This is a genomic window from Mesorhizobium sp. SARCC-RB16n, from assembly GCF_008520305.1.
Taxonomy (GTDB): Bacteria; Pseudomonadota; Alphaproteobacteria; order Rhizobiales; family Rhizobiaceae; genus Mesorhizobium.
On record NZ_ML703258.1, the window covers coordinates 113,286 to 228,628 of the forward strand.

At 60.5% G+C, this 115,343-nt stretch carries 86 protein-coding genes, 1 tRNA gene and 8 pseudogenes (2 of these 95 cut by a window edge); 42 read left to right on the forward strand and 53 right to left on the reverse strand.

From position 1 onward, the window contains the following. From poxB to C7I87_RS06025, 7 genes are all read left to right on the forward strand, one after another. Positions 1-1,044, forward strand: the 3' portion of a protein-coding gene (poxB, locus tag C7I87_RS05995; RefSeq protein ID WP_149903345.1) for a ubiquinone-dependent pyruvate dehydrogenase. The gene continues 690 nt to the left of window position 1, outside the view; only the last 1,044 of its 1,734 coding nucleotides appear in the window; its start codon lies off the left edge, out of view; it ends in the stop codon at positions 1,042-1,044. Positions 1,045-1,052: 8 nt separating this feature from the next. Beyond that, the gene (gene cyoA / locus C7I87_RS06000) at positions 1,053-1,985 is read left to right on the forward strand and encodes a ubiquinol oxidase subunit II (protein WP_149903346.1); all 933 of its coding nucleotides are present in this window, start codon (positions 1,053-1,055) and stop codon (positions 1,983-1,985) included. Continuing rightward, positions 1,982-3,970: a cytochrome o ubiquinol oxidase subunit I gene (gene cyoB / locus C7I87_RS06005; protein WP_149903347.1), complete on the forward strand. Its 1,989-nt coding sequence runs from the start codon at positions 1,982-1,984 to the stop codon at positions 3,968-3,970. Before cyoA ends, cyoB begins: the two co-directional genes overlap by 4 nt. Then, positions 3,967-4,599, forward strand: a complete 633-nt coding sequence (cyoC, locus tag C7I87_RS06010) for a cytochrome o ubiquinol oxidase subunit III (protein ID WP_149903348.1) — start codon at positions 3,967-3,969, stop codon at positions 4,597-4,599. Before cyoB ends, cyoC begins: the two co-directional genes overlap by 4 nt. After that, positions 4,596-4,991, forward strand: a complete 396-nt coding sequence (cyoD, locus tag C7I87_RS06015) for a cytochrome o ubiquinol oxidase subunit IV (RefSeq protein ID WP_149903349.1) — start codon at positions 4,596-4,598, stop codon at positions 4,989-4,991. The genes cyoC and cyoD overlap by 4 nt, the downstream gene beginning before the upstream one ends. A 182-nt stretch (positions 4,992-5,173) precedes the next feature. Further along, on the forward strand, positions 5,174-6,841 hold the full coding sequence (locus C7I87_RS06020; protein WP_149903465.1) for an NAD-dependent malic enzyme: 1,668 nt from the start codon (positions 5,174-5,176) through the stop codon (positions 6,839-6,841). Between the two features lie 138 nt (positions 6,842-6,979). Continuing rightward, positions 6,980-7,714: a YoaK family protein gene (locus C7I87_RS06025; protein ID WP_188393746.1), complete on the forward strand. Its 735-nt coding sequence runs from the start codon at positions 6,980-6,982 to the stop codon at positions 7,712-7,714. A gap of 764 nt (positions 7,715-8,478) precedes the next feature. Here the strand turns inward: C7I87_RS06025 and C7I87_RS06030 are convergent. Further along, positions 8,479-8,868, reverse strand: coding sequence for a hypothetical protein (locus C7I87_RS06030; RefSeq protein ID WP_149903351.1), 390 nt, complete (start codon positions 8,866-8,868; stop codon positions 8,479-8,481). A 42-nt stretch (positions 8,869-8,910) separates the two neighbouring features. On the opposite strand from C7I87_RS06030, the gene C7I87_RS06035 reads away from it, so the two are divergent. From C7I87_RS06035 to C7I87_RS06045, 3 genes and pseudogenes are all read left to right on the forward strand, one after another. Continuing rightward, complete coding sequence (locus tag C7I87_RS06035) at positions 8,911-10,083, forward strand: efflux RND transporter periplasmic adaptor subunit (protein WP_149903352.1); 1,173 nt, start codon at positions 8,911-8,913, stop codon at positions 10,081-10,083. Then, positions 10,080-13,169, forward strand: coding sequence for an efflux RND transporter permease subunit (locus C7I87_RS06040; RefSeq protein WP_149903353.1), 3,090 nt, complete (start codon positions 10,080-10,082; stop codon positions 13,167-13,169). Before C7I87_RS06035 ends, C7I87_RS06040 begins: the two co-directional genes overlap by 4 nt. Before the next feature lie 103 nt (positions 13,170-13,272). Beyond that, positions 13,273-13,617 (forward strand): annotated as a pseudogene (locus tag C7I87_RS06045) (carboxymuconolactone decarboxylase family protein); the annotation flags it as partial. Positions 13,618-13,926: 309 nt separating this feature from the next. On the opposite strand, the gene C7I87_RS35840 reads toward C7I87_RS06045, so the two are convergent. The 10 genes from C7I87_RS35840 to C7I87_RS06090 form a co-directional block, all read right to left on the reverse strand. Beyond that, a complete protein-coding gene (locus C7I87_RS35840; RefSeq protein WP_246696201.1) occupies positions 13,927-14,508 on the reverse strand; it encodes an SDR family NAD(P)-dependent oxidoreductase in 582 nt (193 codons plus the stop codon). 203 nt (positions 14,509-14,711) lie between these two features. Then, the gene (locus tag C7I87_RS35845; RefSeq protein WP_246696202.1) at positions 14,712-15,092 is read right to left on the reverse strand and encodes an SDR family NAD(P)-dependent oxidoreductase; all 381 of its coding nucleotides are present in this window, start codon (positions 15,090-15,092) and stop codon (positions 14,712-14,714) included. A gap of 79 nt (positions 15,093-15,171) precedes the next feature. Further along, positions 15,172-15,966, reverse strand: a complete 795-nt coding sequence (locus tag C7I87_RS06055; RefSeq protein ID WP_188393747.1) for an AraC family transcriptional regulator — start codon at positions 15,964-15,966, stop codon at positions 15,172-15,174. A gap of 576 nt (positions 15,967-16,542) precedes the next feature. Continuing rightward, positions 16,543-18,111: a CHASE3 domain-containing protein gene (locus tag C7I87_RS06060; protein ID WP_149903356.1), complete on the reverse strand. Its 1,569-nt coding sequence runs from the start codon at positions 18,109-18,111 to the stop codon at positions 16,543-16,545. Positions 18,112-18,293: 182 nt separating this feature from the next. After that, complete coding sequence (locus C7I87_RS06065) at positions 18,294-20,486, reverse strand: xanthine dehydrogenase family protein molybdopterin-binding subunit (protein WP_149903357.1); 2,193 nt, start codon at positions 20,484-20,486, stop codon at positions 18,294-18,296. A gap of 10 nt (positions 20,487-20,496) precedes the next feature. Next, complete coding sequence (locus C7I87_RS06070) at positions 20,497-20,958, reverse strand: (2Fe-2S)-binding protein (RefSeq protein ID WP_281409042.1); 462 nt, start codon at positions 20,956-20,958, stop codon at positions 20,497-20,499. Between the two features lie 556 nt (positions 20,959-21,514). Further along, positions 21,515-22,399, reverse strand: coding sequence for an NAD(P)-dependent oxidoreductase (locus C7I87_RS06075; protein ID WP_149903359.1), 885 nt, complete (start codon positions 22,397-22,399; stop codon positions 21,515-21,517). Positions 22,400-22,974: 575 nt separating this feature from the next. Then, on the reverse strand, positions 22,975-23,631 hold the full coding sequence (locus tag C7I87_RS06080) for a response regulator transcription factor (RefSeq protein WP_149903360.1): 657 nt from the start codon (positions 23,629-23,631) through the stop codon (positions 22,975-22,977). 16 nt (positions 23,632-23,647) lie between these two features. Further along, positions 23,648-24,172, reverse strand: coding sequence for an ATP-binding protein (locus tag C7I87_RS35850; protein WP_149903361.1), 525 nt, complete (start codon positions 24,170-24,172; stop codon positions 23,648-23,650). Between the two features lie 46 nt (positions 24,173-24,218). Continuing rightward, the gene (locus C7I87_RS06090) at positions 24,219-24,608 is read right to left on the reverse strand and encodes a response regulator transcription factor (protein ID WP_210250614.1); all 390 of its coding nucleotides are present in this window, start codon (positions 24,606-24,608) and stop codon (positions 24,219-24,221) included. A 386-nt stretch (positions 24,609-24,994) separates the two neighbouring features. Between C7I87_RS06090 and C7I87_RS06095 the strand changes: the two genes are divergently transcribed. The 3 genes from C7I87_RS06095 to C7I87_RS06105 all read left to right on the forward strand — a co-directional run bounded on the left by C7I87_RS06095 (position 24,995) and on the right by C7I87_RS06105 (position 27,822). After that, entirely contained in the window at positions 24,995-25,852 is an 858-nt protein-coding gene (locus C7I87_RS06095) for an AraC family transcriptional regulator (RefSeq protein WP_149903363.1), read from the forward strand. Between the two features lie 47 nt (positions 25,853-25,899). Further along, positions 25,900-26,214 carry a hypothetical protein gene (locus C7I87_RS06100; protein WP_246696203.1) on the forward strand — a complete coding sequence of 105 codons (315 nt, stop codon included), beginning with the start codon at positions 25,900-25,902 and terminating at the stop codon, positions 26,212-26,214. Between the two features lie 135 nt (positions 26,215-26,349). Next, positions 26,350-27,822, forward strand: a complete 1,473-nt coding sequence (locus tag C7I87_RS06105; RefSeq protein WP_149903364.1) for a trypsin-like peptidase domain-containing protein — start codon at positions 26,350-26,352, stop codon at positions 27,820-27,822. Between the two features lie 210 nt (positions 27,823-28,032). Here C7I87_RS06105 and C7I87_RS35855 read toward each other — a convergent pair whose 3' ends face one another. The 6 genes and pseudogenes from C7I87_RS35855 to C7I87_RS06130 form a co-directional block, all read right to left on the reverse strand. Beyond that, positions 28,033-29,181 carry an ATP-binding protein gene (locus C7I87_RS35855; protein ID WP_281409044.1) on the reverse strand — a complete coding sequence of 383 codons (1,149 nt, stop codon included), beginning with the start codon at positions 29,179-29,181 and terminating at the stop codon, positions 28,033-28,035. Then, positions 29,155-30,702 (reverse strand): annotated as a pseudogene (locus tag C7I87_RS35860) (PAS domain S-box protein); the annotation flags it as partial. The pseudogene C7I87_RS35860 and the gene C7I87_RS35855, both read right to left, overlap by 27 nt. A gap of 964 nt (positions 30,703-31,666) precedes the next feature. Beyond that, on the reverse strand, positions 31,667-32,080 hold the full coding sequence (locus tag C7I87_RS35130; protein ID WP_188393749.1) for a hypothetical protein: 414 nt from the start codon (positions 32,078-32,080) through the stop codon (positions 31,667-31,669). A gap of 1,465 nt (positions 32,081-33,545) precedes the next feature. Next, the gene (locus C7I87_RS06115) at positions 33,546-33,899 is read right to left on the reverse strand and encodes a c-type cytochrome (protein WP_188393750.1); all 354 of its coding nucleotides are present in this window, start codon (positions 33,897-33,899) and stop codon (positions 33,546-33,548) included. A gap of 693 nt (positions 33,900-34,592) precedes the next feature. Continuing rightward, entirely contained in the window at positions 34,593-35,339 is a 747-nt protein-coding gene (locus tag C7I87_RS06125) for an MIP/aquaporin family protein (protein WP_149903367.1), read from the reverse strand. Between the two features lie 120 nt (positions 35,340-35,459). After that, the gene (locus C7I87_RS06130; RefSeq protein ID WP_373424644.1) at positions 35,460-36,935 is read right to left on the reverse strand and encodes a catalase; all 1,476 of its coding nucleotides are present in this window, start codon (positions 36,933-36,935) and stop codon (positions 35,460-35,462) included. 360 nt (positions 36,936-37,295) lie between these two features. Here C7I87_RS06130 and C7I87_RS06135 point away from each other — a divergent pair, with 360 nt between their 5' ends. Together C7I87_RS06135 and C7I87_RS06140 are read left to right on the forward strand one after the other, a co-directional pair. After that, positions 37,296-37,700, forward strand: coding sequence for a cupin domain-containing protein (locus C7I87_RS06135; protein ID WP_188393751.1), 405 nt, complete (start codon positions 37,296-37,298; stop codon positions 37,698-37,700). A gap of 136 nt (positions 37,701-37,836) precedes the next feature. Next, positions 37,837-38,354: pseudogene (locus tag C7I87_RS06140) on the forward strand (transposase). 153 nt (positions 38,355-38,507) lie between these two features. Here the strand turns inward: C7I87_RS06140 and C7I87_RS06145 are convergent. From C7I87_RS06145 to C7I87_RS06155, 3 genes are read right to left on the reverse strand one after another with little or no spacing between them, the layout of a single operon-like run. Next, entirely contained in the window at positions 38,508-40,763 is a 2,256-nt protein-coding gene (locus C7I87_RS06145) for a xanthine dehydrogenase family protein molybdopterin-binding subunit (protein ID WP_149903370.1), read from the reverse strand. Between the two features lie 4 nt (positions 40,764-40,767). Beyond that, complete coding sequence (locus tag C7I87_RS06150) at positions 40,768-41,250, reverse strand: (2Fe-2S)-binding protein (RefSeq protein WP_149903371.1); 483 nt, start codon at positions 41,248-41,250, stop codon at positions 40,768-40,770. 48 nt (positions 41,251-41,298) lie between these two features. Next, a complete protein-coding gene (locus C7I87_RS06155; RefSeq protein WP_149903372.1) occupies positions 41,299-41,706 on the reverse strand; it encodes a c-type cytochrome in 408 nt (135 codons plus the stop codon). Between the two features lie 406 nt (positions 41,707-42,112). Here C7I87_RS06155 and C7I87_RS06160 point away from each other — a divergent pair, with 406 nt between their 5' ends. The 4 genes from C7I87_RS06160 (at position 42,113) to C7I87_RS06175 (ending at position 44,317) form a co-directional block, all read left to right on the forward strand. Further along, complete coding sequence (locus tag C7I87_RS06160; protein WP_149903373.1) at positions 42,113-42,616, forward strand: MotA/TolQ/ExbB proton channel family protein; 504 nt, start codon at positions 42,113-42,115, stop codon at positions 42,614-42,616. Beyond that, positions 42,616-42,876, forward strand: coding sequence for a hypothetical protein (locus tag C7I87_RS06165; RefSeq protein ID WP_149903374.1), 261 nt, complete (start codon positions 42,616-42,618; stop codon positions 42,874-42,876). The genes C7I87_RS06160 and C7I87_RS06165 overlap by 1 nt, the downstream gene beginning before the upstream one ends. A 52-nt stretch (positions 42,877-42,928) precedes the next feature. Further along, on the forward strand, positions 42,929-43,753 hold the full coding sequence (locus C7I87_RS06170) for a hypothetical protein (RefSeq protein ID WP_149903375.1): 825 nt from the start codon (positions 42,929-42,931) through the stop codon (positions 43,751-43,753). 192 nt (positions 43,754-43,945) lie between these two features. Further along, entirely contained in the window at positions 43,946-44,317 is a 372-nt protein-coding gene (locus C7I87_RS06175; protein WP_149903376.1) for a hypothetical protein, read from the forward strand. A gap of 156 nt (positions 44,318-44,473) precedes the next feature. Here the strand turns inward: C7I87_RS06175 and C7I87_RS06180 are convergent, their stop codons facing one another. Further along, positions 44,474-44,908, reverse strand: a complete 435-nt coding sequence (locus C7I87_RS06180) for a hypothetical protein (RefSeq protein ID WP_149903377.1) — start codon at positions 44,906-44,908, stop codon at positions 44,474-44,476. An 850-nt stretch (positions 44,909-45,758) separates the two neighbouring features. Continuing rightward, positions 45,759-49,823, reverse strand: a complete 4,065-nt coding sequence (locus C7I87_RS06185; RefSeq protein WP_149903378.1) for a helix-turn-helix domain-containing protein — start codon at positions 49,821-49,823, stop codon at positions 45,759-45,761. Positions 49,824-49,910: 87 nt separating this feature from the next. Here C7I87_RS06185 and C7I87_RS06190 point away from each other — a divergent pair, with 87 nt between their 5' ends. Both C7I87_RS06190 and C7I87_RS06195 read left to right on the forward strand, forming a co-directional pair. After that, positions 49,911-50,525, forward strand: a complete 615-nt coding sequence (locus C7I87_RS06190) for a type IV toxin-antitoxin system AbiEi family antitoxin domain-containing protein (RefSeq protein ID WP_246696204.1) — start codon at positions 49,911-49,913, stop codon at positions 50,523-50,525. Then, positions 50,522-51,445, forward strand: a complete 924-nt coding sequence (locus tag C7I87_RS06195; RefSeq protein WP_149903379.1) for a nucleotidyl transferase AbiEii/AbiGii toxin family protein — start codon at positions 50,522-50,524, stop codon at positions 51,443-51,445. Before C7I87_RS06190 ends, C7I87_RS06195 begins: the two co-directional genes overlap by 4 nt. 28 nt (positions 51,446-51,473) lie before the next feature. On the opposite strand, the gene C7I87_RS06200 is transcribed toward C7I87_RS06195, so the two are convergent. After that, positions 51,474-51,707, reverse strand: a complete 234-nt coding sequence (locus tag C7I87_RS06200) for a hypothetical protein (RefSeq protein ID WP_149903380.1) — start codon at positions 51,705-51,707, stop codon at positions 51,474-51,476. 353 nt (positions 51,708-52,060) lie between these two features. Continuing rightward, a complete protein-coding gene (locus C7I87_RS06205) occupies positions 52,061-52,378 on the reverse strand; it encodes a YMGG-like glycine zipper-containing protein (RefSeq protein ID WP_149903381.1) in 318 nt (105 codons plus the stop codon). A 445-nt stretch (positions 52,379-52,823) separates the two neighbouring features. Between C7I87_RS06205 and C7I87_RS06210 the strand changes: the two genes are divergently transcribed. The 5 genes from C7I87_RS06210 (at position 52,824) to C7I87_RS06230 (ending at position 57,167) form a co-directional block, all read left to right on the forward strand. Further along, on the forward strand, positions 52,824-53,141 hold the full coding sequence (locus tag C7I87_RS06210; protein WP_149903382.1) for a chorismate mutase: 318 nt from the start codon (positions 52,824-52,826) through the stop codon (positions 53,139-53,141). Positions 53,142-54,070: 929 nt separating this feature from the next. Next, positions 54,071-54,146, forward strand: a tRNA-Pro gene (locus C7I87_RS06215). Between the two features lie 180 nt (positions 54,147-54,326). Continuing rightward, entirely contained in the window at positions 54,327-55,604 is a 1,278-nt protein-coding gene (locus tag C7I87_RS06220; protein WP_246696205.1) for an RtcB family protein, read from the forward strand. A gap of 84 nt (positions 55,605-55,688) precedes the next feature. Further along, complete coding sequence (locus tag C7I87_RS06225) at positions 55,689-56,645, forward strand: IS481 family transposase (RefSeq protein ID WP_149903383.1); 957 nt, start codon at positions 55,689-55,691, stop codon at positions 56,643-56,645. 393 nt (positions 56,646-57,038) lie between these two features. Next, a complete protein-coding gene (locus C7I87_RS06230) occupies positions 57,039-57,167 on the forward strand; it encodes a DeoR family transcriptional regulator (RefSeq protein WP_246696206.1) in 129 nt (42 codons plus the stop codon). Between the two features lie 253 nt (positions 57,168-57,420). On the opposite strand, the gene C7I87_RS06235 is transcribed toward C7I87_RS06230, so the two are convergent. From C7I87_RS06235 to C7I87_RS06245, 3 genes are all read right to left on the reverse strand, one after another. Next, positions 57,421-57,738, reverse strand: coding sequence for a YMGG-like glycine zipper-containing protein (locus C7I87_RS06235; protein WP_149903384.1), 318 nt, complete (start codon positions 57,736-57,738; stop codon positions 57,421-57,423). Between the two features lie 315 nt (positions 57,739-58,053). Further along, positions 58,054-58,275: a DsbA family protein gene (locus C7I87_RS06240; RefSeq protein ID WP_149903385.1), complete on the reverse strand. Its 222-nt coding sequence runs from the start codon at positions 58,273-58,275 to the stop codon at positions 58,054-58,056. Positions 58,276-58,322: 47 nt separating this feature from the next. Further along, complete coding sequence (locus C7I87_RS06245) at positions 58,323-58,688, reverse strand: YybH family protein (RefSeq protein WP_149903386.1); 366 nt, start codon at positions 58,686-58,688, stop codon at positions 58,323-58,325. A 790-nt stretch (positions 58,689-59,478) separates the two neighbouring features. Between C7I87_RS06245 and C7I87_RS35135 the strand changes: the two genes are divergently transcribed. Continuing rightward, a complete protein-coding gene (locus C7I87_RS35135) occupies positions 59,479-59,853 on the forward strand; it encodes a hypothetical protein (RefSeq protein WP_188393753.1) in 375 nt (124 codons plus the stop codon). Positions 59,854-59,996: 143 nt separating this feature from the next. Here the strand turns inward: C7I87_RS35135 and C7I87_RS06260 are convergent, their stop codons facing one another. The 7 genes and pseudogenes from C7I87_RS06260 to C7I87_RS06295 all read right to left on the reverse strand — a co-directional run. Further along, positions 59,997-63,467, reverse strand: a complete 3,471-nt coding sequence (locus C7I87_RS06260; protein ID WP_149903388.1) for an AAA family ATPase — start codon at positions 63,465-63,467, stop codon at positions 59,997-59,999. Next, entirely contained in the window at positions 63,464-64,726 is a 1,263-nt protein-coding gene (locus C7I87_RS06265) for a metallophosphoesterase family protein (RefSeq protein WP_149903389.1), read from the reverse strand. The genes C7I87_RS06260 and C7I87_RS06265 overlap by 4 nt, the downstream gene beginning before the upstream one ends. An 82-nt stretch (positions 64,727-64,808) precedes the next feature. After that, on the reverse strand, positions 64,809-70,376 hold the full coding sequence (locus C7I87_RS06270) for a DUF3320 domain-containing protein (protein WP_149903390.1): 5,568 nt from the start codon (positions 70,374-70,376) through the stop codon (positions 64,809-64,811). 471 nt (positions 70,377-70,847) lie between these two features. Beyond that, positions 70,848-71,483, reverse strand: a complete 636-nt coding sequence (locus tag C7I87_RS06275) for a hypothetical protein (RefSeq protein WP_149903391.1) — start codon at positions 71,481-71,483, stop codon at positions 70,848-70,850. A 585-nt stretch (positions 71,484-72,068) separates the two neighbouring features. Continuing rightward, on the reverse strand, positions 72,069-73,223 hold the full coding sequence (locus tag C7I87_RS06280) for an IS91 family transposase (protein ID WP_149903392.1): 1,155 nt from the start codon (positions 73,221-73,223) through the stop codon (positions 72,069-72,071). A gap of 3 nt (positions 73,224-73,226) precedes the next feature. Then, the gene (locus C7I87_RS06285; protein WP_149903393.1) at positions 73,227-74,132 is read right to left on the reverse strand and encodes a tyrosine-type recombinase/integrase; all 906 of its coding nucleotides are present in this window, start codon (positions 74,130-74,132) and stop codon (positions 73,227-73,229) included. Positions 74,133-74,555: 423 nt separating this feature from the next. After that, positions 74,556-75,557: pseudogene (locus C7I87_RS06295) on the reverse strand (IS91 family transposase); the annotation flags it as partial. 72 nt (positions 75,558-75,629) lie between these two features. Between C7I87_RS06295 and C7I87_RS06300 the strand changes: the two are divergent. Further along, positions 75,630-76,793, forward strand: a complete 1,164-nt coding sequence (locus C7I87_RS06300; RefSeq protein ID WP_149903395.1) for an IS110 family RNA-guided transposase — start codon at positions 75,630-75,632, stop codon at positions 76,791-76,793. Between the two features lie 391 nt (positions 76,794-77,184). Here the strand turns inward: C7I87_RS06300 and C7I87_RS06305 are convergent. The 5 genes and pseudogenes from C7I87_RS06305 to C7I87_RS06320 form a co-directional block, all read right to left on the reverse strand. Further along, a pseudogene (locus C7I87_RS06305) lies at positions 77,185-77,376 on the reverse strand (transposase zinc-binding domain-containing protein); the annotation flags it as partial. 3 nt (positions 77,377-77,379) lie between these two features. After that, complete coding sequence (locus tag C7I87_RS06310; protein ID WP_140765935.1) at positions 77,380-78,285, reverse strand: tyrosine-type recombinase/integrase; 906 nt, start codon at positions 78,283-78,285, stop codon at positions 77,380-77,382. A gap of 567 nt (positions 78,286-78,852) precedes the next feature. Then, positions 78,853-81,939 carry an ATP-binding protein gene (locus C7I87_RS06315; RefSeq protein ID WP_188393754.1) on the reverse strand — a complete coding sequence of 1,029 codons (3,087 nt, stop codon included), beginning with the start codon at positions 81,937-81,939 and terminating at the stop codon, positions 78,853-78,855. Beyond that, complete coding sequence (locus C7I87_RS35140; protein ID WP_188393755.1) at positions 81,936-82,637, reverse strand: ABC-three component system middle component 1; 702 nt, start codon at positions 82,635-82,637, stop codon at positions 81,936-81,938. Before C7I87_RS35140 ends, C7I87_RS06315 begins: the two co-directional genes overlap by 4 nt. Continuing rightward, a complete protein-coding gene (locus tag C7I87_RS06320; RefSeq protein ID WP_188393756.1) occupies positions 82,637-85,138 on the reverse strand; it encodes an ABC-three component system protein in 2,502 nt (833 codons plus the stop codon). The genes C7I87_RS35140 and C7I87_RS06320 overlap by 1 nt, the downstream gene beginning before the upstream one ends. A gap of 1,623 nt (positions 85,139-86,761) precedes the next feature. On the opposite strand from C7I87_RS06320, the gene C7I87_RS06330 reads away from it, so the two are divergent. The 14 genes and pseudogenes from C7I87_RS06330 (at position 86,762) to C7I87_RS06400 (ending at position 99,497) form a co-directional block, all read left to right on the forward strand. After that, the gene (locus C7I87_RS06330; RefSeq protein WP_149903399.1) at positions 86,762-87,469 is read left to right on the forward strand and encodes a hypothetical protein; all 708 of its coding nucleotides are present in this window, start codon (positions 86,762-86,764) and stop codon (positions 87,467-87,469) included. Positions 87,470-87,776: 307 nt separating this feature from the next. Then, positions 87,777-88,553, forward strand: a complete 777-nt coding sequence (locus tag C7I87_RS06340; protein WP_149903400.1) for a DeoR/GlpR family DNA-binding transcription regulator — start codon at positions 87,777-87,779, stop codon at positions 88,551-88,553. A gap of 291 nt (positions 88,554-88,844) precedes the next feature. Next, positions 88,845-90,332, forward strand: coding sequence for an ABC transporter substrate-binding protein (locus C7I87_RS06345; protein WP_246696219.1), 1,488 nt, complete (start codon positions 88,845-88,847; stop codon positions 90,330-90,332). 5 nt (positions 90,333-90,337) lie between these two features. Beyond that, entirely contained in the window at positions 90,338-91,363 is a 1,026-nt protein-coding gene (locus tag C7I87_RS06350) for an ABC transporter ATP-binding protein (RefSeq protein ID WP_149903402.1), read from the forward strand. Further along, positions 91,360-92,322 (forward strand): ABC transporter ATP-binding protein, encoded by a 963-nt coding sequence (locus C7I87_RS06355; RefSeq protein WP_149903403.1) that lies wholly within the window; start codon positions 91,360-91,362, stop codon positions 92,320-92,322. The genes C7I87_RS06350 and C7I87_RS06355 overlap by 4 nt, the downstream gene beginning before the upstream one ends. Beyond that, on the forward strand, positions 92,319-93,263 hold the full coding sequence (locus C7I87_RS06360) for an ABC transporter permease (RefSeq protein WP_149903469.1): 945 nt from the start codon (positions 92,319-92,321) through the stop codon (positions 93,261-93,263). Before C7I87_RS06355 ends, C7I87_RS06360 begins: the two co-directional genes overlap by 4 nt. 10 nt (positions 93,264-93,273) lie before the next feature. Next, positions 93,274-94,119: an ABC transporter permease gene (locus tag C7I87_RS06365; protein WP_246696207.1), complete on the forward strand. Its 846-nt coding sequence runs from the start codon at positions 93,274-93,276 to the stop codon at positions 94,117-94,119. Between the two features lie 9 nt (positions 94,120-94,128). Then, positions 94,129-95,376, forward strand: coding sequence for an alkaline phosphatase family protein (locus tag C7I87_RS06370; RefSeq protein ID WP_149903405.1), 1,248 nt, complete (start codon positions 94,129-94,131; stop codon positions 95,374-95,376). 255 nt (positions 95,377-95,631) lie between these two features. Continuing rightward, positions 95,632-95,799, forward strand: a pseudogene (locus C7I87_RS06375) (transposase); the annotation flags it as partial. Positions 95,800-96,099: 300 nt separating this feature from the next. Next, positions 96,100-96,558 (forward strand): gas vesicle accessory protein GvpU, encoded by a 459-nt coding sequence (gene gvpU / locus C7I87_RS06380; RefSeq protein WP_149903406.1) that lies wholly within the window; start codon positions 96,100-96,102, stop codon positions 96,556-96,558. A 59-nt stretch (positions 96,559-96,617) separates the two neighbouring features. After that, positions 96,618-96,980 (forward strand): hypothetical protein, encoded by a 363-nt coding sequence (locus tag C7I87_RS06385; protein WP_149903407.1) that lies wholly within the window; start codon positions 96,618-96,620, stop codon positions 96,978-96,980. Between the two features lies 1 nt (position 96,981). Then, positions 96,982-97,566 (forward strand): DUF6680 family protein, encoded by a 585-nt coding sequence (locus C7I87_RS06390; protein ID WP_149903408.1) that lies wholly within the window; start codon positions 96,982-96,984, stop codon positions 97,564-97,566. Further along, positions 97,563-98,087 (forward strand): hypothetical protein, encoded by a 525-nt coding sequence (locus C7I87_RS06395; RefSeq protein ID WP_149903409.1) that lies wholly within the window; start codon positions 97,563-97,565, stop codon positions 98,085-98,087. The genes C7I87_RS06390 and C7I87_RS06395 overlap by 4 nt, the downstream gene beginning before the upstream one ends. Positions 98,088-98,477: 390 nt before the next feature. Then, entirely contained in the window at positions 98,478-99,497 is a 1,020-nt protein-coding gene (locus tag C7I87_RS06400; RefSeq protein WP_210250615.1) for a hypothetical protein, read from the forward strand. Between the two features lie 512 nt (positions 99,498-100,009). Here C7I87_RS06400 and asnB read toward each other — a convergent pair. From asnB to C7I87_RS06470, 14 genes and pseudogenes are all read right to left on the reverse strand, one after another. Further along, complete coding sequence (gene asnB / locus C7I87_RS06405) at positions 100,010-101,914, reverse strand: asparagine synthase (glutamine-hydrolyzing) (RefSeq protein ID WP_306440456.1); 1,905 nt, start codon at positions 101,912-101,914, stop codon at positions 100,010-100,012. Positions 101,915-101,930: 16 nt separating this feature from the next. Next, positions 101,931-102,845 (reverse strand): class I SAM-dependent methyltransferase, encoded by a 915-nt coding sequence (locus tag C7I87_RS06410; protein ID WP_149903411.1) that lies wholly within the window; start codon positions 102,843-102,845, stop codon positions 101,931-101,933. Between the two features lie 16 nt (positions 102,846-102,861). Beyond that, positions 102,862-103,473 carry a CDP-alcohol phosphatidyltransferase family protein gene (locus C7I87_RS06415; protein WP_149903412.1) on the reverse strand — a complete coding sequence of 204 codons (612 nt, stop codon included), beginning with the start codon at positions 103,471-103,473 and terminating at the stop codon, positions 102,862-102,864. A gap of 4 nt (positions 103,474-103,477) precedes the next feature. Beyond that, the gene (locus tag C7I87_RS06420; RefSeq protein ID WP_149903470.1) at positions 103,478-104,284 is read right to left on the reverse strand and encodes a phosphocholine cytidylyltransferase family protein; all 807 of its coding nucleotides are present in this window, start codon (positions 104,282-104,284) and stop codon (positions 103,478-103,480) included. A 48-nt stretch (positions 104,285-104,332) separates the two neighbouring features. Beyond that, positions 104,333-105,514 (reverse strand): annotated as a pseudogene (locus C7I87_RS06425) (aminotransferase class I/II-fold pyridoxal phosphate-dependent enzyme); the annotation flags it as partial. A 41-nt stretch (positions 105,515-105,555) separates the two neighbouring features. After that, positions 105,556-106,464, reverse strand: coding sequence for a phosphoenolpyruvate mutase (gene aepX / locus C7I87_RS06430; protein WP_149903471.1), 909 nt, complete (start codon positions 106,462-106,464; stop codon positions 105,556-105,558). 647 nt (positions 106,465-107,111) lie between these two features. Continuing rightward, on the reverse strand, positions 107,112-108,161 hold the full coding sequence (fni, locus tag C7I87_RS06435; RefSeq protein WP_149903472.1) for a type 2 isopentenyl-diphosphate Delta-isomerase: 1,050 nt from the start codon (positions 108,159-108,161) through the stop codon (positions 107,112-107,114). A gap of 117 nt (positions 108,162-108,278) precedes the next feature. Continuing rightward, positions 108,279-109,148 (reverse strand): annotated as a pseudogene (locus tag C7I87_RS06440) (hypothetical protein); the annotation flags it as partial. Next, complete coding sequence (locus tag C7I87_RS06445) at positions 109,145-110,695, reverse strand: hypothetical protein (RefSeq protein WP_149903413.1); 1,551 nt, start codon at positions 110,693-110,695, stop codon at positions 109,145-109,147. The pseudogene C7I87_RS06440 and the gene C7I87_RS06445, both read right to left, overlap by 4 nt. Before the next feature lie 213 nt (positions 110,696-110,908). Continuing rightward, positions 110,909-111,916, reverse strand: a complete 1,008-nt coding sequence (locus C7I87_RS06450) for a polyprenyl synthetase family protein (RefSeq protein WP_188393757.1) — start codon at positions 111,914-111,916, stop codon at positions 110,909-110,911. Positions 111,917-112,061: 145 nt separating this feature from the next. Beyond that, complete coding sequence (locus C7I87_RS06455; RefSeq protein ID WP_149903414.1) at positions 112,062-113,405, reverse strand: cytochrome P450; 1,344 nt, start codon at positions 113,403-113,405, stop codon at positions 112,062-112,064. Then, a complete protein-coding gene (locus tag C7I87_RS06460; RefSeq protein ID WP_149903415.1) occupies positions 113,405-114,241 on the reverse strand; it encodes an SDR family oxidoreductase in 837 nt (278 codons plus the stop codon). The genes C7I87_RS06455 and C7I87_RS06460 overlap by 1 nt, the downstream gene beginning before the upstream one ends. Beyond that, positions 114,228-114,536, reverse strand: coding sequence for a ferredoxin (locus C7I87_RS06465; RefSeq protein ID WP_149903416.1), 309 nt, complete (start codon positions 114,534-114,536; stop codon positions 114,228-114,230). Before C7I87_RS06465 ends, C7I87_RS06460 begins: the two co-directional genes overlap by 14 nt. Before the next feature lies 1 nt (position 114,537). Then, positions 114,538-115,343: the 3' portion of a cytochrome P450 gene (locus C7I87_RS06470; protein ID WP_149903417.1), read on the reverse strand. 484 nt of this gene lie beyond the right edge of the window; only the last 806 of its 1,290 coding nucleotides appear in the window; its start codon lies beyond the right edge, outside the window; the stop codon is at positions 114,538-114,540.

Genomic DNA, 115,343 nt, shown 5'->3' on the forward strand with positions numbered 1-115,343 from the left:
ATGGTTCATGCGCTCCGCGGCAAGGAGCATGTCGAGTGGGACAATCCTTACGACGTCGGCATGACCGGGTTGATCGGCTTCTCCTCCGGCTATCATGCAATGCGCGCCTGTGATGTCCTGCTCATGCTGGGGACCGATTTTCCCTACCGCCAATTCTACCCGGATGGTGGTGGCGCCCGCATTGCTCAGGTCGATCTGCGGGCAGAGAACATCGGCCGTCGCGCTGCAGTCGACCTCGGCGTTGTGGGAGACGTCCGTACCACCGTCACCGCCTTGCTGCCGCTGCTGACGGAGAAGCGCGACGATACGCACCTTACCCAGGCACGGCAGCACTACGTCAGGACGCGTAAGGCACTCGACGGTCTCGCGATCGGCACGCCCGGAAAGCGGCTCATTCATCCGCAGCAGATCGCACAGGCAATCAGCGACCAGGCCAGTAGGGACGCTGTCTTTACCTGTGACGTCGGTCTCCCGACGGTGTGGGCCGCGCGTTACCTCAGCATGAACGGCAAGCGGCGGCTGCTCGGGTCTTTCTGGCATGGCTCGATGGCGAATGCGATGGCGCAGGGGATCGGTGCCCAGGCCGCATTCCCCGATCGGCAAGTGATCTCGCTGTCCGGCGACGGTGGCTTCGCTATGTTGATGGGCGACTTTCTGACGCTGGCGCAGCATCGTCTTCCCGTGAAGGTGGTGGTGTTCAACAACAGCGCATTGGGCTTTATCGAACTCGAGCAAAAATCCACCGGCTTCCTCGATTTCGGGACAGAGCTGAAGAATCCGAACTTCGCCGCAATGGCCGAAGCTGTCGGTATCCGCGGGATCAGGCTCGAGGATCCGGCTGAGGTGGACGACGGAATCGCGGATGCCCTCGCCCACGACGGGCCGGTTCTGATCGATGCTGTGGTCAACCGGACCGAGCTCGCAATACCGCCTTCCATCACCATGGAGATGGCGAAAGGCTTCACCCTCTACATGGTGAAGGCTGTGATTAGCGGCCGAGGCGACGAGGTCATCGACCTCGCGAAGACCAATGTGTTGCGCTGAGATCGGCGATGGAGATTGTGACCACCCTCTGCTCCCGGCTTCGGCTGACCTCATGGGTCTGTCAGCGAGACCGCGTATCGGTTATTGTTTTGATCGGTGCCTCGACACTCAGCGGCTGTGCCGAGGGCGTGCTCGATCCAAAGGGACCGATCGCCGCCGGTGAGCGGCAAATTCTGTTCAACTCGCTCGGTATCATGCTTGCCATCGTGATCCCGACGATCCTGGCCACGCTCGGCGTTGCATTCTGGTTTCGCCACTCGAATACGCGAGCCCGCTACCTGCCGGGTTTCACATATTCCGGTCGTCTCGAGATGCTGGTTTGGTCGATTCCAGCCATGACGGTGCTGCTGGTTGGCGGAGTGGCCTGGATCGGCTCACACGATCTCGATCCGGGCAAGCCAATTGCCGACACGATAAAACCCGTCACTATTCAGGTCGTCTCGCTCGACTGGAAATGGCTGTTCATCTACCCTGACCAAGGCATTGCGAGCGTCAATCAGCTGACAATTCCGGCCGGCACGCCAGTCAGCTTTGAGCTGACCTCGTCAGGTGTCATGAACAGCTTCTTCGTACCGCAACTGGGCGGCCAGATCTACACGATGGCAGGGATGACGACCCGTCTTCACCTCCTGGCCGACCATCCTGGAACCTACCGAGGACTGTCGGCCCAGTTTAGCGGCGATGGCTTTGCGGATATGCGCTTCAATGTTGACGCGGTGCCTGCCGCAAATTTTGAGCAATGGCTAACCGCAACCCGCAATACTGGTCAGGTGCTCGACACACAGGCTTATGCCGAACTCGCCAAGCCCAGCATAGCGGTTGCGCCTTTCAGCTATCGCAACGTCGCTCCCAACCTGTTCAAAAGCATCTTGAGCACCAGACTACAGCCGGATGATCAATCGCGTCTCTCCCAGGCGGTTGAACAAAGGACGCAAAAATGAATGTTCTTGGCAAGCTTAGCTGGGACGCGATCCCGTTCGACCAGCCGATCGTCATGGGCGCCTCGGCGGTCATGGGCTTAGCCGTGCTGGTCGTCCTCTCCTGGGTCACGTTGAAGGGGCATTGGCCTTACCTGTGGCGTGAGTGGATCACATCCGTTGACCACAAGCGTATCGGAGTCATGTACTTCCTGTTGGCGCTGGTCATGCTGCTCCGCGGATTCTCCGATGCAATCATGATGCGGGGGCAGCAAGCCGTCGCGGCTGGCGGCGCGCAAGGATATTTGCCGCCGGAGCATTTCGACCAGATCTTCTCAGCGCACGGCACTATAATGATCTTCTTCGTGGCCATGCCGCTCGTAATCGGCCTCATGAACTTTGTCTTGCCACTGCAGCTCGGTGTCCGCGATGTGGCCTTCCCGACGTTGAATTCTGTTAGCTTCTGGCTGACGGCTTCAGGCGTTCTGTTGATCAACATCTCCCTGGTGGTCGGCGAGTTTGCCAAGACAGGGTGGGTCGCTTATCCGCCGCTCAGCGAGCTGCAGTTCTCGCCCGGCGTCGGTGTCGACTACTATCTTTGGGCGTTGCAGATCTCCGGCATCGGCACGTTGCTGACGGGAATAAATTTCGTCACCACAATTCTCAAGATGCGCGCTCCGGGAATGGGTTACATGCGCATGCCGGTTTTCTGCTGGACCTCGCTTGCGGCGAACCTGCTCATTGTCGCGGCATTTCCGGTTCTGACCGCGACCTTTGCGATGCTCCTACTCGACCGCTATCTCGGCTTTCATTTCTTCACGGTCGGTGGGCAGGGCAACCCGATGATGTATGTCAATCTGTTCTGGGTGTGGGGTCACCCGGAGGTCTACATCCTCATCCTGCCGGTGTTCGGCGTCTTTTCGGAAGTTATCGCGACTTTTTCAGGCAAGCCGCTGTTCGGCTACCGTTCGATGGTGGCGGCCACCATGGCGATCTGCGTCCTCTCCTTCCTGGTATGGCTGCATCACTTCTTCACAATGGGCGCCAGCGCGGACGTCAACGGCTTCTTCGGGGTCATGACCATGATTATCGCGGTGCCGACGGGCGTCAAAATCTTTAACTGGCTGTTCACGATGTGGGGCGGGCGCATCCGATTCACGGTGCCTGTGCTGTGGACTATCGGTTTCATGGTGACGTTCGTCATCGGCGGGATGACCGGCGTATTGATGGCCGTGCCCCCCGCCGATTTTCAGCTGCACAACAGCCTCTTCCTCGTCGCGCATTTCCACAACGTGATCATTGGTGGCACCGTATTCGGGGCGATGGCAGGCTACAACTATTGGTTCCCGAAGGCGTTCGGCTTCAAGCTCGACGAACGCTGGGGCAAGGCCTCGTTCTGGTGCTGGCTGGTGGGGTTTTATATCGCATTCATGCCGCTTTATGCGTTGGGGCTCATGGGCATGACCCGGCGCATGCAACATTACGACGATCTGAACTGGCAACCCTGGCTGTTGGTGGCGGCAGCCGGCGCCGTTGTCATTCTGGCCGGCATTGTCTGCCAGATTATCCAGCTCATCGTCTCGATCCGCAACCGCGAGCAGCTGCGCGACGCATCGGGCGACCCGTGGAATGGCCGCACGCTCGAATGGTCCACTGCCTCGCCGCCACCGGCCTGGAACTTTGCAATCCTGCCGCATGTCGACGGGGCCGACGCATATTGGGCCCTCAAGGAAGGGAAGCCCGCAAATCAGGATCAACCGGCGCGGCCGCGCAAGTACGAGCCGATCGAGATGCCGAATAACAGCGCGACAGGCTTCGTCACCGCATTCTTTGCTGTCGTTACCGGCTTCGCGTTGATCTGGCACATCTGGTGGATGGTCGGCCTGGGGCTGTTCGGCGCGTTCGTGACGGTGCTCCTTTTCGCCTTTCGCAATGACGAGGAAACGGAAGTACAGGCCGAGCAGATTGCGCGGTTTGATCGGACTCACCAGCTGGAGCTTGTGGTATGAACCTCACCGTCGCTGTTGGCGAAGTGGATCGCCCGTCACTGCCGAGCACAAGCCAAGCCGGACCGGCTCCCAAGCGGATCGTCGTTGCCTACGGTTTTTGGATCTTCCTCCTTAGCGACGTCGTGATGTTCGCAGCGCTCTTTGCCGCTTACGCTGTGCTCGCGACCGCCACTTCGGGCGGCCCGACGGGCGCCGAGCTATTCGATCAGGTCAGCGTCGGGATCGAAACCGCTTGTCTTCTTGCCTCGAGCTACACATGTGGATTGATGTCCTTGGCAGTCGGCTCGCGACGCCGCGGGGCCACTTATCTGACTGCAGCGCTCACATTCGCCCTGGGCGCCGCTTTTCTAGTTTTCGAGCTGAGCGAGTTCACCGGTATGATCGCGCGTGGAGCGACCCCACAACGCAGCGCGTTTCTTTCAGCATTCTTCACCCTTGTCGGCTGTCACGGGCTGCACGTCAGCGCGGGGCTGATCTGGCTGTCGGTGATGATGGTGCAGGTAGCGGTCAAGGGCTTTCGCCCCACTGTGGAGCGTCGGCTGCAGTGCTTGTCCCTGTTCTGGCATGCGCTCGACATTATCTGGGTTGGGCTGTTCACGGTTGTCTATCTGATGGGAGTCCGACCATGACGGAAATACGTTTCGATCGCGCGCCCGGAGACAGGTCAGTCTTACCTGAAACGGAAGAGAAGACATCGGCCGGCGTGCTCGTCTACACCATCGGATTGGTTATCGCAGCGACCCTCACGTCCATCTCCTTCTGGGTCGCCAACACTTCGCTGCTCTGGGCACCCGGGATCCCCCTCGGTCTCGCCGTCCTTGGCATCGCTCAAATGGGAGTACACCTGGTGTTCTTCCTGCACATTACGACGGGGCCGGACAACACGAACAACGTGCTGGCGCTTGCGTTCGGCGTACTCATAGTAATCCTCGTCGTCGCCGGCTCGCTGTGGATCATGGCCAACTTGAACAACAACATGATGCCTCCGCTCGAACTGATGGACTTGCACATGCAGCGCTGAACTATCGCATGCTGCGCCGACCAGCCGCGAGCTGCAGGCGGCCTATCTGAAAGGCCTCGACCCGGCACACGTTGTCGCCAACACTGACCGAAGCGGAGCGTCTCGCATCAGCGATGTCCGGCGGCAGTGACCGCTCACGTCCCCTATTTCGAGAGTGGTACACATCACATCGGAGCAATCAAATGACCGCGCGCGCATCGATCCAGATTGAGGTGCCTACCACGGAACATCCCACCGGCCGCAGCTTGCTGCGCAATCCCCGCCTCAACAAAGGGACCGCATTCTCCGAGGCAGAGCGGGGAGCGTTGGGGCTGGAGGGTCTGCTGCCGCCCGCGGTGAGCACGATCGCTCTGCAGGTCGCTCGCCTGCATGAAGAGATCGCCGCTCTCGACGACGATTTGCAGAAGTATTTGGTGTTGTCGGATCTGCAGACGCGCAACGAGACGCTCTATTACGCGCTCCTGATGTCGGACCCGGCCACCTACATGCCGCTTGTCTATACGCCGACAGTCGGCGAGGCTTGCCAGAAGTTCGGCCACATATTCCGTGCGCCGCGCGGTATATATCTGCCAATCAGTGCGCGCGGTCGGCTGAAAGAGCTGCTTGCCAATTGGCCGGAACGGGATGTGCGCTTCATAGTTGTCACCGATGGCGAGCGCATCCTCGGACTTGGCGATCTTGGCGCTGGCGGTATGGGCATTCCGATCGGCAAACTGACGCTCTACACCGCGTGCGCAGGAGTGCCGCCGCAACACTGTCTGCCAGTCGTCCTCGATGTCGGCACCAACAATCACGAACTCCTGGAGGACCCGCTGTATCTCGGCTTGCGTCGTGAGCGAATCCGGGGCGCGGAGTATGCGGCCTTCATCGACGAATTCGTCGATGCTGTGCAGGCGTGTTATCCCAGATGCTGTATCCAATGGGAAGACTTCGCAAACTTCAACGCTGTTCCCATTCTCGAGCGGTACCGCGACCGGATCTGCACTTTCAACGACGACATCCAGGGTACCGCAGGTGTCGCGCTGGCCGGCATCTACGCAGCGCTGCGCATCTCAGGGCAGCGGCTCTCCGAGCAAAGATTCCTGTTCCTCGGCGCAGGCTCGGCGGCTACCGGCATCGCCGAACTGATCAGCCTCGCGATGGCGAGCGAGGGCACGGAGCTCACGGCGGCGCGGGGCCGCAACGCCCTGTTCGATGTCAATGGCCTGCTGGTGAAATCGCGCACTGATCTGACCCACTTTCAGCAGCCGTTCGCCCTGGATCATGCGCCGGTAGCGACTTTCGTCGAGGCGGTAAAGGCGCTCAGGCCAACGGGCATCATCGGCGTCAGCACCACGCCGAACCTGTTTGATCAGCAGGTCATCGAGGCCATGGCCGAGATCAACGAACGGCCGATCGTCTTTCCCTACTCCAACCCGACTTCGCGCTCCGAGTGCACCGCCGCGGAGGCCTATGGCTGGTCGCAAGGTCGGGCAGTCTTCGCGAGCGGCAGCCCGTTCCCGCCAGTCGAGATCGACGGGCGGCGCTTTGTGCCGGGGCAAGGCAACAATGTCTACATCTTCCCGGCCTTGGGCTTAGCGGTCTTTGCCACCGACGCCACCCGGGTGACCGAGGACATGTTCATCGTCGCCGCCAAGGCTGTGGCGGAGCAGGTTAGTGAGGAGCACCTCGCGACCGGACTGATCTATCCGCCGCAGGGCCGCATTCTCGAGGCATCGGTCCATGTCGCCGAGCGGATCGCCGCCTACATTTTCGACCAGGGCTTGGCAAGGGTGCCGCGCCCGAACGATATCGGTGCGCTGATCAGTGCTTGCGCTTACCGACCCATCTATTCGGATGAAGCCGGCTAAGATCGCTTTTCCCAAACCCATGCATGCGGATCAGGCATGAGTGAGCGCGCAACTGTACATTCTGGGAAGGGGTCGTCCGCAGTCTGTGCTGAACCGGGCGTAGCCGTGTCGCATTCAGGCAGTGTTGAAACGGGTGTGATGGAAGGGTCCGAGATCGCGGACTGGGTCGACGAGTCGGCCGGTAGTAAACCGTTGCTGTTTGCGCTCAGTCTTATCGCAGGCAGCGTGGACGTCATCGGCTTCCTCGGGCTTGGCGGCCTGTTCATAGCCCATATTACCGGAAATCTCGTTGTTCTTGCCGCCAGGCTCGTCGGGGACGGTAAAGCGCCGGTGGCTCATTTGATCGCGGTCCCGGTGTTCGTACTCGTAGTTGCCTTGGTGAAACTTCTCGTGATTGGATTGCAGCGTATGCGGATCCCCTCCCTGCAGCCTCTGCTTCTGCTGCAGTTCGCCCTCCTTTCTGCTTTCCTTGTCACCTGTATCGATAACGGACCGCATGCGGATCCCGAGTCAGCGAACATGATTGTTGCGGGCATGCTGGGCGTTGCGGCCATGGCCGTCCAAAACGCTCTTGTGCAGCTGTTGAAGGGCGCGCCTTCCACTGCGGTCATGACAACCAACATAACGCGTTTCGTGGCCGATCTCAGCGATGCGCTGCTTGAGAGCAGTATCGGCGATCGGATCAACGCAAGGAAGCGTGCGCGCCGCGCGGGACTGGTGATTGCCGGCTTCTTCACCGGATGCGCACTCGGTGCAGCCTGCGAACAAGCAGCCGGCCTGTGGTCGCTCCTGCTGCCGGCTGGCGGCGCGCTCATCGCTGTCGCGCTGCGGACTCAGGCCAATCGTGATTTGTCGCTAAAAAGAACGCTTTAACAACGACTCAATTAAGAAAACATAAGGTCAAAATTTTCGAGAATCACGTTCGACTGAACGAAGAAAGAGTGATAGGTGGCATGGCGCCGCTGTCCCTTTTAGACTGCATAGATTTGTGGAAACGGCCGATGCCAAGCTTACATCGGCCGCATCGCCCGTGAAGCCGCTGTCCGGCCCCATAAGGTGGAACCGGATTGCGCCAGGTTATACTTAAGAGCAGTCTCGTAGAAACGGCTGAATCAAACCCTTCAACTACGACGCTGCTTCGAACACTAATTGCGTTAGGCCCGCAGCGGCAGACGAACAATTCCGACTAGTCTGCCGGCTATGGGGCAATCTCTTTGCGCAAGGGCAAGCTAGTGGCAGCAGTAGCAATCAAGCCAGTTTCCGCTTGAAGCCTTAGATACTGAACGGGTGCTCTTCCGGCCCCTGTGTGGAGTATCCGTTCCACTCAGGGGCACGGACCAGCGACAGTCGATCACGAAGAAGTTCCCTCGCCTTAGCGCGCGGCACCGGGCGGAGCCCCTCGTGGAACCAACAGGAGATTCCATGCCACGGACGTCCATCATCGTTGCCCTCTTGTTCAGCTGCAGCGCAAGTTATTCGCAAACGATGAGCACACAGCCATCAACAGCAACCTCCCCGCTCGGCATCCCAGGGTCCAGTGGCTCGGGCACGTCCACCACCGGCATTCCTCTGGGTGCGACCGAGATTGATCCAGGGGGAGTGAGCACAGCAATCGGCACGACCTGTTCGTCGTCAGTCTACTCGTCGGGCGTCTCGGGAGTGAGCAGTTCGAGAATGGCGAGTGCCGGTATGGGCAGTTCCGGAACGTCGGCAGGCACCTTCGATGGAGGTGGACTGACGACGCCCTGCACGTCCTTGCCCAACTTATCTTCGAGTGGCACCGCCTCGCCTCTCTCAACTCCGGGTTCGAGCACAAGTTCTGCACTGAATGGCGGCTCAATTCCGCTGAGCTCGACTGAATTGAGCAATGCCGGCGTGAGCCCAATGATTACGACCCAGGCGCCGAGCAGCACGAGCAACGGCATCGGCAGTACTGCGATAAGCATCCCCTCGTCCGGCAGTGGTGCGTCGTGCAGTGGTCTGAGCAGCGGGAGCAGTTCCAACTCGGGCTTCGGATCGACGAGCACAGTCGCATCCCTTCCCGGGTGCTACTAAATCGGAGTTTTTTTATGCGCAAAAGATTCATGGTGCTCATCACGGCGGTAGCTGTCATTGGCGGCGCCGGGATGGCAGTGTTGTACGTCGGCGATACGACCCCACCGGCCCGGGCCGCCCTCCCACCTCCGGCCGTTCCAGTGGTCGCCGGAACAGTTGAGAGCGGCAACGTGCCCGTCTATCTGCGCGGGATGGGCACAGTCGTCGCTTACAACAATGTGATTGTCCAAAGCCAAATCACCGGACAGATCATCAAGATCGCCTTTATCCAGGGACAGACAGTGAAGAAAGGCGATCTTCTCGCCGAGATCGACCCACGGCCTTATCAGGCACAGCTCGACCAGGCGATCGCGACCCGCGATCGCGATCAGGCGCAGCTCCTCAACGCCCGGGCCGATCTAAACCGCTATACAGCACTGCAGCAGAAGGGGTTCGCCACCACCCAGCTGGTGGCAACCCAGAACGCTCAATTAAGCCAACTGCAGGCGCAAGTGAAATACGACGAAGGCGTTATCGCTCAGGCGCGAACGAACTTGAGCTATACGAGGCTGACGGCTCCGATCGACGGGGTGACAGGCGTTCGTCAGGTCGACGAAGGGAATATCATCACTCCGTCCAGCGCGAACGGTCTTGTCGATATCGCACAGATCCAGCCGGCCTCGCTGTTCTTCTTCCTGCCGCAGACCGACTTCGTTGAGATCCAGCAGCAAATGGCCACGGGACCGCTGACGGCCCTCGCATACAGTCAAGACGACAAGGTCAAGCTTGATACAGGCAAGCTCGATCTTATTGACAATCAAATCGTCCAGACCACCGGAACGATTCGACTGCGTGCCAGCTTCCCCAATGCCAAGCGCACACTGTGGCCCGGCGAACTCCTCAATGTACGACTGCTTCTCGACACCCGCCAGGGCGGCCTGACGATCGCCGGTTCGGCCGTGCAGCAAGGGCCGCAAGGATCGTTTGTGTGGGTCATCGGCTCTGACGGAACAGTCCAGACGCGTCCGGTCGAGGTCGCGCAGATTGACGACGGCATAGCCCTGATAAATTCCGGTCTTCAGGCTGGAGAGAAGGTCGTCGTGGACGGCCAGTATAGACTGCAGCCGGGTGCCTCTATCCAGGAACTGACTGGACAGGCCGCTCGCGGCGCTCAGTTGCAGAGCTCCATCGAGCAGGAAATCCCATGAATTTTTCGGCATTTTTCATCCGCCGCCCGATCGCGACGGCGCTGCTGATGCTGGCAGTGCTGCTGCTGGGGCTCGCGGCCTACCCGCTTCTGCCCGTGGCAGCCCTGCCGAACGTGAACTTCCCGACCATTCAGATCCAGGCGCAGCTTGCAGGCGCCGATCCGCAGACGATGGCATCCTCGGTCGCGACCCCACTCGAACAGCAGCTCTCGCTTATTCCTGGGGTCACGCAGCTGAGTTCTGCGAGTGGGCTCGGTACCACACAGCTCACGGTTCAGTTCGATCTGAGCCGTGACGTCGATAGTGCTGCCGCCGACGTGCTCGCAGCGATCAACGCCGCAAGCCCGTATTTGCCCCAAGGCATGCCCTACCCTCCCACGATCCGCAAGGTGAATCCGGCCGATACGCCTATCCTGGTCCTCGCCCTCACCTCCAAATCGGTCCCGCTCACTACAGTAGACGCGTATGTCGAAGGTATCCTGGTCCCCAAGCTCTCGCAAATCGCCGGCGTCGGACAGGTCGGGATCGGCGGCCAGCAAAAACCTACCGTCCGCGTTCAGGTCGACCCGCAAGCGCTCGCCAATCGCGGCATAAGCATGGAAGATGTACGCACCATACTCGGCCAGGCGAATGTCGATCAGCCGAAGGGCACCCTAAACGGTCCGAAACAGAGTTATACGCTCAATACCAACGATCAAATCGTAAAACCAGACCAATACCAAAACCTTATCATAGCTTACCGAAACGGCTCACCGGTTCGCATTCGCGACATCGGCAATGTGACAGCGGGGCCGGAAAACGTCTTCAACGCGGGCTGGAACAATGACCAGCGCGCGGTTTTCCTCACGATCCAGCGCCAGCCCGGCGCCAACGTGATCGACACGGTTGATCGCGTCAAGGCGTTGTTGCCGCAGCTCCAAGCCTCAATCCCCCCGGCGATCAAGCTCGATGTGCTTTCGGATCGAACTCAAACCATCCGCGCTTCCGTTAAGGACGTTCAGTTCACATTGATTCTCACGATTGCGCTCGTGGTCATGGTCATCTTCATCTTCCTGCGTAATGTCTGGGCGACTGTCATTCCGGCCGTGACAGTGCCGCTCTCGCTCATAGGAACATTCGCCGCCCTGTACGCAATGGGTTACGATCTCGACAATCTGTCGCTCATGGCGCTCTCGATCGCTGTCGGCTTCGTGGTTGATGACGCCGTTGTCGTGATCGAGAACATCACACGTCACCTCGAGGAGGGCCTTTCTCCGATGGAGGCCGCCCTCAAAGGCTCCGCCGAAATTGGCTTCACCATCGTATCAATAACGCTTTCGCTAATTGCGGTCTTCATTCCACTGTTCCTCATGGGTGGCTATATCGGCAAGCTGTTTCAGGAGTTTGCCATCACGGTCAGCGTCTCGCTCGTGCTGTCGCTTCTAGTCTCGCTGACGCTAACCCCCATGATGTGTGCCCGCCTCCTGAAGCGTCCAACCGAGACGCACGGGCGCCTTTATATGTTCTTCGAGCGCGGCTTCGATGGCTTACTTGGCGCGTATGAGCGGGCTCTTCGTCTAGCCCTGAAGCACCGGTTCATCACACTGCTCGTAATGCTCGCCACGATCGGGCTCACCGGCTACCTTTACTCTGTCGTTCCCAAGGGCTTCTTCCCGCAACAGGATACCGGAATGATAACCGGGATCGCGGAAGCAGCGCCGGATGTCTCATCTCAGGCGATGAGCGCGCGCATACAGGCAGCCATCCGCGTGGTGATCGCGGATCCGGCAGTCGCTTCGGTTGGGTCCAGCATCGGGCCTTCCGGTGCGACCTCCACCCTTAATCAAGGCCGCCTCTTCATCGCCCTGAAACCGCGCGAGCAGCGCGATGCTTCCGCCGACCAGGTCATCAATCGCCTGCAAGCTTCATTGGCTAAAATCGAGGGCATCAGGCTCTACATGCAAGCAGCGCAAGATATCACCGTCGGGGCACGTGTCGCCAAAACGCAATATCAGTACTCGTTGACGGATGCAGATTCCAACGAGTTGGATCACTGGTCGGCCTTCTTCCTCGAAAAGCTGCAAGCGCTGCCCTTGATCTCGGACGTGGCAACGGACCAGGAAAGTGGCGGACCGCGGCTCAACGTGACCGTCAACCGCGAAGTCGCATCGAGCTTCGGCATCCTGCCTGGGACGATCGACAACATTCTGGACGATGCCTTCGGGCAGCGAATTGTCTCGACCATCTACACGCCGCTGAACCAATACCACGTCGTGCTCGAGGTCGACCCGCGCTTCCAAACCGGACCCGAGGCACTCAGCGACATCTATACACCCTCATCTGCCGGGCAGCAGGTACCGCTCGACACCCTGGTCAAGAAGGCGGTCACAACAGCGCCGAGCGTGGTCAACCATCAGGGCCTGTTCCCCTCGACTACGATCTCGTTCAACCTGAAAGCGGGCGTGGCACTCGGCGACGCGGTCAACGCCATTCACCAAATCGAACAGGAAAGCGGGAAGCCGGCGTCGCTCACGACCACTTTCCAAGGTAATGCGAACGCCTTCACGTCAGCCCTGTCGGGAGAAGTGATGCTGGTCTTGGTCGCGCTTGTGGTCATTTATATTATCCTCGGCGTCCTCTACGAGAGTCTGATTCATCCCATCACCATTTTATCGACGTTGCCGTCGGCCGGCATCGGTGCGCTACTGTTGCTGATGGTCGCGCAGAGACCGCTCGACGTAATAGGCATGATCGGCATCATCCTGCTCATCGGCATTGTCAAGAAGAACGGCATCATGCTCGTCGACTTCGCACTCGAGCGCGAACGCATCGAGGGACTGACCCCAGAGGAATCAATCTATCAAGCGTGCCGGCTACGGTTCCGTCCGATCCTCATGACTACTGTTGCGGCGCTCCTCGGCGGGCTTCCGCTGATGCTCGGCACCGGCGTTGGATCTGAACTCCGCCAGCCACTCGGCTACACTATCGTCGGGGGCCTGCTGCTTTCTCAGCTGTTGACGCTCTTTACCACGCCGATCGTCTACCTCTACCTCGACCAACTCAGCGGGTTAGTGCGGCGCCGGCGCCAGCCGGAGAAAGAGGCGTAGAATTCGCTTGAGCGTCTCCTGCTCAACATCGGATCCAGTCAGGAGGCTCCGACCGACCAAAGACGTCGATTAACAAGCGGGCGAACCATCTATCTCTGCCAGCGAGGTCGCGATCTTTGTGACGGGCGCACATTTCCACACAGCCTACGAACTCTATGCCCATGTTCTTGTCGCTGAGGCGAGTGGGCTGGCTGAGGAAACAATCGCAACCATCGCAGCCGGGCAATGTCCGGTGGACCTGACGCACCAGCAAGCGGCAGCATACGATGTCGCTTCCGCGCTGGTATCGGGGAGGCTTCTTCCCGATCTGGTCTATCACCAGGCGGTGAAAACCTTCGGCGCGGATGGCGCCGCCGAACTCATTTACCTGACCGGCCTTTACAGCCTCGTATCGGTGATATTGAACGGCTTCGACGTGCCGGTACCGGAGAGCAGGAATGACCTCTGAACACGCCAGTGTTGCGCTGAAGTAGCTGTGCTGGCGATCGCGTTGCTGGCGTGCTGACGATCCCATTGCCCGCGCCGTTCAGGTTTATCGGCCCAATATAAGACTGGACCGCCCTGAACTCGAATAGCGTCTATGACGTTGCAACAGCAACCGCGAGGAAGCGACGTTCATCAAATCTAAATCGGGACGTTTGAGCTGCCTCGCGCAGTCCTGAATAGGGTCTCCGGCGGCACGACGCCGCACCTTTGTCAGGCTGCTTAGACCCGAGCGCGCCAGTCCCCCTAACTGGCAGAATGACGCGGTCGGATGTCACGACTGGTATGCCGGCATGATCAGGGGAAGAATTATTTTCCCCCGGGATAGATGAGCCGTCGGGCTGCGGATTGCCTCAACTTGCCTTTTCAGCATCCCCGTTACCGCAAACTCAGCGCCGGTCACCAACGCAGCAGCATCGGACGCCAGGAAGACTGCGATTGGTGAAATATCCTCCGGCTGCAGCCAGCCTACCTGGAGCGGCACGGTCGGTGCACGCGCTTCCCAAGCCTCCTGCGCGGGATTAGCGGTGGGCGTTCTATTCGATTGCTCGATCGCAGCCCGAAAGCGCTGCTCATTGTAAGTTAGTGGGGTGCCGACCAAGCCGGGCAATATCGCGTTGACCGTGATGTTGTGCTGACCAAGCTCGAGCGCCGCGGATTTCATCAGGCCGAGAATGCCCCATTTCGAGGCGGAATAACTCGCGCCATCTTTGGTCCCCATCCTCCCCTGCATAGATGAAAGCAGGATGAGGCGACCATAGTTGCGAGCAACCATTCTGGGACCGAAAGCGCGTATGGTATTGGCCGTGCCGTTGAGATTGTTTTCAATCTGATCCCGCCAATCCATGTCATCCATTTGCATCAACCTTGGATCGCTGCATTGGCGACCACAATGTCGATCTTCCCGTAGTCACGTTCGACCTGGTCCGCGACCCGGCGTAGCACCGCGATGTCGCGGATATCAGCCTTCACAGCCGCTCCGCGGACCATATTGCTGGATCTGCGCAACAGTCTCCGAAAGCTCCTTGTCCGTCGCGGGAAGCGCATCTGCCGTGGGGCTCACCGGACCCTGTCGAGCGCGATAACGTCCGCACCGTTTGCAGCAAATTCGACCGCGATGGCGCGACCGATGCCGCGAGCGATTCCGGTAACGACCGCGACCTTGCCCGACAGGGTCGAACCCCGGCCGGGTAGGATCGGGCCAGCAGACCTGCCCTTGGGTGGTGTCGGATAAGGACCAGGTACGGGCTCGGCAGCGGGCGCATGCGCCATTGGTGCTGACGAAGCCGCGCTGGCCTGGCTGCTGGATGCCAACGTGGCAATCGCAACCCCGCTGCCTAAAAGCAAGGTGCGGCGGGTGGTGGCCCCGGTTCTCGCCTTGTTGCGTTCCATCTCGTTTCCTTTCAAAGCCTCATAAGCCGCAAGTTTCTTCGCGACCATCGGAGCTCCGAACCGATCACGAAAGAGCCGGGTGTCGGTTTGATCGGATCCGTCCTGCCGTGGCGGCCGGAAGCGCCAGTCAGCAAGGGGCAGCCGCCTGGCTGCGCGAGTAGGCAGTGGGCGTGAAGCCGGTCAGCTTGCGGAAGGTGGCCGTGAACGCGCTGGTCTCGCTGAAGCCCACGGTGAGACCTATTTCTGTCACCGACATCGCAGATTCAACGAGCAGCACCATTGCCCGTTCGATGCGACGCGTGACATGGTACCGATGAGGCGGCACGCCGAATGAACGCTTGAAGGCTCTGGCGAAATGATATGTGCTTAGGCGCGCGAGTTGGGCGAGATCCGAAAGTGATATCGGTTCTGCGAGATGCTCTTCAATGTGGGCAGCAACCACTCGTTGCTGCCATGCGGCAAGACCGCCGCGGACAGGAGTGTCGGCTTGCGAAGCCGCTTGATCGAGGCGGCATAGCTCACGGGCAAGCACGACGGCCAGCGCCTCAAGATACGATGCATCGCCTGCAGCGGCCCTTTCGACGACTTTTCCGAGATTGAGCGCCAGCGCCAGGAGCACCGCATCCTCGAAGAAGAGCCGCGGCATCGGCACATCGGGGTTCGGTACCTGGGCCGGATCGAAATACACGAAAATGATCCGCGTAACGCCCTGCGCCTCATGCCAGTCGTGATAAGCATGATTCGCAGGCACGAAGCTTGTTCTCCCCGTCCGGTCCTTCAAGCCAGATCGTGGCAGACCGTCCACAAAAGTCTCGCCTGCGCGCCGAACGCCTTGCTCCCAAACGGCGAGCAGATGCACGGGGGCGTTGAAATGGTACTCGGCTCTGATGTCATCCCTGGTCTCGACGATCTCGGCGATCATGCCGCCGCAGGTCACGACTCGCCGTGTGGCCGCATAGGCCGGGGATATCTCGACAAGCGGACCAACAAGCCCGTTACATGTGACTGTATCGAGTTGGCCAGCGACGTGCGCCGTCTCGCGTCTGCTGGAAAGGCTTCTCGGCATCGGCCGCGACGGCAGTGCTGGAGGCAAAACATCGCGACCAGCGGTGGCAAATGGCTCACGCTTCGAGAGTGACGAGTCTAACAGCATTAGCGCACCTTGCGGGTTGGACACCTTTATTCCGTGCCGTGCGCTTTAGTTACGTGAGACCTGCGAACCTCTCCATCGTACACCGGTAAACGCTGGTAAAATCTCGGTTTGGCGAGCCTATACTTGTGTATGATTGTTCCCAAGTCACTGGGTGTGATCGACTGTTTTGGCCGCAGATCTGGCAGCGAGCCATCGCACCGGAAGCGTTTTGCTCACCGGGTTAAAGCCGAACCGGCATGTGTCCGAAACCAAAGAACCTTGTTGAGTGAAGCGCGCGAATTCGGCACTCTCGCCTGACTACCGAACGCATGCCATCTCAAGCTTGGCGGCAAGCCGGCTGTTGCCTCAGAGTTGGGCGGTCCCATACCGGGCATCGCCCGAGGAGATGGACACCGCCTGGGAGCCGGCGCCTTCTTGGGCGGGCACGGAGAACCGAAAAATGGCCCCTCGAGGTTCGTTCGCCGCAGCCGACAGCTCGCCGCCATGCCGTTCGACAATGGTGCGCGAGATAGACAGCCCCATGCCGAGCCCTCCAGACTTGGTGGTGTAGAATGCGTCGAACAGCCGCTTCAGACTTTGCGGGTCCATCTGGGGACCAGTGTCGCACACCTCAACGAGAATCGCCGACGGCTCCGCTCGGCAGGTTCTGATCAGCAATTCTCGTGAGCCCTCGCGAACGCCAGCCATAGCCTCGATAGCGTTGATAATCAGGTTGAGCATGACCTGTTGTAACTGGACCCGATCCCCACGGATGGGCGGCAATCCCTCCGTAAGCTCCAGCCGAAGCTGAGCGCCATTTGCCAGGACTTGCCGTCGAGTGAGGGCCACGACTTCGAGCATCAAGCCGTTGACATGGAGGAGCTCAGAGCGCCGAGGTGATTTCATGAACAGGGCACGAATGCGCTGAACGACTTCCGAAACCCGGGTCCCTTCATTGACGATGCTGCGGAGAGCATGTCGCGCTTCCTCGAGGTTCGGCTGCAGACCACCCAGCCAACGCAAGGCGGCTTGTGCATTCGTGACCACAGCGGCAACCGGCTGATTCACCTCGTGCGCAATTGAAGCAGTGAGTTGGCCCATGGTTACCACTCGGTTTGCATGCGCGAGTTCGGACTGGAGCCGCTCACGCTCGATCATGCTGTCCTTCAGAACCTGGACCGCGGCAGCCATCTTGCCGACCTCGTCGCTGCTGTCGATCCTTGGCACCTCGACGGCGGTGAACCCCTTGGCGAGCGTGGTTATTGCTTCCGTGAGCCGCCTTATGGGCGCGGCAATGGACCGGGTGATAAGCAGGGCCATCACCGCCGCTATGACCAACGAGGCTGCGCAGCCAAGCACCGTTGTCGCATATGCTGCCTTAAAGGCCTTTCGCTGAGTGACGTCTCGCCCTGCAAGGAGCTCCACCTCAGCTTTCTCGATCTCCTCGGCTTCCGCGTGAATAAGATCGATCAAGGTTCTGCCAGCCATTGACCTTTCAATGGCACGCGCACCCTCCTGCCCCTCGGGCGTTGCCATGAGAGCAATTTCCCGCTCCCCAACGCTTGATCGCCATTTCTTCTCCAGATCATCAAGCGTGTTGAGCCGACTCTGCTGGGAAGGGCTGTCTTTAGTTAAATCCTTCAGCTTGCTTATTAATACCTCGTATCTAGCATTGCTCTGGCGGGAAGACTCCAGAAACCTGTCGTCACCGGTAAGTACGTAGCCGCGGAGGTTCGACTCCTGATTCAGCACGGCGTGCCTTGCTGCGCTGAGGCTGAGCATTACGTCGGTGGTATGGATGCGCCAATTTTTGGCTTCCTCGACTACTAGAAGCCGGTCGTAAACGACTGCGCTGCTCACAAAAATGGTCGCAAGCACCACGATAAACGCCGCTAGCAGCTTGCTTAAAATCGGCAGGTTTGCCAAAGCGGACACACAAACTCCTCCAGGCCGCGGCGAACCCTTCGGGGGCCTCACTTCAGATTCTACAGTCCGGCCGGGGCATATGCACGTCGATTCTCCCGTCAAGCCCTTCAGAACACGGCAGCGAGCCCCAAGGAGGTCATGGCCTGTGGCCCTTGCTCATGTCCGTTCCAAGATGACGATGCAGGATAGCATCATAACCAGTTGAGCGCGGGCTTCACCTTCGCTGGGGTAAACGGCATCGAACGGAGCCGCGCGCCGGTCGCCTCGAAGATGGCATTGCCGATTGCGGCGGGCACAACCGCGCAGGCCGGTTCGCCGCCGCCCCATGGTGGTTCGTTCGGTCGATCAATCAGATCGATCACCACGTCGGGAACTTCGGGAAAGGTCAGGATCGGATAGGTGGCCCAGTCTAGGCTGGTCACCATGGCGTGGTCGAAGGTCACTTCCTCCTTCAGTACTCGGCTCACCGTCTGCACGATGCAGCCTTCGATCTGATTGCGCAGTCCGTCCGGATTGACGATCTGGCCGCAATCATGCGCGATATAGAAGCGCTGGACCGCAATCTCCCCTGTCTTTCGGTTGATACGCACCTCTGCGACGGCGCCAACATAGGTACGGACCAGCTCGTATTTGACGTAGGCGAGGCCGCGCCCGGTAACGACGTGCGCGCTCCGATCGGGCTGTGGCCGCGCACGCCAGTTGCTAAGCGTGGCGAGTCGCTCCAGAAGCTCATTGCCGCGCCGGTCGTCGAGATGTTCGAGGCGGTATTCCAGTGGATCGGCGTGCAGTTCCGCGGCGATCTCATCCATGAAAGACTCGTTCGCAAACGTGTTTTGCAGTCGTCCAGGAGAACGGATCCAGGACGGCTTGAGCGGCGTCGATTCGAGCCGATGCGCGGTCGTCTTCACGTTCGGAAAGGTGTACGGGATGGCGAGATCGTTGAGGACGCCGCCCGGACTAAGCTGGCTCAGATCTTTCAGCCCGGCAAGACCGGCGCCGACAAGCTCCACTAACGTGGGGCCGCCTTGAGGAATAAACAGCTCGGATTCCCATGCGACGAGCTCATGACCCTGATTGATGCCGGCACGCATGTCGAGGAGAGTGGGCGGCCCTTTCGGATCCCAGCCATGCTCGTCGGCGCGCATCCATTGGACTCGGACCGGACTGCCTACGGCCCGCGCCAATAGGGCCGCGTCCGCCGCCGCGTCCTCGTGGCCGTTGCGTCCATAGCAACCGGCGCCTTCGACGTAGACACAGCGCACCTTTGCGTCCGAAAGCTCGAGCATCGCCGCCAGCTGCTTGCGAAGATTGTGTGTGGCCTGGGAGGCGGTCCAGCAGGTGACAGCGCCTTCGCTAAAGGACGCGACCGCACAGGAAGGTCCGATGGAGCCATGCGTCTGTATAGCAAAATCATAAGTCGCCGAGAGTTTGCGTGGCGTCACCGCCATCGCCGATGCCGACGAGCCCACATTGCTCAGGACATCGTCATGGACAATCCTCGTGTTGCGGACGTGTTCCCAGAGCTGCGTCTGGTCAGGCAGCCCTTCCCATCTCGACCAAGTCACGGTTAGTTGCTGGGCCGCCTTGACCGCGCTCCATTCGGTCTCGGCGACGACGCCGAGAAAGTTACCGAGGCGGACTACTCGGACGATGCCAGGGATGTCGCTTATTGACGACTCCTCATATGAGATGAGCTTCGAGCCTATCCCTGACGGCCGGATGACGCGGCCGTGCAGCATGCCCGGGAGTTTGAAATCCTGCATGTAGGTGAATCGTCCATTTACCTTTTGCGGAATATCGAGGCGCGCGACCGGCTTTCCAACGATCGTATATTCGGAGACTCGTTTTTCGGGAGCGTTCGGATCGACGTCGATGGCGAGCGAGTCGCCGCTGACGAGCTGACCGATCGGGATCTCTTGGCCGTTGGAGGCTCTCACGACCCCGTCCTGGACCAAGACCGACGAAAGCTCAACCTCAAGGTCCGCAGCTGCCTTTCGGAGAAGCGCCTGACGCGCGGTAGCCGCCGCTCGACGCAATTGCATTCCACCTCTCTCGATGGAATAGCTGCCGCTCGTGGTTCCCTGGTCCGGCGTTAGCGCCGTGTCGCCCTCAATGATCGCAACTTGGCTCATCGGGACATCGAGCTCTTCTGCCACGATCTGCGTCAGGGCTGTGCGCACCCCTGTCCCAAGGTCGACCTTGCCCGAGTAGACTGTGACCTTGCCGTCATGGTCGATGGCAAGGAAGCCTTCGACGCGGTCGGGCGATACGCTCTTCTGCGGCGCGGCCGTTTGAGCCCTTGCCCGCTCGGGGACAACACCAAAGGTGACAATGAGAGCCCCGGCCGCAAGCAGCACAGAGCGCCGGTCCATGATAACGGTCATGACATCCTCCTCATAGGCCAGCCGCCCGCCTCACTGCGCGGACGATGCGCAAATGCGTGCCGCAACGGCAAAGATTATTCGCCAATTCCTGCTTGATTTCCTGGTCGCTAGGCTTTGCTTTGCGCCGCAGCAGTGCCGCGGACTGCATGATCATCCCGTTGATGCAATATCCACATTGGACGGCCTGCTCATCTATGAAGGCCTGTTGCAGGGGATGGGGGTCTGCATCGGAGCCGAGCCCCTCGAGAGTGACGACGTTGCTGGCTCCAACCGAAGAGAGTGGAGTTACGCACGACCGCGCTGCTTCGCCGTCGATCAGCACGGTGCAAGCCCCACACTGACCGAGGCCGCAGCCGAAGCGCGGTCCACGCAGCCCAAGCTCGTTTCTGAGCACATAGAGCAGTGGAGTATCGGGATCGGCGATGGTGACCGATTCCATCCTGCCGTTCACGTTTAGGACTGTCGCAGCCACGTAGTAAGTTCCTCTACCAGTCTTGGGCAACACGGATGGTCGGACTGAGTGTAGATATCGTTCGGCGGATATCTTTGTCCGTATTGTCGCGATTGGTTCGATCTTGCCCTGAACGCTCTGGCGGCAGCACTCGGCCTGCGCTCGCGCTAGCCTCGAGTTTGCAATGTCGGCTCAGGATCGTGACGGGGCACCATGAATTCTGGTCCAATCGGATGCTTGATGTCGCGCAACGGATGCGACAATTTCTGCCATGTTGCTCGCCTCCAACTGCTGGTCACCCGCCGGGTCGACAGGCTGCAACTGGTCTGGATGTCGAGCAGCCCACAGCACGGGTGAATGCGGTGGTGATGAAGGCGGAACGACGGCGGCCGCTCTCCGGCGTGCGCCAGCACGTGGCACCCGGCAGCGTCGCGGCGAACGGCATCTTGGAGACCGTGCCTGGATGCTTCCGCGGGCGTCGGAGACGAATGCGTAACGCCGCGCAGGCCGCGGAGGGCCTACCGCACCGAACACTCGACATGCGTGTGCATCGCCAACGTATCAACTCGAACCAGCTTCACTGCTTGGCAGTGCCTGCGTCCTTGGCTGCCAGACCGCCGATCGCCGACCAGTCGAGCTTGTCGCCGCCATGCGCGAACAAGGTAAGAAAGCGGTCACGCAAGAGGCTTGCGAGCGGCAGTGGCACGCGCAAGTCCTCGGCGACGGCCAGCACGAGCCGAATGTCCTTGTACCCGAGCGGCGCGGCAAAGCCGGCCGGCTCAAACGCCTCGTCGGCGACGAGTGCGCCATAGGTTTTGTAGACGGGCGCGCCGAAGAGTGTTGATGTTAGGATGTCGAGATATTGATGCTTATCGATCCCGCCTTTGCCGACAAGCGCCAAGGCCTCGCCGAGCGACTCGAACACGGAGGCAATCAAAAAATTACCGCTCAGCTTGACGAGATTGGCCGCTTTCGGCGTTTCGGAGACGACGAACGTTTTCTGGCCGATCGCGTCGAAGAGAGGTAAAGCCATTTCGATGACGTCCGGTAGGCCCGCGGCGATCACAAACAGTTGGCCGGCGGCTGCGACATTTGGCCGTCCGAACACAGGCGCTGCGATGAATTGCTGACCGGCTTCAGCGTGATCGGCCGTCAGCCGCTCGGAAAGGGCGACGCTGATCGTGCTCGCCGAAATATGGACGGCAGCCTTCGGAAGGTTCGCCAGTATGCCACCATCCCCATAGACCGCGCTCTCGACCGCGTGATCGTCCGCTAGCATCGTAAATACGACTTTAGCCTGGCACGTATCCGAGACCTGGCTTGCGGCACGGGCGCCCTTACGGCAGAGGTCCTCGTCCTTACCTGGGGTCCGATTGTATACAGTCACATCGTGGCCCGCCTGGAGGAGGTTCCCGGCCATGGCAGCGCCCATGTGCCCCAACCCGATGAATCCAACTTTCATTTGCGTATCCTTTCATGGCCAAATGATTGAACCCAGCGCATCCGCTTCACCAACTCCGCTTCTGTTTGTCATGGCCTTTTCTTGCCCTCGTGAATTCGGTGCCAATAGGGCCACTCGGATTCGGGGCGGCGCGGCGGAGCTCGAAGTAGAAGCGCCCAGAACACTGACCGGTTGTCTCCGCCGGAGTGCCGAAAGGGCTCCGCATGGGGAGGGCGCATGCGATGCCTCAGCGGTTTGCGGGACACTGCCATGGAGTGCGGCCATTGTCCTGGGCACCGCGATCTTCGCCGACTGGAACGTCGTGGTATTCTCAGAACGCCGCTGTTATTTCGATTTCGCCCGAATACTCGGGGCGCCAGCTACATCATTGGAACGGATCACCCTCCCTCGTTTCAACTGCCCGACGAAGCGGCGCCGGGTTTGAGAAGGTTCTCGAGTGAACGGGACTTAATCGGCAATGGCGAGGCCGGAAGCTGGCCCATCTACGCGGCCATCAGTTGTGGCCACCTGGTAAGACTAGCGGGAACACCATCGCATCGATGGAGCGCGCGCTGCGCAAGTCTTCTCGACAGTCCTCAGGAAACTGGATTGGAGCTCGAGAGTCCCAGCCGCTCCGAGATGCGCACGAGGTCCGCTAGAGTACGAACCTCCATTTTTCGCATGACATGCCCGCGATGAATCTTGACTGTGATTTCGCTGAGACCCAGCTCGCCTGCGATCTGCTTGTTCATAAGGCCCTTGGTGACGAACGACATGACCTCCCTCTCCCGCGATGTCAGCGTTTGGTAGAGGGCCTTAGTGGCTGCGGTCGATTGCTCCTCGTCACATCTCTTGCGGTCACGTTCCAGAGCCGCGAAGACCGCGTCGAGCATGTCTTGATCCCGGAACGGCTTGGTCAGAAAGTCGACCGCCCCTGCCTTCATGGCCCGCACCGACATGGGTATGTCGCCGTGCCCTGTCATGAAAACGATAGGGATAGGGATGCCTGATCTCGCCAACTGGCCCTGGAAATCTAGGCCGCTCACGCCGGGAAGGCGAATATCAAGAACAATGCAGCTCGGCGCCTCAAGAGGTTTGCTCTGCAGGAACTCGGAGGCAGAAGCGAAGCTTTCGACCTGCAGTCCGACCGACCTGAACAGGTTGCTTATGGCTCCCCGCAAGCCGGCATCATCGTCTACGATATAGACAATGCTCGGAGTGGAGATCGAATTCCCGTTGGTTCCGGCGGTCATGAATTGCCTCCTGAAATCAATCGCGGACCGGATGCCGTTTCCCTGACGACGTGAAAATGGCAAATGGAGCGTCAGAGACGATACCGATATTACCCCGGTTGATTTCACCTCGACAAGAAGGGCCGGCTAATCCCTTTCGCAAGCGATCTTTGCTGCCGGTCGGGTCAGCAACTTGGCTCGGGAGGTATGTCGAAAAAGTCACTCCTCGGCGGACAGCACTCTGCACATCGATGTGCCCGCCCCACTGATCGACGGAAGCTTTGACCATTGGCAATCCGAGCCCAGCGCCTTTGGCTGCGGGCTTTGCGGAAAAGAACGGCTCAACCACTTGTGCCTCGACCTCCTCGGTGATGCCGCAACCACTGTCGCCGCCGCTCGTACCTCGATCGCCGGGCTGAACTGCCGGCCGACGGCCCGAGCTATCTCTGATAGCGATTTCGCATATCGACCTTGGTCGAAGTCTTTCGGCCGTAGCAGATCCGGCCTGCTGCCAACTCCAATTTTTTCGGTCGCCTCGCAAATCTCGCTCCATTCCAGTCATTCGTCCCGCCTTTCAGTTGCGGTACCGGCCACAAGGGCCCTTTGCGCTACGGATGACGTGTTTCATTTGGCCTGCTCTCGCTCTGCGCATTTACCGCCTTACTTACACATTCCAGCATTTCAGTGCCATCGAAGGGTTTGCTGAAGAAGGCCAGAGCTCCCGCGGCAAAGGCTTGGCAGCGGTCCCGCTCTTCTGGGTAAGCGGTGATGAAAATGATCGGCCTTGTATAGCGTCGTGCCAGAAGCGCATCCTGGAGCTTGAGACCTGACATCCCAGGCATCTGCACGTCTGTGATAACGCAATTCACCTGGTTCAGGCGAGCCGAATCCAGAAGCTCCTCGCCTGACGCGAAGGAGATAGCCTCATACCCGGCCGAACGCATCAGATTGGCGGTTGATGTCCGGACCGCACCATCGTCATCGACGATGGCAATCAAAGGGATTTGAGGCACTTCATTGTCTTTCTGATCCGTCCGAAGGGATCCCTCTGTCTGTCCCCCTCTATATCCCGACAATACAAAAATCTGCACTGCTTAGGAACCATACAAAGGTTTGCATCAGCTGGAGATGGCCATGATAGCAACGACATGGGCGCCATATCGGCAACACGAACTCCGTGGACAGTAATACCAAAGTGTGCGGCCACCCATATCAAGAGATGATCCCTGTTAAACTCATACAGAATGGAGAAAATCTCAGAGAGTTGTAGTTTCGGTCCATGTCAGTTGAGGTCAACTGAAGCCAGTTCGGTAGCCCATTCGGATTTGTTCGGGAACCACGGCATCGTGATTGATGATGGGCAGGAATTTCAGGAGCTACTCCAATGCAGCAAGCGCGTGCGTCTGAGTCTCATGTTGGTCGATCAGGGCAAGAGTACCTGGCTCCTCAGCGTCGTCCGGCGCCAATTGTCCGCGTCAGGGGAGCACATGCATCCGACTCATCAAGTTCATCCCCGGACAGTCCAGACCTGGCAACCTCGTCGGAGTTCTCGATTATTCTCGGGCATCTCGACCTTCTCCTTTCCGTAGCTGGATTGCCGACAGCTCGTCCGACCGGCGACGGCCGGTTCGCCGGCGATGCCACGGCGGCCGGCCTGCTAAGACCGGCCAGCAGAATCCAGCAACCTGTCGATCCGATCGTCGAACAGCTGTCGCAGGCGCTCGAGGCTGCCGAGTGCAGCCAGGACGATTTCGCCTGCCTCTATGCAGATTCGCTCCGCCTCGCCCTTGTCGCTCGGTTGCTTGTCTTGCAGTCCGATCCCGCATACCGGGGGAACCAGCGTTCGGCCCAGCCACAGAACACACTCCCCATGTGGCGCCTCAAGCGCACCGCCGAGTATATCGAGGCAAATCTCGGAGAAACGATTACCTTGAGCGACATGGCTGCGGTGACCGGACTCAGCCGGATGCACTTTGCTGCCCAATTCCGGGCTGCAACAGGGATACGTCCGCACGAATTTCTTCTACGGCGACGTATCGAACGTGCCAAGGAAATGCTCGCCAAAACCCAAACGCCGCTGGTCGAGATTGCCCTCAGCATAGGCTTCCAGACGCAATCCCATTTTAGCGTCGTCTTCAAACGTTTCGTCGGCGAGACGCCGAACCGTTGGCGTTCAATCAATTCGGGAGTGACCCGTGAGCGAACTTCCGGTCACGGGATGCTCGCCACTTCCCACACCTGATCGCAACCGGCCTCTCCTGTGGATCGATCGCAGGAGAATGGCGAAGAATGGCCAAGGAGACCGAAATGAAGAGCAAGCTCAAATTTTGGCAGGTTTTATCGATCGTCACGGCAATCATCACCCCGGCCTGTGCGGCAGGGTCCTCGCTGACTGCATCGGCTCAAGGCGGCGAAACCGCGGCGGCGGTCGTTGCCGACCAGATCCGCAGTCAGGGTTTCCCCTGCAAGGGCCCGATCTCGGCGGAGCGTCTCGATGCCGAATCTGTACCCAATGAAACCGCTTATCTGCTGCGGTGCGACGCCAGGGCTTATCGGGTGCTTCTCATACCTGATCAGGCTGCCATCGTGACGAGCGTGGGTTGAGGCACCTGAACTCACGCAGTTGCCCGACTAATCAATTGGATTCTCCGGACCTCGGGCCGCAACCAGCCGCGGCACCAGAGCTCCAGCCATCCTCAGTCTCGGCTGGTTGTCCGTCCATCAGAAGGAAGATAAGCCATGGTTAAGTACATCAACTCCCGTCAATCTGGACCACAAGCTTACCGGTTGGGGGTCAAGGCGGCCGTCCTCGGGTCGGTTGCACTGCTTGGTGGGACACTGGCGTTCCATGAACTCGGCTTTTCAAGACAGGCCGATACGGCGCAAGCCGCCGAACCTGCAGCCCCACCCGACGGCTTTGCCAACATCGTGGCTAAGGTCAGACCGGCTGTCCTGTCGGTGCGCGTGATAATCGACGAGACCCGAGAAACTGCAAGCACAGATGAAGGCAAAAGCCCGGCCGTGTCGCCTGGTTCAGCCTCGTCAGGTGAACACGAAGTGATCCTCGGCGAGGGATCGGGTTTCTTCATCTCGGCAGATGGCTACGCGGTAACCAACAACCACGTGGTTAATCATGCCGAGGCCGTCGTAGTGGCCACCGGCGACGGCAAGAGCTACAAGGCCAAAGTCGTCGGCACGGACTCCAAGACTGATCTCGCCCTGATCAAGGTTGACGGGCACGATTTTCCGTACGTCAGATTTGCCGACCGACAACCGCGCGTTGGTGATTGGGTGATCGCGATCGGCAATCCGTACGGTCTCGGCGGCACTGTCACTTCTGGCATCGTTTCCGCAGAAGGACGAGACATCAATGCCAACCCGTATGACAACTTCATTCAGATCGATGCTCCGATAAACCGTGGCAATTCCGGTGGCCCGGCCTTCGATACCGACGGCAATGTGATCGGTGTCAATACGGCCATCTTCACGCCCTCAGAAGGCTCGGTCGGAATTGGCTTCGACATTCCGGCGGCTACCGTGAAAGCGGTTGTCGCTCAACTCAAGGACAAGGGATATGTGACGCGCGGCTGGCTCGGCATTCATGATGAACCGATCGTCGCGGATATCGCCGCTGCGCTTGACTTGAGCAAGGCGAGAGGCGTTCTTGTCGATGATGTGGAGCCTACTGGCCCTGCAATCAAAGCAGGGGTGAAGCCGGGGGATGCCATCACGGCCGTCAATGGTGCGCCGATTGATGACCCCCTAGACCTGGCACAGAAGATCGGCGAAATGGCGCCGGGGACTACGGTGTCATTAAGTATCCATCGCGATGGCGAGGCCAAGGACCTGAACATCAAGCTGGGAACCATGCCGGTCGACCGCCAGCCACAGGTCACCGCACCAACCGAGAGCAGGGTTGGCACCCCCAACAAGCAAGATCTTGGGTTCGTGCTAGCGCCTGCAAACCAGACTGCGGGCACCAGAAAGCCGGGAGTGATGGTCGTTGCCGTCGATCCCAACGGTCAGGCAGCGGAGCGTGGGTTGCAGGCTGGCGACATCATTCTCGAGGTCGGCGGCAAGACGGTCTCGAACCCTGACGATGTCCACACGACTCTTGCATCGCTCCGCAACAGCGGCAAGGCAGCCGCGCTGGTACGGATCAAATCGGGCGATGCCATCCGGTTCGTGGCGCTGCCTCTCACAAACATTTAGCGAGTCATCCAAATCAGACATATCTGCAATTTATCGCATCGCCTATCGACGTCGTGAACGACACTGCCTCGCTTATAAGCGCGGCCTTCCCATAGTAGACACGCCATCGACCACCATGTCCTGTCCGGACTAGCCCAGCGTCTTCTGATAGCAGCCACGCGATGGTTCCTGCAACATCTTCATGCATTTCAGAGACGGGTGGTCGGGCGCCTACCTGGCGCGTGGGGCGGAGGCGGTCTCATCACTTTCCGGGGGCAGCGTGAACTGAAAGACGGCACCCCGCGGTTGGTTCGCACTGGCCCACAGCCGTCCGCCATGGGCTTCTACGAGCGACCGGCAGATTGCCAGACCCATGCCCATGCCGTCCGGTTTGGTCGTGTAGAAGGCATCGAAAACGCGGTCCAGGCTCTGAGGGTCCAATCCGGGACCGCTATCGCACACTGCCACGCGTATCCCCCCATCCGTCTCTATCTCGGTGCTGATCCGCAGGTTCAGTTCCCCTTTGGTAGTGCTGCTCATCGCCTCGACGGCATTCATGATCAGGTTAAGGAGCACCTGTTGCAGCAGGATACGGTCGCCACTAACCGGCGCCAGATCCCTCGCGAGCTCAGCCTGTAACGAGACGCGCTGCCGCAGCACTTCACTGCGTGTCAAGGCAATCACGTCCCGAACGGCTTCGTTGAGGTCGAACCGATCTTTCCGTGGCGGTGCTTTTTTGACGAGAGCTCGGATACGACCGATGACATCGCCGGCCCGGTTGCTGCTTTTCACGATTTCATCGAGTGCGAGCCGCACTTCCTCCACGTTAGGCGGTTGGCCCGCCAGCCACCGCAACGCCGCCTGAGCGTTGGCGAGCGTTGCGGTGATGGGCTGGCTGACCTCATGTGCGATCGAGGCCGTGAGTTGCCCCATGGTGGTGACGCGGTTGACTCGTGCGAGTTCCGCCTGAGCAGTTCGCAAGGCTTCAGAGATCATAATGAGGTCCGTAAGATCGCGTACGACCACAAGTGCGGCTTCGACGCGGCTGGAATCCATCCGCAACGGCGTATACGACATGGCAAGGTAGCGTCGCCCGAGCGAGGTCGTGAACCACTCCGTGTAACGTACTTCTTCGCCCTCGAAACACCGATCCAAATGCGGTTTGATGGTCTGTTCAAAGGCCGCGGCCCCCAAAAGGTCAGCCACATGCTTCCCAATGCACATGTGGACCGGCACTCCCCAAAGTCGCTCATAAACCGGATTTACGCGTCGATATCGGTGGTCTTTCCCCACCATGGAAATGGCGTCGGGTGAGCTTTCAAATACCTGGGCGGCCAGATATTCTGCGCGTTTGCGTTCTGCGATGTCTTCGCAGACAATCAAGATGACGGGCACACCCTTCATCAGCATGGCTCTGGCAGTTTCGCGAACCCAGAGCACCTCGCCGCTCTTACGGAGCTTGCGCAGCTCCCAACTGGCGACTTTGCCGAGTTCGTCGAGGCACCGCGTCATGTTACGCTGCGCTTCAGCTCGATCAGCTTCATGGAATATCTTCAGTGCGGATTCACCCACCAACTCGTCGACCCGGTAGCCAAGTTGCTCGGCTCCGTAGGGATTCACGGACAGGACGGTCCGGGTGGCACCGATCATGAAATACATAGTCGGATTATGCTCGAATACTCCTCTCCACTTTTCTTCGTTTTCCCGAAGTGCTTCCTCAGCATGCTTGCGCTTGGTAATGTCCGTAAGTGTCAGTAACACACGGTCGAGCTTGGAAGATCCGGGTGGGAGTGTGACCGCCAAAAGGACCGTCCGTCGGTCCCCTTTCAGTGTTTGAAGCGTCGTTTCGGCTGAAAAAAGGGAGAGCCCTTCTGCGATTGCGATCAGTCCCCCGGCAAACGCGTCCATCGTTTCCGGTGTTTCCGGGGTAAATACGGCATCGAGCGAATCGAGGAGCTGGTTCTTGCTCTCGGCGTTGAACAGGTCGATCGTGGTGTCGTTCACGTCGATCACCTTCACCAGCGAAATGCATTGTCGTACAAACTCCGGATGTGAAGCGAAATAGGCACGGAAGTCTTCGACGCCCTTGGCCTTGAGCTCGTCTATTGCGGCTTTGATCAGAGAGAAGTCCTCTTCCAATATCGATACGCCTGCCGTCCGGAAGATGCTCTTGTACCGTCTCTCGCTCTCGCGCAGCGCCTCCTCTGCGCGCTGGCGCCCGGTGATGTCGTTGTTAGTCTCCAAAACGGCAACAGGATGGCCTCCTCCGTCCCGCTGTAATGCCCATCGGCTGGCTACTGCGACCTGCGTTCCGTCGCGCTTCGTATGAATGAGTTCGCCTTCCCAACCGTTGCTGCGTAGCAGCTCGGCGTTGATCTCTTCAAGCGGCGCCGGAAAGATCGTTTGCATAAGCTGGTGGCACACGTTTCCTACGGCTTCGTAGCTCGTCCATCCGTACAGGCTCTCGGCAGCGCGATTCCAATAGGTGATCCGATGACGCATATCGCGCACCAAAATGGCATCGTGCGAGAGCCCAAGGAGGCTGGCCTGCTCGCGGACTGTTTCTGCCGCTGATTGGCCATGCACGACGAGCAGGGCGGTCACCCCGATAACGCCGATACTGACTAAGAGGTTGACGACACCAGGAGTGTCCGGCGCTTCGGGTGCCGATAGAAAATAGCTCAATAAGGTGAGCCCAATACAGCCCGCGGTAATCATTGTGAGGCCCCACACGCGGCAGAACCTGGTAGCCATCAAGACAACAGCAACATAGAAAACCCCCACCGGGATGTCAGCCTGCGTGGCCGTATCCGCAACGAAGATTGCTGTCGCAAGCGCGCCGCTTATAGCAAAAGGTAGCGTCTTGCTTGCCCGCCGAAGCGGGTGCGACTGGTTAATCATCTTGGCTGTCGCTTGGCGCTCTGCGATCACCGGAAATTCCACAGAGCGCTAGATGCCGAGAGTTTGCAATGGACAAAATGAGTGCTGGCGCCTTCAAGGCTGGCGGCTTCAGGCTGCGGACCATGGTGAAGAGGTGCTCAAGTTCTGCTCGGCGGGCCGCATAGGCATAATCTGGCAGGATAGCTCTCAGTGTGATGGAGTGGCGGAGCGGGACAGAACCGACTAGTCAGTTCAACACGTTGGCTGACCCGTCCGGCTGGCCAATATGGCTAGCGCTTGGTCGGAGCTTAGCTCGCTGTCGTTCACAGCGCTATGCGAATTTTGCCGTGTTTGTTCCTGGCTTGCCAGTTTTGGCGTCGCTTGAGGTTCTCGGCACTTCCCCTTCTTGTCCGCGTTGCATTGAACCATGCCGATGGTATCCCAGGGGGACCAGCGAGGATCACATCAAGGAAGCGCGGCATCCGCAGTGTTTCCACTCGGCTCACGTGACCGCGGCACAATAGGCGACGCGAACCGAGGGAGGCCCTCCGATAGAATGCTCCACGGAGTATTTTCCCTGGCGTGTTCCCAGCACGTATTCGAACAGAAATAGTATTGTGAGGGTCGCCGATTGAACCTAGATTCGCAATTGATACAGAGCATTCATCTACCTCATCTCGTCACCACACCGGTAACTTACTTGTGCAGTCGAATTGATGCTCGCGCCGACGGCACATTTCCCATTCAGCGATCGACGGTCGCCGGGGCGGAACGCTCCATTTGTAGAGCAAGAGCTTCAATTCAACGTCAGCCAGAATTTACAACGTCTGGGATATCGCTCCAGTGTATGACGGTTTGCGCGACCTATCTGCTCAGGTCGCAGGCCATATACCTTCGTATTCCTGCACTCACCCGGATTTTCTTGTTTGCACGGCCGTCGCAAACCCGCTTGCGACAGCCGTGCAAAACGATCACTCAAGCCATCTCATAGGCAATGCGCGTAGTACAAGAAGGGAAAATCGTAGCGGCGGGGGTATTGGCAGGAGGCGTACGGGCCCCAATACTGATTGTCCCGGCGATCCCGTTCGAAATGCCGCTCCGCAACGCGGTCATGGCCCGTTGCGACTGCATGGTTGACGCCAAGATTGCCGACCACGGCACGGCTGCCAGCAATGCTACCAAAGGCATGAGCGCCATCTCCAAGGCCGTGGCCACCGCCAAAGCCATGGCCGCCGCTGAAGCCGCCACCCATGCTGTGACCACCGCCATGGCCACCGCCATGGCCGCCCCCACCGCCATGGCCGCCGCCACCGCCGCGGGCCATCGAGACTGTTGCCGTACCGGTTGCAAGGGCCGCCCCCAAGGCCAACGTCGCCAATATTGCTGTTACTTTTCTCATGATAAACTCCTGATCTAGACGCTCTCGGAGAATTCCGAAAGCTGCCCTGGATATAGATGCAGGAGGCCTTTATTAAATAATACGTTGTGGTTACCTTGCCTATACAAGCGACCATTACTTCAACGAATCCCGAGATTATTACAGGAGTTTAATCCGGGGAAAATTTGGACGCGTCTCCGGCCTGCGATTGGGAAGACGAGCGAGCGCATTATTCACATATCGGAATCGAGACCGAAGGCCCCGTCCGGGTGGCTGAAATTTTGATCGGCCGATCGCCGACGAAATATATTCGCGCCATCGGCGCGGGTCGACGAGGTGATGACAACCGAGGTTGCACCTTCGCCTCCCGGTGCCTCGGTGTGGCGGATATTGTTGGACTGACGACCCGTCATGACGTCGAGGCTGTGAGCCCGTCGGCATCATCACGCGCACGGACCGCTACCCGCCCTGGTTCGCATCCAGACGCAATCAGGCGCCATAGCTGCGGACGACGGGCTCATCGTGGCCGAGCTGCAGAGCCAGGCTGGCGCAACGGGCACTTTGATAGAGTTACAGGTCGACGAGGGCGTCGTCGAATTGAGCGGTACAATGTTTGACGAGCGCCCTGAACCGGCACGATGCGAGCCAACAACCAAACATTGTTCCGCAGGATGCGGCAGCCCGGGAGGCACCGCAGATCTGCTAGGCCTCACGTGGTTCCTCGCCCAGTTTCCGATGTGCACGAAGGCGCGCGGATCTGACGGCGCGCGGCTAGCTGTGGGACACCACGTGCTGGAGCATAGGCGGCGGCTTCAGGGCATCGATCTGAGCTTGCCTTTTCATGCGGTTTCGCTCGGCGCCTAGAAGCTCTTCCTCGCCTGTAAGGCCGTTCAGGAAAAGCTTCAGGACGTGGGATGCGAGTGTCTGTGCCTGCGGGCTATTAAGCGGGATATCCCGCTCTTGGACCACACCATGACTCCACCTGCATATTGAGTCATTAAGAAATGACAGAGCAGGCCGACTTGGTCCGAAATGGTACTGCGTTCGCAAAACGTTCACGGCCCGCGGAGGTTCGAAGGTGGCAATCTTTCCTCCCGAGACTTGCCGTTAACAGCCCGCTCCGTCGGCTATCAGCGTGAGCGGGCTATTCGCCCAGCTGACAAGGTCTTGATCGCGCGACGGAAGACCCGCCGGGCACATGCCGCACGGCTTTCACCACAATCATCCTGCCGCCGCAGAGTACCGTCGGAGGGATTGTTTCCTCATCGAGCCACATTTTGTAGTTCGCTCTTGCGGCTTTCGTCTTGGAGATCCCTGACATCCCCGATCCGTTGACCGTAGAACTCATCCCGCTTGGCAAGGAAGCAGCAGCATGGCGAAGTCAGCTGCCGGCCAGAGAGACCGTTATGCGACCTTCCTCTGGCAGGCCAAAGCCGGTCAGTCGAACGACGATCGCGGCTACATCAGGAACTCATTCCATTTGTGGTCAGCGGCTCTTTGGGCTGCCATCGGTCTCCGCCGAGCTGAGCGCGTCGAAGTCGCCCTTCGAGATGCCCCGGGAGTGGTGAAGGAACGCCGCGAGCGCCCAGATGCTTTGATCCGGAAGCTGGTCGCCCCAAGCAGGCATGGCGGTTCCAGGAATGCCATTCTTGATCTTCCCGAACACTTGCGCGGGATCGTTCCGCCGACCGGCGCGCAGCAGGTTCGGGGGCTCGGGCTTCAGTCCCTGTACGCTTGCGGGCACGCCCGGAGAACCATGACACGAGACGCAATTCTGCCGGAATAGGCGGGCTCCAGCCTGTTCTGCCTGAAGAGTCTCGAGATTGGCAGGAATTTCCACCTGGCCGGCCGGGACAGGGGAAGCCCGAGAGCCATTCATGTACAACAGAGCTTGGCCCGCCCCAGCAATCACGACGACAGCGATGCCAAGGGTTCGGCCCAAACGATTTACATCTCGAAAAAATCCTTACTCATGCGGGGATCGGTGTTCGCTCGAGGGGGCTACAGCGCCACATGTCTGCCGGGTAGGCGGCCCAGAAACTTGCCCGGTCGATCAAGATACAGGCAGACCACCGGTAAAGCGTCAGGAGTTGCGACAGCGCCAGGCCACCCACGATGGCGTAGCCGAGTGGCTGGCGTATTTCCGATCCCGCGCGCGCCGGTGCCAAGCATCATAGGCACGCCGCCGAGAATGGCTGCCGTTGCGGGCATCAAGATCGGCCTGAAATGATGTAGGCCCGGTAGATTGACTCCTGCGGATTCAGTCCTTCGTTGCGCTCGACCTCGGGCGTCAGCCTCGGAACATGACTGCGTATGTAGAACGGCGCCGTCGGAGTGAGACAGGAGTCGATCCGATCGAAAGGAGTCTCCAGATTTGTTGGCTCCCGCTGTCGGATGATCAGCCTTGCCGAAGAATATCGCGTATTGTTCATAACCCTTTCCGATTGTTCCATCATCGTCTCCTAGGGTCGGCGGGCGTCATCCGACTGCTGTGCACGTTGAGCCGGCGCTTGGGAGTTTGACCGAGCGACACTCATTCAGCTGGCGCGGCTGGCGCAGCTGGGGCCTGCGCGCCTATTCGATCCTCGCGGGCTAGCCGCCTCAGTCCCAAATGCACGAAAGCGGCGACCACAGCACCGATGACTGGTGCTATCGTATACAGCCACGCATCGGTGAAGTTTCCGGTCGCTACCATAGGGCCAAGAGCCCGCGCCGGATTGAACGGAGCGCCCGTCAAGGCTGCGGCCATGAGGATATTGAGCGTGACAGTCATTCCGATCGCTAGCGGCGCGAGGTTGCCGGCACGACCGGCCACAGCGGTGCTGAGCACGACAGTTACCAGGAAGAAAGCGAGCGCAGCGTCGATCACGAAGCCGGCTGCGGGCGTGATCGTGACCGTCGTCGCGCCTAGCACGAGACCGTGCGCCAGTTGCGGCATGCCGAGCCCTGTAGCCGTGCCGCCGAGCACGGCCAGCAATGCCAGCGCGCCGGCGATGCCGCCGACGAGCTGACTCACGATGTAGCCGAGCGCGTCGCCGACGCGCATGGCGCCGGCTGCGAGCACGCCGACGGTGACCGCCGGGTTCATGTGACCTCCCGAAATGCTGCCGTAAGCAAAGGCAAAGACCATGATGGTCAGGCCATGGGCGAAGGCAATCGCGGCGATACCGTTCAGGCCGGTTCCGTCGCCGACCACCGCAGCCGCGCCGGCGCCGATGAACACGAAGGCGAAGGTGCCGATGAACTCCGCAAGGAGCTTGGGGGCAATTGGTGTGGACATCGCTGATCTCCTGAGATGGGTTGGGCGCTAACTCGAGCGATAAGGTTCGGCCGAGCGCAAAATGCTGGGGGCTCGCCGACCGACAAACGCAGAACGTCCGACGATCGGCGAAGCAGGTCTCTATTCGGCTGCGACCCGTGAGGACATCTGCAACGCCCGCGCCACGCCCGCGCCGTATGCCGGATCGGCCCGCGCGCAGTTCTCCACATGGCGCTGCTTGACGTGCGACCGTGCATCACCCATCGCGCGGGCGGTGTTATCAAACAGCACTTGCCGCTGCTGCGTAGTCATCTTGCGGAACAGGTTGCCAGGCTGCTCCCAATGATCGTCATCCACGCGATGGTCGTAATGCGCCGCGTCCCCGTCGAGCGGCAGCGCCGGCTCGGCGAAATCGGGCTGGTCGTCCCAAAGGCCGGCGCTGTTTGGATTGAAACTGATCGTTCCGCCGAGATTGCCGTCGGTTCGCATCTTGCCGTCGCGATGGTAGCTTTGGAACGGGCACTTCGGAGCGTTGACCGGTATATGATTGAAATTGACCCCAAGGCGGTAGCGCTGCGCGTCGCCATAGGAGAATAGCCGAGCCTGGAGCATTTTGTCGGGCGAGAAGCCGATACCGGGAACGATGTTGGCAGGGGAGAAACCAGCCTGTTCCACTTCGGCGAAATAATTCTCAGGATAGCGGTTGAGCTCAATCACGCCGACCTCGATCAGCGGGTAGTCGGCCTTCGGCCACACCTTGGTCAGGTCGAAGGGATTATGTTTGTGGGTCTCAGCCTGAGCCTCGGTCATGACCTGGATGAAGAGTGTCCAGCGCGGAAAGTCGCTCCGCTCGATGGCATCAAGGAGGTCGCGTCCGTTGCTCTCCCGGTCGCTCGCCACGAGTGCAGCCGCTTCGGCGTCGGTAAGGTTGGCAATGCCCTGATGCGTGCGGAAGTGGAACTTGACCCAAACACGTTCGTTGGCGGCATTGATCATGGAAAAGGTATGACTGCCGAACAAGTGCATGTTGCGGAAGCTCTTCGGGATGCCGCGATCGGACATGACGACAGTAACCTGGTGAAGCGCCTCGGGGAGCAGTGTCCAAAAATCCCAATTGTTGTCCGCGCTGCGCAGGCCAGTACGCGGATCGCGCTTGATGGCATGGTTCAGGTCCGGGAACCGCAACGGATCACGGAAGAAGAACACGGGGGTATTGTTGCCCACGATGTCCCAGTTGCCCTCTTCGGTGTAGAACTTGAGCGCGGTGCCGCGGATGTCACGTTCCGCATCGGCCGCGCCGCGCTCGCCGGCGACGGTCGAGAAGCGCGCGAACATTGGCGTCACCTTGCCGATCTCCGAGAAGATCTTGGCCTTGGTGTAGCAGGTGACGTCGTGCGTTACGGTAAAGGTTCCGTATGCGCCCCAGCCCTTGGCATGCATGCGCCGCTCCGGGATCACCTCCCGGTCGAAATTTGCCAACTTTTCGATTAGCCAAATGTCCTGCAGCAGCGCAGGGCCGCGCGGACCGGCGGTCATGATGTTTGTGTTGTCGGAGACCGGCGCGCCGGTGGCATTGGTGAATTTGGGGGTGGACATGTTGGGCTCCTTTTCTGTCACAAACGTTTTGGGCGCCGCGCCCGCATTTCGGCCGCTAAGTTCACGGTGGTCTCCTGCCCATGGTCTTGCTTGTAATTCAGCGAGCAAGGCGTCGCTTGGCGAGAGTTGCTGTTCTTCGCTCTTTCTTGCCCCAACGGTTGCTCAATGGATTACGCGGCCAGAGAAGGCGCGTCCCCGGGAACCTCAAGGCGCCGCAGCAGTTCGTGGCAATAGCGGCACGAATGAAGCAATGCCCGACAAGCTCGGATTCTGCCGAACATCGAGACTATCTCCAGCTTAGGCTTTGCAGGTGCCGTCAAATTGCAGTCCCATGAGCGAGAGCGCATCTATTTTTCGACCGAGTAGGAGCTGTTTGTAGTGTTGACCGAATACCCACCAATTCGCATCGTCAGCCCGCCTGACTTCGACCCAGGTACGGAACAGACATCAGGTTCCGCGCGCTTGGCAGCAGTCGCACCGCAGCGGGGCATCCAATCGACGCTGTGGGGCGGGTTGTTCGAGGTTAAGCCGGGAGCCCGCACGGGCATCCATCATCACGGAGAGCAGCAGACGATCGCCTATGTCTTGTCGGGCGTATGCGAAGTCCGCTGGGGCGCGAACGGCGAATATGCTGGGCACGCGAAAGCGGGCGACTTTATCCATGTGCCCGCGTTTTTGCCGCACATGGAAATCAATCCCTCAGATTTTGAAGCCTTTCGCTGGGTAGTCGTCAGGAGCACCTCAACCCCAATCGTCGTCAATCTTCCCGACCAAACGTGGCCGTAATCAAGGCTAGCTAGCTGTGAGCTTCAGGCTAGCCTGCCGTCCGTTCCATCGCTCTTACAATCGACGGCGAAAGAGCTGGCATCGGGGGTGGTGTCACATTCGTTATGGCTTTGCGTAATGGCGGTAACCGGTCGTCATGAGCATGTCCGCGGTCAGTTACAAACATCACCGCTTTCCACCACAGATCATCGCGCGGGCAGTTTGGCTGTAGTTCCGGTTCCCATTGAGCCTGCGAATGGTCGAGGAAATGCTGTTGGAACGCGGCATCATTGTTTCTTATGAAACTGTCCGGAAGTTCGGTCCCGCCTGAGCCCGGCAAATGCATCGCAAAAAGCCATCACACAGTGACATCTGGCACCTGGATGAGGTCGTAATCTCCATCGGCGGCCGCAACCACTGGCTCTGGCGCGATCAGGCTTCTGAAGAAGCAGGGGATCGCTCCAAACGCATCATCACCGATAAGCTACGATCCTATGGCGCGGCAGAACGTCAGGCGATGCCGGACGTCGAGCATCGCAGGGCTTCCGATCACCTGGAGGCTTGCAGCGTTTCATCTCGGTCTTTTCGACGCTGCGAAATCTCTTCGTTCCACCAAGCTACAAACGTTCAGCGACCGCCATCCACATCCACCGCCTGAAGGCCATGGCGGAATGAAGAGCCTGACTAAAATGCTGGCATGACTATCGTTCGGCTGCTCAACACAAAACTTTCCAAATAACGTGACAGTACCCACGGAACTGATGGAGAGGTTCGGCGTGATCGGTACGTCAGCGCCGACCCCTCGGCCCTCACAAGATTGACCAACTTTCAGGTGCTTTTCAGCTCGCTGGGGTCGATGGGGAGCGCGCGAATGCGCTTGCCTGTCGCGGCAAATATGGCGTTACAGATAGCCGGCGCAGTCGGCGGCACGCCGGGCTCGCCGACGCCGGCAGGCGGCGCGCTGCTCTCGACGATGTGGACGTGCGTCTCCGGCGTGATGTCAGTCCGCGCCACGTCATAGTCGGTAAAATTGCTTTGCTCGATGCGGCCGTCTTTGGCGGTGATGTTGCTGTAGAGCGCATTGCTGATGGCCATGATGGCCGCGCCTTCGAACTGCGAGCGCACACGATCGGGGTTAACGACCAGTCCGCAATCGACGGCCATATCGATGCGAGGGATCGCGATCTGCCCGTCATTGCCGATGGCCACGTGAGCGACAACGGCGACGTAGGTGAGGAAGCTGCGGTGGACGGCGACACCACGGCCGTGGCGCTGCGGAAGCGCCTCGCCCCACCCGCTATTGGCGACAGCGAGGTCGAGCACTCCGTGCAGCCGTGCCGTGTCGATCGGATACTGGTCGAGCGGAGCGCCGTAATTGGGGTAGTCGACCCCGATCGCCCTTAGATCGATGATGCGGGCGGGACCGATGAGCTCGCGGAGGTATTCGACGGGATCCCTGCCCGCGGCTGCCGCGAGCTCGTCTGCAAACGAGCAAACGGCGAAGGCGTGCGGCACGTTGAACACCGAGCGGTACCAGCCGATGCGGACATGGTTTTGCGCCGGGCCATTTTCGCACCGGACATTGGCGATGGCATAGGGCACGTCCATGAAGCCTTGCTGCAGCTCGCCCGCGGTCCCATAGGTCACGCTGGGTTGGAATGTCGCCTCGATCGGCGGGAATACGGTCCGGTGCAGCCAGGCCGTGGCGGCGCCGTTGCCGTCGAGGCCGGCCTCGATGTGCTGTGCGCAGATCGCGTGGAAATAGTCGTGCTGGATGTCGTCTTCACGCGTCCAGGTCACCTTGACAGGTGCGCCGATTTTCTGCGCGAGCCAGGCCGCCTCGGCGATGAAGTCATGCTTCGACTTGCGCCCGAACGCGCCGCCGAGCAGGGTCGTGTGGATCGTCACGTCCGACTCCTTCAGGCTGAGCACGTCGGCCACGGTCGTGCGCGCCCCTTGCGGGTTCTGGCTCGGCGCCCAGACCTCACACTTGCTGTTCTCGACGCGCGCGGCGGCCGCCGGAACCTCCATCGGAGCGTGGGAATAGTGGGGCACGAAATAGTCCGCCGAGACGCGCTTCGCGGCTGATTGCAGGGCGCCGTCGACATCGCCTTCGGCCCGTACGACACGACCTGCCTTCTGCGCGGTCGCCTCGAGCTCCTTGCGGTAGCTCGTGGTGTCGTAGCCGGCGTTCGCGCCGAAATCCCAGTCGATCTTGAGCTGCAGGCGGCCCTGCTGTGCCGCCCAGGTGCTGTTCGCAATCACGGCGATCCCGCCTAGCGGGTTGAAGCCGGACGGCGCCGGCGTCGCCGGTACCTCGACCACCTGCTCGACGCCGGGCACCGCCAATGCGGCCTTGCTGTCGAAGGATCGCACCTTTCCGCCGTAGACCGGACAGCGCTCGATCGAGGCGTATTTCATTCCGGGCAGCACGGTGTCGATACCGTATTTCGCCTGACCGCGCACGATGTCGTGTAGGTCGACAATCGGCACCGGCTTGCCGACGTAGCGGCGCGCCTGCGGCGATTTGAAATGCAAGGAGATGTGGTCGTCCGAGGGGACGGGCAGGCCGGCGGCCAACTTGACGAGATCGCCGAACGGCAGTTGCCGGCCGGTCGGCGTGTGGACGACCGCATGGTTGCGCGCGTGGCACTCGTTCGGATCGACGTGCCAGGTCAGAGCGGCGGCATCTTCTAGCATCTGCCGGGCGGTCGCTCCGGCGACACGCATGGTCTGGTAGAACTGGCGCATGCTCCGCGACCCGTCGGTATTCTGGTCGCCATATTTCGGATCGCCGTTTGCCTGGAGGACCTTGACGCGCGACCAGTCCGCCTCGAGTTCGTCGGCGAGCACCATCGGCAGCCCGGTGCGGATGCCGGTCCCCATCTCGGAGCGGTGGGCGACGATCGTGACCAGCCCTGTCTCATCGATGCCGAGATAGACGTTGGGCTCGAAGGACGCGCCTTCGGCCGCCTGCGCTACCGGAAATTCGCGAAGCCCCGCGTGCATGCCCAGAACAAGGGCGGAAACGCCCGCGCCAGCCTTGAGGAGGTCGCGGCGGCTCAGATTGATGATGTGCGTCATTGACTTAACGGGCCTTGCTGGATGACTGCGTCGAGGCGTGGAGGTCCGTGGCCGCCGTGATCGCGGCGCGGATGCGCTGATACGTACCGCACCGGCAGATGTTGCCTGACATGGCGTCGATGATCTGCTGTTCGGACGGATTCGGCGTCTGTTTCATGAGATCGGCGGCCTGCATGATCTGACCCGCCTGACAATAACCGCACTGTGGAACGTTGTGCGCGACCCAGGCCTGCTGGACAGGATGGCTGCCGTCAGCGCTCAGCCCCTCGATAGTGGTGACCTCGTGCCCCGCGACGTCGGCGAGTGCGGTCATGCAGGATCGTGTGGCGCTGCCGTCGATGTGCACGGTGCACGCACCGCAGGCGCCCACGCCGCATCCGAATTTGGTGCCGGTCATGCCGAGAATGTCGCGGATGACCCACAGCAGGGGCATTTGCGGGTCGGCATCGATATCGTGCGCCACTCCGTTGATCGAAATGCGAGGCATTCGAGACTCTCCGTGACTGGGATCGGGGATACGCTTGGCGGGCGCGCCTCAGGGCTTGAGCGTGCCGAGATAGGCAATGATGTTCTGGCGATCCGCCGGATTGGGAACGCTGATGAACATCTTGGTGCCGTGGACGAAGCCATTGGGATTCTGCAGGAACTTGTCGAGCGACCCGTCGTCCCAGGTCACGCCAGCGTTTTTGAGGCTGACGGAATAGTTGAAGCCGGCTACGGTTCCGCTCTTCCTGCCGACAACGCCTGCCAACGAAGGACCGATGCGGTTCAAGCCGGGGCTGTTGGAGTGGCAAGCCGCACAGTGGCTGCCGAAAAAAGCCTGACCCGCCGTGGCGTCAGCGGCGGCACCGGGCTGGCTCGTGCCGAGCAACTGGGCTGCAACGAGCAATGGCAGCGTGCTCAAACCCGTGACTGAGTGCGGAACCGAGGCGGTGTAACGCATGGTATCGCTCATCTCCGATGCGAAGCTCGCCTGTTGTACCGGACGTGACGAGCCGACGATTGCTGGAGCTTGCGGAGATTGTGCCGATCTTGCCAAAAGGCGGAACCGCGACTCGGCTGGCCGAGACCTCATTCCTACCTTCTGTTCTGGGCCGAGAACCGCCGGCGATGCTCTCACATCGTGACGCGACGGAACTGGACGGCCCGATCGGAAGGCAGGATGCAACAGCCGCCGTCCTCGATGATCCTAGCGTGTTGCTGACCCGTGTACACCGGATCGGCATAACCCGGGCCAGCTGTGTGCGGACAATTGGCGGCTACTTATCGTCCTTCCGTTCAGTCGGGCGCGACGTCGTTTCGAGCCCCGACAGAATTTCGTACTGGCGCGGCAAGGCCGCATCATCGATATGGATGCGGGCATCGACGGTGTGCAGTCCGCAATTGTCTATAGCTGTCCGGAATTAAGCGGGGCTGCGGAGGTCGTGTGCGGCGTCGTTTCGGCTCTCGTGCAGAAGCTTGAGCACATCACGGCCGGCGCCGCGGGAATCGTCGGGCTGTGGGTCGCCGGCATTGCCGGTAAAGCGTTCGCCGGCAACAACGCGTTTCTGTGCTGGTTGATCGCAGCCATCGGCGCCCTGGGCATTCTGTGCATCTTCCTTCAGCGGTGGCGCGATGTCGATTGGCTGCTTGGAACCGTGGTTGGGCTCATCGTCGCTTTCTCTGCGGCGCGCGCCGGCGGCTCGGCCGACCCCAATGCGATCCGCCCGATGATCGCGTCGGTCATCGACGGCATGTATGTCGCGCTCTATGCGACGCTGCTCGGTATAATCACGAACCAGAGGCTTAAGATCAATCTTCGCCTGTCGATGGATGAGGAAACTCTCACGTCTGGCTCGACACCGCGCTCTTGATGCTCGGCGGCTTCGTCATCATGACCATGCTCATGATGACGGTGATGAACCCGCCAGCCACGGCGAACGAAACCGATGGCGTCACGGCGCCCGGAAACGTCGCCGTCGAGATGCAATGGCCCGGCAAGCTTGACGCCGACGTCGATCTGTGGGTCCAGGCGCCCGGGGATGTGCCGGTCGGCTACTCCAACAAGAGCGGCAAGGTGTTCGATCTGCTGCGCGACGACCTGGGCATGACGCCGGACCGATTCCCACCATGAAGTTGCCTATTCGCGGGGGGCTCCCGCTGGCGAATATACCATCAATGTTCACATGTATCGTGGTGTGAACGTCACATATCCCATCCCGGTGAAGGTCACCGTCAGCGTAAAGCCGGATGCCACCAAGTCGTCCACGCCGCTGGCCACAACGACGGTCCAGCTGCGCAAGCCCAACCAGGAGCTTACCGTCTTGAGATTCCGGCTCGATTCGGCTGGCCAACTGGTGCCGGCAGCATCAACAGCATCTTCAAACCCCCCGCGCGGCGGCCTCCCAATGATGATCGCTCCCGTCATATTCGCCCTGCTGCTCGGGGCGTTCATCTTCGCCATCCTGCCGCATGCAGGCATTGCCCGCCGCACCCTCTCGGTCGGCATCTTCCTGGCGCTGATCACTGTGGTCTATGTCGGCGCCAGCGAGCTGCTTGGCCGCCCCAAGCCGCTCGCGCTCGAGTGGCGCGACACGGCAACAGCCCAAGTGGTGGGCGCCGTTCCGATCGAGAACGAGGCCATCTACGTATGGCTCACCACGGCTGGCTCACCTGAGCTGCGCGCCTACGTACTGCCCTGGAGCCAGCAGGCGGCCCAACAGCTTCAAGATGCGATGGGCAAGGCGGAAGCCGACGGGCACTGGGATAGAGATGAAGATGCAGGCCGCCGACGCCGGTCTCGATACACGCGAGTCGATGCTACGCACGGCCGCAACCGGCCCTGCCGGCAAACGACTACCAAAGCGGCGTTTCGTCCCCTCGCTATACACAGCCGGGCTCGTAGCCGAGTTTTTCGCTTCGTGCTCCACTCCTGCAGCTTGGAAGATGGCGCCGTGGCGCATTTGTGTCCGCCCAACAGCGCCGCGACAGTGCCCAGTAGGGCGCCCTGATGCATACAACAAGGCATGAGGGGACAATCCTTTGGATGATTATAATTTGCCGCGGGCACTCCTACCTGGGTTGTGGGCCGAGAACCGCCGGCGATGAACCCCGCATCGCGACGCGACGGAACCGGACGGCCCGCAGATGGAACGCGAGGCGAAGCAATCGCCCCTCACCCCAAGAAAAAAGGAGGCGCAATCATGCGCTCTTTCAGGACTCTCAAGACAGTAACCCTCATCACCCTCCTCATCACTGTTCCGTTCGCCGGCGCCTATGCCAACGTGACGCCGACCTCGATTGCCGATCAGGCGCAGGGTGTGGACCAAGGCATCGCTGACGCAAGGCAGCAGAACACGATCACGCCGGCCGAGGCCCAAAGGCTGCACATACAGGTAGTTCGTATCACCCAGGCCGCCGAAAGAACGGCCGCCGAGGACCACGGCAAGATACCGGCTGCCCAATCTCAGCAATTACTGCGAAGGCTTGATAATCTCGACCAGAGGCTCATGGTCGATACCGGCAGTGGCTTCGCCATTAACGACGACAATCACGACGGAAATTATCCGAACTGAAGTCACCAGCGCCAGCGCGCCCCAAAAAGGACACGCTGGCTCTGAAAGATCATTCAGCGCGAGATGGTCCAGGCCGCCCACAGCCTGGGCTGCGCTCGAGGCCGGTGAGCTTAACGCGCAGGATGAAACACGTTTGGCCTTGGTAACCGGACATTGCTATGACGGTTTCGGCGCAGGCTCAGCCAAGGGTGTGATCGACTTGACCTTCCACCGGTCACCGTTCGTAGCAATCAGCCAATAGTCTGTGCCGATCATTGCAATCTGGCCGCACCAACTCCCTTTCCGGGTTGGGCCGGCCATGAAGTGTACGCATACCTTGTCGCCCTCAAAGGCATACGTTCCCGTACTATGGTCCTTCGTACCGACGGAATCGTATTTCCCATCAGCAAAGTACGTGGCAACACTGTTGCCCTTGCCCAGGTGAAGGACCTTCCCGACGATCAGTGTCTTGAGCGCGTCGTTGGGAAGCGGGTCAAAGCCTGCGGTGCTTAGCGTCGTCATAGAAGAAGCCGGGACCGAGGCAGTATTCGGCGAAGGCGACTGGCATGCGCTAACCAACGCTACGGACGCCAGCACAAGAATGCGTTTCACAGATTGGGACCTCCGCGCAGACAACCTCACCGCACAGGGCGATGAGACGGTGACGTTTTTATGTCAGCTCTTTAGCTCAAATGATCGCGCATAAAGCAGACGATTCCGGTACGAGGGGATAGAAGCAGAGCGCGGCTTCTGCACCTTCTCGGATGGCACACAGCGAACGGCATTAGAAATCGACATCGCGCCAACGCCGGAAGTAGACACAGAATGCCCAGGGCGCCGATGGCCGCGATCTGCCAGTAGAGAAATGCGTTGTCTCCCTGAAACTCGTTCTGAACTGCTCCAACGGCAAGCAAGCTTACAACAGAGCAAGGCCGGCGCGCTATTATGCCGACGTATGAAACGGGCACCCCTTCGGACGTCACTGACCGGAATCGACAACAGAGACTCTATTAGGGTTGTATGACGCCATGCACCCTGGACGCGACGGCAAGGCTGCCAAGAAAGCCATCGCGCGGTCCTCTTGCAGCACGCCGCGGCCAGTGAAGGTGATTGACCCCGCTGACGCAAATTCTGTCACTGGCTTTGCGAATGGCCATCCCACGGCGGATCCAAAGCGAAGCCGTGCTCCGCGCCTTGAAATTGCACGCGCGTAATCTTACTCCCGGGAACGCCACGGGCATCGTTGCCGGAAAGCATGGCGAGCAGATAAAAGGCGCCGAGCTCACCCTCTACGTAGACGCCGGCTCCGCCTCGCCCCGACGGATTGCCTCCAGAGGGTATGTCAGTGGTGGTTGACTTCATGCTCGGGCTTGTTCGGGATTGTGGAGGTCAGCATGGTTCACAAGCGCTTCTACGATGCGCAAACTCCTATGGTCGGACAGTCGCATCGCACCCAAAGACGTCACTCCCAGTCCAGCCGCTCAGCACTCTCGTCATGACGGTGCGCTTGAGCTTCGTAGCTGTCCGCGAGAGTGTCGAGAGCCTTGGCGGTATGTGGATGGTCGAAGGAGATGGCCTTCGACCAGTTTCGGTACTTTTCAGCCTCCTGACGCTCCAGATTTCCGCCATCGCGCGGCGATCGCATCGTAACGCCACGCCGATTGCTCTTACCGACTACAAAACCATTGATCATCGGTTTGCTGCGAAAGAGATCGATAACGTCGCGCACCGCTTCGTGCGGCCAGTTTCCGTCCGCACCCAACGGGGAAGCAGCCAACACGTTGCCAATCCGACTATCGGCGATATCTTCCCGGCCCGCTGCTTTGGCTAGCGAGCGAGCTTCCTTGATCCACGTCTCTAGAGCTGTGGCGTCTATCGCGCCATCGTCCTGAGTCCCAGGAAGACGATCCCACTCATCGAGCAACCGATAGGCTTGGTTTGCGACCGCGCGGGCTCGCTCCGGATTTTCCGGCTCTGCGTCAACGACGCCGCTCTCCTCTCTTGCCTTGAACACAACGCTGAGCATTTCAACGAAGAAGGATGGCTGTTCTGAAAGCGCCTTCAGCAATACCTTCGGCGGTCGGCGTGAACGGGTCAACACCGGCAGGTAGGTCCACTCGACCCTGGCCAGCATCTTCGTGTCTACGTCGCTCCGATTATCCAGCAGTTGAAGAATCTCTGCGGCGTAGTGCTGGAACATTGTTGCTTCGTTCCTGTCGTCAGCATTTTCGAAGGGTTGGCTGGCCGCCTCGAGCAGGACCTCGAGGAGAAGATCGGAAGGAAGATCATTCTGGTTGTCGCGTCCCGCAAGCGGCAGAGCGTGACGAGCACGTCCGACCGAGATCAGCTTGCGGATTGCGAACCCCACCTCCTCGCTACCTTCGCTCATCCAGAATACTGGTGTTTGACGCCAATAAGCCTCCTCGATTTCTGCGCCAGCCTGGGCCGCTTGGTCCCAGGTCCACCGCCGACCGGGCAGCGCACGCAGGATTGTAAGCAACGCAGTGTCGCCCCAAGCCTGGTCCTTTGCCTTGGCAATCAAGGCCGCAGCCCAGGGCTCTTTTCGGTCCGCAAAGGCTGATATGATCAGGCCGTGAGCGAGAGCGCGTTCGTGCGCGTCGTCGCTTCGAACAGCCGCGTCCAACAGGGATTCAAGATCGAGCTCTGACAGGCCGTTATCATAGAGGGCCTTACCGATGTAGCCAGCCGTGCCGACCATGTGCGATAGCGCCAGGATGGTCGAAACCCCGCCTTCCGCGAACAAGGCTTGGGCAGCCCGGCGCCTCGCCAGATCGACGTCACGTTCTTCCGTCTTCCAGCCCTCAGTCGAGGGGTTTGGCAGGGTGACTTCCTGTTCGAAGAGCCATGCGGCGCGCTCTATCGGATCGGCGGGCGCGAAGCGGTCGTAGATTGCTTCGAGTCGGTCAAGCACTTCGCTAGGCATCGACCACTCGGCGTCCGGAAACTGCCGATGGTGATGGAGCACACGACGCAGGGTCGCCCATATTGTCGCGCGATCGACCTTTTCTGTAATCTTCGGTTCGGCCGCTTCCAGTGCCGCAAACCCACCTTCGGGGTTAGGCGACAAGTCGGCGAACCGCTCGAGCAGTGCCGTCCATCTGCCGGCGTCGAGGCCAACGTCAGCGAGCAGACGTTCAGTGATAGCTGCGGCCCCACGGCCGATGAGGTTCCAGGTAACGACCTCGCTCTCATCAACTGTGAAATCACGCCACAGCGGCATCGGAGTCGGCGAAGAAGAGTCGTGGCCCTGCGGCAGGATGCTCAGCATAAGCTTCCACGCGGAGTCGCTCTCCTGTTTTCGAATCAAGTCGAGCGCCTTCAGCCGCAGATCGAGTGGCGCAAATGTTTGTGGGATCCAGAGAAGGTGGATCTCACGGAGGCTGTTTGCGGGTCGGTTGGCATATTGTCCCGGTGGATTGTCGATGGCGTCTAGGCGAGCCAGGACATGGGTCACTCGGGGCATTAGCTCGGGCGACCAGGCCAAGGACTCCAGGGCCCAAAGCAGGTCTGATAGATGTTCAGTACCGAACATCCCTTCATCTGATCTACCGAACAAGGCGCGGATAGGCGGATCGTTTAGATCGAGGCTATCTTCAACTGCGCTTAGGAAGGCGCTCGGTGACGCCTCAGCAAGCAGTCGGAAATCTCGAGAGAGCGACCACCATCGTTGTTGAGTGGCATTGGCTAGCAGCTTGGCAACGATATTGTCGGCACGGCGTGCGGTGTCTGGGACAATGCTCACCTCGTCGCCCCACAGCGCGAGCAAGATCAGTACCTGTCCGATTCCATGACGCAACATTCCCGAATAGTCAGGATGAATGCCTCGAACGTCCGCCAACCAGCGTTCGTCGGGATTCATTTCGAATCTCGGGTCGGCAGATCCAAGCACAGCGTGAGCCGCGTCCTCGAAACGCTTGATGTCGACGCTCGTGAGGTGCCGCGCGAGCCAAAACCATGCGTCTGGTGGCGACGCTATGCGCCAAGTTGAGCCGATCTTTTGCAGTGGGCTGTCGAACTTGCCCACATAAGGGACCAGATCGCGAATGATAGCGTCATACGGCTGATCTGCGAGCTCGGATAGTCGAGCCCGATCGTGCTTCGCGTTCTCATCCCAGCCGCCGGCGAGAAGTGCTGCCAGCAAAGCTTGGGGCGGTGTATCTTCCGCCCACTGCGGCTGGCGTCCTGCCGCCGCAGGAATACGACGACGCAGGACAGCCAGGTTGCGGGCACTGTCGCGCGCGAACGCCTCGGCACGAGGCTCGGTAATGCCCGCCGCAATCAGGGCGCCGGCGATCCCTTCGCGCGATGGTCGCGGGAGCGAACGGACTTCGCCTCGGGAGATCGGTCGCTCGTCATAAGTTTGCAGCACATAGTGCCCGCGTTCCGTCAGCGAGTGTGCCAGGCCGGAGTCCGGTTCAGTCAACACGATAATCAAGGGGGGTGGGGCGTTAGCCAGTGCCCGCGCAGCTCCCGCAGTCGTCGCCACAAGACAGCGAGCTCTATAGGCGGCTGCCATATCCTCCGGTAGCATCGCGAGCGTGGCATAAAAAAACGCCACCGCCTCATCGGTCGTTGTGGCTTGAACGGAGAAGACAGACGGCCCACCGCGAAGCCAACGGAGAACGTCAGCGGCGTCTTGGTCCCGATCGCTCAGCACCAAGTCTCCTGTCAGAGGCCATTTGGTTGCGAGCGACCACTCTTCCCAAACTTCGTCGAGCTCGCGTGTGCCTTCCGGTCGTTTGCCCAAGCGAACCGCCAGCCAAAGTCCAACCGCCGGCGTTTGTTCGATCCAGTGAATGAGGTCATCGGCGTCATACACGCGTACCCTTGACCAGTGGCCTTCCTCCTCTCGGGCCTTCGCCCATTTATCCTTGCCCGGCCAGTGGCGAGGTGTGACGAACACAAAGGTCGCGTTGGCTGGATTTAGCGGCGCCGGTTCGTCAGTTCGCTTACGATAGTCCTCTGTCGCCTTCTTCTCGATATCGCGGCGCTGGCTGCCTATCTCCCAGCCGGCTTCGCCCTTCGGCACGTAGGTGCTTCCGATTTCGGTGGTCGTCCGTCCGTCCCAGCCCGGATGGCGAACACCCTCGTCTGCTGGGAAACGAAGGTGGACCGTCGTGCCGCAGGTTGCGCGGATAAGACTGGCGAGAAGAGTTGGCAAGCTAACCGCACCGTCGGTCCGGTCCGCCCAGTCCGAGAGATCCTCGGCGCTCACCCAACGGATGGGTGCGCCGGGGCGTTCGGATGTGGTGATATTCGGGACCGCCGGTCCGATCACCGCCCCCGTTGGAAGGAACCGAATACCGGCGCCTTCAAGCGCGGTGCGAATCGCTTGGGCATTGTTGGCGACCGGGTTCCGTTGGCCTCTCTCGAAGTCCGCTACAGTCGACGTTGCCACCCCGGCTTGCTTGGCCAGGTCCTGTTGAGACCACGCCAATAGGGCCCGCGCGGCTCGCACGAGCTTGGGGGAGAGATCGGATTGAGAACTTTGTTGCGCCATGGTCATAAGAAATATATGACATCAGTTGAGATTTCCAAACTGCTATTTTTTGTGGACAAGTCATAAAATTTGCCGACACTAGATAACATCATCATGGCCGAACGTCATATGAATTACCGCCAAAGCGCCCTGGGTCTCATACGAGACCGCGGGATTGCGCGCGCACGCGACTTCAAGGCAGCGGGCATCCCGCTCGTGTATCTGAAGCGCCTAGCTGACGCTGGGGATATCGTCCGTCTCGGACGCGGCCTCTATCAAGACCCTGAGCGAGTCGGTGAAGACACCGCTCACGATCTCGCAGAAGCCGCACGCCTGGTACCGTACGGCGTCGTCAGCCTTGTAAGTGCGCTTCGCCATCATGAGCTGACGACTCAGCTGCCGCACGCCGTATGGATGACTATACCACATAAGGCGCGGACGCCGAATGCCCAGGGCCTGCGGCTCGAGATCGTTCGAGCGACCGGCGATGTCCTGACGGCGGGGGTCGAGCACATCCGGGTCGAAGGCGTCGATGTGCCGATCTATGGCGTCGCGAAAACAGTTGCCGATTGCTTCAAACATCGCCGCCACGTCGGCGAGGATGTCGCCATCGAAGCGCTCCGAGATGCTCTGCGGCAACAAAAGACCACGGCGAGTGAGCTCATGAAGTACGCAGGCATCGACAGGGTCACAGCCCGGATCGAGCCCTACATCAAGGCGATGCAATGATGGCCAAGGTCCTCAAGAACCCCGCGGTGTCAATCAGGGAGCGCCTGCTTCAACACACCAGGCAACATGGTGATGTCTATCAGCGAATCCTGACGCGTTACGCGATCGAACGCCTGCTCTTCCGTCTTAGTCTGACGGATGCGGCCGAGCACTATATGCTCAAGGGTGCGATGCTGTTCGTAACCTGGCCTGAACACGTCTTCAGGCCAACGGGTGATCTCGATCTGCTCGGCCACGGCGACCCCAAACTCGGCGCAATCGCTGCACTCTTCACGCGCATCTGCCAGGTCGAAGCGCCCGATGACGGCATCATCTTCGATCCGTCCACTCTCACCGTCGAACCGGTGCGTGAAGGTGACAAGTACCAGGGTGTTCGCCTGAGCGTGAAGGGAGTGCTCGCCAGGGCAGTAATCCCCGTTCAGGTTGATATTGGCTTTGGCGATCATGTCTATCCACCGCCGCAGCGAAGGATGTTCCCCTCTCTTCTGCCGAACCTTCCGGCGGCGAACATTCTCATGTACCCGCCCGAAACTGTGATCGCAGAGAAATTCGAAGCGATGATCCGCTTCGGGGCAGCGAATGGGCGGATCAAGGACTTCTACGACATTTGGGTCACGCTCCGCACATTCGGCTTCGAACTGCCCGAGCTGGTAGAGGCCGTCGGCGGTACGCTCCGGCGCCGAGAGACTGCTATCCCGACTGAGATGCCTGTGGGTTTGACCGAGGCGTTCGCGACTATCGCCGCCGAGCGGGGTCTCTGGACTGGCTTTCTTCGTCGGAATCCGCCGACCATTCAGCCGCCTTCTTTCCCAGAGCTTCAGATGGAATTGCGACGGTTTCTGGGCCCTGTGATCGCTGGTCTTGCCGTGCCAGAAGGGGCCAAGGGCCGATGGGGCCCTGATGACGGGTCGTGGAGTTAGGGCCGTCGCGCTTCCAACCGGGTCCGTTTCAACGCGCATTGGCAATGGATTTCACTAGCGCTGCTGAGGCGGCAGCGATCGTACCGCTCTGGTTCGCGATCGCCGTGTTGAGCTGTCGAACGGGACGCTCGTCGACTATTTGATGGAGACTGACATTTCCGTCGCCTTGTCCCACTCCTACAGCGACGTCTGAGGCGACCGGAAGCCACATCTCCACGGCCGGATCGTTGAGGTCCGCGCGATCGTGCGCAGTCAGTTTCACGACCGGTCGGCTCCCGATGATGAAGCTCTTTTTTGGCTGCATAATGCGCAGCGCGCCGCTCGAGCACCCGCATCACCTCCGCGCTTGGCTCTCCGAGGGATGAATTCGAACGTTGCACAGTGTTCGTGCCTTGGCTTAGGTGTCGCCAGGGCTTCGATTTCATCAAAGCGGTGAGGCGCGGCCTCACGAAGCTCGTCGAGTATATCCTCGACCATCCGCAATTCATCGGCTTCGGTGAGGTTCGCGCGTTGGGTCTCCGGAGTCCGGCGCCACTGACTCAGAAAAAACATGTGTCAGAGGTGCTTCTGCTCGGGTGAGAGGATAGGGACCTGTCCCTCCTGGCTACGCCGTTATCAATAGTCGCCGTTATAGTAAAGGTCATCGCAAGGTGCGATGTAAATTCGGCCGTAGCGATCCTGGTAGCGGCAGAGCTGATCCTTGCGACACTGCGCAGTGGTGGCGGAGCCGACGACTGCTCCGAGCAGCGCGCCGCCGGCCGCGCCGATGACGGTGCTCTTCGTGTTCCCGCCAATGGCCTGGCCGACCAGCGCGCCACTGGCACCGCCGAGCAGAGCGGCCGTGGCTGCCCGCTGCTGTCCTTCCGTCTGCGTTTCGCAGCCTGCCAGGGCTGCCGTCATTAGGACGGCCAAAACCGCTTTCTTGAGTATCATCTAAGGAAACTCCTTGAGGCCCCGCGGGCCGTTGGAACAATCCATCCGATGTAAACTGTCGGGATGTCCGTAACCTGACGGCAGGCAGAAGCTGGCCATATATTGCAAACTCTCATCGCTGGGGGCACGAGAAGCTATGGGTAAAGAACCAAGCGTTCCGAAGGCCTCCGCATTCAAACCGGGAACCCGGGGGCGCGGTACGTACGCATGTCAACCGACCTGCCGACCTATCCTGTTGCGATGCTATCGCTGCATATGCCGACATGATGCTCTATGACATCATCGCCACGGCGCCTGGCTGACCACGAGAGATCGAGCTAGGTGCCGCAGCGGACGTTCGTCATTGCCAGCATCCCGCGGCGATGTCGGTGGGAAATCTGCTGAAAGCCGGAGTTCTCGCGCGGGGTTATCAATGGCTTTTTTTGCTGTCAGCTCAGGAGAATGGATGAAGGAAGATCTTAGGGTGGAAGTTCGCCTGGCAGAGCATCGGAACACAATCGACAATATCGACTCCGCGATCATCCACATGCTCGCTGAGCGATTTCGCTGCACGGAGGAGGTCGGCTTCCTCAAAGCCCAACATGGCTACTTGGCCCAAGATAGCACGCGTGAGGCCGCACAGACCAAGCGCTTGCGTGACCTCGCTCTGAGCGCGGGTCTTGAGCCAGAGCTGGCCGAAGCTTATCTCCGATTTGTCGTTGCCCATTCAGTCCGTCGACATGAGGCGATAGCAAGTCTGGTAGCGCATGGTGTGAAGCGGTGACGTGTTGGACCGGCCTATTTGATGCTTGTTGCAACGGGATGCCTACGCAAGGACTCGCATAGAGCCCGTGAGTACGACACGAGCATGGAAAGCACCCTGAGCAGCATTGTGAGAAGTACGACAATGTTGGACATCCGACATAGCTGTTTCGACGGACCCATCGTATTCAAGCCGTTTCTCCCTTGGCACGACTATTGCTGTGTGACTCGCAACGCGACCGACCGACAACGATCGCGCGAAGGAAGTCAGGATCGCAAGGGCTCTCTCCTAAGCGTGATCCGCAGGTTGAATCGGGCCTGCGCAATCGATCCGGCGCGAGCGTTTGAAGCTTGGGTCGCCTCGTAGCGAGAACCGAAATATGCCGGCGAGATCGGCGATGAAACGAAAACGATCAGCCAGGAGAACGGGCGTTCGAGAAGTTCGGAAATTCAAGCAGCCGACCGATTGCGGACCGGATCAAGCTAGAATCGGTATTGGTGCCTTTATGACGTGCGGGCATGGGAGTTCTCCCACCCGCACCATGCCCATCCAAGCGGTTGTTGTCGCTATAGTGATGAGATTGAGATGAGCGACGATACAAAGCACCTGCTTGCGGAAGGGCTAGACTTTTGCGTCCGGGCCAGAGCGATGGATGGAATAGATCGTCGCAAAGCGGCCTTGGGCGCTTCGACAGTATCGGAAGAGTGGCAAGCAAGCGGCCAGTTCGATCTCACCGCCAAGCGCCACCGTGCCTCTGTGGGTTCAAGACCAATACGAGAAGGACTTGGCTGACTGGGAGCGGCGGGCGCGGGGCTCATCTGATGAGCTTGGCCTAACGCCGCTTCGGCTCAAACGTCTCAATCCGACACCGAACGCCATCCGCTTCAATTAGATAGGAGATCGGCATGAACCGCGAAGCGCATATCGACCGACCGCGACCCACTCCCTTTCAGGGTGTGGCGCAGTTGGTAGCGTGCCGCACTTGGAATGCGGAAGTCGCCGATTCGAGTCCGGCCGCCCTGACCACCTCCCGAACGAGACGACGGCAATAGCCTTTCGCGCCGACGTAGCTCGGTGGTCGAGCAGCATCCTTGTAAGCTGAAGGCCGGAGGTTCGACTCCGCCCCGCTGGCACCAATCCCCTGAAAGAGGCGTGAACATGCGGCAGTCCCATCCATTGGAATCGCGCGCTCGTGAGTTGTGCGCAATGGCCGGTATCGATCCAGACAGCCGCGTCGCCGACGGGCGCGGCATGCCCGCCTGGTGCACGTACCGTGATGCCGCTCGCCAAGAGCAAGTGCTTAAGGAAGCCAGCGAAGTCGAGTTGCCGCCACAGGCAACCGAATATCAGAACTCTCCGTTGAGGGTTTTTGGAGAGCACGACGAAGGCACGCTTGCGCAGATGCGCAACTGCATGGCGGTCGGCAATGTCGTGGCCGGCACGATCTGCGCAGATGGTCACCTTGGCTATGCGCAGCCGGTCGGCGGCGTGATCGCCTATGAAGGCCAGATCAGTATTTCCGGCGTCGGCTTCGATATCGGCTGCGGCAATATGGCAATCAGGCTGGATACCCCGTTCGCTGCCATCCAGGATCGCGTTCCGGCGATCATCAGGGACGTGGCCCGCATTATCTCCTTCGGGATCGGTCGCACCAACGATGAGCGTGTGGAGCATGAATTGCTGGACGACGCCGAGGCATGGCGCATGTCGGATCGTGAAGATTATCGGAGCAAGGCCGCCACTCAGCTCGGCACGGTCGGATCGGGCAACCATTATGTTGACCTGATGCGCGATGAAGAGGGCTTTGTCTGGGTCGGCGTGCACTTCGGCTCGCGCGGACTCGGCCACTCTAGCGCGACGAAGTACCTGAAGGCTGCCGGCGGCAAGGATGGGATGAACGGTCCGCCTGCCGTGATCAATGAGGATAGCGAGATCGGGCAGCGCTACATCGCCGCAATGGAACTGGCCGGCAGGTATGCCTACGCGGGCCGGGAATGGGTCTGTGAGCGCGTCCGCAAGATCATTGGCGGCAATGTGACCGACGGCGTGCACAACCACCACAACTACGCTTGGCGTGAGCGGCACGGCGACCGCGATCTGTGGGTGGTCCGCAAGGGCGCGACGCCGGCTTTCCCCGGCCAGCGCGGCTTCGTCGGCGGCTCTATGGGTGACGATGCCGTGATCATCGAAGGCGTCGATGGCGACGAGGCGCGCTCCTCTCTCTATTCGACTGTGCACGGCGCCGGCCGTTTGTTCGGACGCAAGGAGGCCAAGCGCCGGTTCCAGCGGGATGAGATGGAGCGTTGGCTACAAGAACGCGGCGTCGTGCTGATTGGAGCCGATCTTGACGAAAGCCCGATGGCCTATCGCCGGCTGCCGGAAGTGCTCGCCCATCATTCCGCCTCGATCAAGGTGCTCCACACGCTGCGGCCGGTCGCCGTAGCGATGGCAGGGGCCAATGAGTTCGATCCATTCAAGGACTAGCTGTGAGCTTTCGGGAGGTTGTCCATTCGGACCGGACCGAGGAGACTGGAGTTACCAGGCTTCAGCACTCGCCGGAGGGTCCGAATGAACATTCACAAGAATGCCCGTCTAACGCCGCTGCGTCGAGAGGAGATGGCGCTGTCGGTGATAGAGGGCGGTTTTTCCAAGGCCCATGCGGCGCGCGTCTATGGCGTGTCGGCCAAGATCGTGGCGCGCTGGATCGAGCGCTATAAGGCCGAAGGTCGGGCCGGCACGGTCGACCGTTCCTCGCGGCCCGCCCATATGCCACAGGCCACCACTGCGTCGATCGCCGAACGCATCGTGGCGCTGCGGCGGCAACGTTGGACCGGCAAACACATCGCCCATGAAGTCGGCGTCTCGCCCGCTACCGTCAGTCGGGTTCTCAAGCGTGCCGGACTGTCGCGGTTGAGGGATATCGAACCGGCCGAACCGGTTCGCCGCTACGAGCGCGAGCATCCCGGCGAGATGATCCACATCGACATCAAGAAGCTCGGCCGTTTCGAGCGCATCGGTCATCGCATTACCGGCAAACGTACCGGCAATGCCAGCTCCCGCGGCAGCAGTTGGGAGTTCGTCCATGTCTGCATCGACGACGCCTCCCGTATCGCCTTCTCGCAAATATTGCCCGACGAGCGCAAGGAAAGCGCCATCGCCTTCCTCAAGGCGGCGGTGGCCTACTACGCCAGCCTCGGCGTCACGATAGCCCGCGTCATGAGCGACAACGGCTCCTGCTACAGATCGAAGGCCTTCGCCAAGACCTGCCGCGATCTCGGCCTCAAGCACATCACGACAAGGCCCTATACGCCCAAGACCAATGGCAAGGCCGAGCGCTTCATCCAGACGGCGCTGCGCGAATGGGCCTATGCCATCGCCTATCCGACTTCAGATCACCGCGCCGCAGAGTTGCCGGTCTGGCTGCATCGCTACAATTGGCACCGTCCCCACGGAAGCCTAAAGTCCAAAACACCTATCAGTCGCCTCGCTCTAACCGAGGACAACCTATTGAGGCTCCACAACTAGCTAGCGTGTTCGACCGGTGGCGCGCTGAGCCCACATACCGCCCGGCCAATTGAGTGGGCACAGCGCACGAAGGTGAATGCCGCCCCGTTGCGGATCTCCGTGAGAGCTGACGATCCTCGGGTAAACGTGCCCGACCAATGGGCCCTCGCGAAGGCACTACTTTTTGGCGCAACCTCAGCCTACTTTCCGTCGCCGGGTGTTTGCTCCCGGACGTATTTCACTAAAGCAGGCTCGTGAGCGCCCCACGAAGCCCTTTATCGGTTGGCATGCAACCGCCGTGCTGAACGTTCGCCAGGAGCGGCCGGATCGTCATAATCCGCAGCCCCACCGGCATGCTTTGCGAAATGACGCTACCTCCATTCAGGCCAACCTGCTCTCCAAGCGGATGGCGAAGTGCGTATCCGGGACCTGATACTATTCTACATTTCTGAGGAGACCGCGCGGCGGGATATCAAACAGCTCGAGCAGGACGGCTTGGTCGTGCGCGTCCATGGTGGGGCCGCCGCCACCCAGCAGCCTTAAGCTGTTGATTGTGCCGAACAAGCTTTCTTGCTGGCGCGTACCGCCCATCGTTGCAGATGATGTGCTGTCTTGGCAGCGTGAAATGCCGCCTTTGCGATCGCTGCACGTCGTGTTGGAGGCAGGACATGGCTGGGCCAGAATTGGCGCTAAGCAAATCCCGCCGGATATCCAGTCAACTGTCTTCAAGAGTGCCGTTGGTCCGCCACAGGTGTGGCGGATTACCATCCGATCGAGCGCCCTGGCTACGCCGTTATCAATAGTTGCCGCTATAGTATCGGGCATCGCAACGTGCGATGTAAATTCGGCCGTAGCGATCCTGGTAGCGGCAGAACTGATCCTCGCGACGCTGCGGAGTGGTGGCGGAGCCGACGACTGCTCCGAGCAGCGCGCCGCCGGCCGCGCCGATGACGGTGCTCTTCGTGTTGCCGCCAATGGCCTGGCCGGCCAGCGCGCCACCGGCACCGCCGAGCAGAGCGCCCGTGGTTGCCCGCTGCTGTCCTTCCGTCTGCGTTTCGCAGCCTGCCAGGGCTGCCGTCATCAGGACGGCCAAAACCGCTTTCTTGAGAATCATCTAAGGAAACTCCTTTAGGCCGCGCGGGCCGTTGGAACAATCCATCCGATATAAACTGTCGGGATGTCCGTAACCTGACGGCAGGCAGAAGCTGGCCATATATTGCAGACTGACATCGCTGGGGGCTGGGGGCACGAGAAGCTATGGGTAAAGAACCGTTCCGAAGGCCTCCGCACTTAAACCGGCCCGGGGGCGCGGTACGTACGCCTGTCAACCGACCTGCCGACCTATTCTATTGCGAACCAGAAAGATGCCATCGCTGCATATCCCGACATGATGCGCTATGACATCGTCGCCACCCCGTCTGACCGACACTCAATTGGCCTCCGCGCGCCGCTCCTCCACATCACGCCACATGTACTTCACCTTTGCCGCCTGGGTGCGGAGGGCAATGTTGTTCTCGGCCATCACGGTGCGGACATTGAAGGGGCGCCATCGAACGGCAACGCCCGACTGTTTCGCCATAGCGTCAATGCGCATCACCGACAGATACGCGTAGCCGCTCCCGAAGAAATAGAAGAAGTCGATCTGCTTCATTTCCACCGCCTCCGCGGCCGCACCCAAGTCGGCAACAAACCTATTCCTCAGTCGGTGCTGTTAAGGCTGCACATGCGTATGCGCCATGACCCGTCGGCCTGTCGCTCGAAGACGTCGACCGACGTACCGTTGCCGACCTCCAGGCCCTCGGTATACGTTGCCAGGCACCAGGCCAGGTCACCGGATCTGTCCGAATGTATCACTTTCATTTTCTTGTCGGTCGCCTCGCTGTGCCCGTTCGTCCAGGTTGCGTGGAGAGCTTCGATCGCGTCTCGGCCTCTAGCCGGAGGCGCGTAGGGCGAATGCAATTCAGCATCGGCCGTAAACATCGCGCCGCATGCTTTGGCGTCGCCGACACGATAGGCAGCCACATAGGCATTCAAGAAAACCTGCAGTTCCTCGTGGATCGACATCGGCGGCGACACATCAGCTATTTCTGATACGATTCCTGTACTTTGGAACTTCAGCCCGACCGTTTATCCAGAAAGCCCGCCAAGCGCACTGAGGACGCTATCCGCGCGGTCTAGGTCTTGATCCGAAGGAACTTTCCGGCGGGTTCGCGGCCAACCTGGCAGTGCGCCAATCCTTAAGCCAAAGCGACTTCGTTCTTCTTGCGAGTAACTCGTCGTGCTCACCACCATCAGCGAGCGCACCGCCGCGCTTCGCAGCAATCGTGTAATCAGCCCTGTTCGTTCGATAGTCTTCTTTTTGCACGGACATCGCCCTCTCCCAGTTCGCCGCCTCTCTCCTTTTTTTGCCTGAGGGCCGAATTAACTGCCGGTGTATCGCACAAGTCCACCAATTGAGGATTGTATTAAAATGATACACCCGCGTAGGCGACAACCGGGGCTACGCGCGTAGCTGCCCGACGGAGGTTGGGCGCTTCCTTGCTTTCGGCTGGCGCCGCAAATCCGTTAAATGCATTCTCGCTAAAGTTCACGGAACCGATTGCGGTCGGACGGTTTGACTCCCGGTCCGAGGAGCAACGGGTGCAGGAGTCGGACCGAAGACCGGCTGTCGTTCATCAAGTTTCAATTGCCGACGCTGGTGGAGAAAGCCCCGAGGACGGCAGCTGGCTTCACGAGATCAAATACGACGGCCGACCCAACTCATCCCTGAAGATGGAGCAGCGCGAGCGTTCACACGCCAGGGTTACGATTGGTCGCACCGATACAAGAGGATTGGTCATACCGCAGCCAGCCTATGGCTAATATATCGCCGCGGCTGCATGCTGCCTCCGACGAGCGTCTCAAGCCCCGAAACGATCAGAAAATACCGCACAGAGAGTTGCCTCGCTGGCATTGCGCAACATATTGCGCCACGGATTTTGGCTGCCACATCATCCGCAATGGCATGCGCGTTACTGTGTCCAAGAAGCTGAGTTTGCGAGCATTCTGCCAGCTCGATAGCGTCGCGAACGCGTCCGATCCTTTGATAATTGATTTCAAGGGACACACCTACCAAGGGGGCTGGATCAGGCAACAGCGGATTGCCGATGCGCAGCAGTCAGGGACAAGGGTGCTCGATGGTTGGCGGCCCGCCTTCGTACAACGTCGGCTCAAGTATCAAATCACTTAATTCCGGTATTGCTTTCTGTTGTAACGTGCGTTCCACGCGATCTTGGCATGTAAGGGGGGAGGAGAAGAAGAGGCAGTTTCCGGCAGCGCGGCCAAGGTCAGAGATTTGCTTGTAGATTGGAAGACGCTGTTTGTGCGGCCATTCTATTCGAGTTCGTGGATGGTAGTCCGTGGCACTACTGCCTTAGCGATTTCGCATAGATGCTTGTGATGCGTTAGATAGATCACCTGCCCCATGCCCGCCATTTCGCCGAAAAGCCTGAACACTTCCTCGGATCGGATATGGTCGAACGTCTCCATGACGTCGTCCGCAACAAATGGCACCGACTGTCGGAATTGTGCGAATTCGTAGTATCCAGCGAGTCTCAGGGCCAGATAGAGCTGAAAGCGTGCGCCTTTTGACAGCGCATCGGCGACTTTGGATTGGCCGTCGCGCTGCATTGCGATCAGAACCTCGCCACCTTTTACAGGCTGGGTTGTGAGGCCCGAATACTGACCTCGCGTTATTAGCTTGAACGCGTCCGAAGCACGCGCCATCATTCCTGAACGGTGGCGCTCACGGTATGCGCGCAAAGCATTTCCTGCTGACATGATGCCGAGCTTCAACTCAATATAGCGAACCGCGCTATCTTCGATTTCCAGCAGGATGGTTCGACGTTCGGCTTCGAGCCGAGCGACGGCGCTGTCGCCTCCAATCTCATCAATCTTGTCTGCCGCACGCGTTCGTCGGATGAGCTGCTGTTGGAGAGCGCCGTCGAGCTGCTGGAGCCTCTGCTCGCCTTGTCCCTTTTCGATCACCAGGCCGTCGAAGTCGATCTCGTCAAGGACCGAGCGGGCATGTTCAAACTTCTCCAATGAAAGTTCCGCCGCCACGCGATCCTCTAGCTCGGCTACGTTGGTGCGCAGCCGATCCCTCTCCCGCAGTAACTCGTCGCGCTGAGCCACGTCGGTCAAGGTTTCGACGCCGAATGCGATCAGCACCTCATTCTTTCGGTGCTTATGGATCGAAGTCTCATTGTCGAGGACACTGCGCTCGCCCTTTAAGCGTTCGAGATCGGCCAAAAGGCCTGCCTTCGTGTCACGGGCCCTTTCAGCGCGATCAAGGCGGTCGCCGAGGCGAACTGCCAGTTGCTCCGCCTCTCCGTCCTTCATTGCCTCCGCGACATCTGCCGCAATAGCGCTGCCTTCACTGAGGAAATCGGCTCTGTCATCTTCCATTTTGTCGATGCGCAGTTGGAGGGCGTCTCGCTCTTGCACGCTTTTGGCAAGATTACCCAACTGTTCGAGCACTGTGCTTAAGGCGGAAGCGGATACGCCACTCTCGAGCCAAGTTCCCTTGAGCGTGTCGGCGATCGCGGCGAGCCACTCGTCCTCGCGCCGCTCGGCCATGGCGAGAGCACGACGTCTGACAGTAAGATCCTCCTCTCTGCCAGTGACGGTTCTTAGTGCTTCAGCGTATTCTGCGTCTAACTTGCGCTGCCGATCCAGAAACAATTCCGCGAGGGCCATAACGGCTTCCAGCGTGTCATCCGGCGTCGACGTTATTCCGACGCTCGTCAACGCCCTAATCAGTTCCAGTCGGATCTGCTCGCCTGCTTCGGCAGCCCGCTCCGCCTTCTTGCGAGAAAGCTCGATCTGCCCCCATGCAGCGAGTGCATCAGCGCGTACCTCAATTCGATCTTGCAAGCGATCTACCAGGCGCTCTAGCGACGGCTCGATCGCGTCTCCTAGCAACTGACCGCTGGCCTGACGGACCTCTGCCAATTTGGCATCCCGGTCGAGGCCAAGTTGTGCGTGCTGTTGACGCAAGCGAGACAGATCCGCCAAAGCTTCGGCAAGCGCCCTGGTGGTTGCGCGCATCTCTGCCAAATCCGACGCGTTCGCCAAGCGACCTGTGCCGACACCATCGTCTAGCGCTAGTGCTATGGCAAAGTCATCAGCTGTTTCGCTGGTCAGCGCCGCCTTATGGGTCGCCCAAGCTGTGTCACGGGCGCGCCGACTTGCTACCGCAGCTTCGTCGTCTGCCACATCGATGGACGCCCGAAATGCATCCAGGCGTGCCGAGTGTCTCATGGAGTTGCTCTCACATTCCCCAAGGCGTTCGGCGAGCACCGAGCTGGCTCTGGCTAAATCTGTTGCCGCCATCTTCCAGGAAGCAATCTGCCCCGCGCTCGGAATTGCAATGCTCATGAGCGCGCTCGCATCGCCGGCCCACGGTCGCAGCTGAGCCCGCAACTCCTCCAAGCGGATTTTCCCCGTATCTTCCTCCTCGCGGGCCGCCGCAATTTCCGCCAGATGGCTGCTGGCGCGGGCTTTCGACAACGCTGAACCGAGCTTGGCTCTGACGGATTCGGGCACAGCTCTTTCTTCGCCGACTCGCTGTCGAGCCGATTGGAGCGCATCGACCGCAGCCGCAGTTTCATTATGAGCAGCACTTACCGCGGTGGCGATGCCAGATCGCTGCTCAATCATTGTTCGCAAGATGCCCACCGTCGCTGCGGGCAAAAGTAGCTGCGCAGGGTTCTGTTCAGAAGTCCGCCCCAACGCGCTTAGGCAAGTGGCGACGGCGTTGTCGAGGATTTGCAGCTGGACCTTGCGGGTGGGCAAATCTAAGCCTGCCGACGAATAGCGAACTTTGCTCCCTGCCAAGGTTCGGATGCGCTCGGAGACCCCTAAGATCAGCTCGTCCACGTTAGCGGACGCAATGCTTGCCACTAGACGTTCAACTTCGCCGACATTGCCGGCCAGACGCGTTCTCAGGCTCGCATCCTCATCGATCAGCTCGGCGATCGAGCCCGTCCAAGTGCGTGTTGGCGAAGCGGTTTTCGGTAACGCGTCTAATTGGGCGAGCTTCCGCCGAATATCAGCCAGCATCGGTCGCGCGCGCTCGAGCCGCGCAATCGCCTCGAGCCGCGCCGCCAATACCGCCCGTTCGCTGATTATGCCATCGTACTGTTGTGACGCGTCTCGACGCTCCGCCTCCAGCCCTTCGTAAGTCGAAGCCAGAGTGTCGATATCATCCTTCCGCGACTTCAGCTCAGCCAGGCGCTTTTTTAGCAGCGCGATGTCCGTGCCTTGGGCCTGCTTGCGATGCAGCGCGTCGGCCTCTGCTTCCAAGGCATTGAGCGTATCGCTTGCATGGCCAAGGCCCGCGCTGGCAGTGAACAACAGCTTGCCGAGATCACCGCGTGACTCCAGGATCGCCTTTCCACCAGCTTCCAGCGTCTCGTCATCCAACGAAAACATTGTCGTGTAGGCGTCGCGAGATAGGCCCGCCAGGTGTGCCGTGATCGCCATCTCGCTGACCGGCTTGCCAGTCGCGTCAAGGAGCGAATTGTTCCGCTGTTTAGTGCGCGTGAAAGCGTGTTCCACGCCCGCCAACTCGAGCACACCGCCTAGCCGCATGGCGCTGTATTCGTGAATGAAGTTGTATTTGCTGCGCTCCTCAATGCCGAACAAGAGGTCGAGAAAGCCAGAAAGAGCGGTCGATTTGCCGGCCTCATTGAGGCCGAACACGATATGCAGATCCGGCCCGGAGGTGGGCTTCGGTCCGAAGTCGACTGTCCGATCGGTGAACTTCCCATACCGAACAAGATCAAGACGTCGCAATCTCATGAAGAGGCACCAGCCTTGAGACGCGCGGTGACCTGATCAATGCCCCTGGCGAGGGCTCTATCAAGGAAAAGGTCGAGGTCAGCTTCGCTCTTGCCAGCAAAGTCGCGGCCTTCCGCCGGAAGTTCGGCAACCGTCTTCTGAATGAAAGCTCTCGCCTCGGCGCGGAACGCCTCCGACCTGGCGTCGCTGCGCATCGACGCGGCGAGTTCATAAATCGGATCAGCTGCATCCTCGACCGTTTCGGCCATAGGCGAAACGACGCCAAGATCGAGCTTTTCGATCCACGTGCCCCCCAGTTGCCCGGCCACCTGTTGAGCTTCGGCAAGGAGGAGGTCCCTGTCACGAATGAGTTGCCATGACAACGTTGACGCACCGGTCAAATTGACTCGAGCCAGAACGTGCCTCGATCGAACATTGGATCGCAGCTGTTCAAGTGCGACGCGGACGCGCGTGACAACCTCGGACCATTCAACTGTTTCCGTAAGATCGACGCTGAGCCGTTCGAATTGCGCGACGCTGGTCAGCCTCTCCTCGATCTCGATCGAACCGTCATCACCTATCGTCACAAGCGTTGCCGACTTCTCACCGGCCTCATTGATATCCCTGCCCTGCGGAATACCCGGCATCACGACAGTGGCGCGTGTCCCTGGATAGACTTGGCGGACATGGATGTGCCCGAGCGCCCAGTAGTCGAAACTATGACTGTGCAAGTCGGCCACGCTGCAGGGAGCGTACACGTCGTGACCGGGCGAGCCGGCTAGGCTGGTGTGCATGATACCGACATTGACCGCGCCTTCACGAGCTATTGGGTACTTCGGCAACAGGCTGTCTGGCGCTTTGGAATGGGTAAAACTCAGGCCATGAAACACGACATCCCGACCAACCGAGGTCTGCAATACCGATTGGGCGCGGCCGCCGAAAATGGTCACGCTATCCGGAAACACCAGCTGTTTAGAGATGCGCGAGAGGGCATCATGGTTGCCGCGGATCTTGAAGACTCTAATTCCTGCTTGGTGTAGCCGGCCGATCTGTGTCGCGACGAACCGGGCAGTCTTCATCGAAGTTTGATCGCCATCATAAAGGTCGCCAGCAATGACCAGCGCATCCACGCGTTCCTCGAGACACAAATCCACTATGGAAACGAAGGCTTGGCGGCTGGCATCACCCACGAGCTCCGCGAGCTCGAGATTTCGCAGCGCAAGCGACCGCAGCGGTGAATCCAGATGGATGTCGGCGGTGTGAACAAATCGAAACGCCATTCAGCCTCCAACCAAGGACAGACCTCGTCCCAGGTTCGTCAGATCTAGCGAGGGCAGCCGCCCCCGCCTTGTCGGTGACGTCTCACTGACCGTATGCGCCGTCGATCAGCAATCCGTCTTGGTTTCGCAACAATCCGTTCGCGACGGCACCGGCAACCGCCGTCGAAATCAATTGCCTCAATTGAGCGCTTGTGGCTTTGAAGCCCAACATCCTCGAAACGCTCGTTGCGATTTCGTCCTCCGTCGCGCCGAGATTGGATCTCACCACGTCGATTGCTCCTTCAGCAACTTCCTCCGACGAGATCATTTCAGGCTTGCGCAATCCAGGGGACATCACACCACTACGGTCTCGCAGCCGGATAGAGGCGCCAGGCTTGAAGCAGAAGGCGCCTCGCCTTGAAACTGCGCCCCGGCTTTCAGCGATTGTGAGGCCACGTTCGATTGCGCTTTGGATCCTCCCACCGGCCCGCTGCAAACCCCATGCATCACGGATACGCGACACTACCTCGTCGACATGGATCGGTGCCTCCGCAGCCACAACTTGCTCGATTAGCCCCGCTAAGATCGCGGTGGGCGTCTCATGAAGCTCAACTTGCGCAGGTCTCTGAACTATGGCTTCCGCGTAGGCTCGATCAGGTGCAGCGGCTCCGTTCGTCGTTTCCAAGCCAATTTCAGTGACGTTACCGCGGTCAACCGTCACGACCTGGACGGCTGCGGCTCGGGTTCTCTGGTTTCCCAACTCCGCACGTTCAGCGAGGTCTCTCGTTGCGGCCTCGATCGCAGCCACAGTCCGCTCAAGCTGTTCTCGTGGACGCTGGAACCAGTCAGCGCTCCAGATGCGATGAATGATCCAGCCATGGTCTTCGAGCACAGCCTGGCGCAGCCGATCCCGATCCCTGGCGGAGCGCGAGGAATGATACTCAGCACCGTCGCATTCGATGCCCAGCAGATAGCGCCCTGGCCGCTCCGGATCAGCGACGGCCAGATCGATGAAGAAGCCTGCGATGCCCACCTGTGCATGGACCTGAAAGCCTCGCTCAATCAATGCATTGGCTACCTGTTCTTCAAAGATTGAATCCATCTCCCGGGTCGTCGTCTGCGCGAGCGAGATGCGTCCAGTCCTCGCGTAGTGCAAAAAGAGCTTGAAGGCGAAAACCCCCTTCCCCTTTCCGCGCTCGAGGTCGATATCCTCATCTGTTATCGACGCGTAAACCTCACAGGCACGCTTGGCCCGGCTTATGAGGACGTTGAGGCGACGCTCGCCGCCTTCCGAACCGAGTGGGCCGAAGCGCATGGCCATGTAGCCCTGGGCGTTCTTGGCATACCCCACCGAGATCATGATCACGTCCCGCTCGTCGCCTTGAACGTTCTCCAGGTTCTTGACGAAAAACGGCTCACTCGGATGGGCGTGGAAGAAGTCTTCCGTATCGGGATTCAGCCGCCGCAAGGCTTCGAGCTCATCTTGGATGGCACGACGCTGGCTAACGGAAAAAGTGGCAACGCCCAGAGTCTCTTGCGGATTCGACTTCGCGTGACGGATGATCGCTTCCGCTACGGCCCGCGCCTCGATGGGGTTCGTTCCGGTACCACCTGAATCGAACACTCCGTCAGGCACATGATGGAACCGCAGCCCCATGCCGGCCTCCTGGGTATAAGGGCTCGGCACGATGAACAGCCGGTTCTCGTAGAACTGGCTGTTCGATACGGCGATCAGCGATTGATGTCGGCTGCGGTAGTGCCAGCGAAGCATGCGCTGCGGCAAGCCACGGGCCGTGAAAAGCCCGAGGATACTTTCGATGTCAGCGACCTGCGCACCCTCGCCGTCGTCATCTTCAGATTGCGAGCCGGTCATCTTCGCGAAGAATGTCGTCGGGGGCAGTTGGCGTTCATCGCCAACGACGACCACCTGGTTCGCCCTGGCAATTGCGCCGAGCGCATCCACCGGCTGAATCTGAGACGCTTCGTCCATAACCAGGAGGTCGAACGACATACGACCGGGCGACAAGAACTGCGCCACCGAAAGTGGGCTCATCATGAACACTGGCTTGAGCGCTTGGACAGCAGGCCCTGCCCTCAGCATCAACTGCCGAATAGGCATATGGCCTCGTCTGCGCGCCATCTCAGATCGAAGCAATCCGACTGGCCCCGCTCCGCCATCTCTTGAAGGGATCTTGCGATGATGCGCGGTCACGACCTCGATGGCGCTAGCCTTGATCCTTTGTCGGTCCAAATCAGCAAAGTCGCGAACAGCTCTGGAATGGAGCTCACCGTCAAACCTCCCGAGCTCTGGCTCCATATTGGCCATCGCCGTCAGCATTCTCTCGTAATAGGCCATGTCGAAGACCGATCGCGCCGATGCGGTCGGAACTTGGCCGTTGGCCAGGCCGTCTATCAACTGCCCTAGTCCGGCCTTTCGAGCATTGTCCGATCGTTCTTCGTAGGCGACCCATTTCGAGAGCTGTTCCTGATGCCCGACCCAGCCCTCCAATCGAGCAATCAACTCGGCAATCATGATATCCGAGAAATCGCCTACTCCGAAAAGAGACGAAGCATCTGCTTTCAAATCCTCCGCAAGCGCCTTCAATTGCAGTGCCGCGGCCTGCGTCGCTTCTCGAGTAGAACGAGCTGAGTTCGCGATCTCGACTCTGTCAGGCAAACGGGCGACTAGATGTCGGAGTGCGCTATTGCTTTTCAACCAAAGCTCGGCCTGCGTAAGCGCGGCCCAGTTGGATCCTCGCCCGAGCCATGACGAACCGAATGCGGAAATGCCAAGACCTTGAGCGGCATCGATCTCTTGAGCGAGCTTTTGTAACGCGCCCAGTCGCCGGACGAGCTCCACCCGGTCGGATAACTGATCAGGCACGCTGGCCAGAACGTCTCGAGACGCTTCGTCCGCTTGTGCCACGGAACGCGCCTTCACTTCCATCAGCTTCAGTGAAGCCCTTTCGGCGGAAGCCACATCACCCAGCATGGACGGCGCAAGGTGGCCGAGATCGTTCCAGAAACCCTCGATCAGCGGTCGGCCGATATCGATCACCTTGCGAACTCGTAGCGCCCGCGCCCCCGCTTCGGAGCGTTCTGCCATCCGTCCGGCAATAATTCGAGGTTCCGAGCCAAGTCCCCTCAGCGTGCGCATCCATTCCACTAGCGCTAAGAGCGGTGCCGAAGATGATCTCTCCCCCCGCCAATCTGCTCCGAAGGCGGAACGACCAAAGGCGTCGCCATCACGAACCCTTGCGGCCGCGCCCTGCCCCTTCATCAGCAGGTCCAGGAGACGCACTATCTCTGTCGACGGCGCGTTAGGATCGACCAGAAGGGATCGCACAAGTGCTTTGGCGCGACGGTAGTCGCCGCTCAATGCCTTCAACAGCCCGGTATGAGTGGCGAGGGCCTGCCTTGTCGGGGCTGCGTCCGTCTTCCAGGCAGCATCGACAACCCTCCCTTTCAGTTCCGCTTGGATCGCTTCAAGGGCCGCGACGCTCTCGGCAAGCTCAGCCGCTTGTTCGAGTCCGGAGTCCCAGACGGTCGCAGCAAACGCTTGGGGGCTTGCGTCGGGAGCAGCCGCAACTCTCTCCCCCGTCACGATTAGTCTAACGAGCCCTGCCAGCGTGTCCGGCACAGCCGCCGACCCCAGCTCTTGGTTCAACCGCTCCGCTTCATCCCGCAATCGTGGGAGCAGAACGGTCAAGTGGTGTGCGCGAACAAAGCCGTCTTTCGCAAATTCCGATGGCAGCTTTGCAAGCTCTGTCTCAAGATCTTCAATTGGGGTGTCGATCGCCGTCGCCGCCAAATGCTGCGAAACGTCCTCGAATTTGCGGGCGAAATCCGATCCTGTCCAAAGAAGCGACGAGATCTGCTTAGGCTGGTCATCCCATACCGGCGAGACCAACGCCTCGGCGGGAAGCTCTGGTGCGGACGCGAGAAGTTCCGCGCGATCTTCAATGTCGCCGCTGTCGCTGAGAATTTGCGGGGGCTCGGCTTCTATCCGCGCGGCGATGTCGATCAGTTTGGCCTGCACGGCCTTCGCTTGATGCAGCAACGACCCGATGCGCGGGACGAGCCGCTCGACGGTGGTTGGCAGAACGACATCCAAGCCAACACCTCTCCAGGGATGGTGGATCGGCAATCCGATTTCGTTGATGCGTTGAGAAACCTCGTCAAGCAGCTTCCGGCGTGCCGAAACGCCATCACTCGTCCAATCGGTGGCACCTTCAAGTTCGATATCTACGGGTTTTTGCCCGTTCTGCCTGAGGCGGGTCATCTGGCCGAAAACTTGGTAGGGCGTCAGGGCGGATGCACCTAAAGGGACATGCATCCGGTCGGCATGAGCATTGAGCTTATTGCGCGCCTGCAACAGTTGGTCGGGGAGCGCAGACGGGAATTGTCCTTGAGGCGACCCAAGCTGCCAAGTACGACGCAGCTCCTCCAGCATCATGCGCTTGTTCGCCTTGTTGCTATGGAGCTCCAGGCAGGCATCCCCTACCCCGGCATTGTCGAGGCGACGCTTCACGACCTCCAGCGCGGCCATTTTTTCGGCCACGAAAAGCACGGTCTTTCCGTCCGCAACGGCTGACGCGATAACATTTGCAATCGTCTGCGATTTTCCTGTGCCGGGCGGACCTTGGATCACAAGGTCGCGACCCCTCCTGACATCATGGATCGCGAGCGTCTGGGAACTGTCGCTGTCGACGATATGCAACATCTCCGCAGGCGCAATGTGCGGATCAATCGCGATATCGTCAGACATCAGCGGTTCGCGTGCTTCAAAACCATCCGAAAGAAGCGAGCGGACCTTCGCTTGTTCGATGATTTTGGAACCCTCGGGCCAGATCTCGGGATCAAGATCTCGGTACATTAAGAACTTCGCGAACGAGAAGAAGCCTAGCACCATGTCGTCCCGGAGCACTTCCCAACCCTCTTTTGTTGAGACTGCCTCGGCTACGGCATCGAGATACTTTGCGGCGTCGAAGTCATCTCCCGCATCGAAGGTCGGCATCGCGAGCTTGTGCATGCGATCGAGATAGAGCTCGAGAGAGAGGTTTGCGCTCTGATCCTCCGGTCTGCCGCGTAGCCGGAACTTTTCCCCAGCCGTACCCCGATCGAGGCGGACCGGCACCAAAATGAGCGGAGCTTGACGGATGTTTTCCTTGTTATTCGGGTCAATCCACTTCAGCATCCCAAGAGCCAGAAAGAGGATGTTGACGCCCTGCTCCTCTTCTAGCGTTCTCGCATCATGGTAGAGATCGAGCAGCCTGCGTTGCAAACCGGTTGGGGTCATGCGAGTCTGAAGCTTGGTGTCGGAATGTCGGGAGGACACACCCCTATCATCCACCTCGTCGTCTTCGGGCTGAGCAAGGGAAATCGGAGAGTAGTCGATCTCGTCATCCGCAGTGGCACTCTCTTGACCAGCCTTTGGTCTATCCGGCTTACCGGCGAGGAAGGTAAAGGCCTTACCTTCGTTTACCAGCAACCGATAAATCTCGGATGACCGCTCATCGACGACGTCGATCGTTTTAGCGCTTTTGGAAAAACGCGGCACGTTTAAGAGTCGGTTGCGCGCGGAAAGGTCGAGCAGCTCCATCCTGGCGCGCTCGAGCTTCTCCCTTAGCGGTATATCGCTTTGGAAGACTGACTTTTCGGATTCTGACAATTATGCCCCCTCGCCCAAAGCCGACCTTAGATCCTGCGCAACGGCAGCCGCAACAAAAAAAGCTATCCGGATTTCGATAATACTGTTGGCGCGGACGGGTCCGCAGCATTGTGAAATGGGATACGTCGGTTACTTGATTTGAGCCATGCCTCAACTCTGTGGCCAGAAGGCCGCGCCGCCCTGAGGCGACGTGCGCCGCTGAAGCCAGGCAGATCTTGTCACAGCGATCGCGATCTCACCCGCCATTTTCGGAATGTCGGCTCCTGGGAACGACCCAAAATGGCCACGAAGACCGATACCAAGCGCAAAGCTGCCATGTCATAGAAGACAAATGCGTTTGGCGAGTGGCTTGACCGGCGAACCGCCTCTTTAACGGTCGACAGAGGCATGGACGCGACCACGACGCGTCATGCGGTCCAAGTGTAGTTGCGCCGCGGGACAAACATGCGGATTCAGCCGCTTGGATGGCTTTCATGGCGCCTTCTTCCCGACTTCGTTCTTACGCACTTTTCCGTCTTCGTAGGAAACCACAGCTCCCGTTGGCGGCCCCAGCACTTCATATCGGAGAGGTTTGCCGAGCACGCTCGGGACCCAATCCAGGAGTTTCATAAGATTGGTAGCGTAGGAACACTTCCGCTCGGCCTGGGCCTCGCCGATATAGATTGCGAAAACACCTGGAAGCTGTGCAATCGTGGTAAGTGGTGCGCCTGAGCAGCAAGCGCCTCCAATTTCACTGACTTCGTAGAAATTATCGCCTACATATATGCTGAGGTTGGGATTAGGCGAATAGTGAAGTTTTCTGCGAACATATCCACGAGAGTACACTGGAGAGGGATTGAACGGCAAACCGCCTTCCAACGGACCGTGGTGTACGACCTCCTTTGCAATAACATCAGGATAAGCCCACATATTGTACTCAGAGCCTGGAAATGGCTCCTGGGGCGCAAATATAATGGGCGAGGTCACTTTCTCAGGAAGGTCGACCTTAATGATGCCGACATCTTCCGTAGGGTGAATTTCCACTTCGGTGATAGCACAAGCGTCCCATCCTTCCGGGTCTGGGTAAAAACACTCTGCCTTTCGTCCCCCCGATCTGCTGAATGACATGCGCAGCCGTGAGCGCGTAGCCCTTACTTCCAATCAGAAAACAGGTACCGTTTAGCTCGGCTGTTTTATAGTCAGGTTCGCCCTCTGGCGTGACATTTAGCGTGCAGACTGGCAAGACAAATTGTCTTGTATTGTTACTTGCTTGGAACATCATGTTATACTCCTCGACGCGACGAGAGGTTCGCGATTCTCGATGGATGGTCGGACGTGACGGACTCAAGTTTAGCGTTGTCGTATTGATGTCCGCTTACCAGAAGGCACATAATGTTGCTCTACGACCGATATGCTTAAGGGTTTCGGGTGCCGTCAGGCGTACGAAAGTCTCCTCATGCAGGAACCCGCGGGCCGCAACGATTGCCTATGGGGATTTGTGCCTCGGGGTGTGCCAGCGCCTATCGCGAACTTCCGCATAGGATGCGGTGGGGATGTCGTGGGAGCCGCTTCCAGGCCAGATCGCAGAGCCTGTAGCGTTGATTCCAGCGGCATTGGTATGCGTGACGACCGGCGCCACGGCAACGTGCACATAACATCCCGTTGACCGGCGCCGGCGTGGCGCGGTCGTACGAGCAACTTGGCCATGCCGGGTCATGGGGCGTTCTCCCGGTTCGGCGCTCTTGAGGCAGGCGGTGCACGAGGCTGGCACCACCGTTCGAACCTCTCGATGACGACCATGCGCCCGCCGCAGCAAGGGCAAGGCGGGCGGACGTCAGCCGGCTCTTCCGGAGTGTCGTCTTCGGGTGGCGGAGCGACGTCCAGCAGTTCGCGCGCGACTGCGAGGCTAGCCTTGCGGGCGGAGCTGGCGAGCAGCCCATAGTGACGGATGCGGTGGAACCCACGCGGCAGGACATGGAGCAGGAAGCGGCGGATGAACTCGTCGGCTGCAAGCGTCATGGCGCGCTGGCGCTCGGCACCATCGCGGCGATAGTCCTTGTAGCGGAAGGTGACTCCAGCCTCGTCGAAGGCGATCAGGTAGGCGAGCACCGCTTGGGGTCCGGCGAAGGGCGGCTTGGCATAGACCACCCAGCGCTTGCTGTGAACACGCTTCAGATGACGCAGGAAGGCCCGACGACCGATCAGGTGCGCCGCCGATCCGAAGAAGGTAAGCCGACCGGCGTCGTGCAGCGCGTCCAGCCGGGTCAGGAACAGGCGGCGGAACAGCTTGCCCAATACTCTGACGGGGAGAAGGAAGGCCGGCCGCGACGATATCCAGCGTGACCCGTCCGGCGCGATGCCGCCGCCCGGCACGATCATGTGGACATGGGGATGGTGGGTCATTGCCGAGCCCCATGTGTGGAGCACGGCGGTGATGCCGATGCGCGCGCCGAGGTGCTTGGGATCCGCCGCGATCGTCAGCATCGTCTCCGATGCCGCCTTGAACAGCAGTTCATAGACCAGCGCCTTGTTGTGGAACGCGATGACGGCGACCTCGGCAGGCAGCGTGAACACGACGTGGAAGTATCCGACTGGCAGCAGGTCGGCTTCGCGCTCGGCGAGCCATCTACGGGCGGCCGCGCCCTGACACCTGGGACAGTGCCGGTTGCGACAGCTGCTGTTGTAGGCGATCCGCCATTGGCCGCAGTCCTCACAGGCTTCGACATGACCACCCAACGCAGCGGTGCGGCAGTGTTCGATCGCCGACATGACCTTGAGCTGCTGCAGGCTCAGATGCCCTGCATGGGTCGCCCGGTAGGCAGGCCCCGCAGCACGGAAGATATCGGCGACCTCCAGGTCCGCGCGCACCGTTCAGCCGGGAGGCGTCTTGCCTTCCATCAGCGCCATCAGCCGGTCGAGCGGCCCTGCGACCGCGTGGATCGTCCGGGTCGAGACCTTGGTGTAGAGCGCGGTGGTATCGAGCTTGCTGTGCCCGAGCAGCACCTGGATGGCACGGATGTCGACATCCTGCTCAAGTAGGTGGGTGGCGAAGCTGTGACGCAGCGTGTGCGGACTGACGCGCTTGCGGATGCCGGCGACTTCGGCTGCTTCCTGGACCGCGCGATGCAGTTGCCGCGACGAGATCGGCGCCGTGCAGCCGCGCCCCGGGAACAGCCAGCCATGGGGGAGCATCACCCCCAGCCGCTTGCCTTCGTGCCACCACAGCCGCAGCAGTTCCAGTAGCTGCGGCGAGAGCATGGCGTTGCGGTCCCTGCGTCCCTTGCCCTGTTCGACGCGGATCAGCATGCGTGTCGAGTCGATGTCGTCGACCTTGAGGTGCGCGACCTCGGACACGCGCAGGCCCGCGCCATAGGCGACACCGAGCGCGGCCTTGTACTTGATGCCTGGCGCTGCCTCGAGCAGCCGCGCCGCTTCCTCAACGCTCAGCACATCGGGCAGCTTGTGCGGATAGCGCATGATCACCAGCACACGTGCCAGATCCCGCCGCTTCAGCGTCACCAGGAACAGGAACCGCAACGCCGAGACCGCGCCGTTGATGGTCGCAGGCCCAACGCCGTTCTCATGCTGATACAACTGGAAGCGACGGATGTCCTCGGGCGTCGCAGTATCGGGAGAGCGTCTGAGAAAGGCTGCGAAGCGTCGGATATGACGAACGTAGTCCTGCTGCGTATGTGCTCCCAGGTCCCGCATCAGCATGTCTTGCTGCATGCGCTGGCGAAGCGGTGTGATCGGAGCGTCGGTCGACAGGGTAGCCATGGCAAGTTCCTCTCGTTGAAGGGAACTCCATGGTCGGATCGCGGGCTCTACCCGCTCAAGGCCTATGAATACCGCGCCATCTCAGAACCAGGCGACCCTCCCGCGAAGCCGGTTCGTGCATTGGGAAGGGTTTCGGGTGCCGTCAGGCGTACGAAAGCCTCTCATGCAGGAACCCGCGGGCTACAGTCGATGTCTATGGGGATTTCGATTTGCGGCTGATGTCGGCGATAGCGCGACCGTCGCCGGGAAGCGCCGGGATGGATGCGGACAGGCGGCTTCGTTGCGCCTCCGCGCGATGTTGTCGGCACGGTAAGCGGCTGAAGGCGGCCCCGTCGGCGTCGACGATCACCATGGACGCGTTTGGGTCCGTTACCGGAGGCTGAGGGCCTGCGGTTGAAGTCTCGACGACTATTCCATGCCGGGTCATAGAGCGGTCTCCCGGTTCGTCGCGGTAGCGTCCGGCGGTCCGCGTGGCTGCCTCCAGCGTTCGAGTACCTCGACGACGATCATGCGTCCGCCGCAGCACGGGCATGACGGGCGGAAGTCCTCCGGTTCGCCTGGTGTGTCGTCATCGGGTGGCGCAGCGACGCTCAGCAGTTCGCGGGCGAGCGCGAGGCTGGCCTTGCGGGCGGAGCCGGCGAGCAGGCCGTAGTGGCGGATGCGGTGAAAGCCTCGCGGCAACACGTGGAGCAGGAAGCGGCGGATGAACTCGTCTGTGGCGAGCGTCATGACCTGCTGGCGGTCGGCGCCGTCGCGGCGGTAGTTCTTGTAGCGGAAGGTGACGCCGCTCTCGTCGAAGGCGATCAGGCGGCTGTTCGATATCGCGACCCGGTGAGTATAACGCGACAGGTATGCGAGCACCGCCTCCGGTCCCGCGAACGGTGCCTTGGCATAGACCACCCAGCGCTTCTTCCGGACTGGCGACAGGTGCCGCAGGAAGGCTCGCCGCCCGGTGAGGTACGCCATTGATCCGAAGAAGCTGAGCCGTCCGGCGTCGTGCAGCGCCATCAATCGGGTGAGGAAGAGCCGGCGGAACAGCTTGCCGAGCACGCGCACCGGAAGCAGGAAGGCCGGCCGCGACGAGACCCAGCGCTTCCCGCCGGGCGCGATGCCGCCCCCCGGTACGATCATGTGCACGTGCGGATGGTGAGTCATCGCAGAGCCCCAGGTGTGGAGCACGGCGGTGATGCCGATCCTGGCTCCAAGGTGCTTCGCATCGGCCGCAATGGTCAGCATCGTCTCCGACGCTGCCTTGAACAGCAGGTCGTAGGCGAGCGCCTTGTTGTGGAAGGCGATGTCGGCGACCTCGGCGGGCAGCGTGAACACGACATGGAAGTAGCCGACCGGCAGCAGGTCGGCCTGGCGCTCGGCCAACCATGTCCGCGCCGCTGCGCCTTGGCACTTCGGACAGTGCCGGTTGCGGCAGAAGCTATGGGGAGAGCGGCGTGGGCGTGAAATGGTGCCTCCGTTGTTCAATGAAACGGATGGATATGCCCCATGAACCAAGTAAGTGACCTGAGCCGTTCCCTTGCTCCCTTTGATCAAAATGCCACTCTGACGGTGGTCGTTGAACTGAGCGAGGCCAGCTGGCTCGTAGCTGGGTTGATTCCCGGAATTGAGCGCCAACCCGTAAAGAAGCAGGGGCCGGATCCGATCGCGCTGCTGCGGCTGCTGGAGCGCTGGCGGTTGGAGGCAATGAAGGCAGGCAAGACGATTGGGCAGATTGCCCTCGCCTTTGAGGCGGGACGGGACGGCTTTTGGCTGGCGCGATGGCTGCAGGCTCGCGACATCGCAGTGCATGTCGTCCATTCGACGAGCGTCGCCGTGTCACGCGAGCATCGTCGAGCGAAGACCGATCGACTGGACACGGCGATGCTTATGCGTGTGTTCGTGGGATGGCTGCGTGGCGAGCGCGGACACTGCCGGATGGTCGCTATCCCAACGCTCGAGCAAGAGGATGCCAAGCGTCCGAGCCGTGAACGGGAAGGCCTGGTCGGCGAGCGCACTCGGATCATCAACCGAATGAAGGCCACTTTGGCCCGGCTCGGCATCCGCGGGTTCAAACCGGCGTTGCGCAAGGCGCCGCAACGGCTCGCCGCTTTACGCACACCTGAGGATGTGCCGATTCCACCGAACACGCTTGACGAGATCCGACGTGACATGGATCGGCTCGCTGTAGTGCGCGAACAGATCAATGCGATCGAAATGGCCCGCCTCGCGCGCCTGGAAAAAGCGCCGGCGGCAGGGCCACACGCTATGGTGCGCCTGTTGGCCCGCATCGTCGGCGTGGGAATGGAAACTGCAGACATGTTGGTTCAGGAGGTGTTGTCCCGAAACCTTCGAGACCGGCGAGCCGTGGCCCGTTACGTTGGCCTCACGGGTTCGCCCGACGAGAGTGGCAAGAAACGACGGGAGAGAGGATTGGCCAAGGCGGGCAATGCCCGCGCGCGTCGCGGGCTGATCCAACTTGCCTGGCGGTTCTTGAGATTCCAGAGCGACAGCGCGCTTGCGCAATGGTACCGATCGCGGACTGGTGGCCCGAAGGGTGCGCGCAAGACAACAATGATCGTCGCACTCGCCCGCAAGCTGCTCATCGCGCTTTGGCGCATGGTCACCATCGGCGAAATCCCGGCGGGCGTCGCGCTGCGGCAGACGATCTGAATACGCGACATGGTCGTCGTGCGACGGATCGACTGTCGCGACGAGTCGACGCGTAGCGATTCGAGGTGGCGGTGACCCGAACAACTCCATGGCTCCAATGCCGTCGGCAGAATGGGCCCGCCGCCTCGGAGCCTTGCTGCCGAAGCCATTGACTGCTTCATGGTCGGGATCCCCTGCGGATCCAACCGAATACAAGGTCGCGGCGCGATGCTTTGCGCCCCACGGCAGGCTCCCCTCGAATTGCTCGTCCTGTTCCTGATCCGGGTTCACGCCCGCCTCACTCTCGTGGTCGACCGCCCCGCTTTTTGGCCCAGGCGCCGGCTGTCGAGAAACTCAAGGAAAAGATTGCTGAGAGCCGCACTAAGGACTTGACAGAAAAATCCCCATACAAGGAGTTGTAGGCGATCCGCCATTGGCCGCAGTCCTCGCAGGCCTCGACGTGACCGCCAAGGGCCGCGGTGCGGCAGTGCTCGATCGCCGACATGACCTTGATCTGGCCAAGGCTCAGATGACCTGCATGGGCGGCCCGGTAGGGTGGCCCAGCAGCACGGAAGATGTCGGCGACCTCGATCGAGGTGCGCACGGCTCAACCGGGCGGCGTCTTGCCTTCCATCAGCGCCATCAACCGATCGAGCGGCCCGGCGACCGCATGGATCGTCCGGGTCGAGACCTTGGTGTAGAGCGCGGTCGTATCGAGCTTGCTGTGCCCGAGCAGCACCTGGATGACGCGGATGTCGACATCCTGTTCGAGTAAGTGGGTGGCGAAGCTGTGACGCAGAGTGTGCGGACTGACGCGCTTGCGGATGCCGGCGACTTCGGCCGCCTCCTGGACGGCGCGGTGCAGTTGCCGCGACGAGATCGGCGCCGTGCAACTGCGGCCCGGGAACAGCCAGCCATGCGGAAGCATCACCCCGCGCCGCCTGCCTTCGCGCCACCACAGCCGCAGGAGTTCCAGAAGCTGCGGCGAGAGCATCGCGTTGCGGTCCCTGCGGCCCTTGCCCTGCTCGACGCGGAGCAGCATGCGCGTGCTATCGACATCGTCGACCTTGAGATGCGCGACCTCGGACACGCGCAGGCCCGCGCCATAGGCGACGCCGAGCGCGGCCTTGTACTTGATGCCAGGTGCGGCTTCGAGCAGCCGCGCCGCTTCCTCCACGCTCAGCACGTCGGGAAGCTTGCGCTGATACCGCATGACCACCAGCGCACGCGCCAGATCCCGCCGCTTCAGCGTCACCAGGAACAGGAACCGCAACGCCGAGACCGCGCCGTTGATCGTCGCAGGTCCGGCGCCACTCTCATGCTGATGAAGCTGGAAGCGGCGGATGTCCTCAGACGACGCCGCATCGGGCGAGCGGCCGAGGAACGCGGCGAAGCGCCGGACGTGACGAACGTAATCCTGCTGGGTATGCGAGCCCAGGCCCCGCATCAGCATGTCGTGCTGCATGCGCTGGCGAAGCGGGCTAATAGGTGCATCGGTCGATGGGGTAGCCATGGCGAGTTCCTCTCGTTGAAGGGAACTCCATCGTCAGATCGACGCCTCTACCCGCTCAAGGCCTATGACATGCACGCCATCTCAGAAGGAGGCGGCCCTCCCGCGCAGCGGGTTCGTGCATGAGGCGCAAAGCTGCCAATCGGTTGATAGGTGCGGTCAGCGAGCGGCTGGATCAGCTTCTTGAATCAATTTGGGCGAAGCGCTTCGTAACCCATTGAACAAGATTATGTTAGTCGCTGAGGGTGTGAGTCTTTCAAACAAATTCAATCCCGGATTGTTAGCCAATTCCTATCCTCGTATGGTCTGGCGAACCTTGGGACCAGGAGAAGAGGTAGTCTTCAATGCGAGGCGTGTCTCTAGCTTATCCCGCAAAAAGAGTCGAAAATGCCTGTTGCCGCGGATATGAGCTCGGCTGGTTTTGGGCCCGCTACCTGTCGGCTGCTTCGGGTTGGTCGACCGCCAAGGCGGACATTGCGTTCATTCGGCCTTGGTCGGTAGCCATCTGCCGCCGAACGGCAACCCCGGACCGCACATGTTTGAGGAATGATCCGCGAAACGTCCGCAGTGTTACGCCAGCTTGGCCTCGGGCTCGACCAGAAGGCGACGTGCCGCCGGATTGTGCCGCGGCGGCTCGACCCGGACGCCGTCCTTCGACGCCCCGACCAGCTCAACGACAGTGCAGGGTAGCCCGGCAGCATCGAACTTGCGCGCGATGAATTCGCCTTCGTCGCGCTTATGGCTCGACATCAGCAACTGGTAGCCCTCAAGCTCGACAAGATTGCGCATCACATCGACAAAGGCAGCTGCGTGGATAATGTCATTGTGTTGTAGCGGGTCGTCAAGCAGCAATGCGCGCCACCGCGACCAGCGATAGGCAGTACTTGCTGCGCAGAGAATGCTGAAGCCGTTCGCAGCCATTTGTCCCTCGCTCAATACAAGCTGCGGTGGCAAAGCGGTCTTGTATTGGGCATCCTCGATCGGATCCGCATAGCGTAGCTGCATCGCGAGTGACGTGCGCTCGACGGTATGTTCGGCATTAAACTGCACGGTCTCACCAGGGGTGCTTAGCAGTGCACAATTGAACGCATCTATCAGATCGTTGAGCGGCAACAAAAACTGGGTCGAGAAGCTCTCGGCCTCTGCCTTAAGCTGTTCGCCATAAGCCACCAGCGCATCACGGGTGGCAGTTGTGAGCTGCAGCGCCCCACGCGCCGCCTGCAGCTGCTGCTGTAGTTCTTGTTCCCGGAAGACGGGATTGTCTGCGGCCCCTGGTCCGCCTTGATCGTTCATCAGAGAGCGCAAAGTATGCAGCTCGCCCTGGGCAAGCCAGGCTTCATAGCCACGTGACAGTGCATTAGCTTCCTCGAAATGCGCAGCAAGGGCCAACGCTCGAACGCCGAGCGCGGCTTCCCGAATATCGATTGCCTGCGCCCCGGGCTCGCCGCCCATCCCTGCCTGCTGCCACGCGGTGACCGCCGCCGAGCGGACGCCCTCGGCGTCGCGAATTCCCGCGGCGATACGGTCGCGCTCGGCCTGGGCAGCGGTCAGCCGCTCGCGTGCCGCCGTTTCGGCATTGCCGGCGACAGCACGCTTTACAGTCAAATCCTCCAAGGTCGCGCGCGCCGCATCGAGTAGCTCGCTCTGCGTGTCGACGGCGGCGTCAGCGGTCTCGACGCTCCACGGCCGGGCGTAGATGGCAAGGCTGTCCTCAATTGCACGCAACGCTGTCTCGCACCGCGCGCGTCGCTGCGTCGCGGCCGCCAGACGCTCGTCGAGCGACGCCAGCGTTGCGGTCAGTGCATCAACGCGCGCTTGCGCGGTGCTTACATCGGTGGGGCTACCGCCCACATCACGGATATGCGCCGCGCGAATTCGCGCCGCTTGGGCCAGTCGGTCTGCAATCAGTGACACGAAGTCGCTATCGGCGCTCACACCTAGGGCTTCGGCGATACCACTACGTTCGGCCGCAGCGGCTGCCTCGGCAGCCTCGGCAGCACTGGTCGCAGCCGCCGCCGCGAAGATCGCGGCTTGCGCTTGGGCCAGCACCTGGCTCGCCGCCGTCGCGCGATCGCGCAGCCCGTCAAGCTCGCGCACTTGGTCGGCAAGTTCGACATCCTGAACGGCGAGCGCATTGTGCGCGCGCGTCTGGAGTTCGCCCGGCAGAAACTTGCTCGTGCAGACCGGGCAATTGGTATCGTCGTGCCCGATATGCGCGGCGAGGCCGGACAAGAGTTCAGCGATCAGAGACGCGTCGCGCCGCCGTGCCGCAAGCTTGGCCTCGGCCGCGCCTTCGGCGTTGCGCGCTTCTTGGGCGGCGCGCTCAAATTCCGGCAACTGACCGCGCGCGCGGTCTGCAGCCGCACCGAACGCGGTGGCGGCAGAGCGCCCATCGCGTGCGGCGATATCCTGCGCCTGCAACGCCGCGACACGCGAGGACCAGAGCTGGAGCGTTGCCTGCTCGTTGTCCAACCGGCTGAGCGTCACTTGTGCCTCATGCGCGCGGGCAAGGTCACCCTGCGCCGTGGCGACGTCCTGGCGGCAAGCGTCGCGTTCGGCTTGGAGCGCCGCCTCGGACGCTTGGGCGTTTTGTCGCTCGGCATAGAGCATCGCAAATTCGGCGATCGCAGCTCGTACCCGGATCTGCTCGCCACGGTCGGATTCGGCGCGGGCGACAGACTGAGCCTGCATGGCCGCAGCCTGTTCTGCAGCACTCGCTGCAAGCATCGCTGCGCTCAGCTGGCTGGTCGCCGTTGTGACGGCTTCACTGGTGGCCGCTGCGCGCGCGCCGTCGTTATCCGTCAGTGCCGATGCCTCGCTGAAGCGCGCGAGAATACCGCGCAAGCCGTCGAGCGCGGAGCGGTCCTGCGCGACCTGCCGTTGTTCTGTCGCAACCGCTAGGCGGACGCGCGACAGCCGCTCGGCAAAGCCTTGGGCCTGGTGATCGCTCGCCGGTAGCCCACGTTCGACAATCGCAAGGCGTGCATCGAGCGTCGCCTCTGACTCAGCACCTGCCGCCGAGCCGCGGGTGCGGAGCTCGGTCAGCCTTGCGACATGTCCCTGCCATTCCTCCAGCGCCTGTGCCGCGATATCGACCGCCGCCTGTTCGCGCTCGGCGCGCCGCCGAAAGGCAAGCGTGGTGCTCCGGCCCCGCAAGGCGGTCCGGATCGATTCTAACCGGTCGATGCCGCTCGGCCCCTTTAGCGCCTGCCATTGGTCGGTATGGTCACGACTTGTGAAGCGTTGCTGTGAGGCTTGTCCAAGAAAATGGGTGAAGCCGAGGTAGGCGGCGATGTCCTTAATCTCGGTCCACTGGGGACTCTTGAGCAAGCCGAACAGCGCGGCCGCGGCGGGTTTTTCGCGCAACGCGCGGGTCAAAGGCTCGCCCTCCGAAAAGGTCAAGCTTACCCGGTGCGTACCCGGCTTCGCATCTCGCCGCGTAAGGTAATCGCTCTCCTTGAATCGGCCGACATAATCCTGGAAGCGCCGAATCCTCCCTGTCAGGCACCATTCGATCCCGTCGAAGAAGTTGCTCTTGCCAAGTCCATTGGTCCCGACGAGCAAGGTGAGCCCCGGACCCGGCGGCACTGGCAGCGTGAACGTGCCAAACGTCCTGAAGTTATGAAGATGAACCTGGCGAAGGAAGGTGTAGCTCATCGTGCGCTCCGCCGGTGCCAAGAGGCCACCAGTTGCTCCACCAGGAGGTCGGGATCGATTTCGGATTCGCTCGCCAGGCGGATCCACTCGCCGGCCGTGTCGCGGGGGACGTCGCCGAACGCTGCCGCGCGACTCACATTGTCGAGGGGTGCCATCGAAAAGATATCGTCGGTGAGCCATGGCCGGGCCAGGAAGCTGCGCTTGACGAAGTCGGCGAAGCTATCCTCGTCGGCGCTCGCGTCGAGCGGACGCAACCATACGAGCTTGCGGGCTACGCGTTCGTCGCGTTCAGCGATGAGCGCCAGCGCGCGCCATCGGTCGACGCCTTCGCTGCCCCGCGGGCCGAGAAGAATGGCATGCAGGTCGAGCGCCGCTGGCGCGCTTAGGTAGGAGCGGGCCACGACGCATTGATTTCGGACGCGGCGCACGAGGTCGCTCATGCCCTCCTCGTTGGGAGCTTCGGGCAGCAGGGTCAACAACACGGCGTAGCGGCCGATCTGCAGCCCCCGCACATGATTGGGTAAGTCGCTCGGTTCGAGCCGCGCCGATGGCGTGTCACTCCCGCCGGCAAAGGTTCGGCCGGCATAGTTGGGTTTGGATCCAACTGACAGGCCAAGTTCGCTCGCACGGCGAATAAGCAGCCGCTCCCCCGCTTCGAGGGCAACTTGTGCAGGCGAGGCTGACGGGGTCTCGCTCATTATGCTGGGGCTCCTGCGGTTTCGATTGCAACTTTTAACCGGGCAAAATGATCCTCCTCGATGCCGAGCAGCAATGTGGTCAGCGCTGCCGCGCTGGTTTGGGCTGCCGCGCGAAATTGCGCATCGACCGTTAGCATCAGCTTTGCATCCGCGCCTGGCTGGCCGAGAAGGAATATCCCATCGCTGGTCTTGCTTAGCGAGCTGTTGGCGCCTGCAATCAATGCTGCTGGGACCGACTGCATCGGCAACAGGACGAATTCCGTCGTCCAAGCGTGGCGCAGCGCAACCAGCGCCATTTCCTCGCTGTCGATCAAGGCTGCCGCGCATGTGTGGCCGGTGCGCTCAGTCCCATCAGCGTGCCGGCCGAGATTGCCCGGAGGAGCGCCGCGTGGCGCTGTGACCTGCCAGGCGGTTGCGACGGCCAGGGCAACCGCGCAGGCTCGGATCACCGGCGACAGCAACCGCCGCCCGGCCAGCACCGAGGCCTCTCCGGCCACAGCCGCATCGTCTTTCGCGCAAACCGCAAGCCCGAGGAAGCGCGCCAGCAAAGTTGGCTCCGCGCGAAAATGCTCGACCCAGCTTTGCCAGATCGGCTGCATTTGATGCCGAAGGTCAGCGGCTGCCACGAACGACACCGCGTGTCCCGGATCCTCGCCCTGTCCCACATAGCGAGTGATGTGGTGATCGACGGCGTCGAGCAGCCAGTGATCGAGTCGTCTGTTGATTGTCGCTGCGAGGACGTCAGGCGCCATTGTCACCGGATTAAGGATCGAAGGATTACCGCTCAGCGCTTTGAGTGGCGGCAGCCGCAGACCACCCGCGCTGGGCGATTCGCTCGACAGCGCGGCGAGGAGGGGGCGCCAACGCGCCACGTTCACGAGCAGATCGACGCGCAAGGCGTGTATAGCCAGACGCGCGATCGCAAATGCGAGGCCGGTGCCAAGTTGGTCGGGCGCGTCGATAACCGTGAGCTCGAGCGGTGACGTGTCATCGGACCAAAGCGTGGCGACGTCCGCGAGCGCGATATCCCCACTCCACCGGGCGTCGCCTCCGATTAGCCACAGCTTGACGCTCCGCGGCATCGCGGCAAGCAGCGCGTCGAGATGATACCGCGGTGGCGGCAGTTTCGCTTGTCCGGCAAGCCGCTTGAAATGAGCAAAAGTCGCGGGATGGAGTTTGGGCGCGATACTATCGATTGGGAAAGTGTGCACCCATGCAGCATGCTCGGCTTCATATCCGGCGAGCAGGTTTGCGAAGGGATGCCGAATGGTGTCGCGCCCGGGACCGCGCCGGGCGATCACCCAATCGGCGACGACGATCGTGCCGCCGCACGCGAAGCGTCGCGACCCCTCCGCGTCGCCTGGCTCGGATGCAGTCTGTTGCACGTTGTCACAGACAATGTGCGAAAAGGACTCTGCCCCTTGCCGTCTGGAAGCCTTAACCACCAGATAGACCGCGAGACGATTCAGGCGCGCGGTCCTGATCGAAAGGAGCTCCGGCTCACGCGTCTGTAGGATGAGTTGAACGCCGTGGCGTAATTGCCCCTGCATTTGGTCGACTAAGCCAAGTGCTTCGACCTGGTCACCAATTGCGTCGTCGTAGGCCGAGATGAAATCAAATCCTTGTCCGAGCGCTTCGGCGGCGAGCGCAGCGGTGTCGATTGCCAACAACGTATCGCGAAGGGCTTGCACGCCCGGACGTTGAGCGATGCCACGAACTAGATCGTTGTGCCGAAAGGTTGCGCTGGCGGCCGCAATCAGATCGATCAAGCCGCCATCGCCATTGCCGCTTACGAGAAAGGTAGGTCGCGCGTTACCGGCAATCTCCGCCCCTGGCACGCCTGCATCGTGCCAATAGCTCGGCGTTTCGGCCCCTTGGAGCGCGAAGCGATTCTCGATTCCGAAGCCGACTGCGAGCACGATTATATCGAACTCCTGGCTCGCGGCTTCGCGGCCGCCGGCAACGGCCTCGCGCTCAAAATGCACCATAAAGCGGCCGGCTTGGGGGGTGACTCCAGTGATCTGGTGTCGTTCGCGCACCGTGAGCCGGCCCTCGGTCGCCGATAGGACTTCCCCGAACTCGCGGAGCACCGCGTCCCGGACGTCTTTGGCCGGCCCCGAGCGCCAGTCGAGCAACGGGAGCTCTGCGAGTTCGTGATCGGCATCAGGATTAGGCCAATCATAAATGTGCGGATCGAGACGGCGCCGTTGCGAATCGCCTTGCAGCGGCAGCAGACGCTCCGCCTTTTCGAACAGGTGGACGTCGGTCCCACCTTGCAGGGCCAGGCCGGCAGCTAGTGTGATGCCAGCGGCGCCGCCGCCGATCACCGCGACGCGGGCATTTCCCGGCAGCAGGTGCTCGTGCCACAGCGCATGGGCCAATTCGAGCGCGCGGACCTGCTGCGAATAGAAGGTGATGCGCGTATCGTAGAATCCGAGCACATAAACGCCCGGATGTGCGGCGATGCGTGCGCCAGCAATGATGTCCGCCGGGCTCAGCACGACGCGCACTCCACCCGAGTGGCGGTAGCGGCTCGGACGCGCGGGGAACCGCTGCGCTTGTGCGGGCCGAGATAAACGATACTATCCAGCATTATGTCCATAATGGACGCAATCAGCGGCTAGCGCGTGCCTGATCGGCGCATGGCACCGTCATCGAATAGCAGAGTTCCCTGCACAATCCCCTCCCGACACGGCATTTGATCGCTTGGGTAATTGCACGGCGCGACGTGTATTGCCAGCATTGAATATGTGCATGGCGGATGGCGTCATTATTCATACGCCGTGCTCTATTGATCTCAAGGCCTGGCGGCAAATGCAGATGCTCTGAAGGCGCGAGATGAACCGTACGCGTGAACTAATGGCGGCTTTGGTGCAATCCAGGCGGGGCGTGAATGGCCTAGTGGCGCAAAGCTGCCATTCTGAAGGGCGCCCGCCCCTCCCGGCTTCAGCCAATTCGCGAACGCCGAGATGGAGGGCGGCGCACACTTGGTGATGCATCGCTCCGAGGTGAATCGGCCGGCGCTCATCGGGGCCTTGGGGTTTTAAATGAGCGCCGGCCGGGGCGGTTCGCTCGGATTCGCCGCGGCCGGACTGATAGCAGAGTCGGCTCCCGTGGGATTGGCGCGATCGCGTAACCCGTTGCGTTCATGCTCGTATGCACTAGCCTCCGTTGGATGATGACCGATCGCTAAGACGCCCGCTGGGAGGAAGACGGTTCCTGGACCGTGTTCGACGTGTTCACCGGCCCGCCCTACGAACGCGGTGGTTTGGTGCTGATCGGCATGCCCTTCTTGCAAGCGGACGACCTAACCCGCTTTTTGAATGCGGCAGATAGAGGGCGGACGCGTCGTCCGATGGGCGGATCGGGCCGAAGAGGCGGTAGTGGCCAGCGCTGCATTATTTATTAGACATCGAGGAACCTTACCACCGAGGGGCGTTGGACCTTGGGAGTCCAAATCCAGAAAATCATTGCGCTGTGGACGTGTGACCTGCACACCTATCTGCCGGCGCATGAGGGTTCGCAATCCGCAGGCCGGTCGTTCAGCAATTTGTCGACCCCAGCTTTGTCGGCTCGGGCAAGCTCCAGCCAACCGCCGCGTATGCCAAGAGTGGAGGGCGGCGGTGACGGGCATGGCGGCAACTCCGGGTCCGGCAGCGGTGGAGACCACGACGGCAACTCAGGGTCTGGCGGCAACTCTGGGCCCGAGGGCGGCGACGGTGGCAGTGAGCTCGCGCTCTCGCCCGCAGCAGTTTCCAACGGCTTCTCTCGCGGGTGGTCAATGTATCGCCATCTACGACGAAGGCCGGAGAGCCGAAAATGCCATAGCTGCGAGGCGCGCCGGTCTCCGCCTTGAGACGTTCATTGGCGCGGGCGCCGTCGCCTTGGCAATCACATCGTCGACGTCCTGACCGAGGGGAGCCAGTACATGCCCCAGGATGGGCACGGCTGCCCGGCCGGAATTACCGCGTAATATAAAGGGGATTCCACAAGGACAGGCTTTCGTTTTTTGGCACCCAGGTCATTGTCGACATATTGCTGGAGTGCGGCGCCTGAGAACTGCACCCCTTGAATATGATTCAACGATAGGATTTTAGTCTTGGCAAGAAGATTTGGAGGGAGCGATGCCGGACATTTGGAACATTGATCGCTCTTTACGTGGTAGCTTCATCGTGGATGCGGCAGTGCTGAAGCGCATCTACAGCCACATCGAAAAAGCTACCGGCAAGCCTCCTAGTGTCGACGTGACGTTTGCCAATCAGCGAACGGTCTCGGCAGACGGCCTCGACTCCATTCTTGCCGACAGTACTGTCTCATCGGTTCCTATCGTCAGCATATTAATAACGAGCAATCTGCTTGAAAAACCCATGATTAGTTTCCGGACCTCAAATTACGATGTAGGACCGATCAACATCCGCATAGGCGGTGATCGCGACAAAGCCGTTGCCGCCGAGGAGACGTTAGTCAACGAAATCCAGTCGAGCAGGGCCTGGTACAGCGGCTTGAATTTGATAGGCTACGGTGCCGGGATAGCCTTCTTCTCGATCATCCTACTGATCACGTTCGCACTTATCGTCGCGGCTGTATTTGCGTTTCCGGGGCTGTTCAATCGCAACCCAAGCGTAGCTCTCATCGTCGTGCTGTTGGCGATGTTTGGCGTGCCACTACTGTCGCGGATGTTCTTCCCAGCAATCGTCTATCATTTTGGAGTTGGTGAGCGCCGTTTCACTCGTTTGAAGGCGCTTTACGGGTTACTCTTCGGAGCCATTATTCTGGGCATAGTCATAAACCTGGCGTCCGGCTACATCGCCAGCCGTTTTCATCTTCAGTAGGCTAGTATCGGTCAGCGACCGTCCGCTCCGGCGCCTCGTTACCGGGCCTAGACGCCGTGTGGCGCGGGTTGAGCAACGGGTGATCGGCGGAGCTGGTCGGGGTTGAACAGCCGATCGCCCGTTGCAATGAGATTAGCTGCGGGCGCGGTGTAGCCGAGCGCCGAATGGGGGCGCGGTCAGCTCAGTCTGCAGCCCGGGCGGCATGCTTTGCCGAATGACGCTACCTCCATTCAGGCCAACCTGCTCTCCACGATGGCGTTTGCGCTTCGAGCTCGCTAGTTTCGCGCAAATACCGTGAGAGGGAAGAATGTCACTTAGCCACAATCGCCACAAGAAGCTCATCGAAATGATCCAAACGGATGGCGAAGTCCGTATCCGAGATGTGATAGCGCAATTCAACATTTCTGAGGAGACCGCGCGGCGGGATATCAAACAGCTCGAGCAGGACGGCTTGGTCGTGCGCGTCCATGGTGGGGCCGTCGCCACGCAGCAGCCTAAGTTATTGGCCGTCTCGTCGCGCGCGATTTCTCAGCGCGCGGGAAAGAACGCTATTGCCGAGATAGCGCTCGGTCTTCTCAAGCCCGGGCAGAACCTCTTCTTGGGGGGCGGCAGTACGGTGCTGGCATTGGCTCGTCGCATCTCGGCTTTGCCGGAGATGCGCATCGTCACCAACATGGTCGATATAGCGATCGCAGCTGCCGACGGACGTCGGCATCGCGTGGTCATGCTGGGCGGTGAATTCAATCCCGACTTCCGGACCGTGACAGGATTTCTTGGTCTGCGCACGCTTCGCGAACAGCAGATCGATGTTGCTTTCATCGGGGTCAACGCTGTGCATCCCACTCTAGGCGTCTTCGACCATGAACAGGTCGGGCAGGACCTCGCCGCGACACTTTGCGAACAGACGCGGAACATCATCGTTCTCGCCGATCACACCAAATTCGGCTTGTCGGTGCGTTACCGCATCCTGCCCCATTCAGCGATTTCCTCGATCATCACCGACCGGAAGCCGGCACTGGACGTGCTGAAGCAGATCGAAGCCGCTGGTGCCCAAGTCCTATATCCGCAGCAAAAGCCGTCGTAACCCGGCATAAATGACCTTGACTCTGCTGCGGCATGTGCCTCACAGGAACGCGGTCGTTTCACGACTGTTTGTGAAATGCCTTTGCGCCTCCATTACAAACCCGCCACAATCCGTCTTAAAGCCACATAAAACCTTCACATAACTGCGCTATGTCTCTGCCCGTCTCGGGAAGAAGCGGAGTTCGGCCGGCTTGCCGTCCCGACAACAGGAGAAGGTTTTGATATGCAAACGACACGTCGCACATTTCTAGGCATGACGGCCCTTGCGGCTGGCGCGATGGCGTTGCCGCGCATGGCCGCAGGCGGCCAGCGACCGAGCCTCAAGATCGCCGTCCAGGATCTGCGCACCATTCTGGAACCGGTGGATAGCGCTTCCATCGCCAATGTTTCCTGGCGAGTGCAGTACAGCATTTTCGACCAGCTTCTGCGGACAGATTACAACGACAACTTTCGTCTCAATTTCGCACTCGCAAAATCCTTGAGGCAGATCGACGTGAGAACGTATGAGATCGGTTTGCGCGATAATGTGAAGTTTCATGACGGCTCCACAATGAGCGCGGATGATGTTGTCTTGTCGCTCGGGCCGGATCGGCTGCGCGGCGAAAAGGCACCGGGTGCGGCCGTGCTTGCCAATTTCCTTTCCTCACTTGCCGATGTGCAGAAGGTCGATGACCGCACTGTCCGTCTGTTGACCACGACAGAGGACCCGGTTTTCACCAACCGGCTTGGAGCTTGGGGCACTCAAATCATCAGTGCCAAGGCTTGGCATGCTGCAAAGAATTACGATGCATGGGCTGCAAAGCCGATCGGCACCGGTCCATACAAGATTGGCGACGTGCGTAGCGGCGACGAGATCACGCTGGTCGCGCATGATGAGTATTGGGGCGGCCAACCGCCGTTTGCGTCGATCCGTTTCAAGCGGGTGCCGGAGATCGCCGCACGCATCGCTGGGCTGCAGGCGGGCGATTACGATATCGTCACCGACATCACCCCGGATCACATTGCGGAGATCGAAGGCGTCAAGGGCCTTTCGGTCACCGGCGTCGAAACCACATGGTTCCGCTTCCTCACATTCTCGCCACTCAAGACGCCCATTTTGAAGGACGTCAACCTGCGTCGCGCGCTTGCCTGCGCGATTGATCGAGATGCACTGGCCGACGGCCTTTGGAATGGCCGGGCGAAGGCGCTCAATGGCTGGCAGTTGCCGATTTTCGGCGCCATCAATGATCCCGGGCGCAAGGGCGTGTCTTACGATCCGGCGCTGGTGAAGGAACTCCTCGCCAAGTCGTCGTACAAAGGCGAGGAAATCCCCTACCCTTCCGTCGGCACCTACTATCCGATGCAGCTTGCCGATAACCAGGCACTGGTCGAAATGTGGAAAGCCGCTGGGCTCAACGTCAAGCTGATCATGTGCGAGAACTGGACGCAGGTCGACAATCTCGGCGGCATCGCGGATACGTCGGGAGGTGCCTTCTACGCCGATCCCGTCTCCATGCTTTGGCAGATTATCGGCCCGACCAATGACCTGCAGGCGGGCGGCGGCTGGACCAATGCCGAATTCAACACGCTCGGCCATGAGCTTGAAACGACGACCGATCTCGCCAAGCGCAAGGCGGCCTTCAAACGGATGCAGGACATTGTCGAGATTGAGGACCCCTGCATCACACCACTGCACTCCATGCCCTTTATCTATGGGCAGAAGTCGAATGTCAGTTGGCAGCCGAACCCATTGCCGCAAATGTATCTTGGCCCGAAGATGTCGCCTGAGCCGGTGGCCTGAGCTCTATGCTGAACAAGTCTTACAAGAACAGCGCGAGTCTCGCGCTGTTGCCGGCTCATGGCGTTCCGCCATCCTGTGCCAACCCTGCAATCAAGATTGCTGACCTGACGGTCGCTTTCGGGGGTGTGCCTGTACTACACGGTGTCGATCTCATTGTAGGCAAAGGCGAGGCCGTTGGTGTCGTCGGCGAATCCGGCTGCGGCAAGTCCGTGACCTGGCGGGCGGTGCTGGATCTGTTGCCACGATCCGCCGAGGTTTCGGGCGAAGCGTGGCTTGGCGACTTCGATTTGGTTGGCGCCCGGTCATCAGTTTTGGATCGCGTGCGTGGCGGGCGTATTGCCATGATCTTCCAGGATCCGGCCGGCGCCCTGAATCCGGTGCATCGCATAGGCGCGCAAATTGCTGAAGCACTTCGCCTGCATCGCGGCTTGACCGGTCCCGCCGCTCGGGCTGAGACCCGTCGACTGCTCGACCAAGTCGGCATCGCGGATGCTGCAAGTAGGGTCAATGCCTATCCGCACGAGTTGTCGGGCGGCCAGAACCAACGCGTAATGATCGCCATTGCGCTTGCCGGCCGGCCCGAACTGCTGGTTGCCGACGAGCCGACGACTGCGCTCGATGCCACTGTGCAGGCGCAGATCCTGTTGCTGCTCAAGAAGATCCAGCAAGACACCGGCATGGCCTTGGTGATGATAAGCCACGATCTAGCGGCAGTAGCGGCCATCTGTGATCGGGTTTGCGTCATGTATGCCGGACGGATCGTCGAGGCCGGATCGACACACACGCTTTTGACAGCGCCGGAGCACCCCTACACGCGCGACCTGATCGGAGCCATTCCGCCATCGTGTGGACCGCGCATACGGTTGACCGCAATAGCGGGCGCGCCACCGCAGCGACACCTGCCGCCTGGATGTGCCTACTCACCGCGATGTAGGGACGCCGTCGCTGCATGCGCCGTAGCCCGACCGCAAGCGCGGCAGGTTTCTGCCGGGCATTCCGTGCACTGCCTGAAGGCTGCAGCCGAGCGATGACCTTGCTGCGTCTCGAAAGCGTTTCCCGCCGCTTCCCGGTCGGCTCCTCAATTCTCGGATCGCGGAAATATCTCGCTGCCGTCGATGGCGTGTCGCTGAACGTCGAGGCGGGGCAAACGACCGGCATTGTTGGCGAATCCGGTTGCGGCAAATCCACCACCGGCCGGATCGCGCTCGGCTTGGATTCGCCGGACAGCGGCCGGGTGCTATTTCAAGGCTCCTTGCTGCCGCGGATCGGCAGCAAGGAGTGGCGGTCACAGCGGCGGCAGATGCAACTGGTCTTTCAGGACACGCTAGGGGCGCTCGACCGCCGCATGACGGTTGACGCCCTCATCGCCGAGCCACTGGAGATTCACGCAGTTGGCGATGCCGCGAGCCGGCGGCAGCGGGTATGGGAGCTGCTCCAAGCCGTGGGACTTGGCGACGACCAACACATGCTGTACCCCCATCAGCTTTCCGGCGGCCAGCGCCAGCGCGTCGTGCTGGCGCGTGCCCTAGCACCAAAACCGTCGCTTTTGGTTTGCGACGAACCGGTCTCAGCGCTCGACGTCTCTGTACAAGCACAAATCATCAACCTGCTGGTGGATCTTCAGCGGGAGCTTGGGCTCGGCATATTGTTCATCAGCCATGACTTGCGGATCGTGCGTCATGTGAGCGATCGCATTGTCGTTATGTATCTGGGCCGCGTCGTCGAGCAGGGGCGCGCCGACGTCATCATCGACCACCCCGCACATCCCTATACGCAGGCGCTCGTGTCGGCCATGCCGAGGTTACCGGGCGGCTTCGACCAATATGTGCCGCTCTCGGGCGAGCCGCCGAGCGCCACCGATCGGCCTTCCGGATGTCCGTTCAATTCACGCTGCCCAGTAGCGCAGGACATATGCCGACAAAGCCTGCCCGAACTCCTGCCACTGGATTCAAAACGGGAGGTCGCCTGCCATCGTGTGAGGGATCGATGACCGCAACAATCATTGGTTTTGTTGGCCCGAAAGTCTTGCGTGCCGCACTTTCGATCCTTGTTGTGGTGACCCTTACCTTCGTGGTGTTACGCGCGTCCGGAGATCCAGCCTTGCAAATTCTCGGTCCCAGCGCTCGTGCCGCCGACCTCGAAGCCTTTCGCCGGCATTGGGGTCTCGACCAGCCGCTTTCTTTACAATATCTGCGCTACATCCAGGCGGCGTTTCATGGCGATTTCGGCAATTCCATGCTGGGTGGAAAGCCCGCCCTGGACATTGTGCTCGAGCGCGTGCCGTTGACATTGGCGCTGATGATCCCGTCGCTGATACTCACAATGCTGATCGGGATTCCCGTCGGCGCCTATGCCGCCATGCATCGCGACAGCTGGGTCGATCGATCGGTTATGATGCTGACCGTTCTCGGCTTCACTGTACCGAGCTTCGTGCTCGGGCTGCTCCTGATCCTGATCTTTTCGGTCACACTCGGCCTGTTCCCGTCAGGCGGCGCAGACCGGGCTGCCGGTTTTGTACTGCCGGTTCTGACGCTCGGCATTGGCGGGGCGGCCATTATCGCGCGTTTCACGCGCAGTGCCATGATCGAGGTTCTGTCACAGCTATACGTCGTCGCGGCCAGCGCCAAGGGCGTGACCTGGCGGCAGGTGGTTCGCCAACATGCTCTCCCGAACGCGATCATTCCTGTGCTGACGCTGTTCGGCCTGATGCTAGGGGGACAAGTTGCAGGCGCGGTCCTGGTGGAGAATGTATTCGGCTGGCCCGGCATCGGCCAGTTGCTGGTGGTCTCGGTCGCCAACCGAGACCACGCCGTGGTTCAGGTCATCCTTCTGCTTGTGACACTAACCATGACATCGGCCAACCTCCTGATGGACCTGCTTTATGGCGTATTTGATCCGCGCTTGCGGGCATCGTCCGCTGGATCGCATTGAGATGCCGGTCATGATGCCTAGGCTTAAGACGACATCCTGGATGGACTTGCCGACACGCGCCGCAGCGGGCTGGGTTCTGCTCATGGTCGTGGCCGCACTCGTAGCAGCGCACATTGCCCCCTACGACATTACTGCCATCGACCTGCGCCATCGTCTGGCGCCGCCTGTGGGGTTCGGCGGGACGATGCTGCATATCCTTGGAACTGACGATCTCGGCCGTGACGTTGCCTCGCGTCTTATCTACTCGATCCGCACCAGCTTGCTGGTCGCCTTCGGCGCGACCGCGATCAGCGTGTTCGTCGGCACGGCGATCGGCTTCACCGCCGCTTATTTCGGTCGGCTCGTCGAGCACGTTCTGCTCCTGATGATCGACGTCCAGGCTTCGTTACCATTTCTCATCGTGGCGCTGGCGATGCTCGCCTTTTTGGGCAATTCGCTGCCGCTGTTCGTCACGCTGATGGGGCTATACGGTTGGGAGCGGAATGCGCGGCTGGCGCGGGGGCTGGCAATAGCCGCCGGCGCACAGGGCTATGCGAGTGCAACCCGCCAGCTCGGCGCCCATCCATTGCGCGTCTATGTTCGGCATATCCTGCCCAACAGTGTTGCAACGCTTCTTGTGGCGGCAACAGTGACATTTCCCGAAATCGTTCTCGTCGAAAGCGGGTTGTCCTTTCTCGGCCTTGGCGTCCAGCCGCCAATGAGCAGCCTCGGCGTCATGGTCGCCGCCGGCCGCGAGTATATCACCCGCGCCCCCTGGATGCTGCTCGCTCCCAGCCTCGTCATCGTGTTGACCGCCGTCGCAGTGAGCGTCCTCGGCGACTGGTTGCGCGATCAACTCGACCCGACCCTAAAATGACGGACCTTCATGCAAAGAAAGCTGATCTCCATACTCGTCGACGGCGTCAGCGCCGACACGTTCGAAGCCTATGCGCACCGCCTCCCGAACATGAGCCGTCTCGCGGCTTCTGGCCTGCGCGTTCGCCGGCTTAAATCGGCCGTGCCGGCCACCTCTGTCCCCGGCCGCGCAACGATGTTGACGGGCGTTGGACCCGAGGTGCACGGTGTCTACGGCAATCATATCTTCCGCGGTGACATCTTCATGGCGCCGCTAGCTGAGGATTTGCGGGCACCGACTCTTGCCACCCATGCCAAGGCCGCCGGCCTGGATGTCGCGGCGATCGGCCATGCGTTGATCGCTTTGGACGATACTTCCATCTATGTCCCGCCCTGGTGGTTGCGTAGTTTCGTGACCGGTCATCGCTTCGGAAAGATGTGTACTCCCGAAGCATTGGCGGCCTCGCGCGCTATCCACGATCCCGAAGATCGGCTCGCGCGCGCCGGCCTGACCGAAATGGATTGGTTCCGAGAGTCAGTTGATGACGGCGCACCGCAGCTGCTGGCCGGCCTCGCACTCGATCAGTTTCTTAATCGCGCCGTCGTGGCTCTGCTCGGCTCCGATCGGCCGCCGGATCTCGTGCTGACGGAGATCGAGGTGCCGGATGCATTCCAGCATTATCTCGGCTACGACAGCCCAACTGCTATCTGGTCGATGCAGTTCGCCGACATGCTGCTGGGTAACGTCTTGGCAGTTCTCGAGCGGAACGGACGGCTCGGCGACTATGTGGTCGCGATCGCCAGCGACCACGGTCACGGTCCGGTCGATACGGCGATTTTTCCAGAGGCCATTATCCCTGACATGCACTGGATGACCGAAGGCGCCAGCCTCTACGTCTCCCTCAAAACGCCCGGCGATGTTGACAGAGCCACCGCGCGATTGTCGCCCTACGGCGTCGAGCTCTGGAACGATCTGCATCTACCGGAGCCACTCCGCGGGGCTGTAGCGATGTTCGTCGCGCCGCCTCGGCATTCCTTCGAGGAGCGAGCGACGCATGCGTCCGCGCCGCTCTCTGCGACGGGCAGGCCGCGCGCCATCTCAACTCACGGTTTTCGGCCGGGCAGCCGTGAGGACGACCGTATGTTCATCCTGTCCGGCATCGGCGTGGCCCAGCGGACCGTCGATGAGGCAAATGCGGACCAGTTTGCGCCGACGCTGGCGCGTGTTCTCGGCTTGCCCCAGGCGCCGTATGCCGGGCGCTCTCTGATCGAGGATTAGATCTGTCTATGATTTCGGAAATTATGTTCAGCCCTGTCGCCACCTTCTCTTTCGGCCAGTACTGAACATCGAGTAGCCATTCCGCCTCTGGGCACCATCAACCTATTAAGGTGTTGACGCAGCTGAAAACTAGCAAAATAGGTGCTTAGGGCTGCCCGAGTCATACACACGGGTGCTACATATGGTCCTTGTATGAGCCGTCCCGTCAAACATCCCAAGACCGGCGTCTATTGGTTCCGGAAGCGGGTGCCAGCTGTCACCCCAGCCATCAAGCGCCAGATGCGCCGCCGCTCCGCCATCGAACCCGTCATCGGCCACATCAAGGCCGAGCACCGGATGGGCCGCAACTACCTCGCCGGCCAGCAGAGTGACGCCCTCAATGCCATCCTGGCCGCCGCCGGCTACAACTTCTCCCTCCTGCTCAACTGATTCAGGCAGCTTTTTTGGCTTCTCATCGCAGCCTCCAAGGTCAGCCAAACGAGATCGAAGCCTGACCAATCTCATTGTTCATGGTCGACTAAAACGGCCCGACCAGACATAGAGGAGAGGCATCCCCGTTGCCCCGCCTCGCCAAAGGCGCACGAGGGCGGACGTGCACACTGGCGCGAGCCCACCGGGGGTATCGCGCTGCTGAAACTATCCAGTTCGACCCCTCGATTTTTACCGCTTTTTCGAATCGCTGTAGACTGATATCCACAAAAATCAAATGGAGGCTTGGGAAAAATGACGACCGATCAGGATTCACCAAACAGTGAACGGCCGGTACCAGTAGTGCGGGAAGATTGGTTCCTTCAAAGTCTGGTAAATCTTGTAAATCGCACAGGAGCCCAGATCGGGATTACGCTTACGGTCGGCGGAACGCAAGTGAGCGGGCACCTTTCATCCGGAAAGGCATATTTCGAAGAATTCGCCTCGGTCTTCGCTCAAAGTTTTGAGCGGAGTGCTCCCGAATTCGCTGCGGCGATGAAGGAAGTCTTCGAGGAATACGGCCAGCTTTATGATGACGATAAGAAGGCCGACCAACCTCGCGATCCGCCCAACTATATTCACCTGAAGAATGTGCATATCTTTACAGGCCCGAATTCGCCCATCCCGAAAAACGATGGCTCTTGGTGGCGAGGCCGAATTAGGGAAGTAGAGGGATTTATCCTTGGCACCCTCGGTGTCGACGAAGACGACTAAAGCACCGTGCGGGCATGGGAGGCTCTCCTTGCTTTCGCAGGTCAATTTTAGGACATGGAATGGCTAACTCAAAACGCACCCCTATCGATGGGTTCTACACCGCTTACTTTTCAGGAATGGCAGGAAACTCGATAGGTATGTTCGTCTTCAAAGAGGGCGTTGTCGTTGGGGCAGACGCGGGGGGTGGCCGCTACGACGGCGAGTACGCCTTGACGGACGACGGCAAGTATATCGAGGCCAAAATTCACTTCACGCTCACGATGGGCAGCCAATCGATCACCGGCCTGTCTGCCGATGTCGAACCATTGGGGGTAGACGTTCCCTTGCGGCTCCCCGTGGAGTTCAACCGCACAGACGTACATCGGATTGAGACGCCCCTCGGGCCTATCAATGCCAAGTTTGACAAGATCAGGAGCGCCTAACGTGGATGCCGTTGTGTTCCTGGGAATGCGGTGGATCGATATAGCGACGATCACCGCGATTGTCGTGGGGCCAATTCTCGCCGTTGCGGTCGACCGATTTCAGCAGCGGTGGACTGAGCGGAAACGCCGCCGACTGCCGATTTTCCGTGATCTAATGGGGACGCGTAAAGCTAGGCTTGATCCCGTCCACGTCGGTGCCCTCAATCTTATCGACCTAGAGTTCTACCAGGTCGAAAGGGTCATGGTGCCATTTCGTGCGTACATGGACAGCCTTTACGTGCCCATGCCGATGCCGGAAGCGCAAGAACGGTTTTTCGATCACCGAAATGATCTGTTTGTGGGGCTCCTCCATGCCATAGGCAGAGAACTAGGCTACGCCTACGACAAACACGATCTCGAAAAGTTGGCATACGGTCCCACCGGCTGGAACAACGATCAGAACATGCAGCGTCAGAACATGACGCTCGTGAATGAGCTACTTTCGGGAGTAAGGGCATTGCCGGTAACCGCTATGCAGCCGACCTCGCAAAACCCGTTCCCGCCTGCTCCGACTGTTGCGAAGCCTGAACCGGGGCCGGCCAAATGACAAAGGAGGACGGCGAACTTCCGGAGGTATACTTCGAGGGCCTGCTGAAGCACCGAGAAGCCATGGTAGAGCTTCGGTCTGACCAACTCACAACGTTGGACAAGTCGCTGTTGAGCGTGTCGAGCGGTGCCCTCGGCATATCAATCGTTTTCATGGACAAGATCGGAGGAGGCAGCGCCCCCGTAAGCGGCTATCTTCTCACCTCATGGATCTGTTTCGGTGCCGCCATATCGGCAAACATCACCTCCTACTTCACAGGCGGGGAGGACGCGCAGAGAGAAATCCAGAAGATCGATAGATGCATCATCACCTCCACGGGCTACGAAAGCGGTGGAAACCCGTTCCGAGGACTAACGCAGGCCCTCAATGTCGCGGCGCTTGTGTTATTTATCCTTGGTGTAATTTCTCTGGCGCTTCATGCCTACTCCAGCACTAGGATGGCTCCCAATGGCACGACCACCACCTCCCAGCTACGAACAACGGGGAACCCCCAGCCCACGACCAGCCCCAATGGTCCCTAGCGGCGTCGGTAAGCCGGATGCTGGCAAGCCGTCATCTACTCCCGCACCAACTCGGCCTACGAAGAAGTAGGGATCGCGCGGCCCCTCCTCGGGCGCACCCTCTCCCCTGCCGCCTTCAGCGGCGGGCTTGCGCTGCTTTGGGTATTCACCATGATCGCCAGCGCAGTACAGATTTCGCACCGCAAGAGGTCCACAACAGCGGAATTTGGCCGCAACGTCGGTTCAGGCTAAGTACCTGTACAATCACAGAGCTGGCTGGCGCAGAGCCGCCGCTAATCTCTCCCTTGGCATGGTCGGAAGTTTTTCATGTGACCTAGCTCTGGATACTACCGGCCAATCTAGAACCCTGTCATACAGGCTTCTTTCAAATCCAGGCGAGAGTCGAAATCAATGAACAGCATCATCTCTCAAAGCTCCGGTAGCCTCGTTGACCCGCAGGCCCAACGTCTCGTTGATTTTCTACGAGATGTTGGCTTGCCACACGAGAACATTATAGCTGATCCCTCCGAACGAGCCATCATTGCCAGCAACCTTCCGGCATACCTGAGTACTCTACCGGCTGAGGTTAAGCGCGATGCGCGTTACCTTTCCAAATTTGTTATTGGTGCGGGCACCGGACTATTCGACTATGCTCTGAATGCGATCTGGAATGAAGTGGTCATTGATCTTCGGAAGAAAGCGTCGCTTTACGGATTGGACATATTTTTCGACGCTGCAGTTGGTGGTAGCAAGACAAGGGAATTTTATAAGGTAGAAGATGACATTGCCTCGCTTAAAGATTCGGTTCTGCTGGATACGTGCAGAAAGCTTGAGCTTATATCAGACACAACATATAAGAAATTGAAGCATATCCTCGATATGCGCAACGATATTGGAATATCTCACCCGACTGTCTACACTATCAACGCGTTCGAGTTGCTGGGTTGGCTCCAGACGTGCGTCCAGGACGTGCTGAATGACCGTCCGACAGAAGCAGCGCTTCAGATTCAGGTCTTTATCTCAAATTTGAAGGGACACACCGTCCCACTAGATACTACGACGCGGCAAACCCTTGAACGTCGTTTCGCCGAGCTTCCCAGCCATCTGTGCGGAAATCTCCTTCGGACGGTTTTTGGTATCTACGTCGCACCCGACACAGATCAGGCGGTAAGAAAAAATATTGCACTCCTGGCGCCAGCTCTTTGGGCAAAGTGCTTAGACGAGCCAAGATATAAACTCGGTATTGTACTTGAAGGTTATAACTCTAATCTGTACAAAGACAAATACCAGCTGGGAGAACAATTTTTCGCAGTCGTTGGCGGAAACGCATATCGGTCAGCCAACGAACGGATCATCATCGTTGATAATCTTATTACGAGTTACTCGACAAACACAATGGTTGGGACAATTTCCATCACGAGGCCCCGGTAGCAGCGAATCTATGGTCCTACGCACCGGATCACAATTCCATTTTTGAGAACCTTGCAGCTAGGCTTTTCAAGACGGTTCTTCTTTGCCGGATCGGTCGTGGCATTCCATACAACAATGGCGTTTCGCCGGGCGGCAAGCGTTACTATGATGCCATTTTGGCGCTCGGAGGCGACAAATACGCACCCCACATTATGGCATCGTTCACGCACTACGAAATCCTGGGACAGCTGGGCCGCTCAATCTGCCGCACCCAAGCCAAACAAGCGCTGGAAGCTGCTCGATCAAATGTTATTAATCCACGGCTAATCGAATGCATGACTTATCTCATCAATCACATAGAGGCGAACCCACAGTGCTCCACAAGCGCCGAGTTCAAGAGGCTCTCGGCCGATTATATCCGGTGGCAATGAGCGTGGTGTTCATCCGAGGCCTAATCGCATTGTTTTTGTCCAATCCTCGGATTTGAGACGCATCAAGATCAAGCAATAGCTCATATGCTGGTTCTTCCATTATCATGAGAACGCCTCCCTGAAAAAGATCGCAAGGTTGGCCAGAAGCCAAAACTTCCGCCCGAATGAATCAGAAGGTTTTTCTCGTCCGACCTCAAACCAACGCCTCAAGGCAGGAGGGTCGAATAAATTTCCTAGGGGAGAGTCCTCGTGAAACAGCAGCCTTCGATATTGCGCTGCTCCCTCGCCCACCGCCCATTGGCCCAGCGGAAGCGGAAATCCCATCTTTTTCCGAGATAAAACGGACTTGGGCAAGACGCTCCGGTATTCGCTTCGTAAGGGATATTTTGAGACGTCAAGACGTTCGCTGAAGGAAGCGACCGGCTGCCAAAGTGCCTGGACGGAAGCGATTGGTGACCTCCACCTTAACCGCTGGGAGCCGGGTATTGCCATTGCGGCGGTTACAAGCTGGTGATCGGTGAAAGGAACGCGAGCTTCAATCCCAGCTGCCATCGTGGTGTTGTCGACCATCTCCAGCAGCGCTGGCAGATGCGTAGAGACGAAGACACGTGATATTTTGCTAAAGAAGTCTCCTTCGGCCTCCGCAAATTGAGCCGCAAAATGATCGACGAGTTCCATCTCGTACTCCGTTCCCATCTGGCCATCGATAGCAAGCGAGCGGATCTCATCAGCTGGAAAGTACGTATAACGGTCCAAGAAAAACTGCAGCTGATTGCCATGGGCCCCAAGGCCAAGGCGCCGGCGTGCGATCTGGGCCAAGGAAGAAGGCAATGCGGCGATGAATTTGCTTCGATTGTAATCATACGGCGTCCGAAACAAGCGGCTATAGCCCGCGAAAATTTCGTCAGCACCCTCGCCCGTGAGTACGACTTTATGCTCCTTCGAAATTGCCTTTGCGAGCGTATACATGGCGGTTTCGTTATGCATTCCAAGTGGATGTCCACGCAAACGGACCAGCTCTGCCACAGCCTCAATATCGGACGGTTCTGGAATTGGGACGACGCGGTGAGTGAGCCCGAACTCAGCGGCAACCTCCATGGCATAGCCCGTCTCGTCATATTCGGAGGGCTCGACCCTGCCGGTATAGCAGATGGGATGAATTTGTGAGCGAGCGGAGGCCTCATAGGCAAGGATGCTGGAATCAAGCCCGCCGGACAACAATACGGCCACCGGGACATCAGCTACCAGCTGGCGTTGAACAGCGTTTCCGAGCAATTCCTTAATGTCGGAGTCCGGCTTCGAGCGTGAGATGCCCTCAGACAAATCCCACCAACGTTCGGACCTGTAGCGCCCGCTTTTTATCTCGAGGAGATAGCCGGGCTCTAATTTGGAAATGCCAGCGTACAGCGTGCGGGATCCTACAACGGCGCGATAGGATAGAAAGCTGAGCGCGCCGATCATGTCCGGTCCGCGCATGACCCCTGGCCAGCGAATAAGAGCATTCGGCTGCGATCCAAATACGAGTCCAGTATCGCAAATCGTGTAGTAAAGTGGCTTTACGCCTAACCGGTCCCGGGCGATGAGAACAAGGCAATTTCGAGGATCGAACAGCGCAAAGGAAAATATCCCGTCTAAGCGATCCAAGAATGCTCGTCCCCACGCGATATAACCGACAATCAAGACTTCTGTATCTGACGTCGTCGAAAAACAGTAACCCAATTGCTGCAATTCTTTTTTCAACTTACGATAGTTGTATATCTCTCCATTGTACGTAATTACCACTCCGGTCTCGTTATCGCGAAGAGGTTGATTGGCTCGAGAATTAAGATCGATAACGGATAGCCGTCGATGTGCGAACGCAACCGAACGATCAATGTATAGACCTCTGGCATCTGGTCCGCGATGAGCAAGAGCGTCCGCGCAATGCTCTACCGCCTCCGCGGAGACCGGCATACCTTCCTCTTTAAGGACTATCCCGAAGATTCCGCACATTGATGTCGCTCTCATATACGAGTGATGCCGACTACGTGCTTGGCTTGTTGCCGATCATCTGGATGCAGCCATCGCCGAACCAGAACCGAGCAAGCGGATGGTCGTAATGACGGTACATTGGCGCGAGAAAGCGCCGAAGGTTGTGGAAATTTCTCGTATACCTTGAGATCCTGCGAATGTTGTCGAAGCCGCACTCGACAAACCAGTCTCGGATTTGCTCCTCTGTAAATGAGAACTCGTGGTAGGTTGGCGCCTGGAAACGATCCCGAATCGTCACAAACAAATCATCGTCGAAAAGACTTCGGAAGAATGCGTTTTCGCCCGGCATATGTTCTTCTTCTTCACTCTCCTTTGTTTTCAACAGCCAGTCGATGGCTTCACGTGCGGTGGATCCATTCAGATTGTCGATCGCGCTGCGAAATTGTGCATCGTTTTGATAGAGCTCTCGCAAATGGTTGATGCATCGATAGATGACGCCGTTTGCGGTGCCCATGATCGTCAGGAAGAAGCTGCCCCCGGGACGAGTTACGCGGGCAAGTTCCTCGAAGCCTTTTTTCGGATCGCTGGTGTGCGGCAGAACCCCGGCGCAATGGACAAAATCGAACCTCTTTTCGTCGAACGGGAGATCGAGCACACTGCCGGCGACCAATTGCGAGCGCGGCCCGAAGCGGCTAAGCCGTTTGCGCGCGCAATCCATCCAATCGTTGCCCAGTTCAAGTGAGACAACGCTATGCGCTCCCTTTTCAAGAAACGCATAAGACGCATTCGCATTCGAGCCGCAGCCCGCGTCTAAGACGTCAAGGCCACGGAAGCTACCGACTGCGAGGCCGAAATATTCCTCCTCAATGAGGGAGACCAATCTGTCAAATATGTGAGGATCATTCTCCTGGTCGCGCTGATACTGATCGAAGACAGTGCGCGTGCGGATTTCGAAAGAGCTTTCCATGCTTTTTCCCTCACTTTTACGATGCAAGTGGATTTGCGAGCAGGGCGTAGGATCCGGCAGCAACCAGTGTAAGGTTGGCCAGGCGCAACCAGTTGCCGGTACCAGGAAATTTGAAATTTGAGAGATGTAGCAGGGACAGAAGAAGCGCCGCGCCTATCAGGAGACCGCCAAAGTGAGGGATTGCCACATAACGGTTTGTGGCAAAGAGAGCGGCCAACACGAAGAGGTCATTGTTCAACGGCAATCCTCTGCCGAATCCGTCATCGTCGAGCCCGAACGCTGAAAAATAGCTGAGGCGGAGGGCCCCTGACAGGACAAGGCAAACCGCAGCTAACAGCGACGGAACAGAGAACGCGTTGAAAGACAAGATGAGAACTGCCGGAAAAACAGCCGCATAGACCAAATCCGCTAACCCATCGAATGCGGCTCCCACCTGGGCCGTCAAAGCGGAGCGGCTCCGGGAATGCTTTGCGACCATGCCATCGGCATCATCCGCCAGAAGCGCCCATAAGGCGAAACAAATGCCAAGCTCGAAGCGTCCGACCAAGGCAAAATAGATCGCGGTCGTGGCGAAGATCAGCCCAAGTGCGGTAATGGCATTTGCAGCATCGAAGAGATAGCGGATCATCCTGCTACTCTCCGGCGGCGGCTGCGACGGGGCCGGAGCCGTATCTCGCGGATCGCTCGACTGTGAAAATCCTCTCGGCCACGCGCAGGTCTTCTTCGCTGTCGATCTCATACCATCTCAGATCGTCGCATCGCGCCGCCGCAAGCTGCAGTCCGTTGCGCTCGATAAGGATACCGAGCAGTTCCTCGGTATAAACTTTGGTCGCACCCGAGCCGATGATGTCGCAAAGGACCGGGACGATCTTTGTTCGGAGTTCGGCGCCAGAGAACCGGATAAGGTTCATCATTTTGAAGAGTGGCGGGCCGCCTAAGGCCAGGCTGGCTGCCGTCTGCTTTAACCGGACCTCGGATATGAAGCCGTCGCTGGAAAGGATGGCTGCGGACCCTTCCATAGAAGGATCGAACGGCGCAACGGCAGCGGTATTGGCCGCGTCTTCCATCATCAGATAGCGCAGAGCATCTTCTTCGAAGAAGACGTCAGCTTCGAGGAGGTAGCAGTCTCCGGAAAGGAGCGCATCACGCGCCAACCAGAGCGAGTAGGCACTGCCGGTCCGGTCGAAAACCACCGACTCGACATAATTGATCTTCACGCCACCGAAGAGACTGCCGCATGCATATTGGATGGCGTCCTTGCGATAGCCTACGACGATAGTCGCCTCTTCAACGCCAACCGCTTCCAGGTTTCCAAGCGCGTTGTGTAGTATGGGCGTGCCATTGACCTCCACCAGGGGCTTCGGCCGCAGATCGGTTAGTGGACGCAGACGAGAGCCGAAACCCGCGGCTAGAATGACGGCCTTTTTGGGGGGGTTGATCGTCGCAGGTGTTCCCCTTCTGTGTTCCGCGATTTTGCCGGGTTTTTCCCAACCGTTGAGCACCTCGACGATGCGGCTCAGCCCGGCTTCGAGTTTTTCTGGCGGAGTTCCATAGGAGAGGCGTATGGCAGCGGGATCGCCGAAGGCGGTGCCGGGGACCGTTGCCACGCCGGCTTTGGTCAGCGAATGCACTATCTTTTCAGCGTCGTCGGTGGTCACATTCCACGGCTCGCGCGCTAGCAGGTTCGTTAAATCGAGATAGAAGTAGAACCCGCCCTGCGCCTTCGGCACTGGTACCCGCGTTAGCGATGAGAGCACGTTGAGACCGATTTCCCTGGCACTGGTCAACTGCGATCGCAGTTGACGCTCATAGCTGCCGTCTCCTCGCTCTAGATGCGCCAACACGGCATGCTGGGCGATGACATTCGGATTTGATGTGGTGTGCGACTGCAACGCCTTCACGGCGTTGATGATCTCCTTTGGACCGGCGAGGTAGCCAATTCGCCATCCGGTCAGTGCCAAAGCCTTGCTGAAGCTGTTGACGATGAGCGCCCGAGGCCGAACCTCCGGAACAACGGAGACGATCGCGTGATGGGTATGATGCTCGTGGACGAACTCGCCATAGCACTCATCGAAAATGATCCACAAGTCGCGATAAATCGCGAGCTGGGCAATCGCCATCAGCGTCTGGGCGTCATAAACGGCACCGGTGGGATTACCAGGCGTGTTGATGATGATTGCCCGGGTCCGGGTGGTGACCGCAGCCTCGATGTCTTCCACCCGCGCGACATAGCCATTGGAGCGAGTTTCGACGAAGACCGGCTTGCCGCCGGCGATCAGCACCTGCGCCGGGAAAGTCGTCCAGTAAGGCATCGGGATGATGACTTCGTCGCCTGGGTTGAGCAACACCATAGCCGCGCTGAAGAGCGCCTGTTTGGCCCCTGTCGTGGTGATGACCTCTTCGGCATTCCACATCTGTCCGGTATCGATACACACCTTTTTCGCCAGCGCCTCGCGCAGATCCATCATGCCAGCGGTATCGGTATAGCGATTGACACCTTTGCGGATGGCCTCGAACGCACCGTCGCGAATTGTTGGAGCGAGGTCACTCCAGATTTCACCCGCGGCCAGATCAATGATGTCATCGCCAGCATCGGCAGATGCCCTCGCCGCTGCCCGCGCGGCGGCGGTCCCCGATGAACGGAACAAGGTTGTCCGTTTCGCAAGCATGTTGCGCCTCCTCGTCTCGTTTGCTTTCAGAAAAGGGTGGTCTAAACCGGCTGACGGACGCCGCTCGCCTTCTGTGGTAGATATTTCTCTTCGGCCGCAGCCAGTTCCTGGTATTTGAGCAAGTCGAACACTTCGTCCAGCGTTGCCACCTCATTCTCGATACCAGCGATTGTTTCCTCCCGAACGATTCGACCGCAAATATGGCGCATGGCAGCAGTGGCGGCGCGCAAGTTGTGGTTGGCCCAGATCACCATGGAGATCCCAGCGGCGCGATATGCGGAGACCGGCGTGCGGTAATACTTCGTCGGTACGATGACGACTGGAAGTCGGTTCTGCCAGGCGCGAGTGAAGGCCAAGATCTCCTCCGCGTCGAACCTGCGGGAATGGATGAGGATGGCATCAGCGCCCGCCTCGGCGTAGGCATAGGCGCGCGCCAGCGCCTCATCCATTCCGCGGCCGGCGATCAGCGCCTCGGTACGGGCAACCAGCACGAATTCCGGATCCGGAATTCGGTCCTTGATCGCCTTGAGCCGTCCACAAAACTCCACGGTTTCGGCGAGGAGGTGTCGGTCCCCCACGAACGAATTCATCTTTGGAAACACCTTATCTTCGAGGCAAACGCCGCTTGCGCCATATCGGCGTAGTTTGCTGGCCATGAGGCGGGCATTGTTGAAATTTCCAAATCCGCTGTCGCCGTCGACCAGGATCGGAATCCGCACAGCATCTGCCATACGCTCTACAACATTGACAAGCTCGGACCAGGAGGCTTCATTCGCATCGCGATAGCCGAGACTTGATGAGATCGACAGGCCTGACGCCCAAAGCACCTTGAAGCCCGCGCGCTCCACGATCGCGGCCGAGAGACCGTCGTGCCCTTCCATTGCAAAAGTAAGCTCGCTGGCTGCGATCAGTTGAAGCAAGCTTTCGGCCGTCCGACCGGCGGAAATCATATTTTGTGTAGGCCGTTTTGGTACATCGCTGTGCATCTTCATACATGCCTTTTCCAAATCGTCATAATGGCGGTTCACCAATATTCTTCAAGTTAAGATAACGTTTCTGTTTGTAACGCTTTCGCACTCTCGATTTAACGAAAATTTGTATTATGCTTCACATTTGTTCATATTTCGCACCGCTCGCGGTGGAAGCGGGCAAAGGAAACGGCGCGTCCGCCGTCGGCCGAGAGAGCGGATTGGCGAAACTCCTGAGCCGTTCGAGATTGTTGTGTTGTCACCCACACCATGATGGGCCATGCCTTCAGATGCTCGCAACCAAGCGCTTTGACGCTGGTGTACTGACCAATCCTGGACGATCTGTCAGCGCCGCGATCGCGCTCTACGGCAGTAAGCTGCGACTGCTGCAGCGTATTGCGCGTTGGAAGCGAATTTTGCTGGTCGGGACAGGCCTTCCGTTTTTGGTGCGCAGTGTTTCGACAATTGGCCGCTAAAGAGACCATTCAATAATGGACAAGTCGCCAAGCGAGTGAGCGAGGTCGTGCCCGCCGTGGCCATAGATGGTGCCGACCTCCATCCCGCAATGGGTCGCCACAGCGCAACTAAGGACTCTAGGCACCCGCCGCCACGTGCGGGCGACGCCGGCATCAACCGGCGGGCAGATGCGCCGAGGGCAACAAGCGCGCCTGACGCAACGACGCCAGATCGGCCGAGCCGGTGCAGAAGCAGGCGACGGCCAACTGGCGGATGACGATCTCGAAATGCGCGACAACCGCCTCGGTGGACACCGTCGCTGCGCGCAGCAGGCCGGCCGCCTGCCCGGCGATGTCCGCGCCCAGGCGGATGGCCTTGGCCACGTCGACGCCATCGCGGATCCCGCCCGACGCGATCAGCTTCACTGTTGGCAGCGCCCGACGTACCGCCTGCACGCTGGCTGGAGTTGGAATCCCCCAATCGGCGAACGCCATCGCCACTGCACGAGCGGCGGCATCGCGGGCGCGCTCGCCCTCCACCGCGGCCCAACTGGTGCCGCCGGCGCCGGCGACATCGATCACCGCCACGCCCGCATCGACGAGCGCACAGGCCACCGAGGCGGACAGGCCCGACCCCACTTCCTTGGCCACGATCGGCACGCCCACCCTGCGCGCGGCGACAGCGATCTGCGCCAGGATGCCTCGCCAATCGCGGTCGCCCTCCTGCTGTACCGCTTCCTGCAGCGGATTGAGATGGACGATGAGTCCATCGGCCTCCAGCGCATCCACCGCCCGGCGCGCCAGGTCGAGGCCGTCGGCCTCGCGCAGTTGCGCGGCGCCGATATTGGCCAGCAAGGGAATGTCCGGGGCCAGGCGGCGCAACGCGCTCGTCAGCCCCTGGGAGTTGCGGGATTGCAGGCTCACGCGCTGCGAACCAACGCACATGGCGATCCCCAAGGCTTGCGCTGCCTCGCTCAGATGCCGGTTGATGGCCTCGGCGCGTGGCGTGCCGCCGGTCATGGAGCTGATGAGCAGCGGCGCGCGCATGGTCTTGCCCAGCAGCGAAGCGCGCAGGTCGATATGCGTCAGATCCAACTCGGGCACTGCACAGTGTTCGAAACGGATGGACTCCCAGCCGGCGGCGACCGTGGCCGGCGCCGTTCGCCGATCCAGCACGATGTCCAGATGGTCGTCCTTACGCCGGCTGAGGGCGGTGTCGCTCATGCTGGCTCCATCCGTCGCATCGGGCGACGGCGTTGCGTCGGATCGGACCGACGGCAGCGCGCCCACGCCGCCGCCGCCCGCGCGTTCAGGCCGGCGCATACTAACCTCCCCCGCAGTGTCGCAGCGGTAGCGGCTGGTCGAGGTCTGGTAGTACTGCGCTCGGATGGCCGCCATGGCCTCGATCAATGGTCCCCACGGAGCGGGAAAGCGTTCTTCCGCCAGCACCCGGTGCAGCATGCGCGTATGGCCGGCCAGTTCATCGTTGAGGAACTCCACCACAGGCATAGCCGGATAGCGCTCCAGCAGCAGGATCGCCGCGTTGTCGGCCTCGCCGGCCGACTTATCCTTATCGCGTCCATGCAGATCGTTCTGCAGGCGCCCTATCGTGGAGATGAGGCGCAGGACCTGGCGAAACGCTGGACGCGCGCGCAAGGTCGCCATGTCCAGCCCCCACAGCAACGACAGGCAACAGAACACGTTCGCGTAGGCGATCGAATCGATGGCGTTGTGCAGGTACTCGGCGTAGGACCAGGGTTCCGCCCCTGCGGCCTGCGCGTGTCCGCCGCGCAGCGCGGCGCAATAGCACCGGGTATCGTCGAGAAGCTGAGCATAGTCACGACGATCGTAGGCGAGCGCGGCTAGCGAAGCGCGCAGCACAGCGCAGCCCTCGAATCCGGGGAGCGCGCACGGCACGCCCTGCCCCAGCGCCTGCTCCACCGCGGCGAGCTGCTCTGGCGCGATCAGGCCACGGTCGTTGCAATCGTCGAGCCAGAACAGCAGCGCCAGTTCGCGATAGAACGCCACGACCAGCGTTTCGTCCTGCGGATCGCGGCCGGTGCGAGCGCTGGTGTCGCGCAGGCTAAGGTGGATTTGCTGCAGGATGTACTGGCCGCCCCTGACCGCTTCCACGGCATGCTCGTCGGCGAACCCGGTCAGGGACTGCCCCCACTCCAGCACCTGCTGCAGCGCGCGTTCGGTCTGGATCATGGCGCCGGTCCTGCTCCCTCGGCCAGGACGCGCCGCCCCCAATGAAGCGCCAGCCACAACCCGGCCAGTTCGGCCACGCGCACGATCCGGGTGGGGCAATACAGTTCCTTGCCGATCCACAGCGGCGTCTGCGGCAATGCATGCGCCGCATGGCGGGCGAGCATCCACTTCAGCGCACGCGCCACCGCCTGCGCGATGCGCCGGCGCCCTGTTGGGTCTTCGCCCCCGTCCATTACGTGCAACGCGAACAGCGCATAGGCGGTTTCCTCCAATGTGGACGCGCGACCGGCGCCCCAGCCGCCGTCGTTGCGCTGCGCCCGCAGTAGTGCCGCCAGGGCGCGCTCATCGCGCCACTGGGGCTTGCCTTGCGCAAGCGCGGCGACCGCATGCGCGGTGGGATACAGCCACGAAACGTGCCATTTTTCGTTGTCCCATAGACCGCGCGGGTTGCGATTGGCCTCGACGTAGGCGCTGGTGGCGGCGGCGGGCTTTCCCAACAGGCGCAACGCATGCAGGGCATGGATGTTGGTCGACACCGAGGCATTGCGCTCACCGGGGAAGGTGACGAACAGCTCGCCGATTTCGAAATGGCGCAAGGCATCGACCGCCGGGTCGCGGCCTGCAAGGTGCAGGGTGCACAATGCAACGGCGGTGTCGTCCGCATCGGGCGCGAAGTGCGAGGCCGGGCCCAGACCGCCCACGCCCATGCGGGCGTCGAGCTGCGCGATGATCACGCGCACCGCCTCGGCCAGCGCGGGATGCGCGAACAGCCCGGCCAGATGCAGTGTGTACAGTGACCAGCATGGCTCGGACACATCGAGCGGCCAGACGTTGGGAACGACACCTTCGATGCCGCTGCGCGTCGCCCGCGATGCCGCCTGCAGATATGCGTCGGCGCGCCCGATCTGCGGCGTGCTCCCCTGTGTCACGGCGTGCGCACGCCACGCGGCGGTGGCGGCCGGACTGATGCCGATGCTGCCGTCGTCATCCGGGCATGTGGTGGTCGGCGACGTCCCCCAGGCTTCCCAGGAGTGCAACAACGGATGGCCGCTCGGCAACGTCGCCATCGCCCCCAGCTTGACCATGCATGCTTGCCGCAACGGCAACAGCGCCGGGTGGCGCGGAAACGCCACGCCGCCCAGCAAGGATGCGGCCTCGCCGCACAACTGCGGCAGGATCAGCTCCGCGCCGATCGGCGCGTCTTCCGGAACCGCATGCGCATAGGGATCGGGCTCGCGCTCGAGGAATCGGGTTGCAGCCCGGACTGCGTCGGCAGCGCCGGGAAGAGGATCGGCATGCTGCAATGCCAGCAATGCCGCCCACGTAGGCGCATAGCGGAACAGCGGGAAGTCCGGGCTTCCCCATCCGCCATCGGCCTGTTGCTGGGCCATGAGCCACGCGTATGCGTCCTGCCGACCGGTGACGTTGCCGTGGAACTGCAGAGCTCGCGCCGTGTCGTAGACGGACGGACCGACGCTGCCGCCGTCGCTCATCGCACTCAGCAGGTGGCGCAATTCGGAAAGGATCTGTTCGGAAAGCGCGTTCAAGCGGGACGTTCCTTCTGCAGACGGTTGACGAGAACCAAGATCGGCAGACGCCGGTCCGCCGCACAGGCTTGCGCGTAGCGCACCGCGGGCACCGTGGCCGGGCCGGCCAACTGTTGCAATCGGCGCCGCGCATTCAGACATAGGCAGCATTCACCGCTGCCGCCGGCTGCTCGCAGCGGAACAGGGGCGACTCCATTCCGACGGGCGCGCCGCTCATGCGCATGGCGCGTGCTTGAACAGATACGCGTTGGCTCGCTGCAGCATCTGCGCCAACCGTTCCGCACGCGGCCCCAGCGGGGCGATGGCCTCCCCGGCGTCGTGCAACAGATCCAGCGCGAACTGGCGCGCCGCCTGCAGCCCCATGATCGACGCGCAGGTCGGCTTCTGCGCCGCCGCGTCCTTGCCGGGGGTCTTGCCCAGCGTCGCGATATCTGCTGTCGAGTCGAGAATATCGTCGACCACCTGCAACGCCAGGCCGAAACAGGTGCTGTAGCGATCGAGCGCCCGGTACAGCGCAGCGTGCGCGGCACCCTCCGCGATGGCGCATAGCGCGCCCATGCGAACGGACGCGCGCACGAGAGCTCCGCTCTTCATCCGGTGCATCGCCACGATTCTGTCCAGCTCAACGTGCTTTCCGACCAGCGCCAGATCCATGGCCTGCCCGCCCGCGGCGCCCTCGACCGACACCGCCTGCGCCAGTTCGCGCACGAGCGCGATACGGTTGTCGCCCGGCGCATCCAGGCTCGCCAGGGTCAGGAAGGCGTGCGCCTGCAGCGCATCGCCGACCAGGATCGCAGTGGCTTCGCCGAACTTGACGTGCACGGTTGGAAGGCCGCGGCGAAGAACGTCGTCGTCCATTGCCGGCAGATCGTCGTGGACCAGGGTACAGGCGTGCATCATCTCGATGGCGGCACCGACGGCGTCAAGCATGTGCGCAGGTGTGTCGGCCAGTGCGCCAGCAGCCAGACAGAGCAAGGCGCGGGTGCGCTTCCCGCCCTGCAAGGTGGCGTAGCGCATCGCCGGCATCAGCTCAGTCTCACCGTCGTTTTCGGCGCAGAGAAGACGAACCAGCGCCTGTTCGACCCGCTTTGCGCCGTCCTGCATCCAGATCTCCGGCAGCAGCCCGCCGGATGCGCCGCGCGCCTGTGCACCCAATCCGCCTGGCGCGGAAACGGCAGTTCGGTTGTCGTGTAGCGTGGAACCGGTCTGCATGTTGTTCATGTCCTTTGTACCTGACAGGAGACGGCCGCGGCGAGCGGCGAGCCGCCACGGTGTTGCCGGCTTCGCACCGGGCACGCGCGCCGAGTGCAGCAATGCCGGGTCGCCGGCGCCGCCGCCTCGCCACCCGGGGGCATGCGATGCCAGCTCATGAGAATTCCACGCGGATTGTCATGGACGGATGTGCGGTCGGGTAATAGCGCTGGCCTTTTTCTACGCCGCTCAGCAACCGCGGCCGCACCCCGGTCTTCTGCATCGCCAGCGCCAAGGCGATGCAGAACTGCACCATTTCCAGCCATACCAGGTGATAGCCGATACAGACGTGTGGGCCCGTACCGAACTGCAGCATGTCCACCGGCCGGATCGGCTCCGTGCGTTGCAGCCACCGCTCCAGGCGAAACTGATCAGGCGCCTCGTGCAGCAGCGCCGAGGTCGAGAAATGCAGCAGCGGGATGCACAGATGGGTGCCCGCCGGAATGCGCCGTTGGCCGAGTTGCAATTCCTGCAGCGCGCGACGCGGCAGGAGCGTGGTCGCCGGATGCATGCGCAGCGTCTCGCGGAACAGCGCCTCGGCGACCGGACACTGCGCAAGGTCCGTGTGCCGGGTCGGCACCGAGCCCACGCGTTGCGCCTCCTCGACCAGGGCGTCCCACAGTACAGGCTGCCGCGCTAGCTCGATCACCATCCAGGCCATCGTCGAGGCGGTGGTCTCGTGACCGCCAAGCAGCAGCAAGCGGATATTGGCGACCAGGACGTCATCGGAGAGCGCATCGCCGCTGCGATCGAAGGCGCTCACCATGTCGTTGATCAACCCGGTCCGCGCGGCATGCGCGCGCGCGTCGCGCACGAACTGGCGCAAGCGCGCGTCGATCCAGTCGCGGGCGGCGCGGCCCCGCTGCAAGGGCAGTCCGGGGAGGTCGACCCGGGGCGCGACGATCAACTGCAGCAGTTGCCGGTACTTGCGATGCCATTCCGGCAGGTCCTGCGCTGGGATTCCCATGAGGCTGAAGATGAGCTTGAGCATCAGGTCGCCGGTTTCAGGTAGGATGGTTACGTCGCCGCGGTCGCGCCACGCCTGCACCCGCGCCCGGATGACGCGCGCGAACAGGGCGCCGATGCCGGCCTGGGTCAGCCCCTTGGGCAGGAACGCCGCCTTGATCGCATCGCGCGCCTGCCGATGCGCGGCGCCGTCCTGGGCGACCAACGTTCCGCCAAGCAATTCGGGCGCGATCTCTTCGATCAGCGCCGAGGACACGTCCTTACTCCGGAGCATTGCGAACGCATCCAGATCCACGCAGGTCATCAGGTGTCCGGCAGGGCCGAAATCCAGCCAGAAGTGGCTGCCCAGCGTCCGTTCCGCGCGCTGCAGCAGCCGCGGCAGGTCACAGACGATGGCGGGAAGATGCCCGACCAGGGGGAAAGCGCCGGGCATGACCGGGATGTCGTCCCGCAGCCGGTGCCGACGGTTCAGCGGGTTGAGCAGCATGGCCATCAGCAGCGCGCCGCTTCGGCGGTGTCGGCGGCGGTCCGTGCGGCGCGGCTGTTGCCACCGTCGGCGTATGTCGGCACATGCGCCAGCATGCCGCCGTCGATGCACATGACCTGGCCGGTGATCAACGCAGCATCGTCGGAGAGCAGGAAGGCCACCAGCGCGGCCACGTCCTCGGGGCGGCCGACGCGCGGCAGGAGTTGGTGCCGGCGCAGATGCCGTTGCATGCACTCGTCCAGCTTGGCGACGAGACGCTCCGTCATGATAAGACCCGGCGCAACGGCGTTGCAGCGGATCTGCGCATGACCGTACTGGGTGGCGAGCGAGGCCGACAGCATGTTCATCGCCGCCTTCGACGCGGCGTAGGACGTCTGCCCAGTGTCACCGCTGAGCCCCTGGCAAGACGACATGTTGACGATGGCACCACCGCCGCGGGCGATCATCCGTGGGATGGCCTGCCGGCAGCAGAGCAGCGTGCCGCGCAGATTGGTCGCCATGGTCTGATCCCAGACCACCAGGTCCAGATCGAGGATCGCGCTGTCGCGCGGGGTCAGATGCATGGCGCTCGCGTTGTTCACCAGCAGGTCGACCCCACCGAAGTGCCCCTGCGCCATCTCGAACAGCGCTGCCACCGCCGACGCATCGGCGATGTCCGTGGCCAGGGCCAGCGCGTGGCCGGCTTCGGCCGCGATCTGCTCGGTGCAGGCGATGGCCGCCGAGCCATCAATGTCGGCCACCACCACTTTGCCGCCCTCGCGCGCGATGGCGAGGGCGCACGCCTTGCCGATGCCGGCGCCGGCGCCGGTCACCACGGCCACCTTGCCTTCAAACCGCCCCATCGTGTCCTCCTGGATTGCGTTGGTCGTTCGCAGCATGCCGCTCGACCTCCGCCGGAGAAGGCCCAGGGTCGAGGCTGGCGCGCCCGTCATCGGCAGCGTCGCTTTCGATGACCCGAATGGCGGCGACCGGGCACTGGCTGGCCGCGAGCCGCACGGCGGCGTGCAGCGCCTGCGGGACAGTCGCCGCGCACACTTCGGCCACGCCGTCCGGTTGGCGCTGACGAAAGGTGCCCGGCAGCGTCAGCACGCACTGCCCGGTGGTTCCGCACAGATCCTGGTCGACCACGACGCGCATTTCAGCCCTCCTGCGCATGCAGCCGCACCGGCAGCGCGCGGAACGTCCGAAGGAACGCGGAGGGCTCCCGGGTCGGTTGCTCGGCCAATGCCAGCGTGGGGAAGCGCGCCTGAATCCGCGGCAGGCTCTCGGCCAACTCCACCCGGGCCAGTTGCGCACCGAGGCAGAAGTGAATGCCGTGGCCGAAGCTCAGCATGATCTTCCCGTCGGTCGACATGCCAGGGCTGGTGCCGTAGAACCGCGCGGGATCGAAGCGATCGGGATCGGCGAATGCGTCCGAGTCGCGATTGCCGGCCGCGATCAGCACGCGCACGTCCGCGTTCTTCGGGATCACCACGCCGCTCAGTTCGATGTCGCGCTGGGCGATACGCGGGATGGAGCTGAACATGGCGGGCGCGTCGCAACGCAGGACCTCTTCGACGAATGCCTCCACCCCCACGGCGTCTCCCTGCAGCCAGTGCCGTTGTTCGGGATATGCCAGCATCGCCAGGACCGCATGGTCGATAGTCGCAGCCGTGGTGGCGAAGCCGCCCAGCAGCATGCCCCACAGCATGCTGATCAACTCCGCATCCGACAGCGTGTCGGCATCGTCGTCGTGTGCGCCGATCAGCATCGACACGATGTCGTGGCGGGGATCGGCGCGCTTGCGCGGTATGAGGTCGCCGAAGTAGGCCTGCACCCTGGCGCTGGCCGCGTCCGCCGCCGCGAGTTGGGGATCGCTAGCGTGCGGGCTCAGGCCTTCCAGAATGACGCCGATCCCGCCGGCCAGCCCGAACATGTCGTCCTGGGGCATGCCGAACAGTTCGG

Bases quoted from the DNA above. Each gene is read 5' to 3' on its own strand.
- cyoA (WP_149903346.1), top strand. From the start codon at position 1,053: ATGGAGATTGTGACCACCCTCTGCTCCCGGCTTCGGCTGACCTCATGG.
- cyoB (WP_149903347.1), top strand. From the start codon at position 1,982: ATGAATGTTCTTGGCAAGCTTAGCTGGGACGCGATCCCGTTCGACCAG.
- cyoC (WP_149903348.1), top strand. From the start codon at position 3,967: ATGAACCTCACCGTCGCTGTTGGCGAAGTGGATCGCCCGTCACTGCCG.
- cyoD (WP_149903349.1), top strand. From the start codon at position 4,596: ATGACGGAAATACGTTTCGATCGCGCGCCCGGAGACAGGTCAGTCTTA.
- C7I87_RS06020 (WP_149903465.1), top strand. From the start codon at position 5,174: ATGACCGCGCGCGCATCGATCCAGATTGAGGTGCCTACCACGGAACAT.
- C7I87_RS06025 (WP_188393746.1), top strand. From the start codon at position 6,980: ATGGAAGGGTCCGAGATCGCGGACTGGGTCGACGAGTCGGCCGGTAGT.
- C7I87_RS06035 (WP_149903352.1), top strand. From the start codon at position 8,911: ATGCGCAAAAGATTCATGGTGCTCATCACGGCGGTAGCTGTCATTGGC.
- C7I87_RS06040 (WP_149903353.1), top strand. From the start codon at position 10,080: ATGAATTTTTCGGCATTTTTCATCCGCCGCCCGATCGCGACGGCGCTG.
- C7I87_RS35840 (WP_246696201.1), bottom strand. From the start codon at position 14,508: ATGGATGACATGGATTGGCGGGATCAGATTGAAAACAATCTCAACGGC.
- C7I87_RS35845 (WP_246696202.1), bottom strand. From the start codon at position 15,092: ATGGTCGCGAAGAAACTTGCGGCTTATGAGGCTTTGAAAGGAAACGAG.
- C7I87_RS06055 (WP_188393747.1), bottom strand. From the start codon at position 15,966: ATGATCGCCGAGATCGTCGAGACCAGGGATGACATCAGAGCCGAGTAC.
- C7I87_RS06065 (WP_149903357.1), bottom strand. From the start codon at position 20,486: ATGACCGTTATCATGGACCGGCGCTCTGTGCTGCTTGCGGCCGGGGCT.
- C7I87_RS06075 (WP_149903359.1), bottom strand. From the start codon at position 22,399: ATGAAAGTTGGATTCATCGGGTTGGGGCACATGGGCGCTGCCATGGCC.
- C7I87_RS06080 (WP_149903360.1), bottom strand. From the start codon at position 23,631: ATGACCGCCGGAACCAACGGGAATTCGATCTCCACTCCGAGCATTGTC.
- C7I87_RS35850 (WP_149903361.1), bottom strand. From the start codon at position 24,172: ATGACTGGAATGGAGCGAGATTTGCGAGGCGACCGAAAAAATTGGAGT.
- C7I87_RS06095 (WP_149903363.1), top strand. From the start codon at position 24,995: ATGCAGCAAGCGCGTGCGTCTGAGTCTCATGTTGGTCGATCAGGGCAA.
- C7I87_RS06100 (WP_246696203.1), top strand. From the start codon at position 25,900: ATGGCCAAGGAGACCGAAATGAAGAGCAAGCTCAAATTTTGGCAGGTT.
- C7I87_RS06105 (WP_149903364.1), top strand. From the start codon at position 26,350: ATGGTTAAGTACATCAACTCCCGTCAATCTGGACCACAAGCTTACCGG.
- C7I87_RS35130 (WP_188393749.1), bottom strand. From the start codon at position 32,080: ATGAGAAAAGTAACAGCAATATTGGCGACGTTGGCCTTGGGGGCGGCC.
- C7I87_RS06125 (WP_149903367.1), bottom strand. From the start codon at position 35,339: ATGTCCACACCAATTGCCCCCAAGCTCCTTGCGGAGTTCATCGGCACC.
- C7I87_RS06145 (WP_149903370.1), bottom strand. From the start codon at position 40,763: ATGACGCACATCATCAATCTGAGCCGCCGCGACCTCCTCAAGGCTGGC.
- C7I87_RS06150 (WP_149903371.1), bottom strand. From the start codon at position 41,250: ATGCCTCGCATTTCGATCAACGGAGTGGCGCACGATATCGATGCCGAC.
- C7I87_RS06155 (WP_149903372.1), bottom strand. From the start codon at position 41,706: ATGCGTTACACCGCCTCGGTTCCGCACTCAGTCACGGGTTTGAGCACG.
- C7I87_RS06160 (WP_149903373.1), top strand. From the start codon at position 42,113: ATGGATGCGGGCATCGACGGTGTGCAGTCCGCAATTGTCTATAGCTGT.
- C7I87_RS06165 (WP_149903374.1), top strand. From the start codon at position 42,616: ATGCTCGGCGGCTTCGTCATCATGACCATGCTCATGATGACGGTGATG.
- C7I87_RS06170 (WP_149903375.1), top strand. From the start codon at position 42,929: ATGTATCGTGGTGTGAACGTCACATATCCCATCCCGGTGAAGGTCACC.
- C7I87_RS06175 (WP_149903376.1), top strand. From the start codon at position 43,946: ATGCGCTCTTTCAGGACTCTCAAGACAGTAACCCTCATCACCCTCCTC.
- C7I87_RS06185 (WP_149903378.1), bottom strand. From the start codon at position 49,823: ATGACCATGGCGCAACAAAGTTCTCAATCCGATCTCTCCCCCAAGCTC.
- C7I87_RS06190 (WP_246696204.1), top strand. From the start codon at position 49,911: ATGGCCGAACGTCATATGAATTACCGCCAAAGCGCCCTGGGTCTCATA.
- C7I87_RS06195 (WP_149903379.1), top strand. From the start codon at position 50,522: ATGATGGCCAAGGTCCTCAAGAACCCCGCGGTGTCAATCAGGGAGCGC.
- C7I87_RS06205 (WP_149903381.1), bottom strand. From the start codon at position 52,378: ATGATACTCAAGAAAGCGGTTTTGGCCGTCCTAATGACGGCAGCCCTG.
- C7I87_RS06210 (WP_149903382.1), top strand. From the start codon at position 52,824: ATGAAGGAAGATCTTAGGGTGGAAGTTCGCCTGGCAGAGCATCGGAAC.
- C7I87_RS06220 (WP_246696205.1), top strand. From the start codon at position 54,327: ATGGCCGGTATCGATCCAGACAGCCGCGTCGCCGACGGGCGCGGCATG.
- C7I87_RS06225 (WP_149903383.1), top strand. From the start codon at position 55,689: ATGAACATTCACAAGAATGCCCGTCTAACGCCGCTGCGTCGAGAGGAG.
- C7I87_RS06235 (WP_149903384.1), bottom strand. From the start codon at position 57,738: ATGATTCTCAAGAAAGCGGTTTTGGCCGTCCTGATGACGGCAGCCCTG.
- C7I87_RS06240 (WP_149903385.1), bottom strand. From the start codon at position 58,275: ATGAAGCAGATCGACTTCTTCTATTTCTTCGGGAGCGGCTACGCGTAT.
- C7I87_RS06245 (WP_149903386.1), bottom strand. From the start codon at position 58,688: ATGTCGATCCACGAGGAACTGCAGGTTTTCTTGAATGCCTATGTGGCT.
- C7I87_RS35135 (WP_188393753.1), top strand. From the start codon at position 59,479: ATGGCTAATATATCGCCGCGGCTGCATGCTGCCTCCGACGAGCGTCTC.
- C7I87_RS06260 (WP_149903388.1), bottom strand. From the start codon at position 63,467: ATGAGATTGCGACGTCTTGATCTTGTTCGGTATGGGAAGTTCACCGAT.
- C7I87_RS06265 (WP_149903389.1), bottom strand. From the start codon at position 64,726: ATGGCGTTTCGATTTGTTCACACCGCCGACATCCATCTGGATTCACCG.
- C7I87_RS06275 (WP_149903391.1), bottom strand. From the start codon at position 71,483: ATGTCATTCAGCAGATCGGGGGGACGAAAGGCAGAGTGTTTTTACCCA.
- C7I87_RS06285 (WP_149903393.1), bottom strand. From the start codon at position 74,132: ATGGCTACCCTGTCGACCGACGCTCCGATCACACCGCTTCGCCAGCGC.
- C7I87_RS06300 (WP_149903395.1), top strand. From the start codon at position 75,630: ATGAACCAAGTAAGTGACCTGAGCCGTTCCCTTGCTCCCTTTGATCAA.
- C7I87_RS06310 (WP_140765935.1), bottom strand. From the start codon at position 78,285: ATGGCTACCCCATCGACCGATGCACCTATTAGCCCGCTTCGCCAGCGC.
- C7I87_RS06315 (WP_188393754.1), bottom strand. From the start codon at position 81,939: ATGAGCTACACCTTCCTTCGCCAGGTTCATCTTCATAACTTCAGGACG.
- C7I87_RS35140 (WP_188393755.1), bottom strand. From the start codon at position 82,637: ATGAGCGAGACCCCGTCAGCCTCGCCTGCACAAGTTGCCCTCGAAGCG.
- C7I87_RS06330 (WP_149903399.1), top strand. From the start codon at position 86,762: ATGCCGGACATTTGGAACATTGATCGCTCTTTACGTGGTAGCTTCATC.
- C7I87_RS06340 (WP_149903400.1), top strand. From the start codon at position 87,777: ATGTCACTTAGCCACAATCGCCACAAGAAGCTCATCGAAATGATCCAA.
- C7I87_RS06345 (WP_246696219.1), top strand. From the start codon at position 88,845: ATGGCCGCAGGCGGCCAGCGACCGAGCCTCAAGATCGCCGTCCAGGAT.
- C7I87_RS06350 (WP_149903402.1), top strand. From the start codon at position 90,338: ATGCTGAACAAGTCTTACAAGAACAGCGCGAGTCTCGCGCTGTTGCCG.
- C7I87_RS06355 (WP_149903403.1), top strand. From the start codon at position 91,360: ATGACCTTGCTGCGTCTCGAAAGCGTTTCCCGCCGCTTCCCGGTCGGC.
- C7I87_RS06360 (WP_149903469.1), top strand. From the start codon at position 92,319: ATGACCGCAACAATCATTGGTTTTGTTGGCCCGAAAGTCTTGCGTGCC.
- C7I87_RS06365 (WP_246696207.1), top strand. From the start codon at position 93,274: ATGATGCCTAGGCTTAAGACGACATCCTGGATGGACTTGCCGACACGC.
- C7I87_RS06370 (WP_149903405.1), top strand. From the start codon at position 94,129: ATGCAAAGAAAGCTGATCTCCATACTCGTCGACGGCGTCAGCGCCGAC.
- gvpU (WP_149903406.1), top strand. From the start codon at position 96,100: ATGACGACCGATCAGGATTCACCAAACAGTGAACGGCCGGTACCAGTA.
- C7I87_RS06385 (WP_149903407.1), top strand. From the start codon at position 96,618: ATGGCTAACTCAAAACGCACCCCTATCGATGGGTTCTACACCGCTTAC.
- C7I87_RS06395 (WP_149903409.1), top strand. From the start codon at position 97,563: ATGACAAAGGAGGACGGCGAACTTCCGGAGGTATACTTCGAGGGCCTG.
- C7I87_RS06400 (WP_210250615.1), top strand. From the start codon at position 98,478: ATGAACAGCATCATCTCTCAAAGCTCCGGTAGCCTCGTTGACCCGCAG.
- asnB (WP_306440456.1), bottom strand. From the start codon at position 101,914: ATGAGAGCGACATCAATGTGCGGAATCTTCGGGATAGTCCTTAAAGAG.
- C7I87_RS06410 (WP_149903411.1), bottom strand. From the start codon at position 102,845: ATGGAAAGCTCTTTCGAAATCCGCACGCGCACTGTCTTCGATCAGTAT.
- C7I87_RS06415 (WP_149903412.1), bottom strand. From the start codon at position 103,473: ATGATCCGCTATCTCTTCGATGCTGCAAATGCCATTACCGCACTTGGG.
- aepX (WP_149903471.1), bottom strand. From the start codon at position 106,464: ATGATTTCCGCCGGTCGGACGGCCGAAAGCTTGCTTCAACTGATCGCA.
- fni (WP_149903472.1), bottom strand. From the start codon at position 108,161: ATGAGCGACACCGCCCTCAGCCGGCGTAAGGACGACCATCTGGACATC.
- C7I87_RS06450 (WP_188393757.1), bottom strand. From the start codon at position 111,916: ATGAACAACATGCAGACCGGTTCCACGCTACACGACAACCGAACTGCC.
- C7I87_RS06455 (WP_149903414.1), bottom strand. From the start codon at position 113,405: ATGGCCATGCTGCTCAACCCGCTGAACCGTCGGCACCGGCTGCGGGAC.
- C7I87_RS06460 (WP_149903415.1), bottom strand. From the start codon at position 114,241: ATGGGGCGGTTTGAAGGCAAGGTGGCCGTGGTGACCGGCGCCGGCGCC.
- C7I87_RS06465 (WP_149903416.1), bottom strand. From the start codon at position 114,536: ATGCGCGTCGTGGTCGACCAGGATCTGTGCGGAACCACCGGGCAGTGC.